Source organism: Comamonas sp. NLF-1-9 (assembly GCF_019195435.1).
Classification (GTDB): domain Bacteria; phylum Pseudomonadota; class Gammaproteobacteria; order Burkholderiales; family Burkholderiaceae_C; genus Comamonas_C.
Map to the genome: position 1 here is coordinate 392,460 of NZ_CP078069.1, position 111,484 is coordinate 503,943.

At 67.1% G+C, this 111,484-nt stretch carries 103 protein-coding genes, 2 pseudogenes and 1 CRISPR repeat array (2 of these 106 only partly in view); of the genes and pseudogenes, 51 read left to right on the plus strand and 54 right to left on the minus strand.

Translation table 11 applies throughout. The annotated features are described in order from the left end of the window. From KUD94_RS01860 to KUD94_RS01890, 7 genes are all read left to right on the plus strand, one after another. Positions 1-61, plus strand: the end of a protein-coding gene (locus tag KUD94_RS01860; RefSeq protein WP_218238218.1) for an NADH-quinone oxidoreductase subunit J. Its footprint begins 614 nt before the window's first position; 61 of the gene's 675 nt are visible here — the last part of the coding sequence; its start codon lies off the left edge, out of view; it ends in the stop codon at positions 59-61. Next, on the plus strand, positions 58-366 hold the full coding sequence (gene nuoK / locus KUD94_RS01865) for an NADH-quinone oxidoreductase subunit NuoK (RefSeq protein WP_218238219.1): 309 nt from the start codon (positions 58-60) through the stop codon (positions 364-366). Before KUD94_RS01860 ends, nuoK begins: the two co-directional genes overlap by 4 nt. A gap of 33 nt (positions 367-399) precedes the next feature. Next, positions 400-2,412: an NADH-quinone oxidoreductase subunit L gene (gene nuoL, locus KUD94_RS01870; RefSeq protein ID WP_218238220.1), complete on the plus strand. Its 2,013-nt coding sequence runs from the start codon at positions 400-402 to the stop codon at positions 2,410-2,412. A gap of 13 nt (positions 2,413-2,425) precedes the next feature. Then, positions 2,426-3,898, plus strand: coding sequence for an NADH-quinone oxidoreductase subunit M (locus KUD94_RS01875; protein WP_218238221.1), 1,473 nt, complete (start codon positions 2,426-2,428; stop codon positions 3,896-3,898). A 24-nt stretch (positions 3,899-3,922) separates the two neighbouring features. After that, a complete protein-coding gene (gene nuoN / locus KUD94_RS01880) occupies positions 3,923-5,416 on the plus strand; it encodes an NADH-quinone oxidoreductase subunit NuoN (RefSeq protein WP_218238222.1) in 1,494 nt (497 codons plus the stop codon). 27 nt (positions 5,417-5,443) lie between these two features. Beyond that, a complete protein-coding gene (locus tag KUD94_RS01885) occupies positions 5,444-5,911 on the plus strand; it encodes a DUF1178 family protein (protein WP_218239156.1) in 468 nt (155 codons plus the stop codon). A 135-nt stretch (positions 5,912-6,046) separates the two neighbouring features. Further along, the gene (locus KUD94_RS01890) at positions 6,047-7,033 is read left to right on the plus strand and encodes a sulfate ABC transporter substrate-binding protein (RefSeq protein ID WP_218238223.1); all 987 of its coding nucleotides are present in this window, start codon (positions 6,047-6,049) and stop codon (positions 7,031-7,033) included. A 28-nt stretch (positions 7,034-7,061) separates the two neighbouring features. Here KUD94_RS01890 and KUD94_RS01895 read toward each other — a convergent pair whose 3' ends face one another. Beyond that, a complete protein-coding gene (locus KUD94_RS01895) occupies positions 7,062-7,943 on the minus strand; it encodes a CoA transferase (RefSeq protein WP_218238224.1) in 882 nt (293 codons plus the stop codon). Positions 7,944-8,123: 180 nt separating this feature from the next. Here KUD94_RS01895 and ygiD point away from each other — a divergent pair, with 180 nt between their 5' ends. The 3 genes from ygiD (at position 8,124) to KUD94_RS01910 (ending at position 11,167) form a co-directional block, all read left to right on the plus strand. Then, positions 8,124-8,990, plus strand: a complete 867-nt coding sequence (ygiD, locus tag KUD94_RS01900; protein ID WP_218238225.1) for a 4,5-DOPA dioxygenase extradiol — start codon at positions 8,124-8,126, stop codon at positions 8,988-8,990. A 182-nt stretch (positions 8,991-9,172) separates the two neighbouring features. Further along, positions 9,173-10,573, plus strand: coding sequence for an aspartate ammonia-lyase (locus KUD94_RS01905; RefSeq protein ID WP_218238226.1), 1,401 nt, complete (start codon positions 9,173-9,175; stop codon positions 10,571-10,573). Positions 10,574-10,717: 144 nt separating this feature from the next. Beyond that, on the plus strand, positions 10,718-11,167 hold the full coding sequence (locus KUD94_RS01910; protein ID WP_218238227.1) for a hemerythrin domain-containing protein: 450 nt from the start codon (positions 10,718-10,720) through the stop codon (positions 11,165-11,167). Positions 11,168-11,240: 73 nt separating this feature from the next. Here KUD94_RS01910 and KUD94_RS01915 read toward each other — a convergent pair whose 3' ends face one another. Continuing rightward, positions 11,241-13,307, minus strand: coding sequence for a sodium-translocating pyrophosphatase (locus KUD94_RS01915; protein ID WP_218238228.1), 2,067 nt, complete (start codon positions 13,305-13,307; stop codon positions 11,241-11,243). A 235-nt stretch (positions 13,308-13,542) separates the two neighbouring features. Here KUD94_RS01915 and ppa point away from each other — a divergent pair, with 235 nt between their 5' ends. Next, positions 13,543-14,079: an inorganic diphosphatase gene (gene ppa, locus KUD94_RS01920; protein WP_218238229.1), complete on the plus strand. Its 537-nt coding sequence runs from the start codon at positions 13,543-13,545 to the stop codon at positions 14,077-14,079. Positions 14,080-14,131: 52 nt separating this feature from the next. On the opposite strand, the gene KUD94_RS01925 is transcribed toward ppa, so the two are convergent. Further along, positions 14,132-15,349, minus strand: a complete 1,218-nt coding sequence (locus KUD94_RS01925) for a GNAT family N-acetyltransferase (RefSeq protein WP_218238230.1) — start codon at positions 15,347-15,349, stop codon at positions 14,132-14,134. 86 nt (positions 15,350-15,435) lie between these two features. Here KUD94_RS01925 and KUD94_RS01930 point away from each other — a divergent pair, with 86 nt between their 5' ends. Both KUD94_RS01930 and KUD94_RS01935 read left to right on the plus strand, forming a co-directional pair. Beyond that, on the plus strand, positions 15,436-17,082 hold the full coding sequence (locus KUD94_RS01930) for an NAD+ synthase (RefSeq protein WP_218238231.1): 1,647 nt from the start codon (positions 15,436-15,438) through the stop codon (positions 17,080-17,082). 45 nt (positions 17,083-17,127) lie between these two features. Continuing rightward, positions 17,128-17,466, plus strand: coding sequence for a P-II family nitrogen regulator (locus tag KUD94_RS01935; RefSeq protein ID WP_218238232.1), 339 nt, complete (start codon positions 17,128-17,130; stop codon positions 17,464-17,466). Positions 17,467-17,504: 38 nt separating this feature from the next. Here the strand turns inward: KUD94_RS01935 and KUD94_RS01940 are convergent, their stop codons facing one another. The 6 genes from KUD94_RS01940 to KUD94_RS01965 are packed head-to-tail and all read right to left on the minus strand — an operon-like array spanning position 17,505 to position 21,066. After that, positions 17,505-18,098, minus strand: coding sequence for a TIGR00730 family Rossman fold protein (locus KUD94_RS01940; protein ID WP_218238233.1), 594 nt, complete (start codon positions 18,096-18,098; stop codon positions 17,505-17,507). Then, positions 18,091-18,480 (minus strand): diacylglycerol kinase, encoded by a 390-nt coding sequence (locus tag KUD94_RS01945; protein WP_218238234.1) that lies wholly within the window; start codon positions 18,478-18,480, stop codon positions 18,091-18,093. The genes KUD94_RS01940 and KUD94_RS01945 overlap by 8 nt, the downstream gene beginning before the upstream one ends. Beyond that, complete coding sequence (locus KUD94_RS01950; protein WP_218238235.1) at positions 18,477-19,028, minus strand: RDD family protein; 552 nt, start codon at positions 19,026-19,028, stop codon at positions 18,477-18,479. The genes KUD94_RS01945 and KUD94_RS01950 overlap by 4 nt, the downstream gene beginning before the upstream one ends. Next, complete coding sequence (locus KUD94_RS01955; RefSeq protein ID WP_218238236.1) at positions 19,025-20,017, minus strand: DUF3106 domain-containing protein; 993 nt, start codon at positions 20,015-20,017, stop codon at positions 19,025-19,027. Before KUD94_RS01955 ends, KUD94_RS01950 begins: the two co-directional genes overlap by 4 nt. Positions 20,018-20,047: 30 nt before the next feature. Further along, positions 20,048-20,494, minus strand: a complete 447-nt coding sequence (locus tag KUD94_RS01960) for a DUF3619 family protein (protein ID WP_218238237.1) — start codon at positions 20,492-20,494, stop codon at positions 20,048-20,050. Next, the gene (locus tag KUD94_RS01965) at positions 20,491-21,066 is read right to left on the minus strand and encodes an RNA polymerase sigma factor (protein WP_218238238.1); all 576 of its coding nucleotides are present in this window, start codon (positions 21,064-21,066) and stop codon (positions 20,491-20,493) included. Before KUD94_RS01965 ends, KUD94_RS01960 begins: the two co-directional genes overlap by 4 nt. Before the next feature lie 278 nt (positions 21,067-21,344). Here KUD94_RS01965 and KUD94_RS01970 point away from each other — a divergent pair, with 278 nt between their 5' ends. The 4 genes from KUD94_RS01970 (at position 21,345) to pssA (ending at position 25,868) form a co-directional block, all read left to right on the plus strand. Next, on the plus strand, positions 21,345-23,138 hold the full coding sequence (locus tag KUD94_RS01970; protein ID WP_218238239.1) for an acetolactate synthase 3 catalytic subunit: 1,794 nt from the start codon (positions 21,345-21,347) through the stop codon (positions 23,136-23,138). A gap of 184 nt (positions 23,139-23,322) precedes the next feature. Further along, positions 23,323-23,814, plus strand: a complete 492-nt coding sequence (gene ilvN, locus KUD94_RS01975) for an acetolactate synthase small subunit (protein WP_146911520.1) — start codon at positions 23,323-23,325, stop codon at positions 23,812-23,814. A 48-nt stretch (positions 23,815-23,862) separates the two neighbouring features. After that, the gene (ilvC, locus tag KUD94_RS01980) at positions 23,863-24,879 is read left to right on the plus strand and encodes a ketol-acid reductoisomerase (protein ID WP_218238240.1); all 1,017 of its coding nucleotides are present in this window, start codon (positions 23,863-23,865) and stop codon (positions 24,877-24,879) included. Positions 24,880-25,034: 155 nt separating this feature from the next. Beyond that, complete coding sequence (gene pssA / locus KUD94_RS01985; RefSeq protein ID WP_218238241.1) at positions 25,035-25,868, plus strand: CDP-diacylglycerol--serine O-phosphatidyltransferase; 834 nt, start codon at positions 25,035-25,037, stop codon at positions 25,866-25,868. Here pssA and KUD94_RS01990 read toward each other — a convergent pair. Together KUD94_RS01990 and acs are read right to left on the minus strand one after the other, a co-directional pair. Next, positions 25,859-26,848, minus strand: coding sequence for a P1 family peptidase (locus KUD94_RS01990; RefSeq protein WP_218238242.1), 990 nt, complete (start codon positions 26,846-26,848; stop codon positions 25,859-25,861). The genes pssA and KUD94_RS01990 overlap by 10 nt on opposite strands. A gap of 81 nt (positions 26,849-26,929) precedes the next feature. Then, positions 26,930-28,924, minus strand: a complete 1,995-nt coding sequence (acs, locus tag KUD94_RS01995) for an acetate--CoA ligase (protein WP_218238243.1) — start codon at positions 28,922-28,924, stop codon at positions 26,930-26,932. A gap of 179 nt (positions 28,925-29,103) precedes the next feature. On the opposite strand from acs, the gene KUD94_RS02000 reads away from it, so the two are divergent. The 4 genes from KUD94_RS02000 to KUD94_RS02015 all read left to right on the plus strand — a co-directional run bounded on the left by KUD94_RS02000 (position 29,104) and on the right by KUD94_RS02015 (position 35,127). Then, positions 29,104-30,492: a phosphomannomutase/phosphoglucomutase gene (locus KUD94_RS02000; protein ID WP_304516297.1), complete on the plus strand. Its 1,389-nt coding sequence runs from the start codon at positions 29,104-29,106 to the stop codon at positions 30,490-30,492. Positions 30,493-30,506: 14 nt separating this feature from the next. Then, positions 30,507-31,838 (plus strand): 3-deoxy-D-manno-octulosonic acid transferase, encoded by a 1,332-nt coding sequence (locus KUD94_RS02005; RefSeq protein WP_218238244.1) that lies wholly within the window; start codon positions 30,507-30,509, stop codon positions 31,836-31,838. Positions 31,839-32,093: 255 nt separating this feature from the next. Beyond that, positions 32,094-32,273, plus strand: coding sequence for a hypothetical protein (locus tag KUD94_RS02010; RefSeq protein ID WP_218238245.1), 180 nt, complete (start codon positions 32,094-32,096; stop codon positions 32,271-32,273). 151 nt (positions 32,274-32,424) lie between these two features. Continuing rightward, on the plus strand, positions 32,425-35,127 hold the full coding sequence (locus KUD94_RS02015) for a bifunctional acetate--CoA ligase family protein/GNAT family N-acetyltransferase (protein ID WP_218238246.1): 2,703 nt from the start codon (positions 32,425-32,427) through the stop codon (positions 35,125-35,127). Positions 35,128-35,157: 30 nt separating this feature from the next. Here the strand turns inward: KUD94_RS02015 and KUD94_RS02020 are convergent, their stop codons facing one another. The 3 genes from KUD94_RS02020 to KUD94_RS02030 all read right to left on the minus strand — a co-directional run bounded on the left by KUD94_RS02020 (position 35,158) and on the right by KUD94_RS02030 (position 38,466). Continuing rightward, positions 35,158-35,649, minus strand: a complete 492-nt coding sequence (locus tag KUD94_RS02020) for a DUF411 domain-containing protein (protein WP_218238247.1) — start codon at positions 35,647-35,649, stop codon at positions 35,158-35,160. A gap of 103 nt (positions 35,650-35,752) precedes the next feature. Next, the gene (locus KUD94_RS02025; protein WP_218238248.1) at positions 35,753-36,346 is read right to left on the minus strand and encodes a YitT family protein; all 594 of its coding nucleotides are present in this window, start codon (positions 36,344-36,346) and stop codon (positions 35,753-35,755) included. A 41-nt stretch (positions 36,347-36,387) separates the two neighbouring features. Beyond that, positions 36,388-38,466: a cation-translocating P-type ATPase gene (locus tag KUD94_RS02030; RefSeq protein ID WP_218238249.1), complete on the minus strand. Its 2,079-nt coding sequence runs from the start codon at positions 38,464-38,466 to the stop codon at positions 36,388-36,390. 39 nt (positions 38,467-38,505) lie between these two features. Between KUD94_RS02030 and KUD94_RS02035 the strand changes: the two genes are divergently transcribed. The 4 genes from KUD94_RS02035 to KUD94_RS02050 all read left to right on the plus strand — a co-directional run bounded on the left by KUD94_RS02035 (position 38,506) and on the right by KUD94_RS02050 (position 41,527). Further along, complete coding sequence (locus tag KUD94_RS02035) at positions 38,506-38,964, plus strand: MerR family transcriptional regulator (RefSeq protein WP_218238250.1); 459 nt, start codon at positions 38,506-38,508, stop codon at positions 38,962-38,964. A 92-nt stretch (positions 38,965-39,056) separates the two neighbouring features. Then, positions 39,057-39,848, plus strand: coding sequence for an ABC transporter permease (locus KUD94_RS02040; RefSeq protein ID WP_218238251.1), 792 nt, complete (start codon positions 39,057-39,059; stop codon positions 39,846-39,848). A gap of 6 nt (positions 39,849-39,854) precedes the next feature. Then, positions 39,855-40,865 (plus strand): MlaD family protein, encoded by a 1,011-nt coding sequence (locus KUD94_RS02045; protein WP_218238252.1) that lies wholly within the window; start codon positions 39,855-39,857, stop codon positions 40,863-40,865. Beyond that, entirely contained in the window at positions 40,862-41,527 is a 666-nt protein-coding gene (locus tag KUD94_RS02050; RefSeq protein ID WP_218238253.1) for a hypothetical protein, read from the plus strand. Before KUD94_RS02045 ends, KUD94_RS02050 begins: the two co-directional genes overlap by 4 nt. A 13-nt stretch (positions 41,528-41,540) precedes the next feature. Here the strand turns inward: KUD94_RS02050 and KUD94_RS02055 are convergent, their stop codons facing one another. Continuing rightward, on the minus strand, positions 41,541-43,067 hold the full coding sequence (locus KUD94_RS02055; protein ID WP_218238254.1) for an NAD(P)H-hydrate dehydratase: 1,527 nt from the start codon (positions 43,065-43,067) through the stop codon (positions 41,541-41,543). 201 nt (positions 43,068-43,268) lie between these two features. Between KUD94_RS02055 and rpsB the strand changes: the two genes are divergently transcribed. The 18 genes and pseudogenes from rpsB (at position 43,269) to KUD94_RS02140 (ending at position 59,331) form a co-directional block, all read left to right on the plus strand. After that, entirely contained in the window at positions 43,269-44,021 is a 753-nt protein-coding gene (gene rpsB, locus KUD94_RS02060; protein ID WP_218238255.1) for a 30S ribosomal protein S2, read from the plus strand. Between the two features lie 96 nt (positions 44,022-44,117). Continuing rightward, the gene (gene tsf / locus KUD94_RS02065) at positions 44,118-45,008 is read left to right on the plus strand and encodes a translation elongation factor Ts (RefSeq protein ID WP_218238256.1); all 891 of its coding nucleotides are present in this window, start codon (positions 44,118-44,120) and stop codon (positions 45,006-45,008) included. 41 nt (positions 45,009-45,049) lie between these two features. Then, complete coding sequence (pyrH, locus tag KUD94_RS02070) at positions 45,050-45,769, plus strand: UMP kinase (RefSeq protein ID WP_218238257.1); 720 nt, start codon at positions 45,050-45,052, stop codon at positions 45,767-45,769. A 37-nt stretch (positions 45,770-45,806) separates the two neighbouring features. After that, the gene (frr, locus tag KUD94_RS02075) at positions 45,807-46,367 is read left to right on the plus strand and encodes a ribosome recycling factor (protein ID WP_218238258.1); all 561 of its coding nucleotides are present in this window, start codon (positions 45,807-45,809) and stop codon (positions 46,365-46,367) included. Between the two features lie 58 nt (positions 46,368-46,425). After that, positions 46,426-47,187, plus strand: coding sequence for a polyprenyl diphosphate synthase (gene uppS, locus KUD94_RS02080; protein WP_218238259.1), 762 nt, complete (start codon positions 46,426-46,428; stop codon positions 47,185-47,187). Beyond that, positions 47,181-48,023, plus strand: a complete 843-nt coding sequence (locus KUD94_RS02085) for a phosphatidate cytidylyltransferase (RefSeq protein ID WP_218238260.1) — start codon at positions 47,181-47,183, stop codon at positions 48,021-48,023. Before uppS ends, KUD94_RS02085 begins: the two co-directional genes overlap by 7 nt. Beyond that, complete coding sequence (gene ispC, locus KUD94_RS02090; RefSeq protein ID WP_218238261.1) at positions 48,020-49,195, plus strand: 1-deoxy-D-xylulose-5-phosphate reductoisomerase; 1,176 nt, start codon at positions 48,020-48,022, stop codon at positions 49,193-49,195. Before KUD94_RS02085 ends, ispC begins: the two co-directional genes overlap by 4 nt. Positions 49,196-49,294: 99 nt before the next feature. After that, complete coding sequence (gene rseP / locus KUD94_RS02095; protein ID WP_218238262.1) at positions 49,295-50,659, plus strand: RIP metalloprotease RseP; 1,365 nt, start codon at positions 49,295-49,297, stop codon at positions 50,657-50,659. Between the two features lie 47 nt (positions 50,660-50,706). After that, on the plus strand, positions 50,707-53,004 hold the full coding sequence (gene bamA, locus KUD94_RS02100; RefSeq protein WP_218238263.1) for an outer membrane protein assembly factor BamA: 2,298 nt from the start codon (positions 50,707-50,709) through the stop codon (positions 53,002-53,004). Next, a complete protein-coding gene (locus tag KUD94_RS02105) occupies positions 53,004-53,534 on the plus strand; it encodes an OmpH family outer membrane protein (RefSeq protein ID WP_218238264.1) in 531 nt (176 codons plus the stop codon). Before bamA ends, KUD94_RS02105 begins: the two co-directional genes overlap by 1 nt. A 25-nt stretch (positions 53,535-53,559) precedes the next feature. Then, positions 53,560-54,561: a UDP-3-O-(3-hydroxymyristoyl)glucosamine N-acyltransferase gene (gene lpxD / locus KUD94_RS02110; RefSeq protein ID WP_218238265.1), complete on the plus strand. Its 1,002-nt coding sequence runs from the start codon at positions 53,560-53,562 to the stop codon at positions 54,559-54,561. Next, the gene (fabZ, locus tag KUD94_RS02115; RefSeq protein ID WP_218238266.1) at positions 54,558-55,001 is read left to right on the plus strand and encodes a 3-hydroxyacyl-ACP dehydratase FabZ; all 444 of its coding nucleotides are present in this window, start codon (positions 54,558-54,560) and stop codon (positions 54,999-55,001) included. The genes lpxD and fabZ overlap by 4 nt, the downstream gene beginning before the upstream one ends. 15 nt (positions 55,002-55,016) lie before the next feature. Beyond that, on the plus strand, positions 55,017-55,805 hold the full coding sequence (gene lpxA, locus KUD94_RS02120) for an acyl-ACP--UDP-N-acetylglucosamine O-acyltransferase (protein WP_218238267.1): 789 nt from the start codon (positions 55,017-55,019) through the stop codon (positions 55,803-55,805). A 5-nt stretch (positions 55,806-55,810) separates the two neighbouring features. Then, a complete protein-coding gene (gene lpxB / locus KUD94_RS02125) occupies positions 55,811-56,953 on the plus strand; it encodes a lipid-A-disaccharide synthase (protein ID WP_218238268.1) in 1,143 nt (380 codons plus the stop codon). Continuing rightward, complete coding sequence (gene rnhB, locus KUD94_RS02130) at positions 56,907-57,548, plus strand: ribonuclease HII (RefSeq protein WP_370625906.1); 642 nt, start codon at positions 56,907-56,909, stop codon at positions 57,546-57,548. The genes lpxB and rnhB overlap by 47 nt, the downstream gene beginning before the upstream one ends. After that, positions 57,545-57,736 (plus strand): annotated as a pseudogene (locus KUD94_RS14640) (RNA methyltransferase); the annotation flags it as partial. The gene rnhB and the pseudogene KUD94_RS14640, both read left to right, overlap by 4 nt. A 306-nt stretch (positions 57,737-58,042) precedes the next feature. Beyond that, positions 58,043-58,609: pseudogene (locus tag KUD94_RS02135) on the plus strand (TrmH family RNA methyltransferase); the annotation flags it as partial. Between the two features lie 95 nt (positions 58,610-58,704). Further along, positions 58,705-59,331 (plus strand): DUF5610 domain-containing protein, encoded by a 627-nt coding sequence (locus KUD94_RS02140; protein ID WP_218238271.1) that lies wholly within the window; start codon positions 58,705-58,707, stop codon positions 59,329-59,331. A gap of 142 nt (positions 59,332-59,473) precedes the next feature. Here KUD94_RS02140 and KUD94_RS02145 read toward each other — a convergent pair whose 3' ends face one another. The 10 genes from KUD94_RS02145 to KUD94_RS02190 form a co-directional block, all read right to left on the minus strand. Beyond that, on the minus strand, positions 59,474-60,214 hold the full coding sequence (locus tag KUD94_RS02145) for a hypothetical protein (protein ID WP_218238272.1): 741 nt from the start codon (positions 60,212-60,214) through the stop codon (positions 59,474-59,476). After that, positions 60,172-62,118 carry a lamin tail domain-containing protein gene (locus tag KUD94_RS02150; RefSeq protein WP_218238273.1) on the minus strand — a complete coding sequence of 649 codons (1,947 nt, stop codon included), beginning with the start codon at positions 62,116-62,118 and terminating at the stop codon, positions 60,172-60,174. Before KUD94_RS02150 ends, KUD94_RS02145 begins: the two co-directional genes overlap by 43 nt. Before the next feature lie 296 nt (positions 62,119-62,414). Next, on the minus strand, positions 62,415-62,789 hold the full coding sequence (locus KUD94_RS02155; RefSeq protein ID WP_218238274.1) for a hypothetical protein: 375 nt from the start codon (positions 62,787-62,789) through the stop codon (positions 62,415-62,417). Between the two features lie 79 nt (positions 62,790-62,868). Further along, a complete protein-coding gene (locus KUD94_RS02160; RefSeq protein WP_218238275.1) occupies positions 62,869-63,417 on the minus strand; it encodes a hypothetical protein in 549 nt (182 codons plus the stop codon). Continuing rightward, positions 63,414-64,430, minus strand: a complete 1,017-nt coding sequence (locus KUD94_RS02165; RefSeq protein WP_218238276.1) for a hypothetical protein — start codon at positions 64,428-64,430, stop codon at positions 63,414-63,416. Before KUD94_RS02165 ends, KUD94_RS02160 begins: the two co-directional genes overlap by 4 nt. A gap of 132 nt (positions 64,431-64,562) precedes the next feature. Further along, on the minus strand, positions 64,563-64,874 hold the full coding sequence (locus KUD94_RS02170) for an addiction module antidote protein (RefSeq protein WP_218238277.1): 312 nt from the start codon (positions 64,872-64,874) through the stop codon (positions 64,563-64,565). 3 nt (positions 64,875-64,877) lie between these two features. Then, complete coding sequence (locus tag KUD94_RS02175; RefSeq protein WP_218238278.1) at positions 64,878-65,174, minus strand: type II toxin-antitoxin system RelE/ParE family toxin; 297 nt, start codon at positions 65,172-65,174, stop codon at positions 64,878-64,880. A gap of 137 nt (positions 65,175-65,311) precedes the next feature. Continuing rightward, complete coding sequence (locus KUD94_RS14870) at positions 65,312-65,539, minus strand: type II toxin-antitoxin system HicA family toxin (protein ID WP_218238279.1); 228 nt, start codon at positions 65,537-65,539, stop codon at positions 65,312-65,314. Further along, positions 65,532-65,738, minus strand: a complete 207-nt coding sequence (locus KUD94_RS02185; RefSeq protein WP_218238280.1) for a type II toxin-antitoxin system HicB family antitoxin — start codon at positions 65,736-65,738, stop codon at positions 65,532-65,534. Before KUD94_RS02185 ends, KUD94_RS14870 begins: the two co-directional genes overlap by 8 nt. Positions 65,739-66,100: 362 nt before the next feature. Continuing rightward, complete coding sequence (locus KUD94_RS02190) at positions 66,101-66,340, minus strand: DUF1010 domain-containing protein (RefSeq protein WP_218238281.1); 240 nt, start codon at positions 66,338-66,340, stop codon at positions 66,101-66,103. A 428-nt stretch (positions 66,341-66,768) separates the two neighbouring features. Between KUD94_RS02190 and KUD94_RS02195 the strand changes: the two genes are divergently transcribed. Further along, the gene (locus tag KUD94_RS02195) at positions 66,769-67,794 is read left to right on the plus strand and encodes an integron integrase (protein ID WP_218238282.1); all 1,026 of its coding nucleotides are present in this window, start codon (positions 66,769-66,771) and stop codon (positions 67,792-67,794) included. 21 nt (positions 67,795-67,815) lie between these two features. Here the strand turns inward: KUD94_RS02195 and soxB are convergent, their stop codons facing one another. The 11 genes from soxB to KUD94_RS02250 all read right to left on the minus strand — a co-directional run bounded on the left by soxB (position 67,816) and on the right by KUD94_RS02250 (position 77,183). After that, on the minus strand, positions 67,816-69,552 hold the full coding sequence (soxB, locus tag KUD94_RS02200; protein ID WP_218238283.1) for a thiosulfohydrolase SoxB: 1,737 nt from the start codon (positions 69,550-69,552) through the stop codon (positions 67,816-67,818). 103 nt (positions 69,553-69,655) lie between these two features. Continuing rightward, complete coding sequence (gene soxX / locus KUD94_RS02205) at positions 69,656-70,336, minus strand: sulfur oxidation c-type cytochrome SoxX (RefSeq protein ID WP_218238284.1); 681 nt, start codon at positions 70,334-70,336, stop codon at positions 69,656-69,658. A gap of 16 nt (positions 70,337-70,352) precedes the next feature. Next, positions 70,353-71,132: a sulfur oxidation c-type cytochrome SoxA gene (soxA, locus tag KUD94_RS02210; RefSeq protein ID WP_255569292.1), complete on the minus strand. Its 780-nt coding sequence runs from the start codon at positions 71,130-71,132 to the stop codon at positions 70,353-70,355. 153 nt (positions 71,133-71,285) lie between these two features. Then, complete coding sequence (soxZ, locus tag KUD94_RS02215; protein WP_186764633.1) at positions 71,286-71,597, minus strand: thiosulfate oxidation carrier complex protein SoxZ; 312 nt, start codon at positions 71,595-71,597, stop codon at positions 71,286-71,288. A gap of 48 nt (positions 71,598-71,645) precedes the next feature. Further along, positions 71,646-72,104, minus strand: a complete 459-nt coding sequence (gene soxY / locus KUD94_RS02220; RefSeq protein ID WP_218238286.1) for a thiosulfate oxidation carrier protein SoxY — start codon at positions 72,102-72,104, stop codon at positions 71,646-71,648. Positions 72,105-72,194: 90 nt separating this feature from the next. Beyond that, positions 72,195-73,268, minus strand: a complete 1,074-nt coding sequence (locus KUD94_RS02225; RefSeq protein ID WP_218238287.1) for a c-type cytochrome — start codon at positions 73,266-73,268, stop codon at positions 72,195-72,197. Further along, on the minus strand, positions 73,252-74,637 hold the full coding sequence (gene soxC / locus KUD94_RS02230; protein WP_255568967.1) for a sulfite dehydrogenase: 1,386 nt from the start codon (positions 74,635-74,637) through the stop codon (positions 73,252-73,254). The genes KUD94_RS02225 and soxC overlap by 17 nt, the downstream gene beginning before the upstream one ends. A gap of 109 nt (positions 74,638-74,746) precedes the next feature. Further along, positions 74,747-75,130 carry a hypothetical protein gene (locus tag KUD94_RS02235; protein WP_218238288.1) on the minus strand — a complete coding sequence of 128 codons (384 nt, stop codon included), beginning with the start codon at positions 75,128-75,130 and terminating at the stop codon, positions 74,747-74,749. Positions 75,131-75,139: 9 nt separating this feature from the next. Beyond that, a complete protein-coding gene (locus KUD94_RS02240; RefSeq protein ID WP_255568968.1) occupies positions 75,140-75,643 on the minus strand; it encodes a hypothetical protein in 504 nt (167 codons plus the stop codon). Further along, the gene (locus KUD94_RS02245; protein ID WP_255568969.1) at positions 75,640-76,614 is read right to left on the minus strand and encodes an MBL fold metallo-hydrolase; all 975 of its coding nucleotides are present in this window, start codon (positions 76,612-76,614) and stop codon (positions 75,640-75,642) included. The genes KUD94_RS02240 and KUD94_RS02245 overlap by 4 nt, the downstream gene beginning before the upstream one ends. Before the next feature lie 62 nt (positions 76,615-76,676). Beyond that, positions 76,677-77,183 (minus strand): DUF2165 family protein, encoded by a 507-nt coding sequence (locus KUD94_RS02250; protein ID WP_218238289.1) that lies wholly within the window; start codon positions 77,181-77,183, stop codon positions 76,677-76,679. Between the two features lie 129 nt (positions 77,184-77,312). Between KUD94_RS02250 and KUD94_RS02255 the strand changes: the two genes are divergently transcribed. Then, entirely contained in the window at positions 77,313-78,023 is a 711-nt protein-coding gene (locus KUD94_RS02255) for a carbonic anhydrase family protein (protein WP_218238290.1), read from the plus strand. A gap of 61 nt (positions 78,024-78,084) precedes the next feature. Here the strand turns inward: KUD94_RS02255 and carB are convergent, their stop codons facing one another. Genes carB through carA form a run of 3 tightly spaced genes read right to left on the minus strand, consistent with a single transcriptional unit; the run spans position 78,085 to position 82,948 of the window. Beyond that, positions 78,085-81,363 (minus strand): carbamoyl-phosphate synthase large subunit, encoded by a 3,279-nt coding sequence (carB, locus tag KUD94_RS02260; RefSeq protein WP_218238291.1) that lies wholly within the window; start codon positions 81,361-81,363, stop codon positions 78,085-78,087. A 12-nt stretch (positions 81,364-81,375) separates the two neighbouring features. Beyond that, positions 81,376-81,753 (minus strand): hypothetical protein, encoded by a 378-nt coding sequence (locus tag KUD94_RS02265; protein WP_218238292.1) that lies wholly within the window; start codon positions 81,751-81,753, stop codon positions 81,376-81,378. 22 nt (positions 81,754-81,775) lie between these two features. Then, positions 81,776-82,948, minus strand: a complete 1,173-nt coding sequence (gene carA, locus KUD94_RS02270; protein ID WP_218238293.1) for a glutamine-hydrolyzing carbamoyl-phosphate synthase small subunit — start codon at positions 82,946-82,948, stop codon at positions 81,776-81,778. A gap of 204 nt (positions 82,949-83,152) precedes the next feature. On the opposite strand from carA, the gene ubiG reads away from it, so the two are divergent. Both ubiG and KUD94_RS02280 read left to right on the plus strand, forming a co-directional pair. After that, positions 83,153-83,866, plus strand: coding sequence for a bifunctional 2-polyprenyl-6-hydroxyphenol methylase/3-demethylubiquinol 3-O-methyltransferase UbiG (gene ubiG / locus KUD94_RS02275; protein ID WP_218238294.1), 714 nt, complete (start codon positions 83,153-83,155; stop codon positions 83,864-83,866). Further along, the gene (locus KUD94_RS02280; RefSeq protein ID WP_218238295.1) at positions 83,863-84,534 is read left to right on the plus strand and encodes an HAD family hydrolase; all 672 of its coding nucleotides are present in this window, start codon (positions 83,863-83,865) and stop codon (positions 84,532-84,534) included. Before ubiG ends, KUD94_RS02280 begins: the two co-directional genes overlap by 4 nt. 396 nt (positions 84,535-84,930) lie before the next feature. On the opposite strand, the gene KUD94_RS02285 is transcribed toward KUD94_RS02280, so the two are convergent. Further along, positions 84,931-85,524: a uracil-DNA glycosylase family protein gene (locus tag KUD94_RS02285; RefSeq protein ID WP_218238296.1), complete on the minus strand. Its 594-nt coding sequence runs from the start codon at positions 85,522-85,524 to the stop codon at positions 84,931-84,933. 75 nt (positions 85,525-85,599) lie between these two features. Between KUD94_RS02285 and KUD94_RS02290 the strand changes: the two genes are divergently transcribed. Next, a complete protein-coding gene (locus KUD94_RS02290; RefSeq protein ID WP_218238297.1) occupies positions 85,600-86,910 on the plus strand; it encodes a replication-associated recombination protein A in 1,311 nt (436 codons plus the stop codon). 27 nt (positions 86,911-86,937) lie between these two features. On the opposite strand, the gene KUD94_RS02295 is transcribed toward KUD94_RS02290, so the two are convergent. From KUD94_RS02295 to dnaG, 12 genes are all read right to left on the minus strand, one after another. After that, on the minus strand, positions 86,938-88,209 hold the full coding sequence (locus KUD94_RS02295) for an RsmB/NOP family class I SAM-dependent RNA methyltransferase (protein ID WP_218238298.1): 1,272 nt from the start codon (positions 88,207-88,209) through the stop codon (positions 86,938-86,940). Between the two features lie 50 nt (positions 88,210-88,259). After that, on the minus strand, positions 88,260-88,841 hold the full coding sequence (gene purN, locus KUD94_RS02300) for a phosphoribosylglycinamide formyltransferase (protein ID WP_218238299.1): 582 nt from the start codon (positions 88,839-88,841) through the stop codon (positions 88,260-88,262). A 104-nt stretch (positions 88,842-88,945) separates the two neighbouring features. Continuing rightward, positions 88,946-90,568, minus strand: a complete 1,623-nt coding sequence (locus tag KUD94_RS02305; protein WP_218238300.1) for an ABC transporter substrate-binding protein — start codon at positions 90,566-90,568, stop codon at positions 88,946-88,948. Positions 90,569-90,680: 112 nt separating this feature from the next. Beyond that, positions 90,681-91,703, minus strand: a complete 1,023-nt coding sequence (locus tag KUD94_RS02310; RefSeq protein WP_218238301.1) for a dipeptide ABC transporter ATP-binding protein — start codon at positions 91,701-91,703, stop codon at positions 90,681-90,683. Next, the gene (locus KUD94_RS02315) at positions 91,700-92,698 is read right to left on the minus strand and encodes an ABC transporter ATP-binding protein (protein ID WP_218238302.1); all 999 of its coding nucleotides are present in this window, start codon (positions 92,696-92,698) and stop codon (positions 91,700-91,702) included. Before KUD94_RS02315 ends, KUD94_RS02310 begins: the two co-directional genes overlap by 4 nt. 43 nt (positions 92,699-92,741) lie before the next feature. Continuing rightward, complete coding sequence (locus KUD94_RS02320) at positions 92,742-93,665, minus strand: ABC transporter permease subunit (RefSeq protein WP_218238303.1); 924 nt, start codon at positions 93,663-93,665, stop codon at positions 92,742-92,744. Further along, complete coding sequence (locus KUD94_RS02325; RefSeq protein ID WP_218238304.1) at positions 93,662-94,672, minus strand: ABC transporter permease subunit; 1,011 nt, start codon at positions 94,670-94,672, stop codon at positions 93,662-93,664. The genes KUD94_RS02320 and KUD94_RS02325 overlap by 4 nt, the downstream gene beginning before the upstream one ends. 211 nt (positions 94,673-94,883) lie before the next feature. Beyond that, positions 94,884-97,692: a CRISPR direct-repeat array (repeat unit 36 nt; unit sequence GTTCCGGCCAGAGCGCATTTCCCAATCGTCTAGACT). Positions 97,693-97,763: 71 nt separating this feature from the next. Beyond that, positions 97,764-98,054, minus strand: coding sequence for a CRISPR-associated endonuclease Cas2 (gene cas2, locus KUD94_RS02330; RefSeq protein WP_255568970.1), 291 nt, complete (start codon positions 98,052-98,054; stop codon positions 97,764-97,766). Between the two features lie 55 nt (positions 98,055-98,109). After that, complete coding sequence (gene cas1 / locus KUD94_RS02335) at positions 98,110-99,039, minus strand: type II CRISPR-associated endonuclease Cas1 (protein ID WP_218238306.1); 930 nt, start codon at positions 99,037-99,039, stop codon at positions 98,110-98,112. Between the two features lie 5 nt (positions 99,040-99,044). Further along, entirely contained in the window at positions 99,045-102,101 is a 3,057-nt protein-coding gene (gene cas9, locus KUD94_RS02340; RefSeq protein WP_218238307.1) for a type II CRISPR RNA-guided endonuclease Cas9, read from the minus strand. A 217-nt stretch (positions 102,102-102,318) separates the two neighbouring features. Then, the gene (gene rpoD / locus KUD94_RS02345; protein WP_218238308.1) at positions 102,319-104,709 is read right to left on the minus strand and encodes an RNA polymerase sigma factor RpoD; all 2,391 of its coding nucleotides are present in this window, start codon (positions 104,707-104,709) and stop codon (positions 102,319-102,321) included. Positions 104,710-104,990: 281 nt separating this feature from the next. After that, positions 104,991-106,883, minus strand: a complete 1,893-nt coding sequence (dnaG, locus tag KUD94_RS02350) for a DNA primase (RefSeq protein ID WP_218238309.1) — start codon at positions 106,881-106,883, stop codon at positions 104,991-104,993. A gap of 90 nt (positions 106,884-106,973) precedes the next feature. On the opposite strand from dnaG, the gene KUD94_RS02355 reads away from it, so the two are divergent. After that, positions 106,974-108,617, plus strand: a complete 1,644-nt coding sequence (locus KUD94_RS02355; RefSeq protein WP_218238310.1) for an acyl-CoA synthetase — start codon at positions 106,974-106,976, stop codon at positions 108,615-108,617. 24 nt (positions 108,618-108,641) lie between these two features. On the opposite strand, the gene KUD94_RS02360 is transcribed toward KUD94_RS02355, so the two are convergent. Beyond that, entirely contained in the window at positions 108,642-109,484 is an 843-nt protein-coding gene (locus KUD94_RS02360; RefSeq protein WP_218238311.1) for a TlpA disulfide reductase family protein, read from the minus strand. 73 nt (positions 109,485-109,557) lie between these two features. On the opposite strand from KUD94_RS02360, the gene KUD94_RS02365 reads away from it, so the two are divergent. Both KUD94_RS02365 and rlmD read left to right on the plus strand, forming a co-directional pair. Beyond that, positions 109,558-109,878 (plus strand): hypothetical protein, encoded by a 321-nt coding sequence (locus tag KUD94_RS02365; protein WP_218238312.1) that lies wholly within the window; start codon positions 109,558-109,560, stop codon positions 109,876-109,878. A gap of 123 nt (positions 109,879-110,001) precedes the next feature. Further along, a complete protein-coding gene (gene rlmD, locus KUD94_RS02370; RefSeq protein ID WP_218238313.1) occupies positions 110,002-111,435 on the plus strand; it encodes a 23S rRNA (uracil(1939)-C(5))-methyltransferase RlmD in 1,434 nt (477 codons plus the stop codon). A gap of 35 nt (positions 111,436-111,470) precedes the next feature. On the opposite strand, the gene KUD94_RS02375 is transcribed toward rlmD, so the two are convergent. Continuing rightward, positions 111,471-111,484: the 3' end of a hypothetical protein gene (locus KUD94_RS02375; protein ID WP_218238314.1), read on the minus strand. 370 nt of this gene lie beyond the right edge of the window; only the last 14 of its 384 coding nucleotides appear in the window; the start codon falls outside the window, past its right edge; it ends in the stop codon at positions 111,471-111,473.

The window sequence follows — 111,484 nt, forward strand, 5'->3', positions numbered from 1 at the left end:
GCCTGCGGCGCCGCTGCCCGAAGTCCCCGCGCCGGCCGCTGCCGAGGAGAACAAAGCATGAGCCTGACACTGGGCCATTACCTGACGCTGGCGGCCTTGCTGTTCGCCATTTCCGTGGTCGGCATCTTCCTCAACCGCAAGAACCTGATCGTCTTGCTGATGGCCATCGAAATGATGCTGCTGTCGGTGAACATCAACTTCGTCGCGTTTTCCCACTATCTGGGCGACCTGGCGGGGCAGGTTTTCGTGTTCTTCATCCTGACCGTGGCCGCATCCGAGGCGGCCATCGGGCTGGCGATTCTGGTCTTGCTGTTCCGCAACAAGTCCAGCATCGATGCCGAGGACATCAACACGCTCAAGGGCTGAGTTCGCGCCCCAACGCACAGCAAGGTTTTGTTCATGAGTTCAACCCTAACCGCTTCAACGCTGCTGGCCGTGCCGCTGGCACCGCTGGCCGGCGCGCTCCTGGCGGGCGTCTTCGGCACGGCGCTCGGTGGCAACCGTTTTGGCCGTGGCGTCTCGCATTCGGTCACCATTCTGGGCGTGTTCATCGCCTTCGTGCTGTCGGTGATGACGCTGTCGGCGGTGGTCAACGACGGCGCGCGCTTCGATCAGACCATCTACACCTGGATGAGCGTGGGCTCGTTCAAGATGGAGGTGGGTTTTCTCATCGACCCGCTGACCGCGCTGATGATGTCGGTGGTTACCTTCGTGTCGCTGATGGTGCACATCTACACCATAGGCTACATGGCGGACGACGAAGGGTACAACCGCTTTTTTGCCTACATCTCGCTGTTCACTTTCTCCATGCTCATGCTGGTCATGAGCAACAACTTCCTGCAGCTGTTCTTCGGCTGGGAGGCGGTGGGCCTGGTGTCCTACCTGTTGATCGGTTTCTGGTTCAAGCGGCCCACGGCGATCTTCGCCAACCTCAAGGCCTTCATGGTCAACCGCGTAGGCGATTTCGGCTTCATCCTCGGCATTGCGCTGGTCTGGTCCTACACCGGCACCGTGCACTACAAGGAGGTGTTCGCACAGGCGCCGCAACTGGCGACGATGCTGTTCCCCGGCACGCAGTGGATGCTGCTCACCGTCACCTGCATCTGCCTGTTCATCGGTGCCATGGGCAAGTCGGCGCAGTTCCCGCTGCACATCTGGCTGCCCGACTCGATGGAAGGGCCGACGCCGATCTCCGCACTGATCCACGCCGCGACCATGGTCACGGCCGGCATCTTCATGGTCGCGCGCATGTCGCCGCTCTTCGAGCTGTCGGAGGCGGCGCTGAGTTTCGTGCTGGTCATCGGCTCGATCACAGCGCTGTTCATGGGCCTCGTGGGCATCGTGCAAAACGACATCAAGCGCGTGGTGGCTTATTCGACGCTCTCGCAGCTGGGCTACATGACGGTGGCGCTTGGCGTGTCGGCCTATTCCGCGGGCATCTTTCACCTGATGACGCACGCCTTCTTCAAGGCCTTGCTGTTCCTCGGATCGGGCTCGGTCATCATCGCGATGCACCACAACCAGGACATGCGCTGGATGGGCGGCCTGCGCAAGTACATGCCGATCACCTGGATCACTTTCCTGCTCGGCACCCTGGCGCTGGTAGCCACGCCTTTCTTCTCTGGCTTCTACTCCAAGGACACGATCATCGAAGCCACGGCAGAGAGCCTGCTGCCGGGCGCGGGTTTCGCCCACTTTGCGGTGGTTGCCGGCGTGTTCGTGACCGCGCTGTATTCCTTTCGCGCCTATTTCATGGTCTTTCACGGCCCCGAGCGCTACGACCAGAATCCCGAGCCGCACCACGACCACGACGCCCACGGGCACGGCAGCGACAAGCCGCATGAGACGCCCTGGGTGATCACCGTGCCGCTGATCCTGCTGGCCATCCCTTCGGTGGTCATTGGCTACCCCTACATCGAGCCCATGCTCTACGGCAACTTCTTTGGCGAGTCCATCCAGGTGCTGGCCGCCCATCCGACGATGGAGCTGCTCAAGCAGGGCTTTCACGGGCCGATGGCGATGGCGCTGCACGCGGTGCAGACCTTGCCCTTCTGGCTGGCGCTGGCGGGCTTTGCCGTCGCCTACTACTGCTACATGGTCAACACCGCCTTGCCGGCCAAGGCGGCAAACGCGCTCAAGCCCGTCTATACGCTTCTGGTCAACAAGTTCTACATCGACTGGATCAACGAGAACATCATCATGCGCGGCGCGCGCATGCTCGGCACCGGCCTGTGGAAGGGGGCAGACCAGGCGGTGATCGACGGCGCGGTGGTCAATGGCTCGTGGCGCGGCATCGGCTGGTTTGCCGGCGTCGCACGCTGGGTGCAGTCGGGCTACCTGTTTCACTACGCCCTGGTCATGATCCTCGGGGTGCTCGCGCTCATGACGTATTTCGTCTGGCTCAACAAGTAGGAGAAGAAGAAAAATGGCTTGGTTGAGTCTCGCCATCTGGGTGCCGATCGCATTCGGGTGTTTCCTGCTCTTTTTCTCGCGCGAGGAGCACGCCGGCTTCGTGCGCTGGGTGGCGCTGCTCGGCGCGCTGCTCGGCCTGCTGGTCACGGTGCCGCTGTACACCGGCTTTCAGCTGGGAACGGCCGAAATGCAGTTCGTCGAGAAGCTGCCCTGGATCGGCCACTTTCACCTGAACTACCACCTGGGGCTGGATGGCCTGTCGTTCTGGTTCGTGCCGCTGTCGGCCTTCATCACGCTGATCGTGGTGATCGCCGGCTGGGAGTCGATCAAGGAGCGCGTGAACCAGTACAACGCCGCCTTTCTGATCCTTTCGGGGCTGATGATCGGCGTGTTCAGCGCGCTCGATGGCATGCTGTTCTACGTGTTCTTTGAGGCCACGCTGATCCCGATGTATCTGATCATCGGCGTCTGGGGCGGGCCGCGCAAGATCTACGCCGCGTTCAAGTTCTTTCTCTACACCCTGCTTGGCTCGCTCTTGATGCTGATCACGGTGATCTATCTGTACAGCCGCTCGGGCGGAAGCTTCGACATCCTCACCTGGCAGCAGATGAAGATAGGCGCGACCGCGCAGACCCTGCTGTTCTTCGGCTTCTTCGCGGCCTTTGCGGTGAAGGTGCCGATGTGGCCGATCCACACCTGGCTGCCCGACGTGCACGTCGAGGCGCCCACGGGCGGCTCGGTGATCCTGGCGGCCATCATGCTCAAGCTCGGTGCCTACGGCTTCCTGCGCTTTCTGTTGCCCATCGTGCCCGATGCGGCGCACCAGTGGGCACCGCTGATGATCACGCTGTCGCTGGTCGCGGTGATCTATATCGGCTTTGTCGCCATCGTGCAGAAGGACATGAAGAAGCTTGTGGCCTATTCGTCGGTTGCGCACATGGGCTTCGTGACGCTGGGTTTCTTCATCTTCAACGATCTGGGCATTTCCGGCGGCATCGTGCAGATGATTGCGCACGGCTTTGTGTCGGGCGCGATGTTCCTGTGCATAGGCGTGCTCTACGACCGCGTGCATTCGCGCGAAATCGCGGCCTATGGCGGGGTGATCAACTCCATGCCCCGTTTCGGCGCCTTCGCGATGCTGTTTTTCATGGCCAATTGCGGGCTGCCGGGCACGGCCGGATTCGTCGGCGAATGGATGGTGATCCTGGCCTCGGTCAAGTTCAATTTCTGGGTGGGTTTCTGCGCCGCATGGGCAGTGATCCTTGGGGCGGCCTATTCGCTGTGGATGTTCAAGCGCGTGTATTTCGGTGACATCGCCAACCAGCAGGTGCGCGAGATGCCCGACATCAGCGCGCGCGAATACCTGATCCTCGGCATTCTCGCGATCGCGGTGCTGTTCATGGGCGTTTATCCCCGGCCCTTCACCGACGTGATGGATGCCTCGGTCGCGCATCTGCTGCAGCAGATCGCCACGAGCAAACTCTGATCAAGACCAGCGGAAAGATACGAGATGATTGACAACATGAGCTGGCTGGCGGTGTATTCGGAGATCGTGCTCCTGGTGATGGGCTGCGCGATCGTGCTGGTGGACCTCGGCGTTACGAGCCGCAAGCGCAACGTGACCCATTTCCTGACGCTGCTCACCATGGGCGTGGTCGCGGGTCTGGAGGCGATGTACGCCTCCAGCGGCAACACCTTTTATGGCTGGGGCAACATGGTGGTCTCGGACAGCATGGGCAGCTGGCTCAAATGCTTTGCCGCCGTGACCATGATGGCCTGCCTGGTTTATGGCCGCCCCTACGCGAGCGACCGCGACATGCTGCGCGGCGGCGAGCTGTTCACGCTCTCGCTGTTCATGCTGCTGGGCATCTTCGTGATGATCTCGGCCAACAACTTCCTGGTGATCTACCTCGGGCTGGAGCTGCTGACCCTGTCCAGCTACGCGCTGGTCGCGCTGCGCCGCGACCACGCCACGGCGACCGAAGCGGCGATGAAGTACTTCGTGCTCGGCGCCATGGCCAGCGGCTTCCTGCTCTATGGCTTGTCCATGATTTATGGCGCTACCGGCACGCTCGATATCGGCGAGGTCTTCAAGGTCATCAACGCCGGCCAGGTGCGCCACCAGGTGCTGGTGTTTGGCGTGGTGTTCATCGTCTCGGGCCTGGCGTTCAAGCTGGTGGCGGTGCCCTTTCACATGTGGACGCCCGACGTCTATCAGGGCGCGCCTACCGTGATTGCGCTGATCATCAGCAGTGCACCCAAGCTTGCGGGCTTCGGCATTGCGATGCGCCTGCTGGTCGATGCGCTGCTGCCGCTGGCCATAGATTGGCAGCAGATGCTGGCGGTGCTGGCGATTGCCTCGCTGTTCGTGGGCAACATCATCGGCACCATGCAGTCCAACATCAAGCGCATGTTGGCGTATTCCGCCATCGCCCACATGGGCTTCATGTTCCTTGGGCTGATGTCGGGTGTGGCCAATGGCGCGGTGGACGCGGTGCTGGCCGAGCGTGCCTACAGCTCGGCGATGTTCTATGTGGTCACCTACGTTCTCACCGTGGTGCCGGCCTTCGGCGTGATACTGCTGCTTGCGCGCGAAGGCTTCGAGAGCGAGGAGATTGCCGACTTTGCCGGCCTGAACCAGCGCAGCCCCTTGTACGCCGGCATCATGTGTGTGTGCATGTTTTCGCTGGCGGGCATTCCGCCGCTGGTGGGCTTTTATGCCAAGCTGGCGGTGCTCGAGGCGCTGGTCTCCAGCGGAGGCGCGCTGCATGTTGCGCTGGCGGTGTATGCGGTGCTGATGTCGGTGATCGGCGCGTTCTACTACCTGCGCGTCGTCAAGGTCATGTACTTCGACCAGCCGCTGACCGCGACCACGGTGTCCGCGCCGGCGGACGTACGCCTCGTGCTGACGGTCAATGGCGCACTCGTGTTCATTGTCGGCATCCTGCCCGGTGGGCTGATGGCACTGTGCGCCGAGGCGATCACGCGCGCGCTCGCGTCGTGAGCCGCACCCTGGGGCATGGGTAGCGCCGTGAAGGTGCTCGATCTGCGCTGCGCCATGGACCACGCCTTCGAGGGCTGGTTCGCCTCGGAGCAGGACTTTCTCTCCCAGCAGGAGCGCCAGCTGGTGCAGTGTCCGCTGTGCGGCAGCACCGGCGTGCACAAGGCGCTGAGCGCGCCGCGGCTCAATCTCAAGTCCGGACGGCGCAAGGGCTCGCCGAATGCGCAAGAGGCGGGCACAGGCACAGCAGTGCAGCCGGCGCCCGCGGCTGCGGCGCTGCAGGCCGCCTGGCTGCGCCTGGCGCGCGAGCTGGTGGCGCAGACCGAGGACGTGGGCGAGCGCTTTGCTGCGGAAGCCCGTCGCATGCACGAAAAAGAGATTCCCGAACGCCCGATTCGCGGCCAGGCCAGCGCGCAGGAGGCCGAGGAGCTGCTGCAGGACGGCATTCCCGTTCTCATGCTGCCGCTGCCTGAATCGGCCAAGACCACGCTGCAGTAGCCCGGTTGGCCGGCGCCCATCGATGCCGGGCTCGGGCTTTATTACTTCAGCCCATTAGCAGCCAAGAAACGATTCGTTTGAGTTTGACGTACCTGTTCCGACAATCCCTGCATCGGATTTTGCAGGAGGTGTGTGATGCGGGGACGTGCATGGCTCAAGGGCGTGATGGCTGCGGCCATCGTCTCGGCTGGCGCTCTGGCGAGCGCGCAGGTGGTAGGCAGCGTCAATGGCTCGGCCTTGGGGGCTATGGCCTTCCACGAGGACAGCCGCTCCGCGTTCTTGCAGCATCAGGCCGGGCAAGGTGATGCGGATCTGGCGCTTGCATCGCGCGCGCTGGCCTTCAGCACCACGACGAACGTGCAGCGCCTGGCCGAGCTTGGCGTGGTCGCGGCCGATTGGGCGCAGCAACTGCCGCACCATGCAGCGCCGACGATCTCGCCCGTGGTCTTCATCGTGCGCGCAGGCAATCCGCGCGGCGTGCACGACTGGGCCGACCTCGTGCGCCGTGATGTCGCGCTGGTGCTGAGCAACCCCAAGCACTGCAACACCGGCCGCTACGCCTACTTCGGCGCATGGGGCAGTGTGCTCGACGCCGGCGGCAGCGCGGCGCAGGCCGAGGACTTCGTCGCCGCCTTGTTCGGCCAGGCGCAGCTCGTGGCGCGGTCCGAGCGCGAGGCGGTCAGCGCCTTTGCCGCCGGCGGCGCGGGCGACGTGCTGGTGGCGTTTGAGTCGGAGATTCCCGCAATTCGCGCGCGCTCCGGTGCCCAGGCGCTGCAGGTGGTCTATCCCCCGGTGAGCGTGGCTGCGGAGAACGCGGTCGCGCTGAGCTCAAACGACGCCGGAGCCAGCCGGCTCGCCAAGGCCTATCTCGACTATCTGTACTCCGATGAGGCCCAGGAGATCGCGGCCAGGCACTACCTGCGGCCGCGCTCGGCTGCCGTCCTGGCGCGCCACGCCGACCGCTACCAGGCGCTCAAGCTCTTCAGTGTGCAGCAGCACTTCGGCAGCCTGGAGCGTGCCTCGCGGGAGCACTTTGCCGATGGCGGGCGCTTCGACCAGTTGTACGCGCCCAGGTCCGAACAATGGGCAGCCCGCGCGAAGGAGCGCGCCGCCGCCCTCTGAGCAGCGGCCGCGCGCGCAGCGCTGCGCTTCAGGCCAGCGTGTGCAAGGGGATGTCGTGCGCGCGCGCCAGCGCGTCGAGCTCGGCGCGGCTGCGCACCGACAGCCATTGCGCCGTGGCTTCATGCAACTGCGGCGAGCTCGGATCGGTGCCGGGCGCAAGCCCCAGCTGCGCGAGCATGCGCGCAGCGAAGTGGGGCTCGAGCGCTGCCAGCGCCACGCGCCCGTCGGCGCAGGGGTAGATGCGGTAGAAGGCATGCGCACCGCCGACCGCACCGTGCGGCCCGGTGAGTTGCCACTGGCGCGGCAAGGCCAGCCAGTCGGCGGCGTCCGAGAGCGCCACTTCGATGCACACGCCGTGCTGCGTCTGCGCGCGCGCGAGCTGCGCCTGCAGCACGGCTTCGCTCGCCATCAGGGCGCCGCCCATGTCGGCAAACAGGGTAGGCGGCAAGTCGGTGCCTGCGATCAGGCCCGCTTGCGCCAGATAGGTCAGGTCGTGGCCGGGTTCTTCCGCGGCCTCGCCGGGGGAGCCGACGATGCGCACCAGCGACAGCCGCGGATGGCTCGCCTGCAAGGCCTGCCAGGAAAGCCCGAGCTTGGCCAGCGCCGAGGGGCGAAACGAGGTCAGCAGCACGTCGCTCTGTGCGAGTTCTCCCGCCAACTGCGTACGGCCCGGCGCGCTCTTGAGATCGAGCTGCAACACGCGGATGTCGGCATGCATCTCGCGATAAGCCGGCGGGCAATAAACGCCCATCGGGTCGCCGCTCGTCTGCGTGGGGGCGGGCAGCGGCTCTACCTTGGTACAGGTGGCGCCCATGCTCTGGCAGCGCATCAGCGCGGCGGGGCCCGGAAGGTTGAGCGCGAGGCTCAGTATGCGTGTGCCCTGGAGCGCTTGGACAGCGAATGGCTGCATGGCGTGTTCCTTGCTTGAAATGCTGCGGTGCAAGCCGAATTCCCGCCAAGATGCTAGCCTGCGGGCTTGGTTTGAACCGACCCGAAGCCGCCTGTCGGCCTGCGTTCCGTGGCCGGACGTCTTGCAGCCCATGCCTGGAGCAGCAGGCGGCTTCGGGTCTCACTGGATGGAGAAGCTTACATGAGTGCCAGGGAGCATCCCTTGCCCGACACTGCCGTGCTGACACCCGTGTTACAGCACAGCGCACGCATGCCCGTGGCCTTCGTCGGTCACGGCAGTCCACTGAACGCCATCGAGCGCAACGCCTGGCATTTGACCTGGGAGGAGATGGGGCAGCAGTTGCTGGCGCGCTGCGGGCGGCCGCAACTGGTGTTGTGCATCTCCGCGCACTGGCTCACCGGGGCTTCGTGGTGGCTCACCGGCATGGCGCAGCCGCGCACCATCCACGACTTCGGCGGATTTCCGCGCGAGCTGTTCGAGCAGCAATACCCCGCGCCCGGCGCGCCCGACGCGGTGCAGGCGCTTGCCCGGTTCCTGCACGACCCGGGCTCGGGCGCGCCGCTGGGCGTGGACGCCGGGCAATGGGGCCTGGACCACGGCGCCTGGGGTGTGCTCAAGCCCATGTTCCCCAAGGCGGACCTGCCGGTGGTGCAGCTGAGCATCGCCTACGAGCGCGCGCCCGCGCAGCATTTCGCGCTGGGCCGCCAGCTCGCGGCGCTGCGCGAGCGTGGCGTGCTGATCGTCGCCAGCGGCAACATCGTGCACAACCTGCGCGCGTTGCGGCCGCAGGCGGGCATCAACGCCACTTACACCTGGGCGCAGGAGTTCGACACGCGCGTCACCCAGGCGCTGCAGGCGCAGGACTGGCAGAGCCTGGTCGATTTCCAGAGCTGGGGCGAAATCGCCGAACTCGCCCACCCCAGCTACGACCACTACCTGCCGCTGCTCTACGCCATCGGCGCGGTGGGGCCGGACGAGGCGCCGCAGTTCTTCAACACCGGCTTTCAGCGCGGTGCGATTTCCATGCGTTCGGTGCTCTGGGGGTGAGCGGGCGCGCCTGCAAGGTTATGCGCATTGTGCATTGAGCGATAATCAAGGGTTTGGCGTGCGCGGCGGTTTTGCCTGCGCGCGCTTCAGCCCTTGTACGCCTTGCCACCCCGGTCTGCGCTGCGCCCCTTGGCGCCTAGACCTCGTGTCAGGGCGGTTTCGACGAAGAAAGCCCCTGAGCCATGCGTGAAGAACACGACTTCCTTGGAAGCAAAACAATCCCCGACGATGCCTATTGGGGCGTGCACAGCGCCCGCGCGGTGGAAAATTTTTCCATCAGCGGCAATCCGGTGTCGCGCATGCCCGAGCTGGTGCGCGCTTTTGCCTTCGTGAAGAAGGCCGCAGCCCAAGCGAATCGGGAGCTGGGCGCGGTGCAGCCGCAGGTGGCCGATGCGATCTGCAAGGCCTGCGACGACCTGATTGCCGGGCAGTTGCACGAGCACTTCGTGGTCGACGTGATCCAAGGCGGGGCGGGCACCTCGACCAACATGAACGCCAACGAGGTGATCGCCAACCGGGCGCTGGAACACCTGGGTCTGGCGCGCGGCAGCTACGAGGCGGTGCACCCCAATGACCACGTGAATGCCTCGCAAAGCACCAACGACACCTATCCCACGGCGGTCAAACTCGCCACCTGGTTCGGCATCCAGACCCTGCTGCAGTCGCTGGCGAGCCTGCGCCTGGCCTTTGAGGACAAGGCGCGCGAGTTTGCCGACATCCTCAAGATCGGCCGCACCCAGCTGCAGGACGCGGTGCCCATGACCCTGGGCCAGGAGTTCGCAGCCTTTGCCAGCATGGTGGCCGACGATGAGCGGCGCCTGCGCCAGTCGAGCGAGCTGATGTGCGAAATCAACATGGGTGCGACGGCGATAGGCACGGGCATCAATGCGCCCGTGGGCTATGCGGCGCTCGTGACCAAGCGGCTCGCCGAGGTCTCGGGCGTGCCGGTACACCAGGCGCCCGACCTGATCGCCGCGACCTGCGACACCGGTGCGTTTGCCGACATCTCGGGCGTGCTCAAGCGCGTGGCGATCAAGCTGTCCAAGATTGCCAACGACCTGCGCCTGCTCTCCTCGGGACCGCAGGCGGGACTGGGCGACATCTGCCTGCCGGCGCGCCAAGCGGGCTCTTCCATCATGCCGGGCAAGGTCAACCCGGTGATCCCTGAAGTGGTCAACCAGGTGTGTTTCGAGGTGGTGGGCAATGACGCGACCATCACCATGGCGGTGGAAGCGGGTCAATTGCAGCTCAACGCCTTCGAACCCATCATGGGGTGGTGTCTGCACAAGAGCCTGCACCATCTGGCGCAGGCCTGCGAGACGCTCAAACTCAATTGCGTGCAAGGCATCACCGCCAATCGCGCCGTGCTCGAACAGCGCATTGGCGACTCCGTGACGCTGGTGACCGCGCTCAGCCCGCTGATCGGCTATGAGAAGGCCGCACGCATTGCCAAGACCGCCCTGGCCAGCGGCCAGCCGATTGCGCTGGTTGCCGAGCAACTGGGCATCCTGAGCCAGACGGAGATCAAGGGGCTGCTCGTGGCCGACAAGCTCACGCGCCCCGGCGCCATCCAGTCCATCTGAAGCTGCGCGGCACGGGCAGCAAGAGCGCCCGGCCGCGTCCTGCGCCAGCGGCGGCGGTCTGGATGGGCAGTGCCCCGCCTGGCATTGCGTGCTTGGCCCCTGTGCTAGGGTGCGCGCTGGTTTGGAATGGACAAGGGAAGGCAGATGGCAACACCGGGCGCGAGCGCGCCGCTGCAGCAGCAGCACCAGGACATAGATTTCGGCGTGCAGGGCGCGATGGACGGCAGCAGCGACCAGGTGGAGCTGGCGCGCTCGCTTGAGCTGCTGCGCACGCACTTGTATCTGGAGGAGGCGGTGCTCTTTCCGGCGCTCGAGGGCTCGGTCGGTTTGTCCATCATGGTGATGGAGCGTGAACACGGGCTGATGTGGCCCTTGATGGAGTCGCTGGCGCAGGCCTGCCGCGACGGCGCAAGCCTGGAGAGCATGCAGGACGAGCTCGACGAGCTGTTCCAGCTGCTGCAAGTGCACAACCCCAAGGAGGAGCAGATCCTCTACAGCGTGGCCGACGAGCACGCCGGTCTGGCCGAGGCGCTGGCGGCGGCGCAGGTACCCGAGGGCTGGGCATGCAAGGCCGTGGCTCGTGCCCGGGGCTGATCGCGGATTGTGAACAAAAAAGCGGCTGGCGCACGTCCTGTGTGCGCCAGCCGCTCTCATTTTGATTGCAGTATCAGCCGCCCGTGTGGAATTTCACCACCAGCGGCACGATGAGCAGCGCCACGATGTTGATGATCTTGATGAGCGGGTTCACGGCCGGGCCGGCGGTGTCCTTGTAGGGGTCGCCCACGGTGTCGCCGGTGACCGCGGCCTTGTGCGCTTCCGAGCCCTTGCCGCCGTGGTGGCCGTCTTCGATGTACTTCTTGGCATTGTCCCAGGCGCCGCCGCCGGTGCACATGGAGATTGCCACGAACAGACCGGTGACGATGGTGCCCATGAGCAGGCCGCCGAGCGCCCTGGGGCCGAGCGCCAGGCCGATGACGATGGGCACGGCCACGGGCAGCAGCGAGGGGATCATCATCTCCTTGATCGCGGCGCCGGTGAGCATGCCGACGGCGCGCCCGTACTCGGGCTTGGCCGTGCCCTGCATGATGCCGGGGATCTCGCGAAACTGGCGGCGCACTTCCTCGACCACGCTGCCCGCCGCGCGACCCACGGCCTCCATCGCCATGGCGCCGAACAGGTAGGGAATCAGCCCGCCGATGAACAGGCCGACGATCACCATCGGGTCGGACAGGTCAAAGCTCACCGCCTGGCCGAAGGTCTCAAGCTTGTGCGTGTAGTCGGCAAACAGCACCAGCGCCGCGAGACCCGCCGAACCGATGGCGTAGCCCTTGGTCACCGCTTTGGTAGTGTTGCCCACGGCGTCCAGCGGGTCGGTGATGTCGCGCACGCTGGGGGGCAGTTCCGCCATCTCGGCGATGCCGCCGGCGTTGTCGGTGATCGGGCCGTAGGCGTCCAGGGCGACGATGATGCCCGCCATGGAGAGCATGGACATCGCCGCGATCGCCACGCCGTACAGGCCGGCGAGCATGTAGGAGACGATGATCGCCACGCACACGAAGATCACCGGCCAGGCGGTGGACTTCATGCTGATGCCTATGCCCGCGATGATGTTGGTCGCGTGGCCGGTGGTGCTGGCCTGCGCCACGTGCTGCACCGGCTTGTATTGCGTGCCGGTGTAGTACTCGGTGATCCAGACCAGCAACCCGGTGAGCACCAGGCCGACGACGCAGGCGCCGAAGAGCTTGCCTACCGCGCCGGTGCCGCCCAGGGCGTTGTCCGGAATGATCCAGGCGGTGACGAAGTAGAAGGCAATCAGCGACAGGATGCCGGCCACGCCCAGGCCCTTGTAGAGCGCGGGCATCACGTTGGTCATGCCGGGGCGCGCCTTTACGAAGAAGGTGCCGATGATGGACGCGATGATGGACACCGCGCCCAACGCCAGCGGATAGACCACGGCGTGCGCACCCGCGCCCTTGATCAGCAGGCCGCCCAGCACCATGGTGGCGATCAAGGTCACCGCGTAGGTCTCGAACAGGTCGGCCGCCATGCCGGCGCAGTCGCCCACGTTGTCGCCCACGTTGTCGGCGATCACCGCGGGGTTGCGCGGATCGTCCTCGGGGATGCCCGCTTCCACCTTGCCGACCAGGTCGGCGCCCACGTCCGCACCCTTGGTGAAGATGCCGCCGCCCAGGCGCGCGAAGATGGAAATCAGCGAGGAGCCAAACGCCAGGCCGATCAAGGGATTGAGCGCATGGCTGTCGGCCGCGGGGCCGCCGAGGAACCAGTAAAAGCCGGTGACGCCCAGCAGGCCCAGCCCCACTACCAGCATGCCGGTGATTGCGCCGCCGCGAAACGCCACGTCGAGCGCCGGGCCTATGCCGTGCGTGGCGGCCTGCGCGGTGCGCACGTTGGCACGCACCGAGACGTTCATGCCGATGAAGCCGCAGGCGCCCGAGAGCACCGCGCCGACGATGAAGCCCACGGCCGTGGTCACGTCGAGGAACAGCGCGATCAGCACCGCCAGCACGATGCCGACGACGGCAATGGCCTTGTACTGCTTGGCCAGGTAGGCGGCGGCTCCCTGCTGGATGGCGCCGGCGATCTCCTGCATGCGCACATTGCCCGCGTCCTTGGCCAGGATCCAGCCGCGGGCCCACAGGCCGTAGACTACCGCGATGACCCCGCATGCCAGGGCCACGATGAGTGGCGTTGTCAGCTCTGCCGATTGAGGCATTGTCGAATCTCCTTTGTGTTTGTCAGAGACGGAAGCGCAACGCTAGTGAGAAGTGCTTCCACCGCGTTGCTTCCTCGCTCTCCGAGCCCATCGGAGTCGATTGGCCAACCCCGCTAATCTACTGCGCAAAGCACGGTGCAAGCAAGCGGCAAGCTCGGCTTCGTAGAATCCGTGGCTGTTTTGCCCGAGGGAAAACCCTTGGGTTCTCTTTTTTCAACTGCCGCAATCTGCAAACATGGCTCTGAACCACGTCAGCCCCGGGGACCAGCTTCCCGATCTCTTCAACGTCATCATCGAGATTCCCGCCGAGTCCGACCCGGTCAAGTACGAGGTGGACAAGGACACCAACACCGTCTTCGTCGACCGCTTTCTCACGGTGGCGATGTACTACCCCTGCAACTATGGCTACGTGCCGCAAACCCTCTCGGGCGACGGCGACCCGGTGGACGTGCTGGTGATCACGCCTTATCCGCTGCTGCCGGGCGTGGGCGTGAGCTGCCGCCCGTTGGGCATTCTGAAGATGGAGGATGAGGCGGGCATAGACGGCAAGATCCTGGCCGTGCCGTCCTCCAAGGTGCTCAAGATGTACGACGGCTGGAAGACGGTGGACGACGTCAACCCCATGCGCCTGAAGGCGATCAGCCACTTCTTCGAACACTACAAGGACCTGGAAGACGGCAAGTGGGTCAAGGTGCTGGGCTGGGACGGCATTGACGCCGCGCACAAGGAGCTGATGGACGGCGTGGCCAATTACGTGCGCGCCCATCCCTGATCGGGGTGCGGGACAGCGGCGCCATGGTGCGCCGGCCGCGCTGCCTGCAGCGTCAGGGCGAGTGCCGAAACGGGCTGTGCGCGCGCAGCTCGTCCTGGTAGCCGGCCACGGCGGTGCCTTCGCGCGCCGCGAAGTCGTCGATTGCGCGGGCGAAGGCCGGGTGGGCAATCCAGTGCGCGCTGCTCGCGCGGCTGGGCAGCAGCGCGCGCGCCAGCTTGTGCTCGCCCTGGGCGCCGCCCTCGAAGCGGCGCACGCCGTGGGCAATGCACCAGGCGATGGGCTGGTAGTAGCAGGCCTCGAAATGCAGGCAATCGACGCGCTCGAGCGCGCCCCAATAGCGGCCGTAGGCGACTGTATTGTTTGAGCGTTTTTCGCCGCTTTCGCTTGCCCCATCTGCGCTGACAGCTATCAAACTGCAAGCAATCGGCAGACCTGCGCGCTCGGCCACGAAGAGCAGCCAGTTGCCGGCCATGGTGTCCGCCATGCGCTCGAAGAAGTTGCGCCTGAGGTAGGGCGGGTTGCCATGCTCGGCGTAGGTGCGCTGGTAGCAGGCGTAAAAGAAGTCCCAGTGTGCGCGCGTGATCTGCGCGCCCTGCAGCGCGCGAAACTGCACGCCAGCCTGCGCCACGCGCCGGCGTTCCTGGCGGATCTTCTTGCGCTTGTCCTGCGACAGCGCGGCCAGGAAGTCCTCGAAGTCGCGAAACGGGCGGCCGTCCTGCGGATGGCGGTTGTGCCAGTGAAACTGCACCGTGTCGCGCTGCGCCATGCCGAGCGTGCGCGCGGCCTGCAGGTCTTCGTCCGCGGCGAACAGCAGGTGCAGCGAGGACAGATCGCGCTTGCCGCACCAGTGCAGCAGGCCGGCCAGCAGCGCGGCGCGCGTGCGCTCGTCGCGCGCCAGCAGGCGGCTGCCCGGCACCGGCGTGAAAGGTACGGCCAGCACCGCCTTGGGGTAGTAGGCCAGGCCGTGGCGCGCGTAGGCGTCGGCCCAGGCCCAGTCGAACACGTATTCGCCGCGCGAATGGCTCTTGAGGTAGAGCATGCAGGCGCCTGCCAGCGCGCCTTGGGCGTCGCGCAGCGTGAAGCCGTGCGGCGCCCAGCCGGTGCGCGCGCAGGCGCTGTCGCTGTCGTGCAGCGCGGCCAGGTAGGCATGGCGCATGAAGGGCGTAGGACAGGGCTGGGCGGCCAGCAGCGCGTCCCACTCGCGGGCGTCGATTGCAGCCAGGCCTGCATGCTCTTGCAGCGGGGCTTGGGGCGGGCAGGGACGGCTCATGGACCGATCATCGCGCAATCGGCTGCGGCATCGGTTTCGGCGCGCCAAAGGCGTGGCGATAATGGCGCGTTACTTCGAGAGTCGCCATGTTTTCTCTTCTTGGCATAGCCCAGATGCGCAGCACCGTGGGCGACATCGCCGCCAATGTGCGGCGCATCATCGCCGCCGCGCGCCAGGCGCATGCCGACGGCGTTGCCGTGCTGCTCACGCCCCAGCTTGCGCTCAGCGGCTACATGCCGGCCGACCTGCTGCTGCGCCCGGCCTTCATCGACGCCTGCGAGCGGGGCCTGGCCGAGATCGCCGCGGCCACGGCCGAGTTGCCCGGCCTGGCGCTGGTGGTAGGCCATCCCTGCCGGGCGCCGGGCGCCGAGCGCCTGCACGACGCGGCGAGCGTCTACGCAGGCGGGGCGCTGCTGTGCCGGCATGCGCGGCGCGTGCTGGTCGATGGCGGCACCTCGGACGATGCGCGCTACTTTGTCGCGGGCAGCGAGGACAGCGTCTTCGAGCACGCCGGCCTGCGCCTGGGCTTGCTCATCGGCGCCGACGTCGACGCCGAGGGCGCGGCGCAGGCGCTCGTGCGCCGCGGTGCGCGCCTGCTGCTGGTGCTCGACGCCACGCCCTATGCGCTGGGCCAGTCGGCGCGGTGGGAGCAGCGCCTGCGCCAGTGCATGCGGCGCAGCCGCCTGCCGCTGCTGGCCGCGCGCGGCGTGGGCGGGCAAGACGAATGGCTGTTCGCCGGCCAGTCGCTGGCGCTGCAGGCCGACGGCAGCGCCGCCATGCGCTTGTCCTTGTTTGAAGAAGAAACGGCTGTAGCCCGCATCAGACAAGCGCAAGGCGCTATCACGATAGAAGCGCGTGTGGAACACCTCGCCGACTGGCAGGAGGAGTTGTGGCGCGCGCTGGTGTGCGCGCTGCGCGACTACGTCACGCTCAACCGCTTTCCGGGCGTGGTGCTGGGGCTGTCCGGTGGCCTGGATTCGGCGCTGGTGCTGGCGCTGGCGGTCGATGCGCTCGGGCCGGAGCGGGTGCGCACGCTGTTCATGCCCTCGCCCTACAGCGCCGAGATCAGCCGCATCGACGCACACGAAATGGCGCGCCGCGTGGGTGTGCGCATAGACGACATCGCCATTGGCCCCTTGTTTGCGGACTTTCGCGCGGCGCTCGCGCCCTTGTTTGCCGGCTTGCCCGAGGACACTACCGAAGAAAACCTGCAGGCGCGCGTGCGCGGCAGCCTGCTCATGGCCTTGTCCAACAAGAGCGGGGCGGTGGTGCTCGTGACCGGCAACAAGAGCGAGCTGGCCACGGGCTATTGCACGCTCTACGGCGACATGGCCGGCGGCTTTGCGCCTATCCGCGACGTGCTCAAGACCCAGGTGTTTGCGCTGGCGCGCTGGCGCAATGCGCACGACCCTTTCGGCACCGGCAGCGAGCCGATACCCGAGCGCATCATCACGCGCCCGCCCAGCGCCGAACTGCGAGCCGACCAGACCGACCAGGACAGCCTGCCGCCCTACGAGCTGCTCGACGCCATCATCAGCGCCCATCTGGAAGGCGGGCAAGACCTGCCTGCGCTGCTGGCTTCGGGCCTGCCGCGCGCCGAGTGCGAGCGCGTGCTGGGCCTGATACGCCGATCGGAATTCAAGCGCCATCAGGCGGCCACCGGGCCGCGGGTGTCGCAGCTGGGCTTTGGCAGCGAATGGCGCCACAGCGCCAGCCAGCGCTTTGCCGGATGAACGGCCTGTGTCCCTTCTCTTTTTTCTCTTCAGGACCCTAGCACCATGCAAATGATCACCGCCCTCATCAAGCCCTTCAAACTCGACGAGGTTCGCGAGGCATTGGCGGGCTGCGGCGTGACCGGGCTCACCGTGACCGAGGTCAAGGGCTTCGGCCGCCAGAAGGGCCACACCGAGCTCTACCGCGGCGCCGAGTACGTGGTGGATTTTCTGCCCAAGGTGAAGGTGGAAGTGGTCGTGCCCGACACCGAGGTCGAACGCTGCGTGGACGCCATCGTCACCGCCGCGCGCACCGGCAAGATCGGTGACGGCAAGATCTTCGTCACCGCGGTGCAGCGGGTGGTACGCATACGCACCGGAGAACTCGACGACGCGGCCGTCTGAAGCCGCGCCCCAGGCAATGCGGGCGGCAACAGCGCCGCTCAGATCACGCTGCGCAGCTGGCCGCTCGGGCCGGGCAGGCCGGCTTCCTGCACCAGCTCCTGCAGCAGTCTTGCCGGGTCGCTGCCGGTGCGCACCAGCCGCATCTGCCAGTCGCTCATCAGGCCGTCGTCCACCGCCTGCTGCAGGAAGGCGAGCATCTTCGCGTAATAGCCGCCGGCGTCGAGCACGCCCACCGGCTTGTCGTGGTAGCCCAGCTGGCGCCAGGTCCAGATCTCGAACAGCTCTTCCAGCGTGCCTATGCCGCCGGGCAAGGCCAGGAAGGCGTCGCTGCGCTCGGCCATCATGGCCTTGCGCTCGTGCATGGTCGCGACGATGTGCAGCTCGTCGCAGGCGTGGTTGGCCAGCTCCTTGTTGACCAGCGCCTGCGGGATGACGCCCACTACTCGCCCGCCCGCCGCGCGCGTGGCCTGCGCCAGCACGCCCATGAGGCCGCTGTTGCCGCCGCCGTAGACGAGCTGGCCCTGGTGCTCGCCTATCCAGCGGCCCACCTGCTGCGCCGCTTCGGCAAACAGCGGCCTGTTGCCCGGGCGCGAACCCAGGTAGACGCAAAGGGAAAACGCCACTTCAGCCATGGGAGAAAAACCGGTGGTACAGCGCCAGCGCCCAGACGGCGCCGGCCAGCAGCAGCGACAGCAGCACCGCAGCGCTGCCCAGATCCTTGGCGCGCGCGGACAGCGGGTGCAGCTCGGGCCCGATGCGATCGATCGCCGTCTCTATGCCCGAATTGAGCAGCTCCACGATCAGCACCAGCACGACGCTGGCCCAGAGCAGCGCAAGCTGCAGCCAGTCGCTGGCCAGCCAGCAGGCTGCGGGCAGCATCAGCAAGGCAAGAACGGCTTCCTGGCGAAAGGCCTTTTCCGCCCAGGCTGCGCGCAGGCCCGCGAGCGAATAGCCGGTGGCGTGCCAGAGCCGGACCAGGCCGCTGCGGCGCTTGTGCGGGTGGACGTCGCTCATGGCTTGCGGCGCGCCGGCGCGGGGCGCGTGTCGTGGATCAGGCGCGTGCCGGCAAGCTGGTCGTGCCAGAACTGCTGCTGCGGATGCAGGCGGCTTGCCAGCGCCCAGAGCACGATCCACAGCAGCAGCAGGGCCAGCGTGCTGAACAGCGGCAGACCGAGCTGGTGCGCGGCCAGCGGCGGCAGGAACCACAGCCAGGCCAGCAGATAGCGCAGCAGCGCGCGCGGCTGGCTGAGCGCGCGCCCCCGGGCATCGACCACGCGAATGTGCCAGGTCTTTTGCGCCAGGGTCTGGCCGCGCGACCAGAACCAGCCGAAATAGATGCCGAAGACGACGAACAGATAGCCCATGCGCAGCGCGCGGTTGGCCAGGCCGTGGCGCGATTGGCTCAGGGTGTCAAACAGATAGTCGGCAATGAATACCAGGCCGAAGAGCAAGATGGCTTCGTACAGCCAGCAAGCCATGCGCCGCCACAGCGCGGGGGCTTGCAGGCTCGCCTCGGCCAGCGGTGCGGCGACGGGGGAGGAGGGCGGCGTCGCGGCGCTCATGGCTCGGTGCGGCGCGGGCTGAGGTTGCCCGCGTCCGGCGTCGGCGCGGGGCTTGGCGCCGGCGCGGAGCTTGGCACCGGTTCTGGCGTCGGCGCCGGCTCCACCGGCATGGGCGAGGCTTCACCGGCCGCCGGGCTCAAGCTGGGCGCGGGCAGATCGCCCGTCAGCGGACTGAGCGGTTTGTCCGGCATTGGCGGCGCGGCGGGCGGCGCGGCTGCAGGCGTGCTGCCCAGTGGCGGCAGATCGGTGCCGGTGGCCGAGGGGATGCTTACCGGCGCGGTCTCCACCGGCGCCGCTTCAGGCGGGCGCACTACTGGTACCGGCACCATGTCCACCACCGGCGGCAGGATCTTGGGCGGATTGGCGCTTGCGGGCGTCTTGCTCTCTGCCGCGGGTACGCGCACGAACTTGTTTGCCGGCGCGGGGCGCACCGCGATCGCCGCCCCCTGCGGCGCGGGCGCCGCCCGCTCGATCAAGGCCTGGCGCGCTTCAGGTGCCAGGGCCTGGTAGGCGTCCCATTGCTCCTGGCGCGCCGGCGGCGCGAGCTTGCGCGTGGCCGCAAAGTTCAGCCGGGCGCGGTTGCGCTCCTGCGGGGTCAGCGCGGCCCAGGCGGTCATGCGCGCCTGCAGCCGCTTCTGGCTGGACGGCGTCAGCGTGGCAAAACCGTCGGCGATCGACAGCCATTTGCGCTTTTGCGCTTCGGTCAGCGTGCTCCAGTGCGGCTGCAGCGGCTCCAGCGCCTGCTGCTGCGCCCTGCCCAGGCTGAGCCAGGGCGGGCCGGATTCTTCGACGACCGGGGCGGGCCGGCGCGCGGGGAGCATGGCCGCGGGCGCCGGTTTGCTCACCGGCATGACCACGCCCGGCAACGCCCTGACCTGGCGCGCCGCCAGCCAGCCGGCCCACGCGAGCGCGACGCACAACGCCAGAGTCAGAACGAGGGCGATGAGCGATAGCGGGCGGGAAGGCTGGCTGGCGGGCGGTGCTGGCATTGCGTCAGCGCCGGGCAGAACGTCTGGGCATCAGGGTTTGCTGCGGCTGGATTTGAGGAATTGTGCAAAGCCCGGATCCGCATAGGCGGAGGGCGGGAGCTCGTCTGTGAGCAGGGCGGTGTCGATCTCGGTGAGCTCGCTCGTGGTGTTTTCCACCTGCGTATGGTGCACCAGCACCAGGCCGATCAGCAGCGCGACGATCCAGACCACGGACAGCGCCGGCTGCCACCAGTGCGAAGGCGCGCCGCCGCCGAGCGTGGCCGCCGGCCCTTGGGCGAGCACGGCGGGCGCGCTGCGCCAGTGCAGCGCCGGCTGCGTCGCCGGGCGCTTGCGCTCGGCCAGCGCCTGCAGGCGCGCCACGCGCAGGCGTTCGCTGATGTCGTGGTGCAGCTCGTCGCTGGCCTGCGTCAGGCGCAGGGCAACGCGGCGCGCGAAGGCGTCCGCTTCGGGGCTGAGCGTGGCAGTGGTCTGGTTCATGGCGTGATTCCTTGGGCCTTGAGCATCTTGCCCAGGGCCTGAACGGCACGAAAACAGTGCGTTTTTACACTGCCTTCAGAGCATCCCATGGCGGCTGCGGTTTCTGCAACATCCATTTCTTCCCAGTAACGCATCAGAAAAGCCTCGCGTTGACGGGTCGGAAGCTGCTCGATCGCCGCTTCGATGGCTTGCACCGTCTGGCTTCGCCGCAGCGAATCTTCCGCGCTCTGGGCGCCGGCGCCGGCGCCGTCCTGGGGCGCCAGCCAGGTCTCGAGCAGGTCGAAATCCTGCCCATCGTCGGACGGGCCTTCAAAGTCGCTGAGGTTGGTGAACAGCGCCTTGCGCGTCTTTTGCCGGCGAAACCAGTCCAGCATGCAGTTGGAGAGGATGCGCTGAAACAGCATGGGCAGCTCGGCCGGCGGCTTGTCGCCGTAGTGCACCGACAGCTTGAGCATGCTGTCTTGCACGATGTCCAGCGCCGCCTCCTCGTCACGCACGTGGTAGAGCGCACGCTTGAAGGCGCGCCTTTCCGTGTTCTTGAGGAAATCGGAGAGCTCTTGTTCTGTGGCCAAGGAAGGGGGTTCCCGCGGGCGCCAGGGGCACGGCGGCGGCGCATGCTGCACCGCGACAGCGGCGATTATCCCATCGTGTTGTCTTTTGGCTCCATTTGCCACAAGCCGATGTTGCGGTGCAATAATGCGAGCCTACTTGTTACGAAGCAAACGGGTCCCGGTCGGGCGCGAACCTGTCGACGCCCATGGCCGAGGCCTCAAGTCCCAACGCAGCCTCACGAGGGCTCGTCCGAGGGGCACCCTAGGTTTTTCGTCAGAGAAATTCGCAAAGGTTGAACATGGAAATCTCCAAGGCCGAAATGGCAAAGGCGGCTGCGGCCGTCCAGGGCAGTGCGGGTGCGTCCGGCGCGCCGCAGGAGTTGATGGGCGCCGAGATCCTCATTCGCGCGCTGCAGGCCGAGGGCGTGCGCCACCTCTGGGGCTACCCCGGCGGCGCGGTGCTCTACATCTACGACGAGCTGTACAAGCAGGACGTGATCGAACACGTGCTGGTGCGCCACGAACAGGCGGCGGTGCATGCGGCCGACGGCTATGCGCGCGCCACCGGCGACGTCGGCGTGGCCCTGGTCACCTCCGGCCCGGGCCTGACCAATGCGGTCACCGGCATCGCCACGGCCTACATGGACTCCATCCCCATGGTGGTGCTGGCCGGGCAGGTGCCGACGGCCGCGATCGGGCTGGACGCCTTCCAGGAGTGCGACACCGTGGGCATCACGCGCCCGGTGGTCAAGCACAACTTCCTGGTCAAGGACGTGCGCGACCTGGCGCTGACCATCAAGAAGGCATTTCACATCGCGCGCACCGGCCGGCCCGGCCCGGTGGTGGTCGACATCCCCAAGGACGTCTCGCTGAACAAGACGCTGTACTCCGGCTACCCCGAGACGGTGGAGATGCGCTCCTACAACCCGGTCAAGAAGGGGCACCCGGGGCAGATCCGCAAGGCGCTGCAACTGCTGCTGTCGGCCAAGCGCCCCTACATCTATACCGGCGGCGGGGTGTTGCTGGGCAATGCCTGCCAGGAGCTGCGCACGCTGGTCGATCTGCTGGGCTACCCGGTCACGCACACGCTGATGGGTCTCGGGGCCTATCCGGCGAGCGACCGCAAGTTCGTCGGCATGCTGGGCATGCACGGCACCTACGAGGCCAACAACGCGATGCAGAACTGCGACGTGCTCTTGGCCGTGGGCGCGCGCTTTGACGACCGCGTGATCGGCAACACCAAGCACTTTGCCCAGCGCGACCGCAAGATCATTCACATCGACATCGACCCGTCGAGCATCTCCAAGCGCGTGCGCGTGGACGTGCCCATCGTGGGCGACGTCAAGGAAGTGCTGGGCGAGCTCATCAGCCAGGTGCGCGAAGCGAGCACCAAGCCCGACGCCCAGGCGCTGGCCGCATGGTGGAAGCAGATCGAGGAGTGGCGCGGGCGCGACTGCCTGGCCTACGACCGCGGCAACACCGAGGTCATCAAGCCGCAGTTCGTGGTCGAGACGCTGTGGAACATGACCCGCGGCGCCGATGCCTACATCACCTCCGACGTCGGCCAGCACCAGATGTGGGCCGCGCAGTACTACCACTTCGACGAGCCGCGCCGCTGGATCAACTCGGGCGGCCTTGGCACCATGGGCGTGGGCATTCCCTACGCCATGGGCATCAAGCTGGCCAAGCCCGACTCCGAAGTGTTCTGCATTACCGGCGAGGGCTCGGTGCAGATGAACATCCAGGAGCTCTCCACCTGCCTGCAGTACGACACGCCGATCAAGATCGTCGCGCTGAACAACCGCTACCTGGGCATGGTGCGCCAATGGCAGGAGATCCAGTACGCCGGGCGCTACAGCCAGACCTACATGGATGCGCTGCCCAACTTCGTCAAGCTCGCCGAGGCCTATGGCCACGTCGGTTTGCTGGTGGAGCGCCCGCAGGACGTGGAAGGCGCGCTGCGCGAAGCGCGCCGGCTCAAGGACCGCACGGTGTTTCTGGACATCCGCACCGACCCTACGGAAAACGTCTTTCCCATGGTGCAGCCGGGCAAGGGCATCACGGAAATGCTGCTGGGTTCCGAAGACCTTTGAGCAAAATCAGCCCTTAGCCCTTTGTGGACGGGCGCAAGCAGCTATTTTTACAATAGCAATTTTTGACGAATCTATTGCCCGCCAAGCCTGGCCCTTACCGGGGCCGGGGGAGGGCGGCAAAAAACGGCAGTTTTGCGCGATCACTGCTTGATCGTGCTGCCGTCGCAAAAAGAGGAATCTCACCATGAAACACATCATTGCCGTGCTGCTCGAGAACGAGCCCGGAGCCCTGTCGCGCGTGGTTGCCCTGTTTTCGGCGCGCGGCTACAACATCGAGTCGCTCACCGTGGCGCCCACGGAAGACGCGTCGCTGTCGCGCATGACGATACAGACGCACGGCTCGGAAGAGGTGATAGAGCAGATCACCAAGCACCTGAACCGCCTGATCGAAGTGGTCAAGGTCGTGGACCTGACCGAAGGCGCCTATGCCGAGCGCGAACTGATGATGGTCAAGGTGCGCGCCGTGGGCAAGGAGCGCGAGGAGCTCAAGCGCATGGCCGACATCTTCCGCGGACGCATCATCGACGTCACGGAAAAGAGCTACACCATAGAGATCACCGGCGACCAGCAGAAGACCGAGGCCTTTTTGCAGGCGATAGACCGCTCGGCCATACTCGAAACCGTGCGCACCGGCCTGAGCGGCATAGGCCGCGGCGAGCGCGTGTTGCGCGTCTGAATTTCCCTTGCGTTTTTTCCCCATCGAGACATTTCAACCGGAGCACCCATGAAAGTTTTCTACGACAAAGACTGTGATTTGTCCCTCATCAAGGGCAAGACCGTGGCCATCATCGGCTACGGCAGCCAGGGCCACGCGCATGCGCAAAACCTCAACGACAGCGGCGTGAAGGTCGTGGTCGGCCTGCGCAAGGGCGGCGCGAGCTGGGACAAGGTCGGCAAGGCCGGCCTCACCGTCAAGGAAGTGGACGAGGCCGTCAAGTCCGCCGACGTTGTCATGATGCTGCTGCCCGACGAGCAGATCGCCGAGGTCTATGCCAACCATGTGGAGCCGCACATCCGCCAGGGCGCCTCGCTCGCCTTCGCGCACGGCTTCAACGTGCACTACAACCAGGTGGTGCCGCGCGCCGACCTGGACGTCTGGATGGTCGCGCCCAAGGCGCCCGGCCACACCGTGCGCAATACCTACACCCAGGGCGGCGGCGTGCCGCACCTGGTGGCGGTGCATCAAGACAAGTCGGGCAAGGCGCGCGACCTGGCGCTGTCCTACGCCATGGCCAACGGCGGCGGCAAGGCCGGCATCATCGAAACCAACTTCCGCGAAGAAACCGAAACCGACCTCTTTGGCGAGCAGGCGGTGCTGTGCGGCGGCGCGGTGGAACTGGTGAAGATGGGCTTCGAGACCCTGGTGGAAGCCGGCTATGCGCCCGAAATGGCTTATTTCGAGTGCCTGCACGAGCTCAAGCTCATCGTGGACCTGATCTACGAGGGCGGCATCGCCAACATGAACTACTCGATCAGCAACAACGCCGAGTTCGGCGAGTACGTGACCGGACCGCGCGTGGTCAACGAGAGCTCGCGTGCGGCGATGCGCGAGGCGCTCAGGAACATCCAGAACGGCGATTACGCCAAGCAGTTCATCCTGGAAGGGCGCACCGGCTACCCGAGCATGACCGCGCGCCGGCGCAACATGGCCGCGCACCAGATCGAGGTCGTGGGCGAGAAGCTGCGCTCCATGATGCCCTGGATCGCCAAGAACAAGCTGGTCGATCGCAGCCGCAACTGAGCGCGGCCGGCACCGCTTTTGCCCCACAAGGCCACCACCGCGGTGGCCTTTTTGCGTGTGCGCCCGCTGGCTACACTGTGGCGCGGACATTCACCGCCCGGAAATCATAAAAACAATAGCTGCAAGCGCTTGCAGTGCAAGGGATAAACACGAATATGCCTTCAAACTACGAGAACGGTCAGGACGGCGATGCGCTGGCGCGCAAGCGCCGCAAAGGCATCTACATCCTGCCCAATCTGTTCACGCTGGCGGCCTTGTTCAGCGGCTTCTACGCCATCGTCATGGCGATCAACGGGCGCTTCGACCAGTCGGCCCTGGGCGTGTTCTCGGCAATGATTTTCGACAGCCTGGACGGGCGCGTGGCGCGCATGACCAACACCCAGAGCGCGTTTGGCGAGCAGATGGATTCGCTTGCCGACATGGTCTCGTTCGGCGCGGCGCCGGCGCTCATCGTCTACGTCTGGGCGCTCAAGGGCTTGGGGCGTTGGGGCTGGATTGCGGCCTTCGTCTACTGCGCCTGCGCGGCGCTGCGCCTGGCGCGCTTCAACGTCAACACCGCGGTGGTGGACAAGCGCTACTTCCAGGGCCTGCCCTCACCGGCGGCAGCGGCGCTGGTGATGGGTTTCATCTGGCTGATGACCGACAACGGCGTGCAGCGCGGCATAGGCGGGCACCTCAATTGGCCGCAGGCGACCTGGATCGCGTTTGCCATCACGCTGTATGCGGGCCTGACCATGGTGACCAACGTGCCCTTCTACAGCTTCAAGGATGTGCAGGCGCGCCAGAGCGTGCCCTTCGTGGTGCTGGTGCTGATTGCGCTGGGCATTGCCATCATCAACATCGATCCGCCCAGCGTGCTGTTTCTGGCCTTTGCCTGCTACAGCCTGTCGGGCTATGCCATCTATGCCTGGCGCAAGTCCAAGGGGCAGCCGGTGAGCGTGATCAGCATCTCTACCGACGAGCCTGACGAGCGCGGGCTTCACGACTGAGCAAGGTCGGCGCAGGCGGGCAGGATCAGTCCGTTGCCGGTGGTGATGCCGCGCGCCATGCGCGCGGCGCGCAGCGTGGCCCGGGCCACGGCCTCGGCGGCCATCACGGCCAGCACCATCATGCCCGGTGAACGCGCCGCCTTGCCGGTGGACAGGGCAAAAAGCGTGTCGCCATCCATCATGGTGTGCACCGGGTTGATGGTGCGCGCCAGGCCGTCGTGCGCGGTCGTGGCCAGGCGCTTGGCCTCGGCCTTGGTGAGCGGTGCGTCGGTGGCGACCACGCCGATGGTGGTGTGGGTGCCGGCCAGCAGCGGGTGCAGGGCCTCGCCGCGCAGCAGGGCGGCGCTGCAGTGGCGCAGCGCGCGGCCGTCGGCGGTGCGCGCGCCGGCCACGGTCTGGCCGCTGGCGGGGTCGACCACGTCGCCCACCGCGTTGCAGGCGACGAGCGCGCCCACGGTCACCTCGCCCAGGCGCACCGAGGCCGTGCCTATGCCGCTCTTCATCGCCAGTTCGGGGCCGAAGAGCTTGCCCACGGTGGCGCCACTGCCCGCGCCCACATTTCCTTCGTCCGGGTGCTGGCGCGAAGCGGCGGCGCAGGCGGCGTAGCCAGCCTGGGCGTCGGGGCGGATGCGCGGGTCGCCCACATGCAAATCGAACAGCACCGCGGCCGGCACCAGGGGCACCAGGCCTGCGCCCACGTCCATGCCTATGCCGTGCTCTTCCAGCCAGCGCATCACGCCGCTGGCGGCGTCCAGCCCCCAGGCGCTGCCGCCGGCCAGCAGGACGGCGTGCACGTGGGGCACCAGATGGGTCGGGTCGAGCAGATCGGTTTCGCGCGTGCCCGGCGCCGCGCCGCGCACGTCCACGCCGGCGACCGCGCCGTCGCGCGCGATGACCACGCTGCAGCCCGTGGGGCGGCGCGGGTCGCTGAAATGGCCGACCTCAAGGCCGGCGACGTCGGTGATGGCTCCTGCATCCATGCTGTGTGCTCCCGGAAAAAACCGGGGCCTGCCGACCCCGTGGAATCGGCAGGCCCCTGGGCCCGGAGTATCGCAGCGCGCTCAGTTGTTGTGCGCGAGCTGCTCCAGGATGTGCGGGTTCTCCAGCGTGCTGGTGTCCTGCGTGATCGCCTCGCCCTTGGCCAGCGAGCGCAGAAGGCGGCGCATGATCTTGCCCGAGCGGGTCTTGGGCAGGTTCTCGCCGAAACGGATGTCCTTGGGTTTGGCGATGGGGCCGATTTCCTTGGCTACCCAGTCGCGCAGCTCTTTGGCGATGGCCTTGGCTTCATCGTCGTTGGGCAGCGGGCGCTTCAAGACCACGAAGGCGCAGATGGCCTCGCCCGTGAGGTCATCGGGACGCGCGACCACGGCGGCCTCGGCCACCAGGTCGGTCTTGGCCACCAGGGCCGATTCGACTTCCATGGTGCCCAGGCGGTGGCCCGAGACGTTGAGCACGTCGTCGATGCGGCCGGTCACGCGAAAGTAGCCGCGGTCTTCGGAGCGCACCGCGCCGTCGCCGGCGAAGTAAAAGCCCTTCATCTCCGGCGGGAAGTAGGTCTTCTTGAAGCGCTCGGGGTCGCCCCAGATGGTGCGGATCATGCTGGGCCAAGGCTTCTTGTAGGCCAGCATGCCGCCCTTGCCGTTGGGCATTTCCTCGCCGGTTTCATCGACGATCGCCGGGTAGATGCCGGGCAACGGCAGCGTGCACGAGCCCGGCACCAGCGGCGTGGCGCCCGGCAGCGGGTTGATCATGTGCGTGCCGGTTTCGGTCTGCCAGTAGGTGTCGACGATGGGGCAGCGCCCGCCGCCCACGTGGTTGTAATACCAGACCCAGGCTTCTGGGTTGATCGGCTCGCCCACGCTGCCGATGATGCGCAGGCTCGACAGGTCGTAGGACTTGGGATGCACCTTGTCGTCGGCTTCCGAGGCCTTGATGAGCGAGCGGATCGCCGTCGGCGCGGTATAGAAGATGCTGCACTTGTGGCGCTGCACCATGTCCCAGAAGCGCCCGGCGTTGGGGTAGGTGGGAATGCCTTCGAAGACGATTTCGGTCGCGCCCGCGGCCAGCGGCCCGTAGACCACGTAGGAGTGGCCCGTGACCCAGCCGATGTCGGCGGTGCACCAGAAGACGTCTTCGGGCTTGAGGTCGAAGGTCCAGTCCATGGTCAGCTTGGCCTGCAGCAGGTAGCCGCCGCTGGAATGCTGCACGCCCTTGGGCTTGCCGGTGGAGCCCGAGGTGTAGAGGATGTAGAGCGGGTGCTCGGCATTCACCGGCACCGGCGCGCATTCGCTGCTCTGGCCCTCGAGCACCTCGCTGAAGGTGTGGTCGCGCCCGGCGGTCATCGCGCAGGCGGTCTTGGTGCGCTCGTAGACGAAGACGTTCTTGACCGATTCGCAGCCGCCCAGGGCAATGGCGTCGTCGACGATGGCTTTGAGCGGCATCTCCTTGCCGCCGCGCATCTGGTAGTTGGCGGTGATCACGGCGACGGCGCCGACGTCCACGATGCGGTCTTGCAGCGCCTTGGCCGAGAAGCCGCCGAAGACCACGCTGTGGATGACACCGAGGCGCGCGCAGGCCTGCATCGCTACCACGCCCTCGATGGTCATCGGCATGTAGAGGATGACGCGGTCGCCCTTTTGAATGCCGCGGCTCTTGAGCGCGTTGGCAAACTTGCCCACGCGCGCGAGCAGTTCCTTGTAGGTGACCTTGGTGACGGCGCCGTCGTCGGCCTCGAAGATGATCGCGGTCTTGTTCTCGACCGGCGTGCCCATGTGCTTGTCCAGGCAGTTGGCGCTGACGTTGAGCTCGCCGTCGTCAAACCACTTGTAAAACGGAGCATTGCTCTGGTCGAGCACGCGGGTGAAGGGCTTGGTCCAGACCACGTGCTTGCGCGCCAGATTGCCCCAGAAGCCTTCGAAGTCCTTGTCGGCCTCGGCGCACATGGCCTTGTAGGCATCCATGCCGGAGATGTTGGCGTTTTTCACCATCTCTTCGGACGGCGGAAATACCCGGTTTTCGACCAGTATCGAATCGATTGCAGAAGAAGAGGTGGCCATGGGAATTTGTCTCCTATCAAGAAGTTATTGCCAAACCGGATCACTGTTGCAGTTCGCACTTACAGGGTTCTGACGAATCAGGGCGCGGTCTACCGGCGCATTTTGCTACGCCCGCGCCGGCCCTGGCGCCGACCGCGCTTTCTACAATGCGGGCGATGACAACGCACATGCAAACCGGCGTGCAGCCTGCGCCCTCTCTGTTCAAGGCTTACGACATACGCGGCGTGGTGCCGACGACGCTCGACGAAGGCGTGGCGCGCGCCGTGGGCCTGGCCTTCGCCAGCGCGGCCCTGGCACAGGGCCAGCGGACGGTGGCCGTGGGGCGCGACGGGCGTTTGAGCAGCCCCGCGCTGGCCGCGGCGCTGATAGAGGGCTTGCGCCAGGCGGGCGTGGACGTGATCGACATCGGCCTGAGCACCACGCCCATGCTCTACTTTGCCGCTAGTACGCTGTGCGAGAGCGGCATTCAGGTCACCGGCAGCCACAACCCCTCGGACCACAACGGCTTCAAGATGGTGCTGGCCGGGCGCGCGATCTACGGCGAGGAAATCCAGGCGCTGCGCCGCGCCATCGAAGCCGGCCGCTGGCCCGAGGCGGCGCGCGGCGCGCTGCGCAGCGCCGACGTGCTGCCCGCCTACCGCCAGCGCATCGTGCAGGACGTGCGCCTGGCGCGGCCGATGAAGATCGTGGTGGACTGCGGCAATGGCGTGGCGGGCGCGTCGGCGCCGGACATCTTTCGCGCGCTGGGCTGCGAGGTGATCGCGCTTTTTGCCGAGGTGGACGGGCGCTTTCCCAACCATCACCCCGACCCGAGCAAACCCGAGAACCTGCGCGATCTGGTGCAGGCGCTCAAGGACAGCGACGCCGAGCTGGGTCTTGCCTTCGACGGCGACGGCGACCGCCTGGGCATCGTCACGCGCAGCGGCGAGACCATCTTCCCCGACCGCCAGCTCATGCTGCTGGCGCGCGACGTGCTCGCGCGCGTGCCCGGCGCGACCATCGTCTACGACGTGAAATGCTCGCAGCGCCTGGCGCCGGCGATTCGCGCGGCCGGCGGCGTGCCGCTGATGTACAAGACCGGCCATTCGCTGATCAAGGCGCGCATGCGCGAGGTCGATGCGCCCCTGGGCGGCGAGATGAGCGGCCATCTGTTCTTCAAGGAGCGCTGGTACGGTTTTGACGATGGCACCTACGCGGGCTGCCGGCTGCTGGAGATCCTGAGCCGCGAGCGCGACCCCAGCGCTGCGCTGCAAGCCCTGCCCAGCAGCTACAGCACGCCCGAGCTGAACGTGGCCTGCAGCGAAGGCGAGCCGCACCAGCTTGCAGAGCAGCTGCAGGCGCTCGCGCCCGAGCTGTTCGCGGCGCCGGCCGAGATCAGCACCATGGACGGCCTGCGCGTGGACTGGCCCGACGGCTTCGGCCTGATCCGTGCAAGCAACACCACGCCGGTGCTGGTGCTGCGCTTCGAGGGCCATAGCGAAGCGGCGCTCGCGCGCATCCGCGCCGACATGCTCGCGCTGCTGCGCCGCGTCAAGCCGGGCGCAGAGCTGGGCAGCGCGGTGCACTGAAGCGCGCCTTTTGCATGCAGCGTATCGCGCTGGCGCTCTACAGCCTGCTCGCGTGGCTGGCGCAGCCGTTGCTTACACGCAAGCTCTTGCGCCGGGCCCGCGCCGAACCCGGCTATGCGCTGGCGCTGCAAGAGCGCTTTGGCCGCTACCCCGATGCACCGCCGGCGCGCGCCAGCGGTCCGCGCGTGTGGCTGCATGCGGTGTCGCTGGGCGAAACGCGGGCAGCGGCCATCCTGCTCGGGCCGCTGCGCCAGGCGTTGCCCGGCATGCAGCTGCTGCTGACCCACGGCACTGCCACAGGTCGCGCCGAAGGCGTGCGCCTGCTGGGCGCGGGCGACCTGCAGGCCTGGCTGCCCTGGGACACGCCGGGCGCGGTGCAAGGCTTTTTGCGCCACTTTCGCCCGGACGTGGGCGTGCTCATGGAAACCGAGGTCTGGCCCAACCTGGTGGCCGGCTGCCGCCGCCAGGGCGTGCCGCTGGCGCTGGCCAATGCACGGCTGAATGAAAAATCCCTGCGCGGCGCCCGGCGCCTGGCCTGGCTGGCGCGCCCCGCCTATGCGAGCCTGGCCGCCGTCTGGGCCCAGGAGCAGCGGGACGCGCGCGGGCTTGCGTCGCTGGGCGCGCCGGTGGACGGCGTGTTCGGCAACCTCAAGTTCGACGCCGAACCAGACGCCCCGCTGCTCGCGCGCGGGCGCGCCTGGCGCGCCGGCAGCGCGCGCCCGGTGGTCTTGCTTGCGAGCACGCGCGAGGGGGAAGAGGCACTCTGGCTGGAAAACATCAAGCCAAATCGGCCTCTGGCCCTTGATGGGAAAGCGCCTACAGCTATCAATTCAGTAGACGTGCAATGGCTGCTGGTGCCGCGCCATCCGCAGCGCTTTGACGCGGTGGCGGCGCTGTGCGCGGGCGCGGGTCTGAGCGTGTCGCGGCGCAGCACCTGGGACGCAGAACCTGAGCCGGCCGACGTCTGGATCGGTGACTCCATGGGCGAGATGGCGCTGTACTACGGCCTGGCCGACGTGGCGCTGCTCGGTGGCAGCTTTGCGCCGCTGGGCGGGCAGAACCTGATCGAGGCGATCGCCTGCGGCTGCCCGCTGCTGCTCGGCCCCCATACCTTCAACTTCGCCGAGGCCGCCGAAGGGGCGGTGCAGGCGGGCGCGGCGCTGCGCGCGGCGGATATGGGGGACGCGCTGGCCCAGGCGCACGCCCTGCTGCGCGAGAGTGCTGCGCGTGAGCGCCTGCTCGCGCAGGGCAGCGCCTTCATCGCCCGGCACCGCGGCGCCGCACGCCGCACCGCGCAGGCGCTGGCGCGGCTGTCCGACGGCGGCTCCGGGGGGAATGCCCGGTAATGGACGCCATATCCGATTACGCCGCGGAATTGACTGGGATAATCGGTTTTCGGATATTGGGGTTCGATTAACTCGTGCGCGCGCATTTGCGTGAACGGGATAATCGAATTGCAATCCGCCGGCATTTTCCCGTTTGCCGCGCCCGGGGCGCCGCCCGAATGGCAGAGGCGGCGCGGCGCGCTTGCGCACCCCGTCCTGCGGACCGGCCGCCGCCTGCGGTATCATTGCCGCGATTTTCTTTATCCAGGAGCATGAGTGGCGAAGCCCAATTATTCATTCGAAAAACGTCAACGCGAACGTGAAAAAAAGCGGAAAAAAGAAGAAAAAATGAAGCGCAAGCTCTCCAAGGGATCGTCGCCCGAGACGCCCGATCCGGCGCAGCCCGGCGACGAGTCGGGTGCAGCGCCGGCCGGGCAGCCGGCGGACGGCAGTTGAGCGCGAGCGCCCGAGCCGCTGCAGGCCGCCGGCGCCTGCCCGACAATCGGCTTCCCGCCCGGCCCGGGCTGTCTTGACCGCCGGCCGCCGCGCCGCCCACGCGCTGGCGCGGCCCCTTTTCGGATGCGGCCACACCCAGCCCCAAGTCGCCATGAAAGAAGCGCACTACCTCACTCCTTTGTTTGCCCCCGCCTCGCTGGTGGTCTTCGCCGGCGAGCGCGATGCGCCCGAGCAGCTCACGCCCCAGGCGCGCGCCCTGCACGAGGCGCTGCGGGCGCAGCGCTACACCGGCACGCTGCAGTACCTGGACGTGCGCACCAGTGGCACGCTGGCGGAGCTGGCGCAGACGCGCGCCGACCTTGCGGTCATTGCGCTGCCGCCCGCGGACGTGCCGGCGGCGCTCGCCGTCGTGGGGCGCATCCGCTGCCGCAGCGCGCTGGTGCTCTCGGGCGGCGTGGACGAGGCGCTGGCGCAGCAGTGGCGCAAGGTGGCGCGGCGCGAAGGCATCTATCTGCTCGGCCCCAACTCCCTGGGTCTGCAGCGGCCTTCGCTCAGGCTGAACGCGAGCGCCGTCGGGCCGTTGGCGCGCGAAGGCTCGCTCGGGCTGATCTGCCAGTCGGGGGCGCTGGCGACCGGCATGCTCGACTGGGCCGTGACCAATGGTGTGGGCTTTTCCAGCGTGATCTCGGTCGGGCCGCACACCGACTTCGGGCTCAACGAGGCGCTCGATTTTCTCTCGCACGACCCGCACACGCACAGCATCGCGGTCTACATGGAGGGCATACAGAACGCGCGCGGCTTCATGAGCGCGCTGCGTTCGGCCGCGTTTGCCAAGCCGGTGGTGGTGCTCAAGGCCGGGCGCAAGCCCGCGGGCAATGCGGCGGCGCAGACGCACAGCGGCGCCATCGTCGGCAGCGACGAGGTTTTTGACGCGGTGCTGCGGCGCGCCGGTGCGGTGCGGGTGCGCTCCTTCGTGGCGCTGTTTTCCGCCGTGAAGTGCCTCGCCTCGCGCTACCGGCCGGTGGGCCGGCGCCTGTGCGTCGTGACCAACGGCGGCGGGCCCGGCGTGCTGGCGGCCGACTGGGCCAACGAGATCGGCCTGGAGCTGGCCCATCTCTCGCCCGAGACGGTGGCTGCGCTCACGCCCGAGCTGCCGCCGCTGGCCACGCTCAGCGAGCTCGTCGACCTGTCGGAAGAAGCCACGCCCGAGCACTACGCCCGGGCGCTGGGCGCGGCCTTCGCCGACCGGCAGGTGGACGGTGTGCTGGCGGTCTTCTCGCCCAAGTTCGGCATCGACGCGACGGCTGTGGCCGAGGCCACGGCGCAGGCGCGCAAGAAGGCGAACAAGCCGCTGCTCACGAGCTGGATAGGCGACGCATCGGTGCTGCCGGCGCGCGAGGTGCTGCGCGCGGCGCAGATCCCGACCTTTCGCACGCCCGAGGCGGCCGTCGGGGCGTTTGGCAACATCGCCTCCTTCCATCAGAACCAGCAGCTCTTGCAGCAGACGCCGCCGCCGCTGAGCAACATGCTCAAGCCCGACATCGACAGCGCCCGGCTGTTGATCGAGAGCGTGCTGGCCGAGCGGCGCCAGACGCTCACCGAGATGGAGTCCAAGACGCTGCTGGCGGCCTTCCAGATTCCGGTGACCAACACGCTGCTGGCGCGCAGCGGCCGCGAGGCCATGATGATCGCCACGCAGATCGGCTTTCCGGTGGCGCTGAAGATCGATTCGCCCGACATCACGCACAAGTCCGACGTCGGCGGCGTGATGCTCAACGTACACAGCGGCGCGGCGGTGCGCGACGCCTACGAGGAGATGGTGCGCCGCGTGGCCAGCCTGCAGCCGCAGGCGCGCATCAACGGCGTGACGGTGCAGAAGATGGCCAGGCTGCGCCGCGGGCGCGAGGTCTGCATCGGCCTGGTGACCGACGACCCTTTCGGCCCGGTGATCACCTTCGGCGCGGGCGGCACCATGATCGAGCTGATCCGCGACGGCGCGATGGAGTTGCCGCCACTTAACCAGTTCCTCGCGCGCCGGCTGATCCAGCGCTCGCGCGTGGCCGAAACCCTGGGCGAATGGCATGGCGCAGCGGCGGTGCACGTCGAGGCGCTGGAGCACCTGCTGCTGCGCGTCTCCGAGATGGTCTGCGCGCTGCCGCAGCTGCGCGAGATGGACATCAACCCCATCATCACCGACGAGACGGGCGCGATCGCGGTCGATGCGCGCATCGTGGTGCACGAGGTGGCGGCCGCCGGCGGGCACGACGCGCGCGCCGGCAACTACTACGGCCATCTGGCCATCCTGCCCTATCCCGAGCGCTACGAGCAGCTGTGGCCGCTGCAGGGCGGCGGCGAATACCTGGTGCGCCCGATCCGCCCCGACGACGCGCAGATGATCCAGCGCCTGGTGCGCGAGCTCTCGCCCGAAAGCCGCTACTTTCGCTTTGTCTCGCCGATGTCGGAGCTGCCCAATTCGCTGCTGGCGCGCTTCACGCTCATCGACTACGACCGCGAGATGGCGCTGGTGGCGGTGCACCAGGAGCGCGAGACCGGCGAGGACGGCGAGTCCAGGCTGAGCCAGCGCATCGTCGGCGTCTCGCGCTACGTGGCCAACCCCGACCACACGAGCTGCGAGTTCGCGCTGGTGGTGGCCGACGATTTCGCCAACCGAGGCGTGGGCGCGCGGCTGATGCTCTCCATCATGGACGTGGCGCGCGAGCGGGGCCTCACCGAGATGCAAGGCCTGGTGCTGGCGAGCAACGTGAAGATGCTCAAGCTCATGCGCCGCATCGGCTTTGACGTGCGCGCGGTGGACGACGACGTGGAATTCAAGCTCGTCGTGCACCCGCTCTGAGCCCCGCGGCCCGGACGGGCGCCGCTCGCCTCAGCTGTAGCGCGCGTACACCTCGGTGCGCACGTCCTCGGCCTTGGCGCCGCGCTTGACCAGCAGCACCTCGTAGGCGTCCTTGCGCCCGCCATAGACCGGGCCATCCATGCCGGGGCTGCCTACCGGCATGCCTGGCACCGCCAGACCCAGTGCCTTGGGGCGTTGCTTGAGCAGGCGCTGCACGTCCTGGGCGGGCACATGGCCTTCGAGTACGTAGCCATCGACCAGCGCGGTATGGCAGGAGCCGAGCTCGCGCGGCAGACCCAGGCGGGCGCGCGCGCCGGCGTTGCCGATTTCATGCACCGTGGTGGCAAAACCATTGGCCTGCATGTGCGCGATCCAGTCCTTGCAGCAGCCGCAGCTCGGGTCTTTCCAGACCTGCACCATGGGCTGGGCGGCGGGCGCGGCGCCGGCCGGCAGCGCGGCCAGGCTTGCGAGGCCCGCGGCACAGGCGAGCATCTGGCGGCGGGTGGGTTGGTGCGTGGACATCGAGGTCTCTCCTGCGGTGGTTGCGATAGGGGCGGAGCTCAGGCGACTGGCACAAGCGCGCTCCTGTGACCGACGGCGCAGTGCGGAGTTCCGCATGCGCGCCTCAGGTGGCCACGTAGCGCCCCGGCTTGTGGTTCATCGCCAGCACCAGGTTGAGCACCACGGCGCAGACCACCGACCAGAGCACCCGATCCAGCGCCAGCGTCACCAGCGCGGTGGCCACGATGGCGCTGTCCACCGCCATCTGCACCTTGCCCGCGCGCCAGCCGCGGTGCTCCTGCAGGTACAGCGCCAGGATGCCTACGCCGCCCAGGCTGCTCTGGTGGCGAAACAGCACCAGAAAGCCCATGGCCATGATCAGCCCGCCGACCAGCGCGGCGTAAGGCATGGCCATGTCCGACAGGTGCAGCCAGCGCAGCTGCGCCTCGGTCATCAGCGACAGCAGCGCCACTGCGGCAAAAGTCTTGAGCGTGAAACGCCAGCCCATGCGGCGCAGGCCCAGCCAGTAAAAGGGCAGGTTCAGCACGAAGAACAGCAGGCCGAAACTCCAGCCCGTGGTGTAGTGCAGCACGAAGCTCAGGCCAGCGATGCCGCCGGTCAAAAGCCCGGCCTTGGCCAGGAAGGCGATGCCGGTGGACACCAGCGTCACGCCGGTGACGATGGCCAGCGCGTCTTCGGTGCGGGTGTGCTGGGTCATGGAGCAGGTCGGTTCGGGCGCGCGGGCAGGGCGCCCGCAGCTCAGGGATTTTGCACGGCTGCGCCAAGGGCCGGAGCAGGCGCGAGCGGCTCGCCTTCACCCGCGGGCGCGCGGCGCAGACGCAGGCCGTTGGCGATGACCAGCAGGCTCACGCCCATGTCGGCGGCCACGGCCATCCACATGGTGGCAAGGCCGAGCACCGCCAGCAGACAGAACGCGGCCTTGACGGCGAGCGCGGCGCCAATGTTCTGCCAGAGCACGCGGTGCGCGCGCCGCGACAGCTGCACCGTGTCGGCCAGGCGCCGCAGGTCGTCGCTCATCAGCACCACGTCGGCCGTTTCCATGGCCATGTCGCTGGCGTGTCTGCCGCCCATGGCAAAGCCCAGGTCGGCAGCGGCCAGCGCCGGTGCGTCGTTGATGCCGTCGCCGGTCATTGCAGTAGGCCCGTGCGCGCTTTGCAGGGCGGCGAGCGCGCCGAGCTTGTCTTCGGGCAGCAGGCTGCCGCGAGCGTCTTCAATACCGGCCTGCGCGGCGATCGCACGCACCGTGGCGTCGTTGTCGCCGCTGAGCACTGCGGTGTGTATGCCCAGCGTCTGCAGCCGCGCCACTGCCTCGGCCGCGTGCGGGCGCAGCGGGTCGGCCACGGCAAACAGCGCCTGCACCCCGGTGGCGTTCATCAGCAGGGTGAGCGTGCGCCCGCGCGCTTCGTGCTCGGCCAGCAGCAGCTTCAGGTCTTGACTGAGCAGGCCGCGCTCTGCGGCCAGCCGGGCGTTGCCCAGCGCCCAGGGCGCGCCCGCGACCTCGGCCTGCACGCCGCGCCCGGGCAGGGCGGTGAAGGCGGACACTTCATCGGCCGCCTGGGTCACGCTGGCCTGCAGGCCGGCCGCGATCGCGCGCGAGACCGGATGGTCAGAGCGCGCGGCCAGCTGCAGCGCGCGCTGCGCGCTGCGCTCGGGCGCGGCGCTGCCTTCGCCCAGCGCCTGCCAGTGCGCGAGCGTGGGCTGGCCGGTGGTCAGCGTGCCGGTCTTGTCCAGCGCGATGGCGCGCAGATTGCGCGCGCTCTCGAGCGCGCTGCCGCCCTTGATCAACATGCCGCGGCGCGCGGCGGCGGTGAGTGCGCTGACCACGGTCACCGGCGTGGAGATCACCAGCGCGCAAGGGCAGGCGATGACCAGCAGCGCCAGCGCCTGGTAGACGCCCTGGTGCCAGCTCCAGCCCATGAACAGGGGCGCGAGCACGGCCAGCAGCAGCGCCAGCGCGAAGACGATGGGGGTGTAGACCGCGGCAAAGCGGTCGACGAAGCGCTGCGTCGGCGCCCGGCTGGCCTGGGCCTGCTCGACCGCGTGCACGATGCGCGCCAGCAGCGTGCCGCCGGCCGCGGCGGTCACGCGCATCTGCAGCTCGGCCTGCTGGTTGATGCTGCCGGCATACAAGGCGTCGCCCACGGCCTTGTCCGCCGGCTGGCTCTCGCCCGTGATCGGCGCCTGGTTCACGCTGCTGGCGCCCTGGGTGACCACGCCGTCGAGCGGCACGCGCGCGCCCGGTGCGATGCGCAGCACGCTGCCTGGCTGCACCTGGGCCGCGGGCAGGCGCTGCACGCTGGCGTCGGGCTGCACTACCTCGGCCATTTCGGGCGCGAGCGCGAGCAGCCCGCGTATCGCATGGCGCGCCTTGTCCATGGCGCCGTGCTCCAGCCGTTCGGCCGCCACATACAACGCCATCACCATCGCCGCTTCGGGCCACTGGCCTATCAGCACCGCGCCGGTGACCGCGACGGTCATCAGCGCGTTGATGCCCAGGCGCAGCGCCCGCAAGTCCTGCAGCCCCGCGCGGTACACGCCCAGACCGGCGAGAGTGATGGCGGCCACGGCCAGCAGCATGCCGGGCCAGCCCAGCGCCAGCGCATGGGCGGCCTCGGCGCCGGCAGCAAGCACCAGCGCCAGCGCGATGCGCGGCCAGCCGGGCAGGGCGGAGTGGTCGTGTTCATGGCCGTGTTCGTGGCCGTGTTCATGATCGTGCTCGTGCCCGTCGTCGGCGTGGGCGGGCGCCGCGCAAGGGGCGCAGGCGGCGGCCGGCGCGGCGCGAGAAGGGTGCGGGTGGGCGCTGCTGGTGTGCTTCATGCCATCATTGGAAACCGTGAAGTCACTTGAAGGTCAAGCATGTCCGCCGAATACCCGCGCCATCGCATAGGGCAAGCCGCCCGCCTGTCCGGCGTGTCGCCGGCCAACATCCGCTACTACGAGCGCGAAGGTCTGCTGCCCGAAGGTGCGCGCGCGGACAACCGCTACCGCCTCTATACCGACGCCGAGGTGCACCGCCTGCGCTTCGTGCGGCTGTGTCGCGCCATGGACATGTCGCTGCCCGAGGTGCGCGCGCTGCTGGCGCTCGATGCCCATGGCGCGCCCGCGCCGCACGCCGCCTGCGCGACGCTGGACGAGCACCTGGAGCATGTGCGCACGCGACTGCAGGAGTTGCGCACGCTGGAGCGCGCGCTCAAGGACTTGCGCGGCCGCTGCGACGGCACCGGCGCCCAGTGTCAGGTGATAGAGGCGCTGCACCAGCGCGCCGACGCCGAACCCGTGCCCGAGCCCCTGGCCACGGCGCGCCGCCATGTCTGAATGTTATGTTTTTGATAGCTGCTGGCGCTTGTCGGACAAGCGTTACAGGCTGTTTTTGCATGAAAGCGCAGGCGTTTTCGTATGATGCGCGCATGAACTCCCTGGTGGCGCGCGCACCCTGGCTGGAGCGCTTTTGGCGCGCCGCCCAGCGCTGGGCCATCGCCTGGTGGCGCATCATGGACCTGGGCGCGGTGGTGCTGGTGCTGCTGGCTTCGCCCTCCAGTTGGGGGCGGCATGCGCGCGCGCGCATGGCGCTGCAGATCGTGCGCGACACCTTGCCCATCCTGCTGGGCTTCACGGTGCTGGCGGCGCTCATCAGCCTGGTGCTCACGCGCATCGTCGTGGTCACCGCCTTCAGCTACGGCTTGTCGCGCTACGCGCTGGAGATGGTGGTGCGTGTGCTGGTGCTGGAGCTCATTCCGCTGACCGCGGCGCTGTTCGTGGCCATGCGCACCACGATACCGAGCGGCGCGCGGGTGGCAGAGCTGCGCCGGCTGCGGCGCATGCCCGGGACGCAGTTCGTGCGCACCGAGGTGCTGCCGCGCGCCGTCGCCGGCGTCTATGCCAGCGTCACGCTGGCGGCGCTGTCGTGCGTGGTGGGCCTGTTGATGGCCTACATCGGGGTGTATGGCGCCAACCTCGCGGGCTTTGCCGGCTATACGCGCATGTTCGGCCAGGTGTTCACGCCGCAGATCACGCTGGTGTTCTTTCTCAAGACGCTGTTCTTCAGCCTGGCGGTGGCGCTGATTCCGCTGGCCGGCGGCCTGCACGCGCACGAGCGCCACGGCAGCGCGCCGCCCTCTGCGGGCGGTGGCAGCCTGGCGCGCATGTTTGCCGTACTCTTGCTGATAGAGACGATTTCCCTCATGGGCAACTATTACTGAGCGATCATGGTCGACCCGCTGACCGAAGCAGCCCCCCACCCCGAAGAGCCCCTGCGCCCGATCGCGCATCTGCGCCTGAAGGCGCTGGGCCTGCTGTTTTTCACCGCGCTGCTGATCGCCGGCTCGGTGCTCTACCTGCTGTATGCGCGCGGCGCCTTCGAGGCGACGCAGCGCCTGGTGCTGGTCACCGACGATTCCGAGGGCGTGAGCGTGGGCATGGACATGACGTTCTCCGGCTTTCCCATAGGCCGGGTGCGCACCATAGACCTGGCCAGCGACGGCAGCGTGCACATCGCGGTCGACGTGGCGCGCAAGGAAGCGCACTGGCTGCGCGAGTCCAGCGTGTTTACGCTGGTGCGCGGCCTGGTGGGCGGCACGACCATCAAGGCCTACAGCGGCGTGCTCAGCGACCCGCCGCTGGGCGACGGCGCCGAACGCCCGGTCATCCGCGGCGACGTGGGCGCGGAGGTGCCGCAAATCCTCAATAGCGCGCGCCAATTGCTGGACAACCTCAACCAGATGACCGGGCAGGGCTCGGAGCTGGCGACAACGCTGGCGCAGGTGCGCCTGCTGGTGCAAAAGCTCAACGGCCCGGGCGGCGCGCTGGCGGCGCTGCTGGGCGACGATGCGCGCAGCAGCCAGATCAACGCGCTGCTGCAGCAGGCAGGCGAGCTGCTGCGCCGCAGCAACGCGCTGATGGCGCGCCTGGACACCATGGGCGCCAAGGCCGACCGCCAGCTCTTCGGCGCCGGCCGCGACGCCGGCCTGATGAGCGAGGTGCGCGCCGGCGCGACCGAGCTCGGCGCCCTGCTGCAGGACGCGCGCCAGAGCCTCAAGCGCGTGGACGCGGTGCTGGCCGACGCCCAGGCGGTGAGCCGCAACGCGCGCGAAGCCAGCACCGACTTGTCGGCCCTGCGCGCCGAGGTGGACGCGAGCCTGCGCAAGGTGCAAGACCTGATCGACGAGGTCAATCGCAAATGGCCGTTCGCGCGCGACACGGAGCTCAAGCTGCCATGACACTACGCCCCCTCCTGCGCACTGCGCTGGTGCTGCTGGCCGCGATGTGGCTTGCGGCCTGCGGCAACGCGCCGCGCACGCCCGACTGGCAGATGAACGCCCACGGCTCGCTCGAACGCGCCACGCGCGCCTATCTGTCGGGCGAGGACCGCGTGGCCGAGCTCGAATGGGAGCGTGCACGCGCCGAGGTGGCGCGCACCGGCGAGCCCGAATTGGCCGCGCGCCTGGCGCTGGCGCGCTGCGCCGCCGAGGCCGCGAGCCTGGCCTTTTCCGGCTGCCCGGACTTTGCTGCGCTGCGCGCCGACGCCAGCGCGGCCGACGCCGCCTATGCCGACTACCTGGCCGGACGGCTCGATCCGGCGCGCGCCGCGCTGCTGCCCGAGGCCCAGCGCGCGCCGGCGCGCGATGTCGGCGCGATTGCCGCGGTGGTCGATCCGCTCTCGCGCCTGGTGGCGGCGGCCGCGGCGCTGCAGGCCGGGCGCGCCACGCCCGAGACGCTGGTGGCGGCGGTCGATGCGGCCTCGTCCCAGGGCTGGCGCCGCCCGCTGCTGGCCTGGCTGCTGCTGCGCCAGCAGCGCGCCCACGCCATCGGCGATGCGGCATTGGAGCAGGCGCTGCAGCGGCGCATCGATCTGGTGCAGTCCAGCACGCCGCAGCGCTGAGGCTGGCGCCGCCTCAAGCGGCGCAGGGCGTGAGCGCCTGCGCCAGCGCCGACGCCGTCAGAGCGCGCCCGGCCGGCCAGTGGTCGGCCAGCGCCCCGTGCTGCCAGCAGGCGTCGCAAACGGCTTGCTGAATGCTGGCACCATCGGGCGCCGCCAGGGCGGCCAGCCGCGCGCCGATCAGCCCGGCGAGCACGTCGCCGCTGCCGGCCGTGGCCAGCTTGGCATTGCCCGTGGGGTTGATGCCCGGCGTTTGCCCCGCAGTCGCGATGATGCTGCCCGAACCCTTGAGCACCACGGTGCAGCGGTGGCGCTCGGCCAGGGCGCTGGCGGCCCGCAGGCGGTCGGCCTGTACCTCGCCGGCGCTGCTGCCCAGCAGGCGCGCGGCTTCCAGCGGGTGGGGCGTGAGCACCGTGGCGTGCCCCGCCTGGCTGGCGCGCGCGGCCAGCGCCTGCTGCAGCGGCGCGCTCTGCGCCAGGGCGTTCAGCGCGTCGGCGTCGAGCACCAGGCGCGTGGCCTCGGCCAGCACGCGCGCGAGCAGCGGCGCTACCGCCTGGCCCCCGCCGCAGCCGCAAACCACGCTGCCTTGCTGCAGCACCAACGCATCGGGGCGGCGCAGCATCAGCTCGGGCCAGGCGGGCAAATCCTGGCTCGCGCCCCCGTCCAGCAAGGCCAGCAGCACCCGCCCCGCGCCCGCATGCAAGGCGGCGATGCCCGCGAGCACGGCGGCGCCCGTCATGCCCATGCCGCGCGCGCCCAGGCCTTCGCCGCCGAGGATGGCCACGTCGCCAAAACTGCCCTTGTGGCTGGCGTGCGCGCGCGCCGCCGGCTGCGGCCGGCCGCAAAGCAGGGCGGCCGCGGGCTCGGCGCTGGTGTCGGTTTGCAGATCGTCACACCAGAGCGTGCCGGCCGCGTCGCGCCCATGGGCGGTGAACAGCCCCGGGTGCAGCGTGAGCAGCGACAAGGTGTGCAGCGCGCCGGTGGCCGGCGGCAGGTCTTCAAAGCCCGGCGCCCAGCATCCGGTGTCGCCCAGCAGGCCTGAAGGCAGGTCGGCGCAGAGCACGGTGGCGCCGCTTGCGCGCAGCTGGCGCAGCGCCTGCAGCAGGCGGGGCGCGGGGGGCTGGGCGCGCGCGGCTGCGCTCAGGCCCAGGCCGAGCAGCGCGTCCACGCACAGGTCTTGCGGGGCGAGCTCGGGCGCACCATCGACAAAGGCCACGCCGGCCGCACAGGCCTGGCGCCGAGCCCAGGCGGCGTCTTCGGGCAGGTGCTGCGGCTCGGCCAGCAGCGTCACCGATACCGCCAGGCCGCGGCGCTGCAGCAGCGCTGCGGCCAACAGCCCGTCGCCGCCGTTGTTGCCCGGGCCGCAGAGCACCCAGACGCGGCGCGCATGGGGCGCAAGCGCATGCCCCAGCGCGGCCAGCGCCTGGCCGGCGCGCTGCATCAGCGTGTGCGCCGGCAGGCGAGCGGCGGCGCTGGCCTCCAGCGCGCGCGTGGCGGCGCTGGCATGCAGCGGCAGGCGCTCAAGCGTACCGACGGCGCGCATGGCGGCCTCCAGGCTGCACGGCGAGGGCCTTGGCACGGCTATAATCCACGGGTTTTTCTGTCACAGGCGTTCTACGGGTTTACCCTTGGGCGCGGCAGAAGAGCCAATAGCAAACCGGCCCATCCAGGTGTTGCCGCTGCCCCATGCGGGCGCAGCGCAATTTTCGGGCCGGATTTAAGACCCAACCTTTGGAGTATCTTCATGTCCGTCACCATGCGCGAAATGCTGGAAGCCGGTGTCCACTTCGGTCACCAGACGCGCTTCTGGAACCCCAAGATGGCCCCGTTCATTTTCGGCCATCGCAACAAGATCCACATCATCAACCTGGAGCAGACGCTGCCGATGTTCCAGGAAGCGCAGAAGTTTGCGCGCCAGCTCGCGGCCAACCGCGGCACCATCCTGATGGTGGGCACCAAGCGCCAGGCGCGCGAGATCATCGCCGAGCAGGCCCAGCGCGCCGGCATGCCCTACGTGGACCAGCGCTGGCTGGGCGGCATGCTGACCAACTTCAAGACTGTCAAGACCTCGCTCAAGCGCCTCAAGGACATGAAGGCCCAGCAGGAAGCGGGCCTGGAGAGCATGAGCAAGAAAGAGCAGCTCATGTTCAGCCGCGAGCTGGCCAAGCTCGAGCGCGACATCGGCGGCATCGAGGACATGGCGGCGCTGCCCGACGCCATCTTCGTGATCGACGTGGGCTACCACAAGATCGCGATTTCCGAAGCCAAGAAGCTCGGCATCCCGCTGATCGGCGTGGTGGACACCAACCACAACCCCGACGGCATCGACTACGTGATTCCCGGCAACGACGACTCGGCCAAGGCGGTGGCGCTGTATGCGCGCGGCATTGCCGACGCCATCCTCGAAGGCAAGAACAACGCCGTGGAAGAGGTGGCCAAGGCCGTGGCCAGCGAAGGCTCGGACGAATTCGTCGAAGTGCAGGAACCTGCCGCCTGAGCCTGCCCGCGGCCCGCATGAGGCAGCACGCAAAGAGTGGGGCCTGGCAAGCGCCCCATTTTTTTAGCCATCGAACTGATTGAACTGGAGAGAAATATGGCAGCTATCACTGCAAGCATGGTGGCGCAGCTGCGCGCCAAGACCGACGCCCCGATGATGGAATGCAAGAAGGCGCTGACCGAGGCCGACGGCGACCTGGCCAAGGCCGAGGAGATCCTGCGCGTCAAGCTCGGCACCAAGGCCGGCAAGGCCGCCTCGCGCGTCACCGCCGAGGGCGTGATCGCCGCGCACATCGACGGTGAGGTGGGGGCGATCGTCGAGGTCAACAGCGAAACCGACTTCGTCTCCAAGAACGAGAGCTTCATCGCCATGGCCAACGCTGCTGCGCGCCTGGTGGCCGAGCACAACCCGGCCGACCTGGACGCATTGGGCGCGCTGGCCTATAGCCAAGACGGCTATGGCCCGACGCTGGAAGACGTGCGCAAGGGCCTGATCGGCAAGATCGGCGAGAACATGTCGCTGCGCCGCTTTCAGCGCTTTGCCGGCACGCCGCTGGCGCACTACCTGCACGGCACGCGCATCGGCGTGGTGGTGCAGTACGAGGGCGACGCCAGCGCCGCCAAGGACGTGGCCATGCATGTGGCCGCGATGAAGCCCAAGGCGCTGACCGCCGCCGACGTGCCGGCCGAGCTGATCGAGACCGAGCGCAGCGTGGCCGCGGCCAAGGCGGCCGAGTCGGGCAAGCCAGCGGACATCGCGGCCAAGATGGTCGAAGGTTCGGTGCAGAAATTCCTCAAGGAGGTGACGCTGCTGAGCCAGCCCTTCGTGAAGAACGACAAGCAGAGCGTCGAGCAGATGCTCAAGGAGCACAAGACCAGCGTCAAGGGCTTCACGCTCTACGTGGTGGGCGAGGGCATCGAGAAGAAGCAGGACGACTTCGCCGCCGAAGTGGCCGCCCAGGTGGCCGCCGCCCAGTCGGGCAGCTGATCTGCGCCAGCCGCCGCCCTTCACCTTCCGGAGACACCGCAATGAGCGCCCAAGCCATCCCCCATCGCATCCTGCTCAAGCTGTCGGGCGAGGCGCTGATGGGCGACGACGCCTTCGGCATCAACCGCGCGACCATCGTGCGCATGGTGCAGGAGATCGCCGAGGTCACGCAGATGGGCGTGCAGGTGGCGGTGGTGATAGGCGGGGGCAACATCTTTCGCGGCGTCGCCGGCGGCTCCGAGGGCATGGACCGGGCCACGGCCGACTACATGGGCATGCTTGCTACCGTGATGAACGCGCTGGCGCTGGCGGACACCATGAACAAGCAGGGCCTGACGGCGCGCGTGATGTCGGCCATCGGCATCCAGGAAGTGGTCGAGCCCTATGTGCGCCCCAAGGCGCTGCAATACCTTGAAGAGGGCAAGGTGGTGGTGTTTGCCGCCGGCACCGGCAACCCCTTCTTCACTACCGACACCGCGGCGGCGCTGCGCGGCGCCGAGATCGGCGCCGACCTGGTGCTCAAGGCGACCAAGGTCGATGGCGTCTACAGCGCCGACCCCAAGAAAGACCCCGCGGCTACGCGCTACGCGCGCTTGAGCTTTGACGAGGCCATGGTGAAGAACCTGGGCATCATGGACGCCACAGCGTTTGCGCTGTGCCGTGACCAGAAGCTGCCGATCCGCGTGTTCTCCATCTTCAAGCCCGGGGCATTCAAGCGCGTCGTGCTCGGCGAGGACGAGGGCACGCTGGTTTACGCTTGAGTGTTTGCGGCGCACACTGCCGCGCAGGAGTTGATCCATGACCACAGCCGACATTCAGACCCAAGCGAAGACCAAGATGGAACACTCCGTCGAGGCCTTCAAGCACAACCTGACCAAGATCCGCACCGGCCGCGCCAGCCCGGCGCTGCTGGACACCATCCATGTGGAGTACTACGGCTCCATGGTGCCGCTGTCGCAGGTGGCCAATGTCTCGCTGATCGATGCGCGCACCCTGAGCGTGCAGCCTTGGGAAAAGAACATGGCGGCCAAGGTGGAAAAGGCCATCCGCGAGAGCGACCTGGGCCTGAACCCCGCCGCCATGGGCGACCTGATCCGCGTGCCCATGCCGCCCATGAGCGAGGAGCGGCGCAGGGAGATGACCAAGATCGTGCGTGCCGAGGGCGAGTCGGCCAAGGTGGTGGTGCGCAACCTGCGTCGCGACGCCAACGACGCGGTCAAGAAGCTGGTCAAGGACAAGGAAGCGAGCGAGGACGAGCAAAAACGCTCCGAGTCAGAGATTCAAAAACTCACCGACCGGCATATTGCCGAGATCGACGCCTTGGTTGCCGCCAAGGAACAGGACATCATGGCGGTCTGAACCCAGACCGGGCCCCGAGAGCGCCTGGCTGGCGTTCAGCGGCCCGCACGCGCGCACCATGAGCCTGAATCCGCACATCCCGCACGCCGCTGGCGCCGCCGCCGTGCCGCGGCACATCGCGATCGTGATGGACGGCAATGGCCGCTGGGCCCAGCGGCGCCTGCTGCCGCGCCTGGCAGGGCACAGGCAGGGCGTGGAGGCCTTGCGCCGCTGCGTCAAGGCCTGCGCCGAGCGCGGCGTGGCGGTGCTCACGGTGTTCGCGTTCTCATCGGAAAACTGGAGCCGCCCGCAGGACGAGGTCTCGGGCCTGATGCAGCTCATGGGCAAGGCGCTGCTGCGCGAGGTGCCGCAGCTGGTGCAAGACGGCGTGCGCCTGCACTTCGTGGGCGAGCGCGCCGGCCTGTCCGAGGCCATGCGCGCGGCACTCGCCGAGGGCGAGGCGGCCACTGCCGGGGCCACGCGCATGGTGCTCAACGTCTGCTTCAACTACGGCGGGCGCTGGGACATTGCCCAGGCCGCCGCACGCCTGGCGCGCGAGGGCAGCGCAATCACCGAAGACAGCCTGCAGCGCGCCATGGCCCTGGGCCACGTAAGCGACCCCGACCTGCTGGTGCGCACGGGCGGCGAGCTGCGCATCAGCAACTTCCTGCTCTGGCAGGCGGCCTACAGCGAGCTCTACTTCACCGACACGCTCTGGCCCGACTTCGACGAGCAGGCACTCGACGCGGCCATCGCCGACTACCGCGCGCGCGAGCGCCGCTTCGGGCGCACCTCGGAGCAACTGGCAGGCAGCGCGCCGGTGCGCGAGCGCGCATGCTGAAGCAACGCATCCTCACCGCGCTGGTGCTGCTGGCCGTCCTGCTGCCGGCGCTGTTCTACCCTTCTTTCGTGCCGCTGGCCGTGCTCACGCTGGTCTTGATCGCCGCCGGGTGCTGGGAGTGGGGCCGGCTCAATGGCCTGGCGCAAGGCCCGGCGCTGAGCCTGGGCGCGCTCGGCGCGCTGCTGTGCGCGGCGAGCTGGCAGGCGGGCTGGATTCTTGCCGCGCCGCCCTGGCTCTGGACCCTGGCGGGCGCGGCCTGGGTGGTGCTGGGCGGCTGGCTGCTGGCGCGTGGCGTGGGGCGCTGGCAGCAGGTGGCGCGCGGCCTGCGCCTGCTGGGCGGGTTGCTCGCGCTGTGGCTGGCGTGGCTGGCGATGGCGCGGGCGCGCGCGCTGGGCATCAACTTCCTGCTGTCGCTGCTGTGCCTGGTGTGGGCGGCGGACATCTTTGCCTACTTTGCCGGGCGCACTTTCGGGCGGCGCAAGCTCGCGCCCGCCATCAGCCCGGGCAAGAGCTGGGAGGGCGTGTTCGGCGGCATGGCCGGGGTGCTGGTGCTGGCGCTGCTCTGGGCCTGGGCGGACGCGCATTGGCAGGCGGCATCGCCCAGCTTCTACAGCCTGCTGGCGGCGCGCGGGCTGCTGTGGTGGCTGCCGGCGCTGCTCTTTCTGGCGGTGATGAGCGTGGTCGGCGACCTGGTGGAATCGCTGGTCAAGCGCAGCGTCGGCGCCAAGGACAGCAGCGCCCTGCTGCCCGGGCATGGCGGGGTGCTCGACCGCATCGACGCGCTGCTGCCGACGTTGCCGCTGGCGCTGATGATCACGGAATTTGCCCAAGCATGAAACAGCGCCTCACGATACTGGGCTCGACCGGCTCCATAGGCACAAACACGCTGGACGTGGTCGCGCGCCACCCCGAGCGCTACGAGGTGTTTGCGCTCAGCGCCGCCACCCGGGTCGACGCGCTGCTCGCGCAATGCGCGCGCTTCAGGCCGTGCTTTGCCGTCATGGCCAGCAGCGCGCATGCGCGCGAACTCGCTGAAAAACTCAAGGCAAACAGCCTGCCAACGCAGGTGCTGCAAGCGCCAGATGCTCTGGAACAAATAGCGTCGCACGCCGAGGCGGATGCGGTCATGGCGGCCATCGTCGGTGCGGCGGGCCTGGCGCCCTGCATTGCCGCAGCGCGCGCGGGCAAGCGCTTGCTGCTGGCCAACAAGGAGGCGCTGGTCGTCGGCGGCGAGGTTTTTCTGCGCGCGGTGCGCGAGGGCGGCGCGACGCTGCTGCCGATAGACAGCGAGCACTCGGCCATCTTCCAGAGCCTGCCCGAAGACCGCAGTTGCTGGGCGCGGCGGGTGGACCACGTGCTGCTCACCGCTTCGGGCGGGCCGTTTCGCACGCGCGAGCCGGCGCTGCTGCGCGAAGTCACGCCCGACGAGGCCTGCGCGCATCCGAACTTTCGCATGGGGCGCAAGATTTCGGTCGATTCCGCGACCATGATGAACAAGGCGCTGGAGGTGATCGAGGCGCGCTGGCTGTTTGACCTCGCTCCCGAGCAGATCAAGGTCGTCATCCACCCGCAGCAGATCATCCATTCCATGGTGCAGTTCGTCGACGCGTCCATCATCGCGCAGCTCGGCACGCCCGACATGCGCGTGCCGATTGCCTGCGGCCTGGCCTGGCCCGAGCGCGTGGCCAGTGGCGCCGCGCCGCTCGACTTCAGCCAGCTTGCGGCGCTCACCTTTGAAGAGGCCGATGCGCGGCGCTTTCCTGGCCTGCACCTGTCCTGGCAGGCGCTGGCGGCGCCCGCTGGCACCACGGCGGTGCTCAACGCCGCCAACGAGATCGCGGTCGCGGCCTTTCTCGAGCGGCGCATCCGCTTCGACCAGATTCACGCCGTCAACCGTGCAACTTTGGAGCGCGTCACGCCCTCCAAGCCCGATACCCTGGCGGCGCTGCTCGAGCTCGATGCGCACAGCCGGGCGGTCGCGGCCGAGCAGGCCGCGCGCTTGCAATAAGAGAGCTGCCTGCGCATGTGACGCAAGGGTTTCAGATGAAAAACTATCTGAAACCCTTGCAGGACAAGCGCCAGCAGCTTCGTTTTTTGGGTGCTCGCCATGTTGCTCACCGTTCTAGCCTTTGTCTTCGCGCTGGCGCTGTTGATCGCCGTGCATGAATACGGCCACTACCGCGTGGCCGTGGCCTGCGGCGTCAAGGTGCTGCGTTTTTCCATAGGCTTTGGCAAGCCGCTGCTGCGCTGGCAGCGCAAGGGCTCGCCTACCGAGTTCGTGCTTGCGGCCTTCCCGCTCGGCGGCTATGTGCGCATGCTCGACGAGCGCGAGGCGCCGGTCGCGCCCGAAGAGCGCCATCTGGCTTTCAACAACCAGAGCCTGCGCAAGCGCGCCGCCATCGTCGCCGCCGGCCCGCTGGCCAATCTGGTACTGGCGGTGCTGCTGTACGCGCTGGTCAACTGGATGGGCGTGATGCAGCCCGCACCCTACCTGGCCCGGCCCGAGCCGCAAACCATCGCCAGCCAGGCCGGCGTGCAGGGCGGCGAGCAGGTGCTCGCGGCCGCGCTGGGTGACGAAAGCCTGGAGCCGGTGCGCTCCTTCGAAGACCTGCGCTGGCTGCTGGTGCGCGCCGCGCTCGACGGCCAGGACGTGCTGCTGCAGCTACGCCGCGAAGCCGGCGCCGCGCCCGAGCTGCTGCGCCTGCCGCTCGCGCGGCTTGGCGCGCACGAGCCGGACGCCGCGCTGCTCGGCCAGATCGGCATCACCGGCCCCTTGACGCCGCCGGTTCTGGGCGAGCTGATGCCCGGGGGCGCCGCCGAGCGCCTGGGCCTGCGCAGCGGCGACGTGGTGCAGCGCATTGGCGCGGTGCGCGTGCACGACGGCCAGCAACTGCGCGCGCTGATCCGCGCCAGCGTGCACGACGGCCAGCCGCTGGCCCAGACCTGGCAGATTGAGCGCGACGGGCGGGTGCTCGACATCCTCGTCACGCCCGAGCTGCAGCTGCAAGAGGGCCAGCCGACAGGGCGCATCGGCGCCTGGGTGGGCGGCGCGCCCGAGATGCTGATGGTGCGCTACGGCCCCTGGGAGGGCCTGGCGCGCGGCGTGCAACGCACCTGGGAGGTGTCGGCGCTCACGCTGCGCATGATGGGGCGCATGTTGATCGGCCAGGCCTCGGTGAAGAACCTCAGCGGGCCGCTCACCATTGCCGACTACGCGGGCAAGTCGGCGCACATGGGTCTGAGCGCTTACCTGGTGTTCCTGGCGCTGATCAGCGTCAGCCTCGGGGTGCTCAACCTGCTGCCGCTGCCGGTGCTCGATGGGGGGCACCTGATGTATTATCTTTGGGAGGGAGTGACCGGCCGTGGCGTGTCCGACGCCTGGATGGAGCGACTGCAACGTGGTGGCGTCGCACTGCTCCTGGTGATGATGACCATCGCCGTGTTCAACGATTTCACCCGGTTGTTTGGCTGACGTTTTTTGCGCGGGCGCCATCGTGCGGCGGCCAGCACACCTCATTCATGAAAACACTTTTTCCTCGTTTGGGAGTGCGCACCGCCTTGGCCGCCGCTTCCCTGGTCATCGTGGCGCAGGCAGCCTGGGCGCTGCAGCCATTCAAGGTGCAGGATATCCGCGTCGACGGCCTGCAGCGCGTCGAGCCGGGGACCATTTTCGCGTCGCTGCCGCTGCGCATCGGCGACGAATACACCGACGAGAAGGGCGCGGCCGCGATCCGCGCGCTGTTTGCGCTCGGCCTGTTCAAGGACGTCAAGCTCGAAGCCCAGGGCAATGTGCTGGTGGTGGTAGTTGAAGAGCGCCCCACGGTGGCCGAGGTCGAGTTCTCCGGCATCAAGGAGTTCGACAAGGAACAGCTCAGAAAGGCCATGCGCGAGGTCGGCATGGTCGAGGGCCGCGCCTTTGACAAGGCGCTGGCAGACCGCGCCGAGCAAGAGCTCAAGCGCCAGTACATCAACAAGAGCCTGTACGGCGCTGAAGTGGTGACCACCGTCACGCCGGTGGAGCGCAACCGCGTGAACGTCACCTTCACGGTGAACGAGGGCGAGCCCGCGCGCATCAAGGACATCAGCATCGTCGGCAACCACGCCTTCAGCGAATCCACGCTCACCGACCTGTTTGACCTCGACACCGGCGGCTGGCTGAGCTGGTACACCAAGAGCGACCGCTATTCGCGCGCCAAGCTCAACGCCGACCTGGAAACCCTGCGCACCTACTACCTGGCGCGCGGCTACATGGAGTTTCGCATCGACTCCACGCAGGTGGCGATGTCGCCGGACAAGCAGTCCATCTCCATCATCGTCAACATCACCGAAGGGCCGCGCTACGTGGTCTCTGGCGTGACGCTGGCGGGCAACTACCTGGATCGCGAAGACGAGTTCAAGACCCTGGTCACGATCAAGCCCGGCGAGCCCTACAACGCCGACCAGGTGGCCGACACCACCAAGGCCTTCACCGACCACTTCGGCAGCTTCGGCTTTGCCTTTGCGCGCGTGGAGGCGGTGCCCGAGATCGACCGCGAGAACAACCGCGTGCAGCTCGAATTGCGGGCAGATCCTTCGCGCCGTGCCTACGTGCGCCGCATCAACCTGGACGGCAACAACCGCACGCGCGACGAAGTCATCCGCCGCGAATTCCGCCAGTACGAGGCCTCCTGGTACAACGGCGACAAGATCAAGCTCTCGCGCGACCGGGTGGACCGCCTGGGCTATTTCACCGAAGTCACCGTCGAGACCCAGGAGGTGCCGGGCGCGCCCGACCAGGTGGACCTGCTGGTGCACGTGACCGAAAAGCCCACCGGCATGATCCAGCTGGGCGCGGGCTATTCCACCGCCGAAAAACTCTCGCTCACCTTCGGCATCAAGCAGGACAACGTCTTCGGCTCGGGCAACACCCTGGGCATAGACGTCAACACCGGCAAGTACAACCGCACGCTGGTGGTCTCCACTACCGACCCGTATTTCACCCGGGACGGCATTTCGCGCACGCTGGACTTCTACTACCGCACCCAGCGCCCCTACCAGTACCAGGGCGGCGACTACAGCCTGGTGACCGAGGGCGGCAGCGTCAAGTTCGGCGTGCCTTTCAGCGAAGTCGATACGGTCTACTTCGGCATTGGCCTGGAGCGCACGCGCATCAAGGCCGGCACCAACATCCCCGCCGCCTATCTTGCCTATGCCGACCGCTACGGCAGCTCCAGCTTCTCGGTGCCGCTCACGCTCGGCTGGTCGCGCGACGACCGCGACAGCGCGCTCGCGCCCAACTCCGGGCGGCTGCAGCGCGTGACCGCCGAAATGTCGCTCGCCGGTGATGCCCGCTATGCGCGCGCCGGCTACCAGTACCAGCAGTACATCCCGCTGACCAAGCGCTACACCCTGGCCTTCAACGGCGAGATCGACTACGGCAAAGGCCTGGGCGGGCGGCCCTTCCCGGTGTTCAAGAACTATTTCTCGGGCGGCCTGGGCTCGGTGCGCGGCTTCGACCAGGGCACGCTGGGGCCGCGTGACGTGACCGGCGCCATCCTGGGCGGCACCAAGAAGATCACCTTCAACACCGAGTTCATGGCGCCGTTTCCCGGCGCCGGTAACGACCGCACGCTGCGCTGGTTCACCTTCCTCGACGTGGGCAATGTCTATGGCGACAACGAACCCTGGTCGCTGCGCGACCTGCGTGCCTCGGTCGGCGTGGGCCTGAGCTGGATCTCGCCGCTGGGGCCGCTGCGCCTGGCCTGGGGCCAGCCGATACGCAAGTTCCCGGGCGATAAAATCCAGCGCCTGCAATTCCAGATCGGAACCTCTTTCTAATGCTCGTCAAAACCCAACTCTCTCGCGGTCTTTCCATCCTTGCCGTTCTTGCCTGCCTGGCCGCCGCTCCGGTGGCAGCCCAGGCGCAAAGCTTCAAGGCCGGCTTCGTCAATACCGACCGCATCCTGCGCGAAGCCGAACCGGCCAAGGCCGCGCAAGCCAAGCTGGAGGCGGAGTTTTCCAAGCGCGACAAGGAATTGCGCGACTCGGCCGCGTCGCTCAAGAGCGCTTCGGACAAGTTCGAGCGCGAGGCGCCGACCATGTCGGAGAGCCAGCGCCAGACCCGCCAGCGCCAGCTCGCCGACCAGGACCGTGAGCTGCAGCGCAAGAACCGCGAATTCCAGGAAGACCTGAACGCGCGCAAGAACGAAGAGCTCGCCCAGGTGCTGGACAAGGCCAACCGCGTGGTGCGCCAGCTTGCCGAATCGGAGAACTACGACGTCATCCTGCAGGAAGCCGTCTACGTCAACCCCAAGCACGACATCACCGACAAGGTCCTCAAGGCCATGAACGGCAACGGGGCCAAATAGGCGGCCCGCGCCTGGGGGTCGGGGCGTGAGCTTGCGCCTGGGTGACATCGTCGATGCCCTGGGCGGCAGCCTTGAAGGGGGCGCGCGCGACACGCGCATCGAGCGCATCGCGCCGTTGCAATCGGCCGGGCCGGCCGAGCTTTCCTTTCTGAACAACCCGCGCTATGCGGCGCAGCTGGCCGCGAGCCGCGCCGCCTGCGTCATCGTCTCGCCGGCGCTGCGCGCGCAGGCGCTGGCGCGCGGCGCCTGCATCGTCACGCCAGACCCCTACGCCTACTTTGCGCGCGCCACGCAGCTGTGGGCGCGCTCGCAAGGTCTTGCGCCCGTGGCGGGCGTCCATCCGAGCGCCGTGGTTCACCCCGAGGCGCGCGTGGCCGCCAGCGCCAGCATAGGGCCGCTGTGCGTGATCGAGCGCGGCGCGGTGGTGGGCGAGCACAGCGTGCTGAAGTCGCGCGTGAGCGTGGGCGAGCGCTGCCGCATCGGCGCGCGCTGCATCCTGCACCCCGGCGTGGTGATCGGCGCGGACGGCTTCGGCTTTGCTCCCGAGGGCGGGGCCTGGCTCAAGATCGAGCAGCTCGGCGCGGTGGTGATCGGCGACGACGTGGAGATCGGTGCCAACACCTGCATAGATCGCGGCGCGCTCGATGACACCGTCATCGAGGACGGCGTCAAGCTCGACAACCTGATCCAGATCGCGCACAACGTGCGCATCGGGCGCCACACCGCCATGGCCGGCTGCACCGCGGTGGCCGGCAGCACCACGATAGGCGCGCACTGCACCATTGCGGGCGCGGCCTCCATCATCGGTCACCTGAGCATTGCCGAGCGCACGCACATCTCGACCAACACCGTGGTGATGCGCTCGATCACCGAACCCGGCGGCCATTACACCGGCGTCTTCCCCATGGATGACAATGCGCACTGGGAAAAGAATGCCGCCACGCTGCGCCAGCTGTACCGGCTGCGCGAACGCGTGAAGGCCCTGGAACAACAACGGCAGGACGACACCGGGTCGCAAGAACAATGATGGACATTCACTACATACTCAAGCAATTGCCGCACCGCTATCCCTTTCTGCTGGTGGACAAGGTGCTGGAGCTGGAGCGCAACCAGCGCATCCGCGCGATCAAGAACGTCACCTTCAACGAACCGTATTTCACCGGCCACTTCCCCGGCCGCCCGGTCATGCCCGGCGTGCTCATCCTCGAAGCCCTGGCCCAGGCCGCGGGCCTGCTCGCCTTTGACGCCATGGGCCAGGTGCCCGACGAGAACAACATCTACTACTTTGTCGGCATCGACGGCGCGCGCTTCAAGCGGCCGGTGGAGCCTGGCGACCAGCTCATCCTGGACATCAGCATCGACCGCGTGCGCGGCGGCGTCTGGAAGTTCAACGGCGTGGGCCGCGTGGGCGATGAAGTGGCGGCCGAGGCCCAGCTCATGTGCACCATGCGCCACGTCGGTGAATGACGCGGCGCGGCTGACGTGAGCCTGATTCACTCCACGGCCCTGATCGATCCGGCGGCAGAAATCGGCCCCGGCGTCAGCGTTGGCCCCTATGCCGTGATCGGCCCGCAGGTGCGCCTGGGCGCGCGCACCAGCGTGGGCGCGCACTGCGTGATCGAGGGCGACACGCGGATAGGCGAGGACTGCAGAATCTTCCAGTTCTGCTCGCTCGGCGCGGTGCCGCAGGACAAGAAGTACGCGGGCGAGCCCACGCGCCTCACGATTGGCGCGCGCAACACCATCCGCGAGTTCTGCACCTTCAACCTCGGCACCGCGCAGGATCGGGGCGAGACGACCATAGGCGACGACAACTGGATCATGGCCTACGTGCACATCGCGCACGACTGCGTGGTGGGCAACCAGACCATCCTCGCCAACAGCGCCCAGCTTGCCGGCCACGTGCAGGTGGGCGACTGGGCCATCGTCGGCGGCCTGAGCGGCGTGCACCAGTTCACCCACATCGGCGCGCACGTCATGGCCGGTTTTGGCAGCCACATCGCGCAGGATGTGCCGCCCTTCATGCTGGTGGACGGCCATCCGCTGGCGGTGCGCGGGCTCAACGTCGAGGGGCTGCGTCGGCGCGGCTTCTCGGCCGAGCGCATCGCGCTGCTCAAGCTCGCCTACCGCGTGCTCTACCGCGAAGGCCATACGCTGGCCCAGGCGCTGGCGCAGATCGACGAGCTTGCGGGCACGCATCCCGAATCCGAGGCCGACCTGACGCTGCTGAGCGAATTTTTGCGCAGCGCCACGCGCGGCATCGTGCGCTGAAGGCCATGCAGGGCAGCCCGCGCATCGCGATGGTCGCGGGCGAAACCTCGGGCGACCTGCTCGCCGGCTTGCTACTGGGCGGCATGCGCGCGCGCTGGCCGGGCCTGGCGAGCGTCGGCATAGGCGGGCCGCGCATGGCGCAGCAGGGGTTTGACGCCTGGTGGGACAGCGAGCGTCTGGCGGTGCACGGCTTCAGCCCCGAGCTGCTCTGGCGCCTGGCGGGCATCGTGCGCATACGCAGCCAGTTGCGCGCGCGCCTGCTCGCGCAGCGCCCCGATGTCTTCATCGGCGTGGACGCGCCCGACTTCAACCTCGGGCTGGAGGCGCGCCTGCGCAGCGCCGGCATCAAGACCGCGCACTTTGTCTGCCCCTCGATCTGGGCCTGGCGGCCCGAGCGCGTGGAGACAATCCGCGCCGCGGCCGACCACGTGCTCTGCCTGTTTCCCTTCGAGCCCGAGCTGCTCGCGCGCCACGGCGTCGCGGCCAGCTACGTCGGCCATCCGCTGGCCAGCGTCATCCCCATGCTGCCCGACCGCGCCGCCGCCCGCGCGACGCTCGGTCTCTCGCCCGACGCGCCGGTGCTGGCCGTGCTGCCCGGCAGCCGCCGTGGCGAGGTCGCCCATCTGGCTTCGGTGTTCTTTCAGGCCGCGGCCCTTGTACAGCAAGCGCAACCAGCTATGCAAATCGTAGTGCCTGCGGTGCCGGCGCTGCAACAAGGCCTGCGCCGGGTGGCCGAGCAGACCGGCATGGCCGCTCGCGTCGCCATCGTCCCCGGCCGCTCTCACGAGGTGCTGGCCGCCTGCGACCTGAGCCTGATCGCCAGCGGCACTGCCACGCTGGAAGCGGCGCTGTTCAAGCGCCCCATGGTCATCGCCTACCGCGTGCATCCGCTGAGCCATCGCATGATGCGGCCGAAGCAGCTTCAGCCCTGGGTGGGCCTGCCCAACATCTTGTGCCAGGACTTTGTCGTGCCCGAGCTGCTGCAGGACGCCGCGACGCCGCGCGCGCTGGCCGATGCACTGCTGCAATGGCTGCACGCGCCCGAGCGGGTGGATGCGCTGCGCCAGCGCTTCACCGCGCTGCACGAAAGCCTGCGCCGCGATACCGCGCGCCTGGCCGCCGACGCCATCGGAGGCCTGCTTGCCTGAGCAGGCCACGCTGGACTTCAGCGCCCCCGGCCTCATCGCCGGCGTGGACGAGGCCGGACGCGGCCCGCTGGCCGGCCCGGTGGTGGCTGCGGCCGTCGTGCTGGACCCCGCGCGCCCCATCGCCGGCCTGGCCGACTCCAAGGCCTTGAGCGCGGCGCGGCGCGAAGCGCTGTTTGCGCAGGTTCAGGCGCAGGCCTTGTGCTTTTGCGTTGCCCAGGCCAGCCGCGAAGAGATCGACCGCCTGAACATCCTGCAGGCCACGCTGCTGGCCATGCGCCGCGCGGTCGAGGGCCTGGCCACGCAGCCCGCACGCGTGCTGGTCGATGGCAACCGCCTGCCGCGCCTGGCCATGCCGGCCGAGGCCATCGTCAAGGGCGATGCCCGCGTGGCCGCGATCTCCGCCGCCTCCATCCTCGCCAAGGTCACACGCGACCGCTGGTGCGCTGACTTGCATGCGCGCTACCCGCACTACGGCTTTGACCGGCACAAGGGCTACGGCACGGCCGAGCACCTGAGCGCGCTGGCCCGACACGGCGCCTGCCCGGAGCACCGGCGCTCCTTCGCCCCCGTGGCGCGCGTTCTGGAGTTGCGATGAAGCCGCTGCAGCCCATCTTCATCCAGTCGCGCGACAACCCGCTCATCAAGCAACTGCGCCGCCTGGCGCAGGAGAGCAGCGCCTACCGCAAGCAGGGCAGGGTGTGGATCGAGGGCGAGCACTTGTGCAACGCTGCGCGGCTGCGGGGTTGGCGGCCAGAGCTGGTGGTCTACGCCGAGTCTGCCTGGCGCGCGCGGGGGGCTGATCATGCTTCCTTCACCGGGCAGGGACAGGCCCCTCACCCCTCCCTCTCCCCAAAGGGGCGAGGGCGATCGGCCGCGCCGGATTTGTCGCCTCTCCCTCTGGGAGAGGGCAGGGGTGAGGGCCAGCCTCTCGCAGCACAGCCCGAATCATGGGGCACAAGCCAATCGGCCGCCCGGGATTTCCCCCCTCTCCCTCTGGGAGAGGGCAGGGGTGAGGGCCTGCCTCCCGCAGCCCTAGGCGGATATTCAAAGCAAAATCAGTCCCAAACGCATGTTCCACCAGCGCCAGTAGCTATCAAAATAGTAGTCGTCACCGACACCCTCTGGCGCGAATTCACCGCGCTGGAATCGCCCGAGGGCATGGGCTATGTCCTCACCCTGCCCGGTGCCCCCGCGCTGCTGCCCGGCGCCCCCACCGTGGTGCTGGACCGCGTGCAGGACGCGGGCAACGTCGGCTCCATCCTGCGCAGCAGCGCGGCCTTTGGCTTCACGCAGATTGCAGCGCTCAAGGGCACGGCGCTGCTGTGGTCGCCCAAGGTCGTGCGCGCGGGCATGGGCGCGCACTTTGCGCTGCGGCTGGCAGAAGGGCTGGACCCCGCCGCGCTGGACGCGCTTGCCGTGCCCTTGCTTGCCACCAGCTCGCACCATGGCCAGTGGCTGCACCGCGCTCGGCTGCCCTGGCCTTGCGGCTGGCTGCTGGGGCATGAAGGGCAGGGGGTGTCGGCCGAGCTGCAAGCGCGCGCGGCCCAGCAGATACGCATCGTGCAACCGGGCGGCGAGGAGTCGCTCAACGTCGCCGCGGCCGCGGCGATCTGCCTGCACGCCAGCGCGGCGCAGCAGGCCGGCGCAGCGCGCTGAGCGGCGCGCTCTGCGCTGGCACGGATCGGCCCTCAAGAAAGCCGGAAAAGCGCCGATAAGACAGTTCAGTTCCCCCGTTCAGCCGGAGTCTTGCCATGGCCACCCTTTCCGCTCTGGGCGCGGCAGCGGCCCAGCCCCTGCCTCCCGCCCGCCTGCCATCCACCGCGTCCGACTTGCCGCCCGCCGCCGCCGAGTCCGTGGCCGACGCCGCGCCCCAGGACCCGCGCACGCGGCTGAACGCGCAGATCCTGCAGGCCTCGCTGGAGGTTTCGCTCAAGGCGGGCGATGACGCCAGCGCGCTGCTCTACCGCAGCGCGATCGATCGCATCAACGAACTGCTCGCGCCCGAATTCGGCCCCGGTGCGCTGCAGGCGGTGTCGGCGCAAGACCACAGCCCTGCGGCGACCGCCGGGCGCATCGTCGCGCTGTCCACCGCCTTCTTCGACCGCTACGCCGCGCAGCACGCAGGCGAAGACCCCGAAGCTGTGGTGCGCAACTTCATGAAGCTGATCCGCTCCGGCTTCGAGCAAGGCTATGGCGAGGCCCGGGAGATCTTGAGCGGCCTGGGCGTGATGGACGAGGGCAGCACGATTGCCGACGCCGTGCAACAAACCTACGCGCTGGTGCAGCAAGGCTATGACGACTTTCTGGCACACCGCCTGGCTGCGCTGGGCGGTGAGGCTGCTGCAAGCGGCGCTGCGCAGGATTCGGGGCAGCGCTGAACAAGCCCATCGCACGTCGCGCACCCAGCCTGGGGCGGTCTGCGGCGTGGCAAACCTTCGGAGCAGCGCCGGCCAGCGGCTGCTGGTCTGAATTCCGATAAAAAGCGGCCTCTAGCCCTTGATACGCAAGCGCCAGCAGCTATTATTTCTGCTGAATCTCGCTGCGACTGCCGGGTGTCGCTTCGCAGGTTTGCGCAGCGTCCTGCAGGCGCTGCATCGCCCAGTCGGCCTGTGCCTCCCGCTCATGCAAGGCCGCCCACTGCGCCGAGGGCGGCACGCGCGCGTCCAGCAAATAAAAGCACCATTGCCTGCCCTCAGCCTGCAGTAAAACCGGCGCGCCGCTGGCAAGCGCCAGGTGTTCTGGCCCGCGCCGTGCCGACCAGCGCCCCTGCGCCAGCTGCAGCCGCCAGCCGCCCCAGAGCGGCTGGCCTGAGCGGGTGCCGCTGCCCAGCACCAGCCAGGCCTGGTCCTCGCCCTCGCGCGTGAACTCCAGCCACGCCATCGGCCCGGCGGGTAGTGGGCGCAGTTCACCGCGCAGCTGCTGCGGCCCAAGCTGCGCGGGCAGCTCCATCGGCCAGGGCTGAATGCGCAGCGCGCCGGCGCTGCCCAGTGGTAGCAGCATGCGCTGCCCGTCCAGTTGCGGCTGCGCCGGCGCCGCTTGCAGCGGTTCGCCCGCGCGCAGGCCGCTCAGGCGCAGCGGCGCGCCTTGGGCGGGCAGGGCGCTGGCGCCGGCCGCTAGTGCCAGCGCAAGGGCGGCGGACAGGCGGACGGGGCGGCCATCGCCGGCTGTCGCCCTGCGCATGCGGGACGCGGGCTGACTGCCCCGGGCGTTCGCCGCGCTCACTGGCGCCAGCCGCTCGGTGTACTGGTTTCGACGATCCATTGCCGCGGGTGACGCGGTGCGGGCGCCGGGGTGTGCGCGCTCTTGTTCAGGGTTTGCAGCGGCGCGCCGTTGTTGCTGCCGCTGTAGTAGCGCGAGAAGGGCAGCACCAGGTTGTCCCAGTCGTTGAAGTCGGTCAGCACCTGGCCTGCGGGGCAGTCTGCGTAGCCGCCGAAATTCTGCGGGTTCAGGCACAGCGCATAGGGCGCGGCGTCTTGCACGCCGTTGTGGTTCCAGTCGGCAAACGCGCCCGGGTCGCTGCCGCGCCCGAGGTTCAAACCCTCGTGCAGTCGCGCGGTATCGAGCGGCTGGCCGCTGCCGTCGGAATAGTCCAGCCTGAAGTCGGCCGTGCAGGGCGAATTGCTCACCGTCACCACGCCGGGCGGGTTGCCGCCGGGGCGCTCGCACAGCACGTAGCGCCGCGCGCTGCCCTCGTCTTGGGTGTCGAGCAGGTAGCGCTCGGCCGCGCGCGCGTCGGTGAAGGAGGCACTCAGCCCCGTCATCTGGTGCAGGTAGTTCATGATGCTCAGGTAATTGGGCTTGTAGTTGGTCATCAGGTCGTCGCCGCCGTGGCCCAGGCCCAGGTTGTGGCCGAACTCGTGCATCAGCGTGCCCGCCTGGGTGTTGATCAGGCGGTGTTCCTGCGCCGGGGTTTGCGGTGCCGGGGGCGTTTCGGCGCCGGCCACGTCCAGCGAGCCCAGCGTCACGATGAAATCGTTGCCATAAAGCTCGGCAAGGCCCGACGAGCCCGGCGAGCCGTCGGCTTGTTGCGAGTTGCCGAAGATCGCGTAGTGAAACACCAGGCGTCGGCGCAGGTCGAAGCCCTCGCTCTTGTAGGCATGGATGCTGCGGCAGCCCTCGGGCACCGTGCCTATCCAGCCATAGGGGTCGAGCTTGGATGGCACGGCCAGGCAGGGGTGAAAGGCCACCTCCTTGCCGCCGCCCAGGTTGAAATCCGCCGGGCTGAAGTCGGGCGCGTACAGCGCGCCCACATCGATGTGCAGCGCATAGGGTTTGCCGCGCGTGGGGCTGCGGGCAAAGGCATCGACCACCTTTTGCAGCGCTTCCTTGCGGGGTCTGAGCATGGGGTCGTGGCGACCGTCGCCCGGGTCGGCCATGTAGTCGATCTGCATGAAGATGCCGCGCTGGCCCGCGCGCGCGCCCATGGCGTACAAGTCGAGCCCGCCGTAGCTGCCGCCGGGCTGCTTGGCGCTGTCGGGGATGCCGTCGCCATCGGAATCGATCACGCCCGCGGCCACGTCGTTCACGCCGGCCGGCGTGGCGAAGTTCACCTGCGCCCAGTGGCTGGCGCCCTGCCCCAGCGTTGGCGGCGCGCCCTGGGGCATGGGCCGCACGATGGAGCGGCCATAGGCCAGCTTGCCCGCGGGCAAGGCCGCCAGGTTGGGGCCGCTCCAGGCGCCTTCGCTCAGCGGCGCGGTGCTGCTGTCGCCAAAGCGCACGAAGTCGGCGCTGGCGCCGCCCTGCACCAGCTCGACGAAGCCGCTGCTGCCCCACCATGGGCTGAGCGCGCCGTCCTTGACGTGAACGATCTGATCGGTGTCGTGCGACCAACTGCTCACCCTGGTAGCGGCGGCCAGCACCAGCAGGCCGTGGCTGGGCACGCTTACGTCGGGCAGCGCGAAGGTGTGCGGCTGCGCGGGGTCCTGCGCCGCCTCACCGTCGCTGGCGCTGGTGCGCAACTGGTAATCGGCCAGACGCACAGGGTAGCGCGACGGGTTGTAGATCTCGACCCAGGCGGCGTCATCGGGCGCGCCGTTGGCCGACACTTCGGAAATCACCAGAAATCCGCCGCTGTCGCCGCAGGCGGCCAGCACGCATGCCAGAAGCGGGGGCAGCAGCCAGGAGCCAAGGCGCGGGCGGCTGGCGCGGGCAGGAGAAGAGGGCATGCGTGTCTGGCCTTTCGGGGGCGGGTTTGGGGTGCTGGCTGCAGCCCGATAGCTGCCGGCTTGCAGCAGCCAGCGCCCGGCGTGGTAACGCAGTGTAAGCGAATGTAGGGCGGCGTCGGCGAAGGGGGCGCGCCGGGCGTCAGGCGCCGATTGCGGCCGGGCAGGCGGTTTTGCACCGACGCCAGAGAATAGGCATCAAAAGTGCCTCTGGCGCTTTGCAGGCAAGCGCTTCCAGCTCTATTTTAAGTAGCGAAACCGCGAGCACACGGCCCGGCGAGCCGCGCGGCGCCCGCTCTTCAGCGCTGCTGCACAGAATGCCCGGCCGCCGTCGCCGCAATGCCCAGCAGCCCGGCCACTGCCAGCACATACCACAGCGGCGCGGTGCTGGCCACGGGCGTGAACAACCCCATGGCCGACAGCACGATGCCCGCCACGGCCGCCAGCGCCAGCGCCAGCAGCACGCAGCCCGCTGCAAAAGTGAAGTTGCGCACCTGCCCCGAGCGCCCCGCCATCGCCAGCAGCACGAAGCCGGTGATGGACAGCAGCGGAAACAGCGCCCACAGCGCCATGTCCGCCGTTGCCGGGGCCAGGCCCAGCGGCGCCAGCGCCAGCACCGCGCCGCAGAACACCCCCAGCGCCATGACCAGCGCGCCAAAGACCATCAGAACCATGATTTGCCCTCCGCCCTGCCAAGCGCCCCGCAGGGCACGACGCCGTGGATTGTGCCTGCCGCCGCCCGCGCTGCCCAGCTCAGCGCGTGGCGGTTTGCGCCGCGCCCAGAGCCTGCACCATGGCATCGAGCGCGCCGTCCAGAAACTGCGCCCACGCGGTGATGTCGGCCAGCGCACCGTAGTGCATCCACACGTCCGCGCCCGCCGGATGCGGTTGGTGCTGCACGACCACGCCAAAGACCACGACGTCCTCGCCGTCCTCGTCCGGCACCACGACCTGTGCATGGGCGGCGGTGCCGGGCAATTGCAGGGTGACCGCGTTGTTGCGCAGCCGCACCTGCTCGCGCTGCTCGGGTGTCAGCAGGTGAAAGTAGCGTGCGCGCTGCGCGATGGCGGCAGCGCCCGCTGCGGCCTCATCCGCCAGTTGCAGCTCCAGCGTGAAGCGCGAGCCCCACAGCGCGTCCCAGCCGTAGCGGTCGGCCTGAAACCAGAGCGTGAGCGCCCCGGGCCCCGCCGGCCGGGTGTAGGCCAGCGTGCCCGAGGCCAGCGGCTCGAAACCGCGCGCCTGCAGCGCGGGGCCAAGCGCGCGGCGCAGCTCGGCGTAGAGTTCTCGCGAGGTAATCGTCATGCACTGCCTCCTGCACCGTGGTCATGCGAGGGCGAGCGGGCAGCAGCCTGCGCCGCCCCCACCGCCTTGCGAAAGATGATCATGTGGCGCGCCAGTTTTTCGGTATCGCAGGTGGGGCACAGCAGCCGACTGCCCTTGCCGCTGGTGAGCACCAGCCAGTTGGACTGGCAGGTTTTGCAGGGAAAGACGCTGCAATGAAAGCGCATGAAGGGTTGCAGCCGTTCACAGACATGCGCTGGCACATGCAGCGACAACTCGGCAAACTCATGCACGCTGTACTTGTTGGGTAAGCCGAGATACTCCAGGCCCTTGAGCGCATGCAGGGGCTGCAAGCCCAGCCTTGCGGGGCGCGGCCCCAGATTCAGCCATTGGAGCCGGGTCAGCGCCGAAAGCGGCTCGAAGCTGTCCACCACATGCACGCGGGATTCGGCGCTGACGAAGCCCAGCCCCTCCAAGGTGCTCAGGTGGCGCAGCGGCTCCAGGCTTTCAATCTTGCGCAGGCCGTCAAGCTGCAACCATTTGAGTGACTTCATTTGCGCCAGCGGCGCGATGGATGAAACGCTGGCTGATTCGCCGAGATGAAAGTACTGCAAGTCCCGAAGCCGTGTCAGCGGCTCCAGCGATTCAATGCCGCTCCATTTGATGTACAAGCCAACCAGCCCCGGCATCCGGCAGGCCGCATCAAACAGCGGCTGCGGCACGCGGGTCATGAAGTACAGCCAGCGCACTTGGGTCAGCGTCGGCAGCAACTCACACCATTGCTGCACCAGTGCCGCCTGCTTTTTGGCCGGCAAGTCGGTTTGCGTGCAGGCGATGCTCAGGCGCTCCTGCCCAGCGTAGTCGGACGGATCCCGGATGGCCGCGGGTTGCAGGCTGCGCTGCGGCTCTCGGGCCCAGATTTCGCGGACTTTGGTGTAGTCCCGGTCGTTGTCACAGCCAATGACCTGGCGTGCTTGCGCCATGGCGGCTTCGAGCTCGGGGTTGGACTTGGCGGGTTTGGCTGGGGGTGGCATGCAGAGGCATCAAAAAATATTCGGCGAGCTACACGCGGGCGATGATTGGTGTTGTGTTCCACACGGATCGACGAGGAGCCGGATGAAGCGATGCCAATTTTCATACAGTCTATTTTTTGCGCTTGGGGCAGTCTAAGTACGGCTTGGCTGCGCCACCAGCTTCACGCCCAACGCTCCACACACGCGGGCGATGGTGTCAAAGCGCGGATGGCTGCCGGGGCGCAGGGCCTTGTAAAGCGCCTCGCGGGTCAGCCCGCTAGCCCGCGCCACCTCGGTCATGCCGCGAGCGCGTGCAATTGTGCCCAGCGCATCAGCCAGGCCCGCAGGGTCGTTCTCTTCAATCGCCAGCGTGAGGTAAATGGCAATGTCCTCTTCGCTCTTCAGGTACTCCGCAGCATCGAACACGGGCAGGTCAGAGATCTTGATTTTTTCGGGCTTCTTCATCGTTCACTCCTCAAGGGTTGCAGCCAAAGTCTGCGCGGCAGCAATGTCAGCCTGCTGGGTGGACTTGTCGCCCCCGCCCAGCATCACAATCAACACCGCGCCGCGCTGAACGTAGTACATGCGCCAGCCAGGGCCAAAGAACTCGCGCATCTCAAACACGCCTTCGCCTACATGCTGAACGTCACCCAGCAGCCCGCGCTGCGCCTTCTCCAGTCGACGAACAAGGCGACCTCGCGCCACCCGGTCTTTCAAGCCATCCAGCCAGCCAGAAAACTGTTCCGTGCGCTGAATCGTGTACATGGATTAATTGTAATCGTTCGTTCATTATTTGTCAACGATTGTTCACGCATCCACAGGGCCGCAGAAGTACCATCTAACGGGCAAGCTCAGTTGTCGGCAGCCCGCGAAGCGGAATGGCGGTCAACTGCAGCGCAATGTTAGATTTTTCGACGCAGTGCATTCATGAATTCCTCTGCTGTGACGCCTGCTTGCTTGAGGGCTCCGGCCAACGTGCCGACTTTCAGCTCGCGATGATTGGGTACGACACAGCCGGATGCGCCGCGACGCAGGACTATGTGGCTGCCACGTCGTCGCGCAACAGAGAAGCCCAAACGTTCCAGCGCACGGACTGCTTGGGTGCCCGAAACATGGGGCAGCTCAGGCATGCGCAGGAAGTTCGAACGTCGTCACCAGAGGGCGCCCAAAGGCTGCCGACGGGAACTCTTCCACATACAGTTCGGTGGCTTCCCGAAGGTTCGCCAACGCTTCCTCGACCGTTTCACCTTGCGATGTGGTGCCGGTTTCCGGATTCAGGGCCGTGAAGCCGCCTTCAGGGGCTGGCAGAAGGACAGCGGTGAAAAGCATGGTGTGCTCCATGGATAGTGGTCGTTCCATTGTAGGTAATTTGCGCCAATCTAACGGGCGAGGTAAGCCGGCCGCCGTAGGCGGATCGGCTTGACCGAAATGTTAGACCCGACGCTTGGAAAGGCGCGGGTGCTACGACGATGATAGCTGCTAGCGCTTGCTACGCAAGGGTTAGGGGCCAAAATAGCTTGAAACTGGTGCAAGGTATGCAGGCGAAGCCTGGCGCAGCGCCAAAACCCCAGCGAATATACGCTTGAGAAAGACGAAACGCTGGAATGAATAGCGGCCTGCATAAAGCGGAATATGAAGGGCCTAACGGCTGAGTTCAGCCGACGCCGTAGGCGGTCGGCTGCGACGAAATGTTAGACCCGAACGCCAAGAAAGGGAAACCCCAACTTGACGACGGGCACGAACTGCGAAAAAGCGCTGCGCCACGGAGGCGGCGCAATGCTTGCAAAAAGATAGCTGCTAGCGCACGCTGCGCAAGCGCTGGAGGCCAAAAAGGCTTGAAACAGGCGCAGCACCCCAAGGCGAAGCCCGGCACGCGGCAAAACACCCAGCGGATAAACGCTTGAGAAAATAAATGCCGGTGAATAAAGCATGGGCTTGAATAAAGCGATTTCTGAGCGGACTAACGCAAAGGTAAGCGGCGGCGGTACGCCGTCCGCTTGACCGCCGTGTTAGACGGCGGCACCGTGCAGTATGACTGCGCCAGCCCGCTGCGTGCTATGTAGTGTGCGACGCACACGCGACTTGCCAACGACGCAGACGCAAAAGACTGGTGGGGCAACGGCAGGAATCTCACCTGCATATCTTCGTGGTATGAGCACGACGAGGATTGCATATACACCTCTCAGCCCGTTGCCCCGTAAACTGATTTACGGCGATGCGATGACGCATCGCCGCCCTCTAACTGGAATTAGACGACGCTCTTGGAGCGCCTCCTTGAACAATAACATGCCGCAACATCCGCCCACCCTCTCGTAAACCCGGACTTGTCTTTCATTTAGGCAAACCTAAAATTTTGCGGATGGATGTCTCAAGCTCCCTTCCGCCAGATGGCGCTGCGGCCCCACCCAGGCCACCCAAGCTGCTGGAGCGCATGCGCACCCACCTGCGCACGCGCCATTACAGCTACCGCACCGAGCAGGCCTATCTGGATTGGGTGCGACGTTTTATTCTGTATCACAACAAGCGCCATCCGCAAGAGATGAGCGCACGAGAAGTGGAGGCATTCCTGAGTCATCTGGCGGTGGATAGGCAGGTGTCGGCCTCTACCCAAAACCAGGCGAAGGCGGCGATCCTGTACCTCTACCGGCAGGTGTTGGGCGTTGAGCTGGCTTGGCTCGATGAAGTGGTGCAGGCCAAGCGCCCGCGCCGGCTGCCGGTGGTGCTCACACCCGCCGAGGTGCGGTTGCTCTTGACGCACATGGATGGCACGACGGGGCTGATTGCGCAACTGCTTTACGGCACGGGCATGCGGCTGATGGAGGCGCTGCGCCTGCGCGTGAAGGATGTGGAGTTCGCGCGGCGCGAGATCGTGATCCGCGAGGGCAAGGGTGACAAGGACAGGGTGACGGTGCTGCCCGAGAACCTGATGCAGCCTTTGCGCGCGCAGTTGCACAAGGCGCGGGCGTTGCACGAGAAAGATCTGGAGGCGGGGCTGGGGCGGGTGAATTTGCCGCACGCGCTGGCGGTGAAGTATCCGAACGCAGACCAGGCCTGGGCGTGGCAGTGGGTGTTCCCCTCACCGGTGCGCGGGGTGGACCCGCGCCCGGATGCGCGCACGGGCGAGCATCTGGAGCGGCGCCACCACGTCTACCCCGAATCGGTGCAGCGGGCGGTGCGCGAGGCGGCAAAGCGAGCCCAGATGGTCAAGCCGGTTTCGCCGCATGTGCTGCGCCATTCGTTTGCTACGCATTTGCTGCAATCGGGCTACGACATTCGCACGGTGCAAGAGCTGCTGGGCCACGCGGATGTGAGTACGACGGCGATCTACACGCATGTGCTCAACAAGGGCGGGCGGGGCGTGTTGAGCCCTCTCGATGCCTTGTAATCGCAAGGCATCGAGAGGTGTTCAGCCCTCCGCATACCCCGGATTGGGCAGTCCCCCCGTCAGCCTGGGCGGATTGAGCTTGCGCGGCGCCACCTTGCCGCCGCGGGCCTTCAGCCATTGCTCGACCTGGTCCCAGACCATGGGGTTGCCGGCCTTGGCGGCTTCTTCGGCCACGGGGGCCCAGCCGGCCACCTTGTAGGTTTTGTTCGGGTCGATCAGTTCGCCCTTCAGGCGCATGTCGCTGATGCGCTGGCCCATGTCGGCCGTCGGGTCGCAGGCGTAGGCCAGGCCCCCCACGCGCACCATGTCGCCGCCCTGCTGGTAGTAGGGGTCGGGGTTGAAGAGGTTGTCGGCCACGTCTTCCAGCACGGTCTTGATCATCTCGCCCTTCATTTCGGTCAGCGTGGCGTAGCTGTAGGTGGTGGCGGTCATGTCCATCAGCCATTCGCGCGTGATGGCCTGGCCGGGCAGCAGCGTGGTGCCCCAGCGAAAGCCTGGCGAGAAGGCCAGGTCCGCGCCTTGCACCTCCATGAGCGCATCGACGATGAGCTGGTCGCCCGTGCCGTTGAAGTTGCCGCGGCGGTAGAGCAGGCCTTCGGTGACGGCGAGTTGTTCGGCCAGCTTGGCTTCGTAGGGCGCGCGGATTTTGGTGATGAGCGCGTCCATCTCCTTGTCCGCCGGCAGCATGTTGGCAAAGATGGGCAGCAGCCGGTAGCGGAAGTCGGCGAGCTTGCCGTCCTTTACGTCAAAGTCGATCACGCCGAGGAACTTGCCGTTGCTGCCGGCGTTGGTGACGATGGTCTGGCCGGACGGGTTCTTGACGATGGTGGGCACGGGCATGCCGTCGTGGGTGTGGCCGCCCAGGATGGCGTCCACGCCGGTGACGCGGCTGGCCATCTTCAGGTCCACGTCCATGCCGTTGTGGCTCAGCACGATGACGAGCTTGGCGCCCTTGGCGCGCGCCTCATCGACCATCTCCTGCAGGTGCTCGTCCTGGATGCCGAATTCCCAGTCGGCCACCATGTAGCGCGGGTTGGCGATCGGCGTGTAGGGGAAGGCCTGGCCGATGATGGCCACGGGCACGCCGTTGATCTCGCGCATCGTCCAGGGCTTGAACACCGGGTCGCCGAAGTCGGTGGTCTTGACGTTCTGCGCCAAAAATTCGGTCTTGCCCGCAAGGTCCTTGTCGATGATTTCCTTGACGCGCTCCATGCCGTAGGTGAATTCCCAGTGGCCGGTCATGATGTCCACGCCCAGCAGCTTGCAGGCGTCCACCATGTCCTGGCCCTTGGTCCACAGCGCCGTGGCGCTGCCTTGCCAAGTGTCGCCGCCGTCGAGCAGCAGCGCGCCGGGGCGGCTGGCGCGCAGGCGCTTGACCAGCGTGGCCAGGTGGGCAAAGCCGCCGACCTTGCCGTAGCGCTCGGCGGCGTGGTCAAAGTCCAGGTAGGTCAGGGCGTGCGCGGTGGGCGTGCCGCTTTTCACGCCCACGGCCTTGAGCAGGTGCTCGCCCACCAGGTGGGGCAGGCGGCCCTTCATGTCGCCCAGGCCCAGGTTCACGCTGGGCTCGCGAAAATGGATCGGTTTGAGCTGCGCGTGGCAGTCGGTCATGTGCAAGAGCGAGACGTTGCCGAACTTCGGGATGTCGTACAGGCCATCGGCCGCAGTGGCGGCGCTTGCGTGGCTGTAGCTGCCCAGGCCCATGCCGGCGGCGCTGGCGGCGCCCAGGACTTGCAGGAATTCGCGTTTGGTGAGGTTCATGGTGGGATCCTTCAGGCAAAGAGAACGGCCCTGGCGGCGATGGCCGGGGTGGTGCTTCACCCCCATCCATCGCGGCCAGGGCCGCTTGCGGCGCAAGGCCTGCTTATCGGTTCACGGGAGACTTGGGGTCGAGCAGCAGCGCCACGATGTCGGCCACCTGCTTTTGCGTGAGGATGCCCTTGTGCCCGGCGCGCGGCATGTTGGAGCAGGCGTTGTAGGCCTTGCTGTTCCAGATCTTGCCCCAGGTGTACCTGACCATTTCCTGCGCTTGCGGGCTGCTTGGGTCGCTCACGCCCTTGGCCTGGGCGTAGTGGTAGAGGCTGGGGCCTATGGTGCCGTAGGAGATTTCTTCCTTGGTGATCTGGTGGCAGTTGTAGCAGTTGCCGCCGTTGGCGGCGTCGGCCTTGTCCGTCCAGGTGCGCCCGCGCCCGCTCTGGGCGATCTTCTCGCCGGACTTCCAGTCGCCCAGGTATTTGCCGTCGGCCGGCCACTGGATGGTCTTGAAGTTTTCTGCTTCCAGCGCGCGCATGGTGGCCGCATCCAGCGGCGTGCCGCTGACGTCGGCCTGGTTGCAGGCCTTGAGCGTGGCGTCGGTTGCCAGCGCTTGGCTGACCTTGACGATGCCCTTGTCGTGAAAGCTCTGCTGCACCATTTGCTGGGCCATGGCGTCCAGCTCGGCGGCGCTGGGCGTGCTGCTGGCGGCGCCGTTGCTGCCGGCGCAGCCGGCGAGAGTGGCAAGCGCCAGGACGCTGGCCGCGGTGATGAGGGCTTGGCTTGGCTTCATGTGGGTGGTCTCCGGTTCAGCGCTTGATGGCGGGCACGGCCGAAGCGGCGCCCTTGGCGTTCACGCCCATGTACACGCCCAGCGCCACGGTGATGGGGCTGGCGTAGCCGGGTTCAGGAAAGCGCTGCTGGCGGTAGCAGTCGTTCAGGCGGTGCTGCATGGTCCACATCTGGCCGTTGGAGACGCGGTAGGCCGGCCAAGCGGCAAAACCCACGCCGTCGCCCGGGTTGCCGGTCAGCTTGGGCAGGTCTTGCAGGCGGATGCGCTTGTCGTCTTCGCCGTGGCAGGTGGCGCAGGCAAAGTCGTGCGAGCCGCCGCGCTGAAAGAAGGCGCGCTTGCCCAGCTCATAGGCCACGCGCTCTTGCGGGTGGCTCTGGGGCAGGTTGAACTTCATGCCCTTGGACTGCGCTGCTACCCAGGTGGCCAGCGCGGTGACGTTGGCGCGCTCGCCCTTGCCCCATTGACCGTTGACGACTTCCTTGGGGTCTATGCCTTGCAGCGTGCTCATGCAGGTGACCAGGCGCGACTCCAGATCCTGCACCTGGTTGGTGTCGGCAAAGTAGCGCGGCAGTTGCACGAACACGCCCTTGGTCACGCCCGCGCCCAGGCCCAGGTCGCATTGCTGCAGCGAGGCGTTCTTGGGGCCGCGGGCCTTCTTCCAGAGCTCTTCGCCCTTCATTTCATACAGTTCGGCGGGGTTGCCGTCCTGCAGCATTTCACGGTATTCGTCTATGGCCTGGGTGGTGGTCTTCTGGGCGTGCGCCAGCGTGGCGGCGCAGGTCCAGCCCACTGCCATCGCAAGCACGGTCAGTTTGGCGAGTTTCATGGCTTGTCTCTCATTGCTTTTCTTTGAATGGTGAGGGGCCGCGGGCCCCTTCAAGGCGCAGGCCCTGGCGGTCAGGGCGGCGAAGCTGCAGCGCGGCGGCGCCGGCAGGAGGGCGCAGGGCTATCAGGAGACCGTGGCCTCGTCGGTGCGCGTGTCGCCCTTGCTGTCCTTCCAGGTGATGCTGATCTTGTCGCCGGCCTTGCCGCCCTTGACGGTGAACTGCAGGAAGGGGTTCTTGGAAATGGCCGGGCCCCATTCGCAGGAGAAGACCTGCTTGTCGTTGAGCTTGGCCGTCACCTCCTGGATCCACCAGGCGGGAATCTTGTTGCCGGAGGAGTCCTTGCGCTGGCCGGACTCCATCTCGTGGGCCATCAGTATGCGCACCAGGACGTTGCCGTCCTTGGCCTGCGCGCGAATCCGCATCGGGTCACCCATGTCTATGCTCCTTGATCGATAGCTTGATTACGTGGTCGGGCTAGCCCATCAGCCGCCGCAGCCGCCAAGGGTGACCTTGACTTCCTTCTTGGCGAAGTAGGCCTTGTTGTCCTTGGTGATGGCCACCGCATAGACGTCGGAGGTCTCGCCCATCTTGCTGCGCGTGGCGAAGTTGGCTTCCACCTCGGGCGTGACGTCAAACACGGCGGCCAGCGCGAAGGGGTTTTTCTCGACCAGCAGCACGAGTTGCTTGACGTCGGGCAGCTTGGTAGACAGCGCGAAGGGTACGACGGCGCCGTTTTCCGCGATGTCTGGCGCGGTCAGGGTGACGTCGCCGCTGGCCACGGGGTCGCCACTCACGCCCAGGGCCTTGAGCGCGCCGTTCACGCCATTGACTTCAAAGGCCGCCTTGTTGAAGGCCAGCGCGCTCTGCGGCAGAAGGCCGGAGCCGGCGGCCAGCGCCGCGACGGCCGCGCTCTGCTTCAGGGTTTGCCTGCGGGTTTGCATCGTGTCATCTCCTTCAAAGAATCGGATATTAATAGGCCTGTTAAAAGATCTGGTTCTATATAAATAAACGCCGAGCGCCGCATTCTGCGCCTACTTGCCGCCGCCTGCAGCCAGCCACTCGGCGATCAGCTTGATGTCGGCGGCGGGCGCGTCCTGGGGCGGCATGGGCGTGTCGCCCCAGACGCCCGAGCCGCCCGCGCGGATCTTGCTTTGCAGGTAGTCGGTCTTGCCCGCGTACTTCTGCGCGATGTCGGCAAACGACGGCCCGACCAGCTTGCCCTGCATGTTGTGGCAGCCGGTGCAGCCCAGTTGCTGGGTGAGTGCGATGGCGCGGGCGTGCGGGCTGTCCTCGCCCGCCGGGCCGACTACCTTGACCGGGCCGGCCGCGTCGCCCAGCTTGCCTTCGGGCCGGGTGGTGTCGGCGCCGCGCTGCGGGCCGACGGTGCGGTTTTGTTCGCGCAGATTGCCCCAGACGTTGCGCGCATGCGCGGGCAGCTCGGAGCTGATGGTGGGCGCGCCGCCGCAGTCCTTCATGCAGGCGCTGGCCTGGGTGTCGGGCTTGAGCTTGCCGGCGCCGAACTCGTTGCCCGGCCACAAGGCGTGCTGCGTGGTCATGCCCTTGCGGTTGGGCAGCTTTTGCTGCACCTCGGCCATGTTCTTGTCCGAGAGCACGAAGTCCGCGGGCACGATGTCGGCCAGGTGCAGCAGATAGGCGGTGGCCGCATAGACCTCGTTGGTCGAGAGTGACTTGGGGTTGTCCCAAGGCATGGCGCGGCGGATGTAGTCCCAGAGCGTGGAGACCGTGGGCAGCTTCATGAAGGTGGTGCGCCCGGGGTAGTCCGGGCGCTGCAGGTTGGCCACGTGCCCGCTCTTGATGTCGTCCGCCGAGGTGCCGCCGACCAGCGGGTTGAACACCGCGTTGGATTCGCCAAAGATGCCGTGGCAGGTGGCGCAGCGCGCTTCCCACAGGTCTTGCCCGTCGTCGACCGAGCCGCTGCCCGCAGGCAGGCCCTGCAAGTCGGGGCGCACGTCGATGTCCCAGGCGGCCACTTCGGCGGGCGTGGCGTCGCGCCCGATGTTCGGGAACTTGCCCTGGGCCCAGGCGGGCAGGGCGAGCGCGGCCGCCAGCAGGCCGGCGGCGAGGGCGTCACGCAAGCTGGACATTTTTTACCTCGCCGTTTTCTTGCACCAGCCAGGACTGGATGGCGTTGTTGTGGTAGATCGAGCGCGAGCCGCGCACCGCGCGCAATTGCTTGTAGCTGGGCTGCACGTAGCCGGTTTCGTCCATCGCGCGGCTTTGCACGATGGCGGGCTTGCCGTCCCAGACCCAGTCGATATTGAAGCGCGTGAGGCATTTGTCGAGCACCGGCGCTTCAAGCCGCGCGCTGCGCCAGTTGCGCCCGCCATCGACCGACACGTCCACCCGCTTGATCTTGCCGCGCCCCGACCAGGCCAGACCCGTGATGTTGTAAAAGCCCGTGGCGAGCAGCACCTGCCCGCCCGAGGGCGTGCTGATCACGCTCTTGCATTCCTGGATGCTGGTGTATTGGCGGTGCTGGCCGTCGGGCATGAGGTCGATGTAGTGCACCGCCTCGTCCTTGGTCGCCCAGGGCTGGTCGCCCAGTTCCACGCGGCGCAGGTACTTGACCCAGCTCACGCCCTGCATGCCGGGCACGACCAGGCGCAGCGGGTAGCCGTTTTCCGGGCGCAGCATCTCGCCGTTTTGGCCCCAGGCGACGAGCACCTCGCCGCTCTTGACGAGCTCGATCGGAATGGTGCGCGTCATGCTGGAGCCGTCTGCGCCCTCGGCCAGGATGAATTTGCCTTTTTTCAGGTCGGCGCCAGCCATCTCCAGCAGGGTGATGAGCGGCACGCCGGTGTATTCGCAGCACGAGAGCATGCCGTGGGTGTATTGCGCCGTGGGCACGGCGACGTTGCCCCAGTTCATGCCAGTGTTGGCGCCGCATTCGATGAAGTGAAAGCGCGAGACCGCAGGCAGGCGCATGAGCTCGTCCATGGTGAAGACCTTGGGGCTCTTGACCAGGCCGTTGACCATGAAGCGGTGTTGCTGCGGGTCGATGTCCCACCAGCCCTGGTGATGGCGCTCGAAATGCAGGCCATTGGGCGTGACGATGCCAAACAGCGACTGGATGGGCGCAAACGACACCGATGCCTGGTTGGTTTGCGTCAGGCCCGGGCTCTGGCGGCGCTGCACGTTGCCCTCGTACTGCGACGGCTGGCCGTAGGGGTGCGCAGCCACCGGCTGGCCCAGGCTGGTGCTGTGGCGCGGCAGCTTGAGGATGGCCGGGTCGCCCTCGCCCGTGGCTGCGGCAGGCTGCGCCAGTGCCTGCGTGGCCGCGCCGCCGGCCAGCGCAGCGGCAAAGACGTCGCGCAGGAAGCCGCGCCGCCCGGCGCCTGCGCCGCCGGTCTGGATGGCGCGGATGTCCGCCTGCGTGAGGAAGTTTTCCGGTGCCTTGCGCACGCTGCCCCGGGTCATGCTGGCGGGTGCCGGTTGGAGCTCGATATCTGTCATGGGGCTGCTTGCAAGATATTCGTACCGGCTTATTTAAACATGGTTCAACGCCGTCCTGCTTGGGGCTAACCCTTGGATCTGTCTCGCACTTGATCGCGGCGCTTGCGCCCTATTTGAAGTGGTAGTAGGACTGGTTGAGCCAGGCGGCAATATCGGTTTCTTCTTCGGGGAAGAGGTTCAGGTTCAGCCCGGTGTTGCATTGGCCCACCTGCTTGCGCAGTTGCGCCACGTCGTGGATGAGCTTGCCGGGGCGGTAGATGTCCCGGCCGTCGTTGCCCCATTTCTGGGCGTGGCAGGCATCGCACTGGCGCTCTTTCACCAGGGCCTCGCCCTCGTGCGGGTTGGCGGCCTTGAAGGCCTCGGGCGTCTGCGCCAGGGCGGGAGCGGCCAGCAGCAGCGCGGCTGCGAGCAGGGCGGCCAGCCTGAGCGCTTTCAAAAGCGTATTGAATACTACTAAATTGCTAGCTGTAAGCGCTTGGTACATCTGCGTCATGGCCGTTTTTTACCTTGAAATGGCGGCACGTGCCGTCTCCAGCCGGCGCTCCAGCAGGGCGGAGTAGAAATCGTTGTCCCCACCCGCCAGGCGCGGCGCCAGCTCTTGACCGCCCTGGCCCAGAAACAGCAGCGTGGGTGCCACGCTCACGCCCCAGGCGCGCACCTGGGCATCGTGGTTGCTCTCCTGCCCCTGGGCGTCGCGCAGCGCCTGCGCGTCGCGCATGTTGACCTGCACCACCGCCAGGCCTTCGCGCTCGTGCATGGGTGCGAGGTAGTTGTTGCGCACCACCTCGCAAAAGGGGCAGCCGTGCAGGCTGACCATGACCACCAGTGGCTGGCCGTGCGCGAGCGCCGCCTCGATCTCGCGCGGCAGATTGGCGGCGAGCGGCAACTGTCGCCGCGCGCCTTGCGCCTGCACTGCGCCCCACCAGGGCGCTGCGCCGAGGCAAACCAGCCCTGCCAGCACGCGCCGGCGCCCGGCAGAAGTGCAGCGCAGGACGCACGCGTTCATTGGGCTTCGCGCTCCATCAGGATGTAGGTGTTGTAGGCGTTCATGCGGTTGGCCGCGCCAAACAGCGGCATGTGCTCATACTGGCTCCAGTCGGTCGCCTGGTAGGCCTCGTCAAACGGCGTCATGTCCTCGGCCGCCTGGCCCATGGCTTTGCGCAGGTAAGCGAGGTAGTCGCGCGTGAACTGCATGTCCTTGCGCGCATCGTGCGAGATCGCGCCGTGGCCCGGGATGACGACCTGCGCGCCGAGCTTGAGCAGCTCGTCGAGCGCCTTGATCCAGTGCCCGCTGTCGGCCTCGCCCACGTAGGGGATGCGCCCGCGAAACACCAGGTCGCCCGAATACAGCACCTTGCGCGCCGGCAGCCACACCACCAGGTCGTCGGGCGTGTGCGCCGGGCCGACGGGGATGATCTCGATCTTGGTGTCGCCCACGCTCAGGCTGGTCGGGGCGTCTATCCACTGGTCCGCCGCCACCAGGCGGGTGTCTTCGTTGATCCAGGGTGCAAGCTCGGTGCGCGAGGCCTGCAGGCGCAGCCGCGCGGTGTCCGAAAACAGGTATTCGCGCCCCTGCTGCTGCGCGACGATGCGCGCGCCCAGCGCCTTGAACACCTGCAGGCCGTAGATGTGGTCCGCGTGGTAGTGGGTCAGGACCACGTGCGAGATCGGCTTGGGCGTGAGCTTGCGGATCTGCGCCACCAGCCGCTCGGCCAGCGCGGGCGAGCCCAGCGCGTCGACCACCACCACGCTGGTGCTGGTGACGATGAAGCCAGCGTTGGAGATGAAGTTCTGGTTCTCGCCCGAGCCCATCTCCGACAGGCCTTGTACGTACCAGCAGCCGCTGGCGGCTTCCTGCGCCTGCATCTCGGGCAGGGCCGCGAGCGCCGGCAGCGCCAGGCCCGCGCTGGCCAGCAGGCCCAGGCGCAGCAGCCCGCGGCGGTTCAGGGGATCACGGAATCTGGTCAGGTCATGCATGGGCCACCACCGTTGGTTCGTCACATTGTGTACGGCTTCGGTGCGGCTTGCAGCAGGGCCGCTCAGGCGCCGGCGTCGGGTTCGGACTCGGGCTGGTTCAGGAAGATGGCCAAGGCCAGCAGCGTGATGCAAAAGCGAAAGGCCGAGGACTGGCCGTTCCATTCGTGCGACTGCCACATCAGAAACCATTCGCCGCCGACCACCATGAAGCCGCCAAACCACAGCACGAAGCCGGCCAGGCAACCGGCGATCGCCCACTGGCGCGCGCGCGTGAATTCGCGCGCACTGGCATGCCGCGCGCGCCACATCGCCCAGGCGCCACGCGCGAGCAGCGCGGCGGTGAGCAGCTCCAGCGCGATGATCAGGAGATAGGCGGCGTGCCACAAGAGCGGCGTGTCGATCGCGCGCCAGCGGGCGCTGCTGCCGGGGAAGATGGTGTCCATGGCCAGCACGTGGCGCACGAAGGCGAAGTTGGCGCCGTAGTCGGTGAGGTTGTTGAGGGCCACCAGCGCGGCAAACAGCGCCAGCGTGGCGCTCATGAGCACCTTGGCCGAGCGTGTCATCAGCATGGCGGCCATGATAGGGCGGCCTGCTGCGGCAGCCGGGCCTGGCAAGCCCCTATTGCGACAAGACCACAAGGCCGTTAGGGTTGCGCGCTTGCATGCCCCGCGCATGTCCACACCCTCCAAGGAGACCCCATGCCGATCAACAGGCACCGCCGCCACCTGCTGCAAGGCCTTGCCGCATTGTCCGCCGCCGGCCTTGCCACACGGGCGCTGGCCGATGGCAGCTGCGCGGTGTTCACGCGCGAGAGCCAGGCACAGATTACGCCCGCTGCCGCGCTGCAGCGGCTGCAGGAAGGCAATGCGCGCTTTGTCGCGGGCAAGAGTGTGCATTGCGACCTGATGCAGCAGGTACGCCAGACAGCGGGCGGGCAGGCGCCGTTTGCCGCAGTGGTTGGCTGCATCGACAGCCGCGTGCCGCCCGAGCTGGTGTTTGACCAGCGCATCGGCGACATCTTTGCCGCGCGCGTGGCGGGCAACATCGTCAACGACGACATCCTGGGCAGCCTGGAATTTGCCACCCAGCTTGCCGGCGCGCGGGCCATCGTGGTGCTCGGGCATACCGAATGCGGCGCGGTCAAGGGCGCGGTAGACGACGCCAAACTGGGTCATTTGACCGGGCTGCTGGCGCAGATTCGCCCGGCGCTGACCGCGCTCAAGTACGAGGGCGTGCCCAGCTCCAAGGACGCGGCGCTGGTGCAGCGCGTGGCCGAACGCAATGTGCACGACGCGATGGCGCGCCTGTTGGGCTCCAAGGTGCTGGCCGCACGCGTGGCTGCGGGCGAGCTCAAGATTGCCGGCGCCATGCACGACGTGGCAACGGGCAAGGTGCGCTGGCTGGCCTGAGGCGCCGCAAAGAAAAATGCCGCCCCGGAGGGCGGCATTCTTGTCGCTGGCGGGCGGCGGATCAGGCCAGTTGCGCGTGCATCTCCTGCACCGAGATCACGCCGAGCTGGCGCATGCTCTTGATGCCTTCCACCGCGGCCTCGGCGCCGAAGATGGTGGTGATCGTCGGCACGCGATTGGCCAGCGCGCTGGTGCGGATCGCGCGGCTGTCGGCAATCGCGTTGCGCCGCTCTTCCACGGTGTTGATGACCAGGCTGATCTCGCCGTTCTTGATCATGTCCACCACGTGCGGGCGCCCTTCGGTGACCTTGTTCACCGTCTCGCAGGCGATGCCCGCCTGGGTGATGGCCGCGGCCGTGCCGCGCGTGGCGATCAGGCTGAAGCCCATCGCGGCCAAGCTGCGCGCGATCTCGACGGCTTGCGGCTTGTCGTGGTTCTTCACCGTGAGGAAGACCTTGCCCACGCTCTCGCCCTCCTTGGGCGGGTGCGGCAGGCGCTCGCCCGCGCCGATCTCGGCCTTGATGTAGGCCTCGCCAAAGGTCTTGCCCACGCCCATCACCTCGCCGGTGGATTTCATCTCGGGGCCGAGGATGGTGTCCACGCCGGGGAACTTGACGAAGGGGAAGACCGCCTCTTTCACGCAGAAGTAGGGCAGTTTGGGCTCCTCATGGATGCCCTGCGTGGCCAGCGTGTCGCCGACCATGCAGCGCGCGGCCACCTTGGCCAGTTGCACGCCCGTGGCCTTGCTCACGAAGGGCACGGTGCGGCTGGCGCGGGGGTTGACTTCCAGCACGTAGATCACGTCCCTGGTGCTGCCGTCCTCCTGCGCCTGTTCCTGGATGGCGAACTGCACGTTCATCAGGCCGACGACTTGAAGGCCTTCGGCCATGGCGGCGGTCTGGCGCTTGAGTTCGGCCACGGTCGCGGCCTTGAGGTAGTAGGGCGGCAGTGAACAGGCCGAGTCGCCCGAATGCACGCCGGCCTGCTCGATGTGCTCCATCACGCCGCCGATGTAGACCTTGCCATCGCTGTCGCGCACCGCATCGACGTCGCATTCGATCGCGTCCGACAGGAAGCGGTCGAGCAGCACGGGCGAATCGTTGCTCACCTTCACCGCCTCGCGCATGTAGCGCTCAAGACTTGCCTGCTCGTGCACGATCTCCATCGCGCGCCCGCCCAGCACGTAGCTCGGGCGCACGACGAGCGGGTAGCCGAGGTCGGCGGCCTTGGTGAGGGCTTCGTCCTCGGTGCGCGCGGTGGCGTTGGGCGGCTGGCGCAGGCCGAGCTTTTGCAGCAGGTGCTGAAAGCGCTCGCGGTCTTCGGCCGCGTCGATCATGTCCGGGCTGGTGCCGATGATGGGCACACCCTCGGCGGCCAGCGCCAGCGCGAGCTTGAGCGGGGTCTGCCCGCCGTACTGCACGATCACGCCCGTGGGCTTTTCCTTGTCCACGATCTCGAGCACGTCTTCGAGCGTGAGCGGCTCGAAGTACAGGCGGTCCGACGTGTCGTAGTCGGTGGACACCGTCTCGGGGTTGCAGTTGACCATGATGGTCTCGTAGCCGTCCTCGCGCATGGCGAGGGCCGCGTGCACGCAGCAGTAGTCGAACTCTATGCCCTGGCCGATGCGGTTGGGGCCGCCGCCCAGCACCATGATCTTCTTCTTGTTCGTCGGCTCGGCCTCGCATTCTTCGTCGTAGCTTGAATACATGTAGGCGGTGCTGGTGGGAAATTCGCCGGCGCAGGTATCGACGCGCTTGTACACCGGGCGCACGCCTTGCGCGTGGCGCGCAGCGCGCACCGCCTTTTCGCTGGTCTTCAGCAGTTTTGCAAGCCTTCTGTCGGAAAAGCCTTTGCTCTTGAGCGCCAGCAGCTCTTCTTTTGATAGCTTGCTGACCGCCTGCTCGCCGTGCTGCTCGGTGTGTTTGTCCAGGTCGAGCTCGATCTTGACGATCTGCTCGATCTGCGCGAGAAACCACGGATCGATCTTGGTGAGCTGGTGCACCTCGGCAAGCGACAAGCCCATGGCAAAGGCGTCGCCCACGTACCAGATGCGCTCGGGGCCGGGCGCGCCGAGTTCTTTTTCGAGCAGCTCGCGGTCCTGCGTCTTCTCGTTCATGCCATCGACACCCACTTCCAGCCCGCGCAGCGCCTTCTGGAAGGACTCCTGGAAGGTGCGCCCTATCGCCATGACCTCGCCCACGCTCTTCATTTGCGTGGTCAGATGGCTGTCGGCCGCGGGGAATTTCTCGAAGGCAAAGCGCGGCACCTTGGTGACCACGTAGTCGATCGAGGGCTCGAAGGAGGCGGGCGTGATGCCGCCCGTGATGTCGTTCCTGAGTTCATCGAGCGTGTAGCCGACCGCGAGCTTGGCCGCGACCTTGGCGATCGGAAAACCCGTGGCCTTGGAGGCCAGCGCCGAAGAGCGGCTGACGCGCGGATTCATCTCGATCACGATCTGGCGCCCGGTCTTGGGGTCGACCGCGAACTGCACGTTCGAGCCGCCGGTATCGACGCCGATCTCGCGCAGGATGGCGATGCTCGCGTCGCGCATCACCTGGTATTCCTTGTCGGTGAGCGTCTGCGCGGGAGCGACGGTGATCGAGTCGCCGGTGTGCACGCCCATGGGGTCGAGGTTTTCGATCGAGCAGACGATGATGCAGTTGTCCGCATGGTCGCGCACCACTTCCATCTCGAACTCCTTCCAGCCGAGCAGCGACTCTTCGATCAGCAGCTCGTGCGTGGGCGAGGCTTCCAGGCCGCGCTTGCAGATGGTCTCGAACTCCTCGGGGTTGTAGGCAATGCCCCCGCCCGTGCCGCCGAGCGTGAAGCTCGGGCGAATCACCGCCGGAAAGCCGACCTTGCGCTGCACGGCCCAGGCGTCGTCCATGCTGTGGGCGATGCCCGAGCGCGCTGATTCCAGGCCGATGCGCGTCATCGCGTCCTTGAACTTGAGCCGGTCTTCGGCCTTGTCGATGGCCTCGGGGCGCGCGCCGATGAGTTCGACGCGGTATTTGTTGAGCACGCCGTTGCGCCACAGGTCGAGCGCGCAGTTCAGCGCGGTCTGCCCGCCCATGGTGGGCAGGATGGCGTCGGGGCGCTCCTTGGCGATGATTTTTTCTACCGTCTGCCAGGTGATGGGCTCGATGTAGGTGACGTCGGCCGTCGCCGGGTCGGTCATGATGGTGGCGGGGTTGCTGTTGATCAGCACCACGCGGTAGCCCTCCTCGCGCAGCGCCTTGCAGGCCTGCACGCCGGAGTAGTCGAACTCGCAGGCCTGGCCGATGATGATGGGGCCGGCGCCGATGATGAGAATGGTCTTGAGGTCTGTACGTTTGGGCATGGTGCTCTGGTTCTAGGAATTTCGTGGTGCGCCGGCGGGGCGCTGGGCCAGGCGCTCAAGGAGCTTGCTGGCGCGCTCGGGCGGCAGGTTCTTTTGCATCAGTTGCAGCAGGCCGTCGCCCTCGACGAGGGGGCGCAACACGGCGGCTTCGGCTTCGTGGAATTGAACGTCCCAGGCCTGCAGCGTCTCGTCGAAGGTGGCCTCGTCCCAGGTCTTGCCCTTGGCCACCAGCGTGACCAGCGGCATGGCCTTGCGCTCGATGAAAGCCTTCTTGTAGGGCTTTTGCTGCCAGCGCTCGGTGAACCAGGCGCGCTGGGGCGGCTCGAGCGTGAGCAGGCGCCGGGCGATGGCCTTTTCCAGCATGGCCTGGGGAAAGCTGAAGAGTTTCATGCGGGTTGCGCGCCGCGCGGCTTCACTGCGCCTGCGCCGCCTGCATCAGGCTGGCAAAGCGGTCGAACAGGTAGTCCACGTCGTGCAGACCGGGCGAGGCTTCGGGGTGGCCCTGGAAGCTGAACATCGGCTTGCCCCGGCACTGCATCCCTTGCAGCGTGCCGTCGAACAGGCTCACGTGGGTGGCGTTCAGGCTCTCGGGCAAGTCCTTCATGTCCACCGCAAAGCCGTGGTTCTGGCTGGTGATGGCCACGCGCCCGCTCTCCAGGTCCTTGACCGGGTGGTTGGCGCCGTGGTGGCCGTGCGTCATCTTGAAGGTGCGCGCGCCGCTGGCCAGCGCCATGATCTGGTGCCCCAGGCAGATGCCGAAGACGGGGATGTTGCTCGCCATGATCTCTTTGACCGCGGTCACCGCGTAGTCGCAGGCGGCGGGGTCGCCAGGGCCGTTGGACAGGAAGATGCCGTCGGGCTGCATCGCCAGCACCTGGGCCGCCGGGGTCTGGGCCGGCACCACGGTCACGCTGCAGCCGCGCTCGGCGAGCAGGCGCAGGATGTTGCGCTTGATGCCAAAGTCGTAGGCCACCACGCGAAAGCGCGGCTCGGCAAGGCTCCCATAGCCCTTGCCCGGCTGCCATTTGGTTTCGCTCCATTCGTAGCTCTCGCGCGTGCTGACCACCTTGGCCAGATCCATACCGCTCATGTCGGGCACCGCGCGGGCGGCGGCGAGCGCGCTTTCGATGTGCTCTGGCGTGAGGGTTTCGCCCTCGGCCAGCGCAAGAATGGCGCCGTTTTGCGCGCCCTGTTCGCGCAGGCGTCGCGTCAGGCGCCGGGTGTCGATGTTGGCAATCGCCACGGTGTTGCGCTGGCGCAGGTAGGCGGGCAGGGTCTGCTGCATGCGCCAGTTGCTCGCCAGCAGCGGCAAGTCCTTGACCACCAGGCCCGCGGCATGCACCCGGGCGGATTCGTTGTCTTCCTCGTTGGTGCCGTAGTTGCCGATATGCGGATAGGTCAGCGTGACGATCTGGCGGCAGTAGCTCGGGTCGGTCAGGATTTCCTGATAGCCGGTCATCGCGGTGTTGAACACCACTTCACCGCTGGTGCAGCCGCTGGCACCGATCGAGTTGCCCTGGAAGACCGTTCCGTCGGCCAACGCCAGGATGGCGGGCGGGAAGGTGTGCTTGAGAGACGAAAGCAAGGGGTTCTCCGAAAAAAGTTCGGGTCGCCCGGTCGCGCTCGGAATGAAACAGACACCCTGAGCACGTTTGGTTGAGCTTGCTTTGGATGCTGCCGGGCGACTGTTTTATTGGAAAAAGCCGCCCATTTTAATGCCAGCGCCGCGCCCGTGTGCGCGCCGGCGCAAAACACCCGCCCAGCGCGTGAAGCGGCGACAATCCCGCCCATGACCACGCCCCTGAATGCCGACCCGGCAGAACTTGAGAAATTTTCCGAACTGGCCCACCGCTGGTGGGACGCCGAAGGCGAGTTTCGCCCGCTGCACCAGATCAACCCGCTGCGCCTGGCCTGGATAGACGGCATTGCCACGCTGGCCGGCAAACAGGTGCTGGACGTAGGCTGCGGCGGCGGCATTCTGGCCGAGGCCATGGCGCAAAGCGCCGCCGAGGTCACCGGCATCGACCTGGCCAGCAAGCCGCTGCGCGTGGCCCGGCTGCATGCGCTGGAGGCGGGGGCGGCCAATGTGAGCTACCGCGAAATCAGCGCTGAAGCTCTGGCGCAGGAAAGCCCGGCGGCCTTCGACGTCGTCACCTGCATGGAGATGCTCGAGCACGTGCCCAATCCGGCCTCGGTCGTCGCCGCCTGCGCGCGCCTGGTGCGCCCTGGCGGCTGGGTGTTCTTCTCCACCATCAACCGCAACCCCAAGTCTTTTGCCTTTGCCATCATTGGCGCGGAGTACGTGCTCAAGCTCTTGCCGCGCGGCACGCACGAATGGAACAAGTTCATCACGCCGGCCGAGCTGGCTGCCGCCTGCCGCGCTGCGGGCCTGGATCTGCGCCACACGCGCGGCATGCAATACAACCCGCTCACGCGGCGCTACTGGCTCGATGCCGACACCAGCGTGAACTACCTGTTTGCCACCCAGCGGCCGGCGGCATGAGCGGCGCCGTGTTTGCGGGCGTGCGCGCGGTGCTGTTCGATCTGGACGGCACGCTGATCGACAGCGCCCCCGACCTGGGCGCCGCAGCCGAGCAGATGCGCCTGGCCCGTGGCCTGGCGCCGCTGGGCGTGGCCAGCTACCGCGCGGCCGCCGGCATGGGCGCGCGCGGCATCCTGGGCGTGGCCTTCGGCGTGACGCCTGAGCAGCCCGAATTTGCCGCGCTGCGCGACGAATTCCTGGACCGCTACGAGGCCTGCATCCACGACAGCACCGAGGTGTTCGACGGCGTGCAGCCGCTGGTGGACGCGCTGCGCGCGCGCGGCCTGCGCTGGGGCGTGGTGACCAACAAGCACGAGCGCTTCACCCGCCTCATCGCCGCGCGCATGCCATTGTTTGCCAGCAGCAGTTGCCTGGTGAGCGGCGACACCACGGCGCACCTCAAGCCGCATCCGGCCTCGCTGCTCGAAGCCTGCCGGCGCCTGGGCCTGAGCCCGGCGGAATGCATCTACGTCGGCGACGACGAGCGCGACGTGGTGGCCGGCCATGCCGCTGGCATGCGCACCGTGGCCGCGCTCTACGGCTACCTGGGGCCGGGCGCGCAGGCGCTCCAGTGGGGCGCGCAGGCGGTGATCGAGCGGCCGATGCAGTGCCTGGATTTGCTGGCTTGAGAGCCTGTACGCGAGTGGGTGCCTGATTTGCTCCCTCCCCCTCTGGGGGAGGGCAGGGGTGGGGGCAAGGGGCGCCGAAAATTGCAACGCCGCTTGCAGCCGGCGAGAGCCCACGCAAAGGAAGCGCAGCCGGCCCTCACCCCAACCCTCTCCCAAAGGGAGAGGGAGCAAAACCCGCGCGGCTCCTCCCTCCCCCTCTGGGGGAGGGCAGGGGTGGGGGCCAGCGGCGCCGAAAATGCCAACGCCCCTTGCAATCAGCGAGAAGCGATGCAGTGGAAGCGCAGCCGGCCCTCACCCCAGCCCTCTCCCAGAGGGAGAGGGAGCAAAAACCAGAGCTGAAAGCGCAAGCCAGACAAGGGATGGAGTCGAATTTTCCTCAAAATCCAGCAGCCATTTTCATAGCAGCTGCGCCACCCGCTGCCTCAGCGTGGGCAGCAGCTCGGCCTCGAACCAGGGGTTGTGCTTGAGCCAGCCGTTGTTGCGCCCGCTCGGGTGCGGCAGCACCAGGGTGTGCGGCCACCAGCGCTGCCATTGCTGCACCGCCTGGGTCACGCCGAGGCGGCGCGCCTCGGGCAGGTGCCAGGCCAGCGCGTACTGGCCGATCAGCACGGTGAGTTCGATCTGCGGCAATTGGTCGAGCAGGCGCCGGCGCCACAGCGGCGCGCATTCCGGGCGGGGCGGCGCGTCGCCCGAGCCGTGGGCCGCGCGGCCGGGGTAGCAAAAGCCGATGGGCACGATCGCGACCTTGGCCGGGTCGTAGAAGTCCGCCTCGCTGATGCCCAACCACTGGCGCAGGCGCCGCCCGCTCGCGTCGTCAAACGGGATGCCGCTTGCATGCACCTTGATGCCCGGGGCCTGGCTGGCCAGCAGGATGCGCGCGCCGCGGCCGGCCTGCAGCACGGGGCGTGGGCCCAGCGGCAGAAAGGGCGCGCAGACGGTGCAGGCGCGGATCTCGCGCAGCAGCGCGTTGAGCGATCTTTGGGAAGCCATGCGCGCATTGTCCGGCGCGCCGGCGCGGGCGGGCCGCTACCATCGCCCTTGGCACCACTGTCCACCCAAGCAATCATGACCCCGGCAAGCCCCCACGCGCCGCTCGCGGAGCGCCTGCGTCCGCGCTCTCTCGACGAGGTCGTGGGCCAGCAGCAGGTGCTCGGCCCGGGCAAGCCGCTGCGCCTGGCCTTCGAGTCGGGCCAGCCGCATTCCTGCATCCTCTGGGGGCCGCCGGGCACGGGCAAGACCACGATTGCGCGGCTGATGGCGCAGGCTTTTGATGCGCAGTTCATCAGCATCAGCGCGGTGCTGGGCGGCGTGAAGGACATCCGCGAGGCGGTGGAGCGCGCCCAGGCGGCGCTGGACGGCCTGATGCACCAGCGCACCATCGTCTTCGTCGACGAGGTGCATCGCTTCAACAAGAGCCAGCAGGATGCGTTTTTGCCGCATGTGGAAAGCGGCCTGTTCACCTTTGTCGGGGCGACGACGGAGAACCCCTCGTTCGAGGTCAATGGCGCGCTGCTTTCGCGCGCCACGGTGTATGTGCTGCAGCCGCTCACCCCCGAGGATTTGAAGGAAATTGTGGTCCGCGCGCAGGCGCAGCAAGCGCTTCCAGCTATCGAAAACGATGCAGTCGAGCGCCTCGTGGCCTATGCCGACGGCGACGCCCGGCGTCTGCTGAACACGCTGGAGCAACTGGCCGTCACGGCCGCGCAAGCGAGGGTGGAGCGCATCACCGAGGCCTGGCTGGTGCAGGTGCTGGGCCAGCAGATGCGCCGCTACGACAAGGGCGGCGAGCAGTTCTACGACACCATCAGCGCGCTGCACAAATCGGTGCGCGGCTCCGACCCCGACGCGGCGCTGTACTGGCTGGTGCGCATGCTCGATGGCGGCGCCGACCCGCGCTACCTGGCGCGGCGCATCGTGCGCATGGCCTGGGAAGACATTGGCCTGGCCGATCCGCGCGCGATGCAGATCACCAATGAGGCCGCGCAGACCTACGAGCGCCTTGGCAGCCCCGAGGGCGAGCTGGCGCTGGCCCAGGCGGTGCTCTACCTGGCGGTGGCGCCCAAGAGCAACGCGGGCTACGTGGCCTACAAGCGGGCGCGTGCCTTTGTCGACAAGGACGGCACGCGGCCCGTGCCGCTGCACCTGAGGAACGCCCCGACCCGGCTGATGAAGCAGCTCGACTACGGCAAGGGCTACCGCTACGCGCACGATGAAGAGGACGGCTTTGCCGCGGGCGAGACTTACCTGCCCGAGGGCATGGCGCCGCCCGGTTTCTACGAGCCGGTGGCGCGCGGGCTGGAGCTGAAGATTGGCGAAAAGCTCAGAGAGCTGCGCGCGCGCAATGCGGCGGCGGGCAAGACCGATCCCGCGCAGTAACGCGCTGGCCCGGCGCGCGAACGGCGCTCAGCGCCGCTGCCACACGGCGGCGAAGAAGCCGTCGGTTTGATGGCGGTGCGGCCACAGGCGCAGGTAGCGCTGGCCGTCTTCGCCGCCGGCGCACAGGCTCGCGGCCTGCTGCAGCTTCAGGTCCGCCAGCACTTGGCCGGCGGGCAGCGGCGCAAAGTCGCGCTGGCGGGCGCCAAAAGCCTCGGCAATCGCCTCGTTCTCTTCGGCCAGCAGGCTGCAGGTGGCGTAGACCAGCCGCCCGCCGGGTTTCACCAGCCGCGCGGCGCTTTCAAGAATGGCCTGCTGCTTGAGCGTGAGTTCCTGCACGCTGTCGGGGGATTGGCGCCATTTCAGGTCGGGGTTGCGCCGCAGCGTGCCCAGGCCAGAGCAGGGCGCGTCCACCAGCACGCGGTCCATCTTGCCGGCCAGGCGCTTGATGCGTTCGTCGCGCTCATGGGCGATGGCCGCGGGATGCACGTTGGACAGGCCGGAGCGCGCCAGCCGCGGCTTGAGCGCATCGAGCCGGTGCGCCGACACGTCCAGCGCGTACAGGCGCCCGGTGCTGCGCATGCTCGCGCCTATGGCCAGGGTCTTGCCGCCGGCGCCGGCGCAAAAGTCGGTGACCATCTCGCCGCGCTTGGCGTCCAGCAGCAGGGCGAGCAGCTGCGAGCCTTCGTCCTGCACCTCGATGGCGCCGCTGGTGAACAGCTCCAGCCGGTTGATGGCCGGCTTGCCCTGCACGCGCAGGCCCCAGGGGGAGTAGGGAGTTTCTTCCGATTCGATAGCTGCTTGCGCAAGCTGGGCCTGCGTTTGCGCCCGCTTTGCCTTCAAGGTGTTGACGCGCAGATCGAGCGGTGCGGGCTGCAAGAGGCTCTCGGCCAGCGGCCAGAAGTCCGCGCCCAGCTGGGCCTTGAGGCGCTCGGCCAGCCAGGCGGGCAGGTTGTGGCGCTCGGGCTCGAACAGCTCTTGCGGCGCCACCGCGTCGCAGTCGCGCAGCCAGGCCTTTTCCTGCGGCGAGAGCGCGCCGTCCAGAAAGCCGCGCGCGCCGGCAAAGCCGAGGATGGCCAGGCGCCGCTCGCGCGCGCCCGAGCCGCTGCGCGCCAGGCGCTCGAAGAGCAGCTTGCGCCGCAGCACGGCGTAGGTGGTTTCGGCCAGCGTGGCGCGCTCGCGCGGGCCGAACTGGCGCTGCGCGCGCAGGCTGCGCGAGACCACGGCGTCGGCCGGGTGCTCGAAGCGCAAGACCTCGCGCAGCAGCTCGGCGCAGGCATCGAGCAAGACTTTGGGGTGCATCAGATATCAGTCAAATACGGGGTTTGCGCTTGCCAGGCAAGCGCTGACAGCTAGTTTTGTGATAGCACGCGCAGGATGGCGCGCGGATAGATCAGGTGTTCCTGGCTGAGCACGCGCGCGGCCAGGGTGGCCGCGTCGTCGCCCGCAAGAATGGGCACCATTGCCTGCTCGACGATGGGGCCTACGTCCAGCTCGGCGGTCACCTGGTGCACGGTGCAGCCGGCAAAGCGGCAGCCGGCGTCGATGGCGCGCTGGTGGGTGTGCAGCCCGGTGAAGGCCGGCAGCAGTGAGGGGTGGATGTTCAGCAGCCGTCCGGCGTAGCGCGCGACGAAGCTGGCGCTCAGGATGCGCATGAAGCCGGCCAGCACCACCAGCGCCGGGGAGTGGCTGTCGATCAGCGTGGCGAGCTCGGCGTCGAAGGCCTCGCGCGTGGCAAAGCCGCCGTGTTCGAGCACCGCGGTGGCGATGCCGCGCTGGCGCGCGAAGGCCAGGCCCTTGGCGTCGGCGCGGTTGCTGATCACCGCCGCCACGCGCGCGCCGGGGTGCTCGTGCCAGCGCTCGCGCTCGGCAGCCTGCACGATGGCGGCCATGTTGGAGCCGGTGCCGGAGATGAGGATGACGATGTTGTGCATGCGCGCCCGATTATCCCCGGCGCATGCCCGCTGGCCGGCGCGCCGCGCCGCGCAAAAAAACAGCCCGCCATGGGGCGGGCTGCGGCTTCAGGCAGGCATGGGGTTTACTTCATGCTCACGCCGTAGAAGTCGTGGCGGCCGAAGGGGCTGAGCTTGAAGTCCACCACTTCCTTGCGCACCGGCTTGAGCTGCACCGCGTGGGCGATGGTGAACCAGGGCGCCTGCTCCTTGAAGATGACCTGCGCCTGCTCGTAGAGCTTGGTGCGCTCGGCCACGTCGGTGGTCTTCTTGGCTTTCTGGATCAGCGCTTCGAACTCGGGGTTGCAGAACTTGGCGACGTTGGAGCCATTGCTCTTGGCCGAATCGCAGCCCAGCAGATTGGCCAGGAAGTTGTCCGGATCGCCGTTGTCGCCAGTCCAGCCCAGCATGCCGGTCTGGTGCTCGCCGTTTTGCATGCGCTTGCGGTATTCGCCCCACTCGTAGCTCTTGATCTCGGCCTTCACGCCGATCTTGGCCAGGTCGGCCTGCATCAGCTCGGCGATGCGCTTGGCGTTGGGGTTGTAGGGGCGCTGCACCGGCATGGCCCAGATGTCGGTTTCCATGCCGCTGGCAAAGCCTGCTTCGGCCAGCAGCTTCTTGGCGGCTTCGGGGTCGTAGGGATCGTCCTTGATGGCGTTGTTGTAAGACCACTGGGTCGGCGGAATCGGGTTGGTCGCCGGCACGCCGGTAGACAGGTAGACCGCGTCCACGATGGCCTTCTTGTTCATCGCCATGTTGAAGGCCTTGCGCACGCGCACGTCGTCAAACGGCTTCTTCTGGGTGTTGTAGGCCAGGTAGCCGATGTTCAGGCCGGGTTGCTCCATGACGGTGACGTTGGCGTCCTTGCGCATCGCGTCCAGATCGGCCGGGTTGGGGTAGGGCATGACGTGGCATTCGCCCTTTTGCAGCTTGGCCCAGCGCACCGAGGCGTCGGGCGTGATGGAGAAGACCAGGTTGTCCAGCTTGGACTTGCCGGCCCAGTACTGGTCGAAGGCCTTGAAGCGGATGATCGCGTCCTTCTGGTACTGCTGCAGCTGGAAGGCGCCGGTGCCTATCGGCTCCTGGTCGATCTTCTCTGGCGTGCCGGCCTTGAGCATCGCGTCGGCGTATTCCTTGGACTGGATGGTGGCGTACTGCATCGCCAGATTGGCCAGGAAGGGCGCCTCGGGCGCATTCAGCGTGAAGCGCACGGTGTAGTCGTCCACCTTCTCGACGGACTTGAGCAGCTTGGGCATGCCCATGTCGTTGAAGTAGGAGTGGTTGGAGCTGGTCACCTTGAAGTAGGGGTTGTCCTCCTTCCACTGGCGCTCGATGGAGAACAGGACGTCGTCGGCGTTGAAGTCGCGCGTGGGCTTGTAGCTCTTGCTGGCGTGCCACTTCACGCCCTTGCGCAGGTGGAAGGTGTAGACCAGGCCGTCCTCGGAGATGTCCCATTTCTCGGCCAGGGCCGGCACGACCTTGGTGCCGCCGCGCTCGAACTGCACGATGGGGTCGTAGACCGCGGCGATGACGTCGAACGAGGTGCCGGTGGTGTTCAGGCTGGGCGCGAAGTTCTCGGGACTGCCTTCAGAGCAGTACACCAGGGTCTTGGCGGAGGCCGGCGTCAGAGCCATCAAAGCCGGCAGGGCCAGGGCGCACAGCAGTGCCGTGCGCGAGCGCCGTGCAGGGGGCAGGGGACGAAAGGTCATGCAGAGGTCTCCAGATAAAGAAGGGGCGGATCACGCCCATGAAGGAACGGGCAGCAGCTTGTGGACTGCTGGCCCGGCGGAGCATCCTAGCGGATGCGGTCGGCGCTCGATATCAGGGTTCATCCTTGGTCGCAGCGGCGATGTTCTGTGCTTCGAAACACGCGACCTGGCGCGCGTCGAAACTCTGTTGCGGCGGGCGCTCGGTGCGGCAGCGCTCGGTGGCCCAGGCGCAGCGTGTGGAAAACACGCAGCCCGCGGGCGGGTTCAGCGGCGAAGGCAGCTCGCCCTTGAGCACGATGCGCCGGCGCCCGCCGCCCGCAAGCCCCGGCGTGGCCGCGAGCAAGGCTTGGGTATAGGGGTGGCGCGGGCGCTCGAAGATGGCCTCCTTGCTGCCGTGCTCGACCACGTGGCCCAGGTACATCACCAGCACCTCGTCGGCGATGTGGCGCACCACGCCCAGGTCGTGCGAGATGAACAGGTAAGCCAGGCCCAGCTCGCGCTGCAGGTCCGCCAGCAGGTTCAGCACCTGGGCCTGGATGGAGACGTCCAGCGCCGACACCGGCTCGTCGGCCACGACCAGGCGCGGCTGCAGCATCAGCGCGCGGGCGATCGCGATGCGCTGGCGCTGCCCGCCGGAGAACATGTGCGGGTAGCGGTCGTAGTGCTCGGGGCGCAGGCCGACGCGCGCGAGCATGGCGCGCGCCGCGTCACGGCGCTCCGCCGCGCTCAGGCGGGTGTTGATCTGCAGCGGCGCCTCCAGGATCTGGCCTATGCGTTTGCGCGGGTTCAGCGAGCCATAGGGGTTCTGGAACACCAGTTGCACCATCTGGCGCAGCCGGCGCCGCTCTTCGGGACTGGCGTGCACCGCGTCCATGCCGCCCAGCCGCAGCGTGCCCGCAGTGGGCGGCTCGATCAGCGTGACCATGCGCGCCAGCGTGGACTTGCCGCAGCCCGACTCGCCCACTACCGCCAGCGTCTTGCCCGGCTGGATGGAAAAAGACACGTCGCTCACCGCATGCAGGCGCGCCGGCGGGCGCAGCAGGCCCTGGGGAATCTGGTAGATGCGCTGCAGCTGGTGCGCTTCGATCACCGCGCCGCTGTCGGCGCGCCGGGGCAGGCTGGCGGGCGCGTTCATGCCAGGTCCTCGGCCATGGCGGGAAAGCGCGCGTGCAGCTCGGTCAGCTCGAAATGGCAGCGCACCGCGCCGCCCTCCAGCGGGCGCAGCAGCGGGCGGCTCTGGCATTCGGGCTGGGCGTAGCGGCAGCGCGGTGCGAACAGGCAGCCGCCGGGGCGGTCGTTCAGGCCCGGCACCATGCCGGGGATGGTGGCCAGGCGCGTGCGCCCGAGGTTGCGCTCGGGCAGCGCCGCCATCAGCGCTTCGGTATAGGGGTGGCGCGGGTCGTCGAACAGGCGCTCGGCGCTCTGCTCTTCCATCACCTGGCCGGCGTACATGACGGCCACGCGCTGCGCCATTTCGCGCACCACGCCCATGTCGTGGGTGATCAGCACCAGCGCCATGCGGCTGCTGCGCTGCAGCTCGCGCAGCAAGTCCAGGATCTGCGCCTGGATGGTCACGTCCAGCGCCGTGGTGGGTTCGTCGGCAATCAGGAGCTTGGGGTTGCAGGCAATCGCCATGGCAATCATCACGCGCTGGCTCATGCCGCCCGAGAGCTGGTGCGGGTAGGCCGCCAGCCGCCGCTCCGGCGCGGGAATGCCCACTTGTTCCAGCAGCTCGATCGAGCGCCGGCGCGCCCCCGCGCGGTCCAGCCCCAGGTGCAGCTTCAGGGTTTCGGCCAGTTGGTAGCCGACGGTAAAGCAGGGGTTGAGGCTGGTGGTCGCGTCCTGAAAGATCATCGACAAATGCTTGCCGGTGAGGCGCCGGCGCTCATGCTCGGAGAGCTTGAGCAGGTCGTGCCCGTCGAACACCAGGCGATCGGCCCTCACGCGCCCGGGGTAGGCGACCAGGCCCATCAACGCCATCATGGTGACGCTCTTGCCCGAGCCCGATTCGCCGACGATGCCCAGCACCTCGCCCGCGTCCACATGCAGGCTCACGCCGTCCACCGCGTGCATGCTGCCCTGATGCGAGGGAAACTGCACCGAGAGGTTTTCGATTTCCAACAATGCCATGGATCTTGCGCGCCTTGCCTTGAGCGTTTGTGCCGGGGGGCGCCTAGCGTTTGAGCTTGGGGTCGAGCGCGTCGCGCAGGCCGTCGCCCAGCAGGTTGAAGGCCAGCACCGTGACCAGGATGGCCACGCCCGGGAAGGTCACCACCCACCAGGCGCGCATGACGAACTCGCGCGCATCGGCCAGCATGGTGCCCCATTCGGGCGCGGGCGGCTGCGCGCCCAGGCCGAGAAAGCCCAGGGCCGCCGCGTCCAGAATGGCCGAGGAAATGCCCAGCGAGGCCTGCACGATCAGCGGCGCGGCGCAATTGGGCAGCACCTCGCGAAACATCAGGCGTGCATGCCCCGCCCCGCCCATGCGCGCGGCGGTGACGTAGTCGCGCGAGGTCTCGGCGATCACCGCCGCGCGCGTGATGCGCACATAGTGCGGCAGCACCGTGATGGCCACCGCCAGCATCGCGTTCACCAGCCCGGGCCCGAGGATGGCCACGACCACGATCGCCAGCAGCAGGCTGGGCAGGGTCAGGATGATGTCCATCAGGCGCATCACCGCGATCTCGAAGACGCCGCGAAAATACCCCGCCAGCAGCCCGAGCACCGTGCCCACCAGCACCGACAGCGCCACCACCGCCAGGCCTATGGCCAGCGACAGGCGCGAGCCATGGATCAGGCGCGAGAGAATGTCGCGCCCGATCGCGTCCGTACCCAGGATGTGCGCCCAGCTGCCGCCTTCCTGCCAGGCCGGCGGAATCAGGAACACGTCCGGGTTGGTCTGGTTGGGCGCATACGGCGCGATCCACGGCGCAAACGCGGCCAGCAGCAGCACGCCCAGCACGATCAGCAGGCCCGCCACCGCGCCGCGGCTGGCGCTGAAATAAGCCCAGAATTCGCGCGCCGGGCTCAGCGGCTCGGCCACGGGCTCGGTCGACAGGTTGGCGTTGGCGCCCAGGGTGGAAGTGCCGGCTTTCATCGTTGATGGCGCACGCGCGGGTTGATGATGCCGTAGGTGATGTCCACCAGCAGATTGACCGCCATGACCACCGTGCCCAGCAGCAGGATGCCGCCCTGCAGCACCGGGTAGTCGCGCCGGCTGATCGCCTCGATCAGCCACTTGCCCACGCCCGGCCAGGAGAAGATCGTCTCGGTGAGGATGGCGCCGGTGAACAGCACGCCCACCTGCAGCCCGATGATGGTCACCACCGGAATCAGCGCATTGCGCAGTGCATGCACGCCGACCACGCGCACCGTGGACAAGCCCTTGGCGCGGGCGGTGCGGATGTAGTCCTCGCCCAGCACCTCGAGCATGGCCGAGCGCGTCATGCGCGCTATCACCGCCAGCGGCACGGTGCCGAGCACGATCGCCGGCAGCACCAGATGGCCGAGTGCCGAGCCAAAGGCGCCGGGTTCATCGGCCAGCAGCGTGTCGATCAGAAAGAAACCGGTGGTCGGCTCGATGAAATACTGCACCGAGATGCGCCCCGACACCGGCGTCAGGTCAAGCTGCACCGAAAACAGCAGGATCAGCAGCAGCCCCCACCAGAAGATGGGCATGGAGTAACCGGTGAGCGACACGCCCATGACGCCGTGGTCCAGCCAGGAATTGCGCTTGACCGCCGCAATGATGCCCGCCGGTATGCCTACCAGCAGCGCAAAGACGATGGCGCACAGCGCCAGCTCCACCGTGGCCGGAAAGAGCTGCCCGAACTCCTGGAGCACCGGCGCCTGGGTGATCATGGACTTGCCCAGGTCGCCCTGCAGCACGCGTGCGATGTAGATGCCGTACTGCACCAGCACCGGCCTGTCCAGCCCGTATTCCTTGAGCAACTGCGCGTGGCGCTCGGGGTCTATGCCGCGCTCTCCGGCCAGGGTCTCGATCGGATCGCCCGGTACCAGCCGTATCAGGATGAAGGCCAGCAGCGTCATGCCGATGAAGGTCGGCACGACCAGACTCAGGCGCGTGAGCAGAAAACGAAGCATGTTCGAGACCGGGACGGCTTCTTCGTGGGAGGCCGCCTGGCAAAAGCATCCGTGGGGTGAAGCTCTGATTGTTCCGCACGCCGCAGGCCGTTTTCGTGCGTTTTCGGCGGGGTTATCCCGGATGGCACTCAGGCAGCGCTTGTGCTTGGGGGCGGTGCGCTGAGGCCAAGCGCGCGGAAATGCGCCCGGCGTGGTATGCGGGCGATGGCGCGTTCCGGCCAGAGCGCATTTCCCAATCGTCTAGACTCTGCCCGGCTGGGAACAGTCGCGCGGCGCGGTTCCGGCCAGAGCGCATTTCCCAATCGTCTAGACTCAGGCCGCGCTCCACGATCTCATTGCACAAGTTCCGGCCAGAGCGCATTTCCCAATCGTCTTGACTGCAGCCGCATACACGTTCTCTTGCGAATGGGTTCCGGCCAGAGCGCATTTCCCAATCGTCTAGACTAAAACGGCCGCGCGCGTCACCCCGCCTTCGGTTCCGGCCAGAGCGCATTTCCCAATCGTCTAGACTTTCACGCGCCCGATGAAGTCGCTTGCTTGGGTTCCGGCCAGAGCGCATTTCCCAATCGTCTAGACTTGCTCGACGTGCACACCACACCGGTCGAGGTTCCGGCCAGAGCGCATTTCCCAATCGTCTAGACTTGCTCGACGTGCACACCACACCGGTCGAGGTTCCGGCCAGAGCGCATTTCCCAATCGTCTAGACTTGCCGGCGCGCGAGTGGATGAAGCGCTAGTGGTTCCGGCCAGAGCGCATTTCCCAATCGTCTAGACTGCATGTCGGACAAGGTGGTCAGCGCGGCGTGTTCCGGCCAGAGCGCATTTCCCAATCGTCTAGACTTTCCAGCAGCGGCACCACGTAGTCGGCTCGGTTCCGGCCAGAGCGCATTTCCCAATCGTCTAGACTCAATAGCGGCAAATCGACCGAGGATTTCATGTTCCGGCCAGAGCGCATTTCCCAATCGTCTAGACTAAGCGCGTGACGGCGGGCGACGTGGTGTTGGTTCCGGCCAGAGCGCATTTCCCAATCGTCTAGACTCGCAGCAGGTGAAGATCAATGGCCGCTGGCGTTCCGGCCAGAGCGCATTTCCCAATCGTCTAGACTCTGCGGCAGACCGCGCAATACAACCAGCGCGGTTCCGGCCAGAGCGCATTTCCCAATCGTCTAGACTAGGGCGCAATGTGGCAAGCAAGGGCAAGCTGTTCCGGCCAGAGCGCATTTCCCAATCGTCTAGACTAGATAATCAATATACCCCTTAGATAAAGTAGTTCCGGCCAGAGCGCATTTCCCAATCGTCTAGACTGCTCGCAGTCTTCGATGTACCCCGCCGCTGGTTCCGGCCAGAGCGCATTTCCCAATCGTCTAGACTGACGTGCTGGTGAACTCCAGCGCGTCGCCCGTTCCGGCCAGAGCGCATTTCCCCCAATCGTCTAGACTCAGTTCCGCCTCGGAGGGTCCGCCGGCCTGGTTCCGGCCAGAGCGCATTTCCCAATCGTCTAGACTCGACGTCGATCGTGTTGTCTTCCTCGCGGAGTTCCGGCCAGAGCGCATTTCCCAATCGTCTAGACTGGCGTCGCTGGTGCGCAGCCGCGCGGCATTGTTCCGGCCAGAGCGCATTTCCCAATCGTCTAGACTGATACGGCTCAACTGCTACATCAACGCCAGGTTCCGGCCAGAGCGCATTTCCCAATCGTCTAGACTCGAGCGCCTGTCCTTCGTGCAGGTGCTGGGTTCCGGCCAGAGCGCATTTCCCAATCGTCTAGACTAAATACGCAGACGGCTGGAGGGCCGTATAGTTCCGGCCAGAGCGCATTTCCCAATCGTCTAGACTTTGCGCCCTGCACGGACAGTGGTGCGGTCGGTTCCGGCCAGAGCGCATTTCCCAATCGTCTAGACTAAGTAGCTTGGATGAGTCACTCTTTATTAAGTTCCGGCCAGAGCGCATTTCCCAATCGTCTAGACTCCATTGTTCCTGCAGAAGAAACTGCCCAAGGTTCCGGCCAGAGCGCATTTCCCAATCGTCTAGACTGCGCCCGTACTGGCTGCATATCAAGCATGAGTTCCGGCCAGAGCGCATTTCCCAATCGTCTAGACTTGCCGCGTGCGCGTCCCATGCGTCTGCCGCGTTCCGGCCAGAGCGCATTTCCCAATCGTCTAGACTGGCGGGCCTGGGCACGTTGATCGTGGGCGAGTTCCGGCCAGAGCGCATTTCCCAATCGTCTAGACTGACGGGGCTTGGGCGGTTGCGGGGTGGTCAGTTCCGGCCAGAGCGCATTTCCCAATCGTCTAGACTATGCGAACCTAGTCAGAATCAGCAAAACGTGTTCCGGCCAGAGCGCATTTCCCAATCGTCTAGACTGGCCCGAGCGGTCGCTGGCCAAGAACTCTGGTTCCGGCCAGAGCGCATTTCCCAATCGTCTAGACTCACAACAAGGCGGGCAACCTAGCCCGCCATGTTCCGGCCAGAGCGCATTTCCCAATCGTCTAGACTGTCCGGCGATCAATCATTTAACCCTTCAACGTTCCGGCCAGAGCGCATTTCCCAATCGTCTAGACTCCGTTCGGCGCGGCGCAGGATGCCCGCGCAGGTTCCGGCCAGAGCGCATTTCCCAATCGTCTAGACTTTATGCGCTCGATTGGTATGGCGCCAGTGCGTTCCGGCCAGAGCGCATTTCCCAATCGTCTAGACTATATCTTTCTGCTACATCAATTCTTCTAACGTTCCGGCCAGAGCGCATTTCCCAATCGTCTAGACTTTCGCAGATTTGCGCGCACGCCTCGCGCTCGTTCCGGCCAGAGCGCATTTCCCAATCGTCTAGACTCACCAGCAAGACGCTCCATGCGCTGCTTGAGTTCCGGCCAGAGCGCATTTCCCAATCGTCTAGACTAGCAGGAGGCAGAGGCATGAACACGCTACGGTTCCGGCCAGAGCGCATTTCCCAATCGTCTAGACTAGCGCTGACAAACGGTTGGTCAAAGAAGTTGTTCCGGCCAGAGCGCATTTCCCAATCGTCTAGACTCTGACAGCGAAAACCCCCTGATTTTTCAGGGGGTTTTTCGCTTTTGGAGCTCTGAAAAGCACGTGATGTGGCTAGAAAAGGTTGAACTGATCAGGCGTTTTGTTGGTCGGTTGGCGGGTCCGCCCGTGAAAGCTGATGATGCGTTCGTACTGCTTGTCGGTGAACAGCAGGATATTGACCTTGCCACCTTGAGGCAAGGCGGCTTCCACGCGCTTGCAGTAGGTTTCGATCTGTGCCGGGCTGGTGCACATGCGCATGTACACGCTGAACTGGCTCATCGCGAAGCCGAGGTCCAGCAGCTTGTTGCGAAACTCCGTGGCGGCCTTGCGTTCGGCCTTCAGCACCACGGGCAGATCAAACATGACCACCATCCACATCAGCCGGTAACCCGTGAGCATGGGGGTGCCCCGCGTGTCGTCATTCGCCCTGCAATGTGTTGGCCAAGGCCAGAGGCAGACCAGGCAGCGGCAGATCTGGTTTGACGCGCTCACCCAAGTAGATCTGAGCGATGGAGGTTGCGAGTTTTTGGGTGCAGACCGTGACCGGCGTAGCTCCAATGTCGCTTTGCATGTCGTCGTACAAGGTGCGCACCAAGGCGCGCTTGGCCTCGGGAGTGACTTCGCGCTCTTCGTTGCGCCACAATTGCCAGACCTTCAGATCGATGATGGGGCGAAAGGGTTCCATCAGGTCGTCCACCAACCGCATGGCGTTGTTGTCGTGGCTGTGATGCAGGCCGATGCCGGGGTGCAACCCGGCGGCGATCACAGCGCGGGCCGTCGCCGCGCGCAGCACGGTGTAGCCGTAGTTGAGCAGTGCATTGCGGCCGCCGTCGTTCTGGTCGCGCCGGAAGTCGTCGCCAAAAAGCAGGCTCCAGTAGCGGCGCGCGCCTTGGGCTTCCATGTTGTCCGGGTCACCACTCTTTACCTTGCGCGCCAGGGCCAGTAGCGGCGCGGTAGGGGCGCCCGTGGCTTCCAGCGCCGCTGCCTGCTGTTCGAGCTTGGCGCGTACGACAGCGGCCCACAGGCGTTTGTGGGTTGGTTGGCTGGCGGCGATTTGCGCCTCGATGCGTTTGGATTGCTCGAAGTTGCCCTCGATCGGAAGCAACATGCCTACCGTGTTGTGATTCGCTGCGCACAGCACAAAGGGCGCGCCGCGCTCAGCCAGTGCCACCAACAAATTGTTGGTGTAGGACAGGCCGTGCGCATTGGCAATCACTGCCGCGATGTCATCCAGAGGAATCTGCCCCAGCTCCTTGCGCTCGCCCTCGGTGTCTTGCACCACTAGAAAGCCGCGATGCATGAACAGGTGGCGCCGGTCGTCGGCCACTTCCACGATGCGGCCCAGCATGGTGGCTATCCCTTGAAGCCGGGATCACGCAACTCGCCGATGGGGGAGATGGTGACGCGACGAGCTTTTGAGGTTTTGAGTGATCCTGCTCTTTTGGAGATATAGGCAAAGGAGTCGCTCTTGTCGCGATTTCTGGCATCGACGTTGGCTTCGTTGATGGGGGCGAACCAGATTTGGCCGCTACCAGCGACTGTGGCTAACCGCACCGTCTGCTCGCGGCCATCGTGCTCCATACGAACCACATCGTCTATTCCAAGGCGCATCATCAGCGGCTGCCCGTTCTGCCCCAAGGTCGGATGGCGCAGCTTCCTGAGCCCTGAAGTTCGAACGATTTCATAGGCGCGAAACGTTGAGATCACTTCGCCCACCCATTTCCCGGCCTTGTCTCGGGTGATCTCGATGCAGTAATTGCTGCCGCCCACATAGCCTTTGTAGGGTAGCGGTTTGCCATCCTGATCCAACCCATGGCGGGTGGACTGGCGCGGCTCGACAATCCTGATCAGATTGCTGATTTCGCGCCCCGTGCTTCCATCGGACTTGACTTTCTGCCGGACGCTGCCATCGCGCCGGATACCGTAGGAGGTTTCCTCCATCATCGCGCCTTCATAGCCATGGTCCGGCTTGTGGCTCACCCAAATATTACCGATCGCCCGTGCGACGTGTTCGCGGTAGCTCTCCCATGGCAGCGGCATGTTTTCGATCAGCCGATCAAGCTGCTGCTCGCGCGCACTGGCACTGGCTTTGGCAAAGCGTTGCAGCAAACCCTGATCGGTGACAGCGATCACGCAGGCATCGACAGCGTGGTGGCGGTGGTCGTTGCGGTTTTTTTTGCCATCTGGTCCAAGGATGTGGTTCAGGCCAAACTGATGGCGAAGTTCAGCCGTCATGCGACCAGGAATTACGCGCGTGTCTTGTGGGCAGATCAGGCTCAGATATTCGCGCGCCACACGGCTGAGGTGACGGGTGTCGTTGAGCGCGCGCGCCAGAAAATCCTGATCCTCGCGTAGCCATTTCTGGTGACCGTCTTCACCGAAACGATAGCGCTTGTTTCTGGGCATGCGCTCTGCGCGAGCCAGGATATCTTCGTAGTGCCAGCCTTGTTGCTCGAAGTCTGCGCGTGCGTCAAACGGCGTGCGGTTGCCCTTGACTCGATTAGCGCGGCGCATGGCCACGGTCTTGTTGTTCAGACTGTCGTCCAGCGTCATTGAAAATGGCAAGATGTGCTCGATTTCCACCTCGTCGGACAGCACCATGGCGGCGCTGATCTGCACACCCGAGTAGGGGCAGCGACGGTCTGCAACATCCCGGCTCAGTTCTTCCCAAAGGATGAGCTTCTGGATATCCGCATGGCGCACCCGTTCGTGCGCGATGTGGAGGATGGCCGCCGCATCGGCGCGCAGGCGATCGTTGCGCCTCTGGTTGTCGGCCTGTCTCTGGTGTTCTGCCTTGCGTTGTTCATGGCTTTGCTTGAGCTCGCGCGACACTTCGACGATGACCTCGCTTGGGTGCCCGTATCGCCGGATCAATGCGTTGACCACGGTGCGCACCTGATTGAGGCCGATGTGTACCGTGGGGTTGGCGATCTTGCCGAAACGCTTTTCTGGTGGGTCGTTCATGTCGCCGCTGCCAAAACCGACGTGGCGCTGCAGGTACTCGCCGTAGTAGGGCAGTTGCGGCAGGATTTCCCCCGTCGTCGCTGCATGGCTGATATGGCTGTGATGCTCGAAGCCAGCCATCTGCACGGCCTTGTCGTAGGTGATCACGTCGGTTTCGAGCGCAGGCAGGATGCGCGCGAGCGCCTGAGCGCTGAGGTTTCCGTAACCCTCCGGCAGGCTGGCATTGGCAATGGTATACGCGTGCGCTTCGTCCAAGCCGAATTCGGTTTGCAGCCAATTGATGAGCGCCGCTTCGCTTTCTTCGGTGAGCAGACGCACGGCGATGACGTCCTGTCGTTCGGCGCTGAAGTCAAACCAGGCCGGTCCGAAGAAATCCTTTTTGCCAAGCAGGGCACTGGTGGCGTTGCCCTTGAGTTCCTGACGCTTGACGTCTTCCAGATTGAACTGCGTGTCGCCTGGGAGCTTGAGCAGGGTGATGATTTGCTTGAAGCTGCGCTTGCTGTTGCGTTCCAAGGCATCGACCACGATGTCGCGTTGTGTCACTGACAGCGGGACGTCGACCAAGTTCGCGCCGAGGATCCGCAGGTGGTTCACTTCCTGATAGATGCGGAAGCGCTGCTGGCTGGGCAGGGCAAGCGGTGCTCGCTCCTGATCGGGTAGCAGCGTACAGCGTCCAGGCTTGACGGGTTTGAGCGGACGTTGGTGCAATAGGCAGTCCTTGAGCGCACTGCGCGCCGCCTCGTTGAATTGCGCGGCATTGAAGTGCGCTTGGCGAGCCCAGAGCGCGTCGAACTCGGCTTCGATCATCGCGCGGTCGATGTACAGGTCGTAGCTCTTGTCGATGCGGGTCTTGCCATCATCTTTCTCGATGCGGCGCTCGCGGTACCGGGCGCGCACACCGCTCCCGTCTCTCATGCGCCGCCAGAGCAATTCACCGACCGTGCGTGCCTTGCCATTGGCACCGTTCACGTCAAGTTGCTGGCGCAGCGCGCTGATGGCGGTTTTGAGTGCGCCACTGTCGTTGTCCTTCTTGTCTGTCTTGCGGTTGCTCTTGAATCCGCGGCGCTGGTTGATGTGAAACAGCGCGCGTGCGAATTCCGCCGGTGTTAGTTGTGTGTCCAGTCCCTTGGCGCGCAGTTCGTAAGGGTTGAGCCGTTCTAAAGACTTGCGCTCAAAGGGGTCTCCGGGGAAGAAGCCGTGATGAAGCAGGCTAGCCATCATCCGGTTCTTGCGCTTGAGCAGACGATCTCTGCGTCTTCGCATGGCGCGCGCCATGCGTCGAGTGACGGCCAGCGATGTGCCGTCCTTGGGATTGCGGCCATCGCTGAAAATGCGTACGCCCGCCTTGATGATGGCGACGGGGCGTTCTCCGCGTAGCCGAACCATCGCCCAACCCAGAGAGCTGCTGCCCAAATCCAAGGCAAGCCGGTAACGCATCTTGCTCATAGCTACCTTCCCGTTAATGGTTGACGTGCGTGTTGTAACACGATGTGCTAGGATCACCTCCGTTAGTCGATTGGGAAATGCGCTCTGGACGCTAACAAGCTGAAAGATGCACCAAATGGAAAGGCCGCTACATGCGGCCTTTCGCTTTTTATCCATGGCACTCCAATGAAAAACGCCCCGGTGGTTTGCCGGGGCGTTTTGCTTTCAGTGGCTTCGCCTACAGCGAATCGATGAAGCTGCGCAGCTTGTCGCTGCGGCTCGGGTGCTTCAACTTGCGCAGGGCCTTGGCCTCGATCTGGCGGATGCGCTCGCGCGTCACGTCGAACTGCTTGCCCACTTCTTCCAGCGTGTGGTCGGTGCTCATCTCGATGCCGAAGCGCATGCGCAGCACCTTGGCTTCGCGCGGGGTGAGGCCATCGAGGATGTCCTTGACCACGTCGCGCAGGCCGGCCTGCATGGCGGCGTCCACCGGCGCGGTGTTGTTCTGGTCCTCGATGAAATCGCCCAGATGGCTGTCGTCGTCGTCGCCGATCGGCGTTTCCATGGAGATCGGCTCCTTGGCGATCTTCATGATCTTGCGGATCTTGTCCTCGGGGATCTCCATCTTCTCGGCCAGCAGGCTGGCGTCGGGCTCGAAGCCGAACTCCTGCAGGTGCTGGCGCGAGATGCGGTTCATCTTGTTGATGGTCTCGATCATGTGCACCGGGATGCGGATGGTGCGCGCCTGGTCGGCGATCGAGCGCGTGATCGCCTGGCGGATCCACCACGTGGCGTAGGTCGAGAATTTGTAGCCGCGGCGGTATTCGAATTTATCGACCGCCTTCATCAGGCCGATGTTGCCCTCCTGGATCAGGTCGAGGAACTGCAAGCCGCGGTTGGTGTATTTCTTGGCGATCGAAATCACCAGGCGCAGGTTGGCCTCGATCATCTCCTTCTTGGCGTGGCGGCTGGAGCGCTCGCCCTCGTTCATGCGTTTGTGGATGGCCTTGAGCTCGGTGAGCGGCACGACGACGCGCGTCTGCAGGTCGATCAGGCCCTGCTGCAGCTCTTGCACCGGCGGGATGTTGCGTTCGAGCACGGTGCTCCAGGGCTTGCCGGCGCCGGCCTGCTTTTCCACCCAGCGCAGGTTCAGCAGATTCGGCGGGAACTCCTTGATGAAGGTCTCCTGCGGCATGCCGCACTTGTCCACGATGATGCGGCGCAGGTCGCGCTCTTTCTTGCGCACGTCGTCCACTTGCACGCGCACCATGTCGCAGAGCTTTTCGATGGTCTTGGCGGTGAAGCGGATGGTCATCAGCTTGGTCGAGATCTCGCGCTGCACCTTCATGTAGGCCGGCGTGCCATAGCCTTCCTTGTCGTAGATCTTGTGCATCTTCTCGAACAGCGCGCGCAGCTCGTCAAAGCGCTCCAGCGCGTCGTTCTTGAGCTTTTCCAGCAGGCGCGTCATGGCCTTGGAGCCGCCCTTGCCGTCGTCGTCGTCCTCGTCGTCGTACTCGTCGTAGTCTTCCTCGGCGACGTAGTCATCGGCTTCCTCGGGGTCGGCAAAGCCGTCCACGATGGTGTTGATGATGACCTTGCCCTCGCGGATCTCCTCGCCCATGTTGAGGATTTCGGCGATGGTGGCGGGGCTGGCGCTGATGGCTTCCATCATGTCCATGAGGCCGCCTTCGATGCGCTTGGCGATTTCGATCTCGCCCTCGCGCGTGAGCAGCTCCACGGTGCCCATCTCGCGCATGTACATGCGCACCGGGTCGGTGGTGCGGCCGAACTCGCTGTCCACGGTGGACAGGGCCGCTTCGGCCTCTTCCTCGGCCTCTTCCACGGTGGTGGCGGTGGGCGTCACGTTGTTCTGGAACAGCGTCTCGGCGTCGGGCGTCTGCTCGTAGATGGCCACGCCCATGTCGCTGAGCAGCGAGGCTACGGCCTCCATGGTCTCGGCGTCGACCAGCTTGTCGGGCAGGTGGTCGGAGATTTCGCCCTGGGTGAGGTAGCCGCGCGTCTTGCCCAGCGTGATCAGCTTCTTGAGCTGGGCGCGGCGCTTGGCCATGTCTTCTTCGGACAAGATGGTTTCATCGAGGCCGAATTCCTTCATCAAGGCCCGCTCCTTGGCCTTGCTGATCTTCATGCGCAGGGGCTTGACCTTCTCGACCGGTGCGGCCTCGGCCGCTGCCGGGGTTTCCGGCTCGGGTTCGCCCTCCAGGTCGGCCTCGATGTCGGACAGGTCGGTGTCGTCGTCGAGCTCGGCCTTGGACTTGCCTTTGGCCTTGCCCTTGGCAGCGGCCTTGGGGCGCGCCGGCCCCTTGGTCTTGGCGGCGCTCTTGGCCGGCTTGGCGGCTTCGCTCTTGGCCGCGCTCTTGCCCGCCGCACTCTTGGGCGCGGCGTCCTTGGCTGCAGTCTTCTTGGCCGCAGCGCTCTTGGCGGCAGGCGTCTTGGCCGCGGTCTTGGCTGCGGCGGTCTTGGTGGTGCGCGCGCCGCTCAGCGGCTTCTTCTCGGCGGCTTCATCGCTCGCCTTGGCGGCCTTCTTGGCGCTGGGCTCCGTGGCGGCGGCCTTGGCCTTTTTCTTGCTGGTGCTGTCGGCGACAGGCGTGGCGGACTTTCGAGCTGGCATGAAATTCCTCGAGGTCAAAACGGGACAGGTCAAACATCAAAACACGCGAAACGGACGCAGCGCGCTGGCTGTCAGCGTGCGTGGCTGGCTGCAGCGGCCTGGGGGCGCGCCGCCAGCGGGCAAGATGTCTGGGCGAACATTTGGTGTGCAGCCCTTGCGGTAAACAAGTGGGCATGGCGCGGTGGTGCGCCGTCTTTGGTGTGCTGCCCGGGCCGGAGGTACTGCTGTCGCTCTTGCCGACTAACCGTACATTATAACGAAAGCGCCAATTTCAAGAGCTCTCAAGCCGGCTTGTTTTCCCGTGGCGCGGCGCCGCCAGAGCTGCCGTTTTTCAGTGCCCGGCGGCGCTCTTCGAGCTGGCGGTAGCGCGCCAGCGCCGTGGGGTCGCTGGCGCTGGCGGCGATCAGCGCGCTTTGCTCGCGCTCGATGTTTTCGATGTGCATGCGCGCGAGCAAGTCCTGCAGTTCGGCGCGCAGCTCGGCCTCGTCGCCCTCGGTCTGCGCGTGCGAGCCGGTCATGATGCGCTGCGCCAGCGGCTCGCACTCGTGGCCTTGCAGGGCGGGGCCCAGTTGCGCCCAGGGCAGCACGCCGCGTTCATGCCACTGGTCTTCGAGCCAGAGGAACAGCGTGCCGTGCGGCGCGGGCAGGGCGGCCAGGGCCTGGCGGTCTTCGGCGTCCAGCGTATGCAAAAAAGCCATGTGCGACAGCAGCAGGCGCAGCGCGTGGTCGCTGCGCCGGCGCCCGGGCGTGCGCGCAAGCGGCGCCTGGGTGCGCACGCGCGCCCCGGGTGTGCGCGGGCCGCGCCAGTCGTTGCCCTTGCGCCAGGAGCGATATCCGGTCGAATCGGCCTCAAACCCTTGACCGGTATGCGCAACGCGCTCCTTCGTCCATAGCGATTGGAGCTGCTCTGGCGCGATCTGGCCACGCTCGGCAAACTGCGCCAGCAGTTGGGGCTTGAGTGCACCCTCGGGCAGCGCGGCCCACAGCGGCTGGGCTTTGCTGAGCATGTGGGCGCGGCCCTCGGCGCTGCCCAGGTCGCAGGCTTCGCTCGCGACCTGCAGCATGAAGCGCGACAGCGGCAGCGCGTCGCCCACGAGGCGGGCAAAGGCGTCGTGGCCAAAGCTGCGCACGTAGCTGTCCGGGTCGTGCTCGGGCGGCAGGAAGAGGAACTTGACCGTGCGCGTGTCGCTGGCGTAGGGCAGGGCCGCGTCCAGCGCCTTGCGCGCCGCGCGCCGGCCGGCCTCGTCGCCATCGAAGCTGAACACCACTTGATCGCTGAAGCGAAACAGCTTGTGCACGTGCTCGGGCGTGCAGGCCGTGCCCAGCGTGGCCACGACGTTGCCAAAACCGAGCTGGGCCAGGGCGACCACGTCCATGTAACCTTCGGTCACGAGCACGTGGCCGGCTTCGCGGATCGCCTGGCGCGCCTCGAACAGGCCGTAGAGCTCGCGCCCCTTGTGAAACACCGGCGTTTCGGGCGAGTTGAGGTATTTGGGCTTTTCGTCCCCGAGCACGCGCCCGCCAAAGCCTATGCATTCGCCCTTGAGGTTGCGGATCGGGAACATCACGCGCTCGCGAAAGCGGTCGTAGCGCCGTCCGTCTTCCTCGCTCTCGATGACCAGGCCGCTTTGCACCAGCAGCGGGCTGTCGTACTCGGCAAACACGCTGGCCAGGCCATGCCAGCCGCCGCCGGCCCAGCCCAGGGCGTAGCGCTTGGCAAGCGCACCGCTCACCCCGCGCCCCTTGAGGTAGGCGATCGCCTGCGGCGCCGTGCGCAGCTGGGCGCAATAGGCCCGGGCGGCGCGCGCCAGCACCTCGCTGAGCGTGGCCTGCTGCTGGCGCTGGGCCTGGGCGCGCTCGCGCTCCTGGGGCGAGCGCTCTTCCTCGGGCAGTTGCATGCCGGCGTGCTGGGCCAGGTCTTGCACCGCCTCGCGAAAGCCCATGCCCTGGCTCTCCATCAGAAAGCCGATGGCGTTGCCGCTGCGCCCGCAGCCGAAGCAATGAAAGAACTGCTTGGACGGGCTGACGCTGAAAGAGGCCGACTTTTCCGTGTGGAAAGGGCACAGGCCCATGTAGTTGGCGCCGCTCTTTCTGAGCTGCACGTAGCGGCCGATCAGCTCGACCACGTCGGTGCGCTCTATCAGTTCCTGGATGAAAGACTGGGGGATGGCCACGGCGTGGATTCTGCGGCATGCGCCGCGCGCGGGGACCGAGCGCCGGGGGCGGGCTCTGCTTTAATAGCCGCATCCTGCGACGGAGGCCCCATGAGCATTTTCGACCAGAACCTGGAGCGCAACAGCGCCAATTTCGCGCCGCTGACCCCGCTGTCCTTCATCGAGCGCACGGCCGAGATCTACCCCGAGCGCCTGGCCATCGTGCACGGCGAGCTGCGCCAGAGCTGGGCCGAGACTTATGCGCGCTGCCGCCGGCTCGCCAGCAGCCTGCGCCGAGCCGGCATTGGCAAGAACGACACCGTGGCGGTGATGCTGCCCAATGTGCCGCCCATGGTGGAGGCGCACTTTGCCATCCCGATGGCCGGTGCGGTGCTCAATGCGCTGAACACGCGGCTCGACCCCGAAACCGTGGCCTTCATGCTGGACCACGGCGAGGCCAAGGCGCTCATCGTCGATCCGGAGTTCACCCCGGTCATGGCCAAGGCGCTGGCGCTGCGCAAAAGCACGGCCCCCATCCTGGTGATCGAGACCGAGGACGCGCTCTACGGCCCGCCTGCCCAGCCGCTCGGCGGCACGCCTTACGAGGCCTTCATCGCCGCGGGGGACGCCGACTTTGCCTGGGAATGGCCGCAGGACGAGTGGGACGCGATCGCGCTCAACTACACCAGCGGCACCACGGGCAATCCCAAGGGCGTGGTCTACCATCACCGCGGCGCCTACACCAATGCCGTGAGCAACGTGCTGGAGTGGGACATGCCCAAGCACAGCGTCTATCTGTGGACGCTGCCGATGTTTCACTGCAACGGTTGGTGTTTCCCGTGGACCGTGGCGGCGCGCGCGGGCGTCAACGTCTGTCTGCGCCGGGTCGAAGCGCAGGCGATTTTCGACGCCATTCGCCAGCACGGCGTCACGCACTACTGCGGTGCGCCCATCGTGCAGTCGCTGCTGGTCAACGCTCCGGCGGCGATGAAAGAGGGCGTGCCCCCCGGCGTCAAGGCCATGGTCGCGGGCGCGGCGCCGCCAGCGGCGCTGATCGAGGGCATGGAGCAGCTCGGCTTCGACCTGACCCATGTCTATGGCCTGACCGAGGTTTATGGCCCGGCGACCGTCTGCGCCAAGCAGGACGACTGGGCGCAGCTGGACGTTGGCGAGCGCGCGCGCCTAAACGCGCGCCAGGGTGTACGCTACCACTTGCAGCGCGCTGCCGCGGTGCTGGACCCCGAAACCATGCAGCCCGTGCCGCGCGACGGAGAGACCATGGGCGAGATCATGTTCCAGGGCAACATCACGATGAAGGGCTACCTCAAGAACGCGACAGCGACCGCGGAGGCCTTTGCCGGCGGCTGGTTTCATTCGGGCGACTTGGCGGTGCAATACCCCGACGGCTACATCAAGATCAAGGACCGCAGCAAGGACATCATCATCTCGGGCGGCGAGAACATCTCCTCGATCGAGGTCGAAGACGTGCTCTACCGCCATCCGGCGGTGATGGCGGCGGCCGTGGTTGCGCGCCCCGACCCCAAGTGGGGCGAGACACCTTGCGCCTTCGTCGAACTCAAGGCAGGAGCGAGCGCCACCGCCGAAGAGATCGTCGCGCACTGCCGCCAGCACCTGGCGGGCTTCAAGCTGCCGCGCGCCGTGGTGTTTGGCGAGCTGCCCAAGACCAGCACCGGCAAGATCCAGAAGTTCGAGCTGCGCCAGCGCGCCGGCTCGATGTCGGCGATCGACGTCTAGCGCGGCCTCACGCGCCGCGGGCGCTCAGCGACCGGCGCCAGCCAGGCGCAGCCGCTCGGCCAGCGTGGCTGCGGAAAGTTCGCCCACGCGTGACGCCACGAGCCTGCCCTGGGCGTCGTAGAACAACGTGGTCGGCAGGGCGCGCAGGCCCAGGCTGTGGCTCAGGGCGGAATCGGCATCGAGCAGCACGCTGGCCGGCGGCAGGCCTTGCTGCTGGGCGTAGCGGCCGGCCTTGAATTTGTCCTCGCCCTGGTTGATCCAGAGAAAGCGCACCTGGGGCCGCTCGCGGCTGGCCTGCAGCAGCACCGGCATCTCGCGCCGGCAGGGCGGGCACCAGGTAGCCCAGAAGTTCAGCACCACCGGCTGGCCCTTGAGGGCGGACAGCGCCAGCGTGCTGCCGTCGAGCGCCTCGCCCTGCCAGTCGGGCAGGTCGGCGTGCGCCGTCGCCGTGGGCTCCACGCCCGCCGGCGGCCCACGGTGCAGCCAGAACCAGCCGCCGCCCCAGAGCAGCAGCGCCGCGAGCGCGCCCACGCTGACCGTCGCGCGCCAGCGGCTGGCGCTGGCCCACAGGAAGAGCAGGTAGCTGATCGCCATGCTCAGACCCCACCAGGGCGACCAGCCGCCATCGCGCACGTCCAGCACGCCCCAGGGCGCGGCCGCGTATTCGTTGGCAAACGCCAGCACGTAGCCAATGCGCGCGGCCAGCAAGACGGCCAGCAGCATCAGCCAACTGTGGTGCATGCCCGCGCCCAGGCCGCGCCGGCGCGCCAGGCCTTCGTGCAGCAGCGAGCCCAGCAGCCAGGCGAGCATCAGCAGCAGCATGCTCCAGGGCAGGGCCAGCGGCCCGAGGGCCAGGGTGCGTTCCATGGCGCGCGAGTATGCACGAGCGGCAAAGCACGCAATAATGGCCCGGTTCCCAAGACCACGGCAGGAGGGCAGCATGGTTCAGATTCGTTTGGCGCTGACGCTCGCCGCGCTGGCACTGGCCGTGCCGGCGGCCCAGGCGGCCTGCTACGTGGTCTACGGGCCCGACCAGCAGGTGGTTTACCGCGCCCAGCAGCCCCCAGTGGACATGTCGCGCCCGCTGCATGAAACCCTGCCGCAGGTGGCGCCCGGGGGCAGCATGGTGTTTTCGCTGGACAACTTCGGCTGCGAACTCACGGTGAACCAGCTGCCGCTCAAGCTCACTGCCAAGGCGCCGGCGCGCGGCGCCAGAAAAGCCCGGCGCAAGGCTGGCGCCACTGCGGGCGGCGCTTCCTGAGCGGCGCGCGGCCCGCACGGGGCCCGGTGCGAGGCCGCTCGTGAACCAGGCCGCCCGCGCACGCGGCAATTTTTCTTCTGCGCCAGTGCGGCGGCGCCATCGGCTTTGCGACAATCGGCGCGCATGAGCGCAGCCAAGCCGAACCTCCCGCAAACCCCCGCCGAATGGCTCGAAGTCAGCTCCATGGACATGGAGGCCCAGGGCGTTGCGCACCGCAGCGACGGCAAGGTGGTGTTCATCGACGGAGCGCTGCCCGGCGAGCTGGTGAGCGCGCGCACGCGGCGCAGCAAGAACCAGTGGGAGCAGGCCGACCTGAGCGAGATCCATCGCGAGTCCAGCCTGCGCACCCGGCCGCTGTGCCCGCATTTCGGGCTGCATGCCGGCGCCTGCGGCGGCTGCAAGATGCAGCATCTGGACGCGGCGGCGCAGGTCGCGATGAAGCAGCGTGTGCTGGAAGACAACCTCTGGCATCTGGGCAAGGTTCGGCCCGAGACCGTGCTGCCCGCCATCCACGGCCCGGCCTGGGCTTACCGCTACCGTGCGCGCCTGGCGGTGCGCCACGTGCTCAAGAAAGGCACGGTGCTGGTCGGCTTTCATGAGCGCAAGAGCCGCTACATCGCCGACATGCGCACCTGCAAGATCCTGCCGCCGCACGTCGATGCGCTCTTGCTGCCGCTGCGTGCGCTGGTCGCTTCGCTGGCCGCGCGCGACACCTGCCCGCAGATCGAGCTTGCCTGTGGTGATGCGCTCACGGTGCTGGTGCTGCGCCATCTGGAGCCGCTGTCGCGCGCCGACCAGGACAAGCTGCGAGCCTTTGGCCAGGCGCATGGTGTGCAATGGTGGCTCCAGCCCAAGGGGCCGGACACGGCCCACCCGATGGACGAAGGCGGCGCGCCGCTGAATTACCAACTGCCCGAATTCGGCATCACCATCGCTTTTCGACCGACGGATTTCACCCAGGTGAACCCGCAGATCAACCGCGTGCTGGTAGGCCGTGCGCTGGCGCTGCTCAAGCCCGAAAGAACGGAGCGGGTGATCGACTGGTTCTGCGGCCTGGGCAATTTCACGCTGCCCATCGCCACGCGCGCGGGCAGTGTGCTGGGCGTGGAGGGCAGCAGCGCGCTGATTGCGCGCGCGCGGGAGAATTTTGTATCAAATCAGGCTCAAAGGCTTGCTGGACAAGCGCTGGCAGCTACGGAATTTGAAGTCAAAAACCTGTTCGAGATCACGCCCCAAGAGCTCGTGGCCTACGGCAGCGCCCGGCGCTGGCTGGTCGATCCGCCGCGCGAAGGCGCGTTTGCCCTGGTCAAGGCCCTGGCCGACATGCACCAGGCCGGGCTGCAGGCGGGCGGCGCGCCGCCGCTGCCCGAGGGCGCGCAGCACTGGCAGCCGCCCGAGCGCATCGTCTACGTGAGCTGCAACCCCGCCACGTTGGCGCGGGACGCCGGCCTGCTGGTGCACCAGGCGGGCTACCGCTGCAGCGCTGCGGGAGTGGTCAACATGTTCCCGCACACCGCGCACGTGGAGAGCATGGCGGTGTTCGAGCGCGCCGCCTGAGCGCGCTGGCGGGCAGCCGGCCAGGGGGGCGCCAATCAGCCGCGGCTGC

Coding starts and splice junctions, on each gene's coding strand:
- nuoK (WP_218238219.1), top strand. CDS start 58: ATGAGCCTGACACTGGGCCATTACCTGACGCTGGCGGCCTTGCTGTTC.
- nuoL (WP_218238220.1), top strand. CDS start 400: ATGAGTTCAACCCTAACCGCTTCAACGCTGCTGGCCGTGCCGCTGGCA.
- KUD94_RS01875 (WP_218238221.1), top strand. CDS start 2,426: ATGGCTTGGTTGAGTCTCGCCATCTGGGTGCCGATCGCATTCGGGTGT.
- nuoN (WP_218238222.1), top strand. CDS start 3,923: ATGATTGACAACATGAGCTGGCTGGCGGTGTATTCGGAGATCGTGCTC.
- KUD94_RS01890 (WP_218238223.1), top strand. CDS start 6,047: ATGCGGGGACGTGCATGGCTCAAGGGCGTGATGGCTGCGGCCATCGTC.
- KUD94_RS01895 (WP_218238224.1), bottom strand. CDS start 7,943: ATGCAGCCATTCGCTGTCCAAGCGCTCCAGGGCACACGCATACTGAGC.
- ygiD (WP_218238225.1), top strand. CDS start 8,124: ATGAGTGCCAGGGAGCATCCCTTGCCCGACACTGCCGTGCTGACACCC.
- KUD94_RS01905 (WP_218238226.1), top strand. CDS start 9,173: ATGCGTGAAGAACACGACTTCCTTGGAAGCAAAACAATCCCCGACGAT.
- KUD94_RS01910 (WP_218238227.1), top strand. CDS start 10,718: ATGGCAACACCGGGCGCGAGCGCGCCGCTGCAGCAGCAGCACCAGGAC.
- KUD94_RS01915 (WP_218238228.1), bottom strand. CDS start 13,307: ATGCCTCAATCGGCAGAGCTGACAACGCCACTCATCGTGGCCCTGGCA.
- ppa (WP_218238229.1), top strand. CDS start 13,543: ATGGCTCTGAACCACGTCAGCCCCGGGGACCAGCTTCCCGATCTCTTC.
- KUD94_RS01925 (WP_218238230.1), bottom strand. CDS start 15,349: ATGAGCCGTCCCTGCCCGCCCCAAGCCCCGCTGCAAGAGCATGCAGGC.
- KUD94_RS01930 (WP_218238231.1), top strand. CDS start 15,436: ATGTTTTCTCTTCTTGGCATAGCCCAGATGCGCAGCACCGTGGGCGAC.
- KUD94_RS01935 (WP_218238232.1), top strand. CDS start 17,128: ATGCAAATGATCACCGCCCTCATCAAGCCCTTCAAACTCGACGAGGTT.
- KUD94_RS01940 (WP_218238233.1), bottom strand. CDS start 18,098: ATGGCTGAAGTGGCGTTTTCCCTTTGCGTCTACCTGGGTTCGCGCCCG.
- KUD94_RS01945 (WP_218238234.1), bottom strand. CDS start 18,480: ATGAGCGACGTCCACCCGCACAAGCGCCGCAGCGGCCTGGTCCGGCTC.
- KUD94_RS01950 (WP_218238235.1), bottom strand. CDS start 19,028: ATGAGCGCCGCGACGCCGCCCTCCTCCCCCGTCGCCGCACCGCTGGCC.
- KUD94_RS01955 (WP_218238236.1), bottom strand. CDS start 20,017: ATGCCAGCACCGCCCGCCAGCCAGCCTTCCCGCCCGCTATCGCTCATC.
- KUD94_RS01960 (WP_218238237.1), bottom strand. CDS start 20,494: ATGAACCAGACCACTGCCACGCTCAGCCCCGAAGCGGACGCCTTCGCG.
- KUD94_RS01970 (WP_218238239.1), top strand. CDS start 21,345: ATGGAAATCTCCAAGGCCGAAATGGCAAAGGCGGCTGCGGCCGTCCAG.
- ilvN (WP_146911520.1), top strand. CDS start 23,323: ATGAAACACATCATTGCCGTGCTGCTCGAGAACGAGCCCGGAGCCCTG.
- ilvC (WP_218238240.1), top strand. CDS start 23,863: ATGAAAGTTTTCTACGACAAAGACTGTGATTTGTCCCTCATCAAGGGC.
- pssA (WP_218238241.1), top strand. CDS start 25,035: ATGCCTTCAAACTACGAGAACGGTCAGGACGGCGATGCGCTGGCGCGC.
- KUD94_RS01990 (WP_218238242.1), bottom strand. CDS start 26,848: ATGGATGCAGGAGCCATCACCGACGTCGCCGGCCTTGAGGTCGGCCAT.
- acs (WP_218238243.1), bottom strand. CDS start 28,924: ATGGCCACCTCTTCTTCTGCAATCGATTCGATACTGGTCGAAAACCGG.
- KUD94_RS02005 (WP_218238244.1), top strand. CDS start 30,507: ATGCAGCGTATCGCGCTGGCGCTCTACAGCCTGCTCGCGTGGCTGGCG.
- KUD94_RS02015 (WP_218238246.1), top strand. CDS start 32,425: ATGAAAGAAGCGCACTACCTCACTCCTTTGTTTGCCCCCGCCTCGCTG.
- KUD94_RS02020 (WP_218238247.1), bottom strand. CDS start 35,649: ATGTCCACGCACCAACCCACCCGCCGCCAGATGCTCGCCTGTGCCGCG.
- KUD94_RS02025 (WP_218238248.1), bottom strand. CDS start 36,346: ATGACCCAGCACACCCGCACCGAAGACGCGCTGGCCATCGTCACCGGC.
- KUD94_RS02030 (WP_218238249.1), bottom strand. CDS start 38,466: ATGAAGCACACCAGCAGCGCCCACCCGCACCCTTCTCGCGCCGCGCCG.
- KUD94_RS02035 (WP_218238250.1), top strand. CDS start 38,506: ATGTCCGCCGAATACCCGCGCCATCGCATAGGGCAAGCCGCCCGCCTG.
- KUD94_RS02040 (WP_218238251.1), top strand. CDS start 39,057: ATGAACTCCCTGGTGGCGCGCGCACCCTGGCTGGAGCGCTTTTGGCGC.
- KUD94_RS02045 (WP_218238252.1), top strand. CDS start 39,855: ATGGTCGACCCGCTGACCGAAGCAGCCCCCCACCCCGAAGAGCCCCTG.
- KUD94_RS02050 (WP_218238253.1), top strand. CDS start 40,862: ATGACACTACGCCCCCTCCTGCGCACTGCGCTGGTGCTGCTGGCCGCG.
- KUD94_RS02055 (WP_218238254.1), bottom strand. CDS start 43,067: ATGCGCGCCGTCGGTACGCTTGAGCGCCTGCCGCTGCATGCCAGCGCC.
- rpsB (WP_218238255.1), top strand. CDS start 43,269: ATGTCCGTCACCATGCGCGAAATGCTGGAAGCCGGTGTCCACTTCGGT.
- tsf (WP_218238256.1), top strand. CDS start 44,118: ATGGCAGCTATCACTGCAAGCATGGTGGCGCAGCTGCGCGCCAAGACC.
- pyrH (WP_218238257.1), top strand. CDS start 45,050: ATGAGCGCCCAAGCCATCCCCCATCGCATCCTGCTCAAGCTGTCGGGC.
- frr (WP_218238258.1), top strand. CDS start 45,807: ATGACCACAGCCGACATTCAGACCCAAGCGAAGACCAAGATGGAACAC.
- uppS (WP_218238259.1), top strand. CDS start 46,426: ATGAGCCTGAATCCGCACATCCCGCACGCCGCTGGCGCCGCCGCCGTG.
- KUD94_RS02085 (WP_218238260.1), top strand. CDS start 47,181: ATGCTGAAGCAACGCATCCTCACCGCGCTGGTGCTGCTGGCCGTCCTG.
- ispC (WP_218238261.1), top strand. CDS start 48,020: ATGAAACAGCGCCTCACGATACTGGGCTCGACCGGCTCCATAGGCACA.
- rseP (WP_218238262.1), top strand. CDS start 49,295: ATGTTGCTCACCGTTCTAGCCTTTGTCTTCGCGCTGGCGCTGTTGATC.
- bamA (WP_218238263.1), top strand. CDS start 50,707: ATGAAAACACTTTTTCCTCGTTTGGGAGTGCGCACCGCCTTGGCCGCC.
- KUD94_RS02105 (WP_218238264.1), top strand. CDS start 53,004: ATGCTCGTCAAAACCCAACTCTCTCGCGGTCTTTCCATCCTTGCCGTT.
- fabZ (WP_218238266.1), top strand. CDS start 54,558: ATGATGGACATTCACTACATACTCAAGCAATTGCCGCACCGCTATCCC.
- lpxB (WP_218238268.1), top strand. CDS start 55,811: ATGCAGGGCAGCCCGCGCATCGCGATGGTCGCGGGCGAAACCTCGGGC.
- KUD94_RS02140 (WP_218238271.1), top strand. CDS start 58,705: ATGGCCACCCTTTCCGCTCTGGGCGCGGCAGCGGCCCAGCCCCTGCCT.
- KUD94_RS02145 (WP_218238272.1), bottom strand. CDS start 60,214: ATGGATCGTCGAAACCAGTACACCGAGCGGCTGGCGCCAGTGAGCGCG.
- KUD94_RS02150 (WP_218238273.1), bottom strand. CDS start 62,118: ATGCCCTCTTCTCCTGCCCGCGCCAGCCGCCCGCGCCTTGGCTCCTGG.
- KUD94_RS02155 (WP_218238274.1), bottom strand. CDS start 62,789: ATGGTTCTGATGGTCTTTGGCGCGCTGGTCATGGCGCTGGGGGTGTTC.
- KUD94_RS02160 (WP_218238275.1), bottom strand. CDS start 63,417: ATGACGATTACCTCGCGAGAACTCTACGCCGAGCTGCGCCGCGCGCTT.
- KUD94_RS02165 (WP_218238276.1), bottom strand. CDS start 64,430: ATGCCACCCCCAGCCAAACCCGCCAAGTCCAACCCCGAGCTCGAAGCC.
- KUD94_RS02170 (WP_218238277.1), bottom strand. CDS start 64,874: ATGAAGAAGCCCGAAAAAATCAAGATCTCTGACCTGCCCGTGTTCGAT.
- KUD94_RS02175 (WP_218238278.1), bottom strand. CDS start 65,174: ATGTACACGATTCAGCGCACGGAACAGTTTTCTGGCTGGCTGGATGGC.
- KUD94_RS14870 (WP_218238279.1), bottom strand. CDS start 65,539: ATGCCTGAGCTGCCCCATGTTTCGGGCACCCAAGCAGTCCGTGCGCTG.
- KUD94_RS02185 (WP_218238280.1), bottom strand. CDS start 65,738: ATGCTTTTCACCGCTGTCCTTCTGCCAGCCCCTGAAGGCGGCTTCACG.
- KUD94_RS02190 (WP_218238281.1), bottom strand. CDS start 66,340: ATGCTTTATTCACCGGCATTTATTTTCTCAAGCGTTTATCCGCTGGGT.
- KUD94_RS02195 (WP_218238282.1), top strand. CDS start 66,769: ATGGATGTCTCAAGCTCCCTTCCGCCAGATGGCGCTGCGGCCCCACCC.
- soxB (WP_218238283.1), bottom strand. CDS start 69,552: ATGAACCTCACCAAACGCGAATTCCTGCAAGTCCTGGGCGCCGCCAGC.
- soxX (WP_218238284.1), bottom strand. CDS start 70,336: ATGAAGCCAAGCCAAGCCCTCATCACCGCGGCCAGCGTCCTGGCGCTT.
- soxA (WP_255569292.1), bottom strand. CDS start 71,132: ATGGCAGTGGGCTGGACCTGCGCCGCCACGCTGGCGCACGCCCAGAAG.
- soxZ (WP_186764633.1), bottom strand. CDS start 71,597: ATGGGTGACCCGATGCGGATTCGCGCGCAGGCCAAGGACGGCAACGTC.
- soxY (WP_218238286.1), bottom strand. CDS start 72,104: ATGCAAACCCGCAGGCAAACCCTGAAGCAGAGCGCGGCCGTCGCGGCG.
- KUD94_RS02225 (WP_218238287.1), bottom strand. CDS start 73,268: ATGTCCAGCTTGCGTGACGCCCTCGCCGCCGGCCTGCTGGCGGCCGCG.
- soxC (WP_255568967.1), bottom strand. CDS start 74,637: ATGACAGATATCGAGCTCCAACCGGCACCCGCCAGCATGACCCGGGGC.
- KUD94_RS02235 (WP_218238288.1), bottom strand. CDS start 75,130: ATGACGCAGATGTACCAAGCGCTTACAGCTAGCAATTTAGTAGTATTC.
- KUD94_RS02240 (WP_255568968.1), bottom strand. CDS start 75,643: ATGAACGCGTGCGTCCTGCGCTGCACTTCTGCCGGGCGCCGGCGCGTG.
- KUD94_RS02245 (WP_255568969.1), bottom strand. CDS start 76,614: ATGCATGACCTGACCAGATTCCGTGATCCCCTGAACCGCCGCGGGCTG.
- KUD94_RS02250 (WP_218238289.1), bottom strand. CDS start 77,183: ATGCTGATGACACGCTCGGCCAAGGTGCTCATGAGCGCCACGCTGGCG.
- KUD94_RS02255 (WP_218238290.1), top strand. CDS start 77,313: ATGCCGATCAACAGGCACCGCCGCCACCTGCTGCAAGGCCTTGCCGCA.
- carB (WP_218238291.1), bottom strand. CDS start 81,363: ATGCCCAAACGTACAGACCTCAAGACCATTCTCATCATCGGCGCCGGC.
- KUD94_RS02265 (WP_218238292.1), bottom strand. CDS start 81,753: ATGAAACTCTTCAGCTTTCCCCAGGCCATGCTGGAAAAGGCCATCGCC.
- ubiG (WP_218238294.1), top strand. CDS start 83,153: ATGACCACGCCCCTGAATGCCGACCCGGCAGAACTTGAGAAATTTTCC.
- KUD94_RS02280 (WP_218238295.1), top strand. CDS start 83,863: ATGAGCGGCGCCGTGTTTGCGGGCGTGCGCGCGGTGCTGTTCGATCTG.
- KUD94_RS02285 (WP_218238296.1), bottom strand. CDS start 85,524: ATGGCTTCCCAAAGATCGCTCAACGCGCTGCTGCGCGAGATCCGCGCC.
- KUD94_RS02290 (WP_218238297.1), top strand. CDS start 85,600: ATGACCCCGGCAAGCCCCCACGCGCCGCTCGCGGAGCGCCTGCGTCCG.
- KUD94_RS02295 (WP_218238298.1), bottom strand. CDS start 88,209: ATGCACCCCAAAGTCTTGCTCGATGCCTGCGCCGAGCTGCTGCGCGAG.
- purN (WP_218238299.1), bottom strand. CDS start 88,841: ATGCACAACATCGTCATCCTCATCTCCGGCACCGGCTCCAACATGGCC.
- KUD94_RS02305 (WP_218238300.1), bottom strand. CDS start 90,568: ATGACCTTTCGTCCCCTGCCCCCTGCACGGCGCTCGCGCACGGCACTG.
- KUD94_RS02310 (WP_218238301.1), bottom strand. CDS start 91,703: ATGAACGCGCCCGCCAGCCTGCCCCGGCGCGCCGACAGCGGCGCGGTG.
- KUD94_RS02315 (WP_218238302.1), bottom strand. CDS start 92,698: ATGGCATTGTTGGAAATCGAAAACCTCTCGGTGCAGTTTCCCTCGCAT.
- KUD94_RS02320 (WP_218238303.1), bottom strand. CDS start 93,665: ATGAAAGCCGGCACTTCCACCCTGGGCGCCAACGCCAACCTGTCGACC.
- KUD94_RS02325 (WP_218238304.1), bottom strand. CDS start 94,672: ATGCTTCGTTTTCTGCTCACGCGCCTGAGTCTGGTCGTGCCGACCTTC.
- cas2 (WP_255568970.1), bottom strand. CDS start 98,054: ATGTTTGATCTGCCCGTGGTGCTGAAGGCCGAACGCAAGGCCGCCACG.
- cas1 (WP_218238306.1), bottom strand. CDS start 99,039: ATGCTGGGCCGCATCGTGGAAGTGGCCGACGACCGGCGCCACCTGTTC.
- cas9 (WP_218238307.1), bottom strand. CDS start 102,101: ATGAGCAAGATGCGTTACCGGCTTGCCTTGGATTTGGGCAGCAGCTCT.
- rpoD (WP_218238308.1), bottom strand. CDS start 104,709: ATGCCAGCTCGAAAGTCCGCCACGCCTGTCGCCGACAGCACCAGCAAG.
- KUD94_RS02355 (WP_218238310.1), top strand. CDS start 106,974: ATGAGCATTTTCGACCAGAACCTGGAGCGCAACAGCGCCAATTTCGCG.
- KUD94_RS02360 (WP_218238311.1), bottom strand. CDS start 109,484: ATGGAACGCACCCTGGCCCTCGGGCCGCTGGCCCTGCCCTGGAGCATG.
- KUD94_RS02365 (WP_218238312.1), top strand. CDS start 109,558: ATGGTTCAGATTCGTTTGGCGCTGACGCTCGCCGCGCTGGCACTGGCC.
- rlmD (WP_218238313.1), top strand. CDS start 110,002: ATGAGCGCAGCCAAGCCGAACCTCCCGCAAACCCCCGCCGAATGGCTC.